Origin of the sequence: Streptomyces sp. NBC_00154, from assembly GCF_026342835.1 — a bacterium.
In the GTDB taxonomy this organism is placed as follows: domain Bacteria; phylum Actinomycetota; class Actinomycetes; order Streptomycetales; family Streptomycetaceae; genus Streptomyces.
Genome location: NZ_JAPEMI010000001.1, coordinates 3,356,609 through 3,469,448 on the forward strand (window position 1 = coordinate 3,356,609; position 112,840 = coordinate 3,469,448).

The 112,840-nt window shown below is 69.7% G+C and carries 109 protein-coding genes, 1 tRNA gene and 3 pseudogenes (2 of these 113 cut by a window edge); 61 read left to right on the top strand and 52 right to left on the bottom strand.

What is annotated here, in order from left to right; genetic code table 11:
- The 8 genes from OHA03_RS15070 to OHA03_RS15105 form a co-directional block, all read right to left on the bottom strand.
- Window positions 1–697, bottom strand: the 5' portion of a protein-coding gene (locus OHA03_RS15070; protein ID WP_267004364.1) for an SCO6880 family protein. It extends 854 nt beyond the left edge of the window; 697 of the gene's 1,551 nt are visible here — the first part of the coding sequence; it begins with the start codon at window positions 695–697; its stop codon lies beyond the left edge, outside the window.
- Window positions 694–2,070, bottom strand: a complete 1,377-nt coding sequence (locus tag OHA03_RS15075) for a hypothetical protein (protein ID WP_267004365.1) — start codon at window positions 2,068–2,070, stop codon at window positions 694–696. Before OHA03_RS15075 ends, OHA03_RS15070 begins: the two co-directional genes overlap by 4 nt.
- Window positions 2,060–2,929, bottom strand: coding sequence for a hypothetical protein (locus OHA03_RS15080; RefSeq protein ID WP_267004366.1), 870 nt, complete (start codon window positions 2,927–2,929; stop codon window positions 2,060–2,062). The genes OHA03_RS15075 and OHA03_RS15080 overlap by 11 nt, the downstream gene beginning before the upstream one ends.
- A 188-nt stretch (window positions 2,930–3,117) precedes the next feature.
- A complete protein-coding gene (locus OHA03_RS15085) occupies window positions 3,118–3,432 on the bottom strand; it encodes a hypothetical protein (RefSeq protein WP_030924923.1) in 315 nt (104 codons plus the stop codon).
- Between the two features lie 303 nt (window positions 3,433–3,735).
- The gene (locus tag OHA03_RS15090; protein WP_267004367.1) at window positions 3,736–4,392 is read right to left on the bottom strand and encodes a DUF402 domain-containing protein; all 657 of its coding nucleotides are present in this window, start codon (window positions 4,390–4,392) and stop codon (window positions 3,736–3,738) included.
- Window positions 4,393–4,668: 276 nt separating this feature from the next.
- Entirely contained in the window at window positions 4,669–4,920 is a 252-nt protein-coding gene (locus tag OHA03_RS15095) for a DUF397 domain-containing protein (protein WP_267004368.1), read from the bottom strand.
- The gene (locus OHA03_RS15100; RefSeq protein ID WP_267004369.1) at window positions 4,913–5,101 is read right to left on the bottom strand and encodes a DUF397 domain-containing protein; all 189 of its coding nucleotides are present in this window, start codon (window positions 5,099–5,101) and stop codon (window positions 4,913–4,915) included. The genes OHA03_RS15095 and OHA03_RS15100 overlap by 8 nt, the downstream gene beginning before the upstream one ends.
- Window positions 5,102–5,112: 11 nt before the next feature.
- Complete coding sequence (locus OHA03_RS15105) at window positions 5,113–5,964, bottom strand: helix-turn-helix transcriptional regulator (RefSeq protein WP_267004370.1); 852 nt, start codon at window positions 5,962–5,964, stop codon at window positions 5,113–5,115.
- Window positions 5,965–6,177: 213 nt separating this feature from the next.
- Between OHA03_RS15105 and OHA03_RS15110 the strand changes: the two genes are divergently transcribed.
- Window positions 6,178–6,639 carry an ATP-binding protein gene (locus OHA03_RS15110; protein ID WP_267004371.1) on the top strand — a complete coding sequence of 154 codons (462 nt, stop codon included), beginning with the start codon at window positions 6,178–6,180 and terminating at the stop codon, window positions 6,637–6,639.
- Between the two features lie 219 nt (window positions 6,640–6,858).
- Entirely contained in the window at window positions 6,859–7,545 is a 687-nt protein-coding gene (locus tag OHA03_RS15115) for an LPXTG cell wall anchor domain-containing protein (RefSeq protein ID WP_267004372.1), read from the top strand.
- Between the two features lie 151 nt (window positions 7,546–7,696).
- On the opposite strand, the gene OHA03_RS15120 is transcribed toward OHA03_RS15115, so the two are convergent.
- From OHA03_RS15120 to OHA03_RS15135, 4 genes are all read right to left on the bottom strand, one after another.
- Window positions 7,697–8,278 (bottom strand): DUF4328 domain-containing protein, encoded by a 582-nt coding sequence (locus OHA03_RS15120; RefSeq protein WP_267004373.1) that lies wholly within the window; start codon window positions 8,276–8,278, stop codon window positions 7,697–7,699.
- 212 nt (window positions 8,279–8,490) lie between these two features.
- On the bottom strand, window positions 8,491–9,555 hold the full coding sequence (locus tag OHA03_RS15125) for a type III polyketide synthase (RefSeq protein WP_267004374.1): 1,065 nt from the start codon (window positions 9,553–9,555) through the stop codon (window positions 8,491–8,493).
- Between the two features lie 625 nt (window positions 9,556–10,180).
- Window positions 10,181–11,386: a cytochrome P450 gene (locus tag OHA03_RS15130; protein WP_267004375.1), complete on the bottom strand. Its 1,206-nt coding sequence runs from the start codon at window positions 11,384–11,386 to the stop codon at window positions 10,181–10,183.
- Between the two features lie 251 nt (window positions 11,387–11,637).
- Entirely contained in the window at window positions 11,638–12,642 is a 1,005-nt protein-coding gene (locus OHA03_RS15135) for a DUF1259 domain-containing protein (protein WP_267004376.1), read from the bottom strand.
- Between the two features lie 277 nt (window positions 12,643–12,919).
- Between OHA03_RS15135 and OHA03_RS15140 the strand changes: the two genes are divergently transcribed.
- The 7 genes from OHA03_RS15140 (at window position 12,920) to OHA03_RS15170 (ending at window position 20,884) form a co-directional block, all read left to right on the top strand.
- The gene (locus OHA03_RS15140) at window positions 12,920–13,315 is read left to right on the top strand and encodes a hypothetical protein (RefSeq protein ID WP_267004377.1); all 396 of its coding nucleotides are present in this window, start codon (window positions 12,920–12,922) and stop codon (window positions 13,313–13,315) included.
- Window positions 13,312–15,102, top strand: a complete 1,791-nt coding sequence (locus tag OHA03_RS15145; RefSeq protein WP_267004378.1) for an alpha/beta hydrolase — start codon at window positions 13,312–13,314, stop codon at window positions 15,100–15,102. Before OHA03_RS15140 ends, OHA03_RS15145 begins: the two co-directional genes overlap by 4 nt.
- A gap of 23 nt (window positions 15,103–15,125) precedes the next feature.
- Window positions 15,126–15,641 carry a hypothetical protein gene (locus OHA03_RS15150; protein WP_267008057.1) on the top strand — a complete coding sequence of 172 codons (516 nt, stop codon included), beginning with the start codon at window positions 15,126–15,128 and terminating at the stop codon, window positions 15,639–15,641.
- 227 nt (window positions 15,642–15,868) lie between these two features.
- The gene (locus OHA03_RS15155; RefSeq protein WP_267004379.1) at window positions 15,869–18,157 is read left to right on the top strand and encodes an alpha/beta hydrolase; all 2,289 of its coding nucleotides are present in this window, start codon (window positions 15,869–15,871) and stop codon (window positions 18,155–18,157) included.
- Window positions 18,154–18,720: a hypothetical protein gene (locus OHA03_RS15160; RefSeq protein WP_267004380.1), complete on the top strand. Its 567-nt coding sequence runs from the start codon at window positions 18,154–18,156 to the stop codon at window positions 18,718–18,720. Before OHA03_RS15155 ends, OHA03_RS15160 begins: the two co-directional genes overlap by 4 nt.
- A 108-nt stretch (window positions 18,721–18,828) precedes the next feature.
- Window positions 18,829–19,839 (top strand): bifunctional lytic transglycosylase/C40 family peptidase, encoded by a 1,011-nt coding sequence (locus OHA03_RS15165; RefSeq protein ID WP_323181214.1) that lies wholly within the window; start codon window positions 18,829–18,831, stop codon window positions 19,837–19,839.
- Between the two features lie 319 nt (window positions 19,840–20,158).
- Window positions 20,159–20,884, top strand: a complete 726-nt coding sequence (locus OHA03_RS15170) for a phosphatase PAP2 family protein (RefSeq protein WP_267004382.1) — start codon at window positions 20,159–20,161, stop codon at window positions 20,882–20,884.
- Between the two features lie 60 nt (window positions 20,885–20,944).
- Here OHA03_RS15170 and OHA03_RS15175 read toward each other — a convergent pair whose 3' ends face one another.
- Entirely contained in the window at window positions 20,945–22,543 is a 1,599-nt protein-coding gene (locus tag OHA03_RS15175; protein ID WP_267004383.1) for an FAD-binding oxidoreductase, read from the bottom strand.
- A gap of 103 nt (window positions 22,544–22,646) precedes the next feature.
- Window positions 22,647–22,841, bottom strand: coding sequence for a hypothetical protein (locus OHA03_RS15180; RefSeq protein ID WP_267004384.1), 195 nt, complete (start codon window positions 22,839–22,841; stop codon window positions 22,647–22,649).
- Window positions 22,842–22,975: 134 nt separating this feature from the next.
- Between OHA03_RS15180 and OHA03_RS15185 the strand changes: the two genes are divergently transcribed.
- Both OHA03_RS15185 and OHA03_RS15190 read left to right on the top strand, forming a co-directional pair.
- Entirely contained in the window at window positions 22,976–23,896 is a 921-nt protein-coding gene (locus OHA03_RS15185; RefSeq protein WP_267004385.1) for a hypothetical protein, read from the top strand.
- A 153-nt stretch (window positions 23,897–24,049) separates the two neighbouring features.
- Window positions 24,050–24,250, top strand: coding sequence for a hypothetical protein (locus OHA03_RS15190; protein ID WP_267004386.1), 201 nt, complete (start codon window positions 24,050–24,052; stop codon window positions 24,248–24,250).
- A 70-nt stretch (window positions 24,251–24,320) separates the two neighbouring features.
- On the opposite strand, the gene OHA03_RS15195 is transcribed toward OHA03_RS15190, so the two are convergent.
- Window positions 24,321–24,686, bottom strand: coding sequence for a metal-sensitive transcriptional regulator (locus OHA03_RS15195; RefSeq protein WP_267004387.1), 366 nt, complete (start codon window positions 24,684–24,686; stop codon window positions 24,321–24,323).
- 201 nt (window positions 24,687–24,887) lie between these two features.
- Here OHA03_RS15195 and OHA03_RS15200 point away from each other — a divergent pair, with 201 nt between their 5' ends.
- Together OHA03_RS15200 and OHA03_RS15205 are read left to right on the top strand one after the other, a co-directional pair.
- The gene (locus OHA03_RS15200; protein ID WP_030924980.1) at window positions 24,888–25,508 is read left to right on the top strand and encodes a DUF47 domain-containing protein; all 621 of its coding nucleotides are present in this window, start codon (window positions 24,888–24,890) and stop codon (window positions 25,506–25,508) included.
- Window positions 25,509–25,513: 5 nt separating this feature from the next.
- Entirely contained in the window at window positions 25,514–26,512 is a 999-nt protein-coding gene (locus tag OHA03_RS15205; RefSeq protein WP_267004388.1) for an inorganic phosphate transporter, read from the top strand.
- Between the two features lie 281 nt (window positions 26,513–26,793).
- Here the strand turns inward: OHA03_RS15205 and pstB are convergent, their stop codons facing one another.
- From pstB to mshD, 11 genes are all read right to left on the bottom strand, one after another.
- Window positions 26,794–27,570, bottom strand: a complete 777-nt coding sequence (pstB, locus tag OHA03_RS15210) for a phosphate ABC transporter ATP-binding protein PstB (RefSeq protein ID WP_267004389.1) — start codon at window positions 27,568–27,570, stop codon at window positions 26,794–26,796.
- A 27-nt stretch (window positions 27,571–27,597) separates the two neighbouring features.
- Complete coding sequence (gene pstA / locus OHA03_RS15215; RefSeq protein ID WP_267004390.1) at window positions 27,598–28,683, bottom strand: phosphate ABC transporter permease PstA; 1,086 nt, start codon at window positions 28,681–28,683, stop codon at window positions 27,598–27,600.
- Window positions 28,680–29,678, bottom strand: a complete 999-nt coding sequence (gene pstC / locus OHA03_RS15220; RefSeq protein ID WP_267004391.1) for a phosphate ABC transporter permease subunit PstC — start codon at window positions 29,676–29,678, stop codon at window positions 28,680–28,682. Before pstC ends, pstA begins: the two co-directional genes overlap by 4 nt.
- A gap of 157 nt (window positions 29,679–29,835) precedes the next feature.
- Window positions 29,836–30,975 (bottom strand): phosphate ABC transporter substrate-binding protein PstS, encoded by a 1,140-nt coding sequence (gene pstS / locus OHA03_RS15225; RefSeq protein WP_267004392.1) that lies wholly within the window; start codon window positions 30,973–30,975, stop codon window positions 29,836–29,838.
- Between the two features lie 343 nt (window positions 30,976–31,318).
- Window positions 31,319–31,732, bottom strand: coding sequence for an NUDIX hydrolase (locus tag OHA03_RS15230; RefSeq protein WP_267004393.1), 414 nt, complete (start codon window positions 31,730–31,732; stop codon window positions 31,319–31,321).
- Complete coding sequence (locus tag OHA03_RS15235; RefSeq protein ID WP_267004394.1) at window positions 31,729–32,775, bottom strand: CHAD domain-containing protein; 1,047 nt, start codon at window positions 32,773–32,775, stop codon at window positions 31,729–31,731. The genes OHA03_RS15230 and OHA03_RS15235 overlap by 4 nt, the downstream gene beginning before the upstream one ends.
- Window positions 32,762–35,008 (bottom strand): RNA degradosome polyphosphate kinase, encoded by a 2,247-nt coding sequence (locus OHA03_RS15240; protein ID WP_267004395.1) that lies wholly within the window; start codon window positions 35,006–35,008, stop codon window positions 32,762–32,764. Before OHA03_RS15240 ends, OHA03_RS15235 begins: the two co-directional genes overlap by 14 nt.
- Before the next feature lie 261 nt (window positions 35,009–35,269).
- Window positions 35,270–36,262 carry an ABC transporter permease gene (locus tag OHA03_RS15245; RefSeq protein WP_267004396.1) on the bottom strand — a complete coding sequence of 331 codons (993 nt, stop codon included), beginning with the start codon at window positions 36,260–36,262 and terminating at the stop codon, window positions 35,270–35,272.
- The gene (locus tag OHA03_RS15250) at window positions 36,259–37,155 is read right to left on the bottom strand and encodes an ABC transporter ATP-binding protein (RefSeq protein ID WP_267004397.1); all 897 of its coding nucleotides are present in this window, start codon (window positions 37,153–37,155) and stop codon (window positions 36,259–36,261) included. The genes OHA03_RS15245 and OHA03_RS15250 overlap by 4 nt, the downstream gene beginning before the upstream one ends.
- Window positions 37,152–37,559 carry a GntR family transcriptional regulator gene (locus OHA03_RS15255; protein ID WP_030925008.1) on the bottom strand — a complete coding sequence of 136 codons (408 nt, stop codon included), beginning with the start codon at window positions 37,557–37,559 and terminating at the stop codon, window positions 37,152–37,154. The genes OHA03_RS15250 and OHA03_RS15255 overlap by 4 nt, the downstream gene beginning before the upstream one ends.
- Before the next feature lie 131 nt (window positions 37,560–37,690).
- Window positions 37,691–38,614 (bottom strand): mycothiol synthase, encoded by a 924-nt coding sequence (gene mshD, locus OHA03_RS15260; RefSeq protein WP_267004398.1) that lies wholly within the window; start codon window positions 38,612–38,614, stop codon window positions 37,691–37,693.
- Window positions 38,615–38,847: 233 nt separating this feature from the next.
- Here mshD and OHA03_RS15265 point away from each other — a divergent pair, with 233 nt between their 5' ends.
- From OHA03_RS15265 to OHA03_RS15280, 4 genes and pseudogenes are all read left to right on the top strand, one after another.
- On the top strand, window positions 38,848–40,677 hold the full coding sequence (locus tag OHA03_RS15265) for a bifunctional UDP-sugar hydrolase/5'-nucleotidase (RefSeq protein WP_267004399.1): 1,830 nt from the start codon (window positions 38,848–38,850) through the stop codon (window positions 40,675–40,677).
- 95 nt (window positions 40,678–40,772) lie between these two features.
- Window positions 40,773–41,204: a DUF302 domain-containing protein gene (locus OHA03_RS15270; protein WP_037822716.1), complete on the top strand. Its 432-nt coding sequence runs from the start codon at window positions 40,773–40,775 to the stop codon at window positions 41,202–41,204.
- Between the two features lie 102 nt (window positions 41,205–41,306).
- Window positions 41,307–41,557: pseudogene (locus OHA03_RS15275) on the top strand (phospholipase); the annotation flags it as partial.
- A gap of 301 nt (window positions 41,558–41,858) precedes the next feature.
- A pseudogene (locus OHA03_RS15280) lies at window positions 41,859–42,128 on the top strand (phospholipase); the annotation flags it as partial.
- Window positions 42,129–42,146: 18 nt separating this feature from the next.
- Here OHA03_RS15280 and OHA03_RS15285 read toward each other — a convergent pair.
- From OHA03_RS15285 to OHA03_RS15310, 6 genes are all read right to left on the bottom strand, one after another.
- Window positions 42,147–43,502: a cell wall metabolism sensor histidine kinase WalK gene (locus OHA03_RS15285; RefSeq protein WP_267008058.1), complete on the bottom strand. Its 1,356-nt coding sequence runs from the start codon at window positions 43,500–43,502 to the stop codon at window positions 42,147–42,149.
- Between the two features lie 50 nt (window positions 43,503–43,552).
- Complete coding sequence (locus OHA03_RS15290) at window positions 43,553–44,284, bottom strand: response regulator transcription factor (protein ID WP_267004400.1); 732 nt, start codon at window positions 44,282–44,284, stop codon at window positions 43,553–43,555.
- 39 nt (window positions 44,285–44,323) lie between these two features.
- Window positions 44,324–44,479, bottom strand: a complete 156-nt coding sequence (locus OHA03_RS15295) for a hypothetical protein (RefSeq protein WP_267004401.1) — start codon at window positions 44,477–44,479, stop codon at window positions 44,324–44,326.
- An 11-nt stretch (window positions 44,480–44,490) separates the two neighbouring features.
- On the bottom strand, window positions 44,491–45,612 hold the full coding sequence (locus tag OHA03_RS15300; protein WP_267004402.1) for a S1C family serine protease: 1,122 nt from the start codon (window positions 45,610–45,612) through the stop codon (window positions 44,491–44,493).
- A 118-nt stretch (window positions 45,613–45,730) separates the two neighbouring features.
- Window positions 45,731–46,777, bottom strand: a complete 1,047-nt coding sequence (locus tag OHA03_RS15305) for a LacI family DNA-binding transcriptional regulator (RefSeq protein ID WP_030925025.1) — start codon at window positions 46,775–46,777, stop codon at window positions 45,731–45,733.
- A 24-nt stretch (window positions 46,778–46,801) separates the two neighbouring features.
- On the bottom strand, window positions 46,802–47,617 hold the full coding sequence (locus OHA03_RS15310) for a response regulator transcription factor (protein WP_267004403.1): 816 nt from the start codon (window positions 47,615–47,617) through the stop codon (window positions 46,802–46,804).
- Window positions 47,618–47,923: 306 nt separating this feature from the next.
- Between OHA03_RS15310 and OHA03_RS15315 the strand changes: the two genes are divergently transcribed.
- The 7 genes from OHA03_RS15315 (at window position 47,924) to OHA03_RS15345 (ending at window position 53,376) form a co-directional block, all read left to right on the top strand.
- Window positions 47,924–48,817 (top strand): S9 family peptidase, encoded by an 894-nt coding sequence (locus OHA03_RS15315; protein ID WP_267004404.1) that lies wholly within the window; start codon window positions 47,924–47,926, stop codon window positions 48,815–48,817.
- Window positions 48,818–48,858: 41 nt separating this feature from the next.
- Window positions 48,859–49,113 (top strand): MoaD/ThiS family protein, encoded by a 255-nt coding sequence (locus OHA03_RS15320; protein ID WP_267004405.1) that lies wholly within the window; start codon window positions 48,859–48,861, stop codon window positions 49,111–49,113.
- A 10-nt stretch (window positions 49,114–49,123) separates the two neighbouring features.
- Window positions 49,124–50,401 (top strand): hypothetical protein, encoded by a 1,278-nt coding sequence (locus OHA03_RS15325; RefSeq protein ID WP_267004406.1) that lies wholly within the window; start codon window positions 49,124–49,126, stop codon window positions 50,399–50,401.
- Window positions 50,402–50,584: 183 nt separating this feature from the next.
- Window positions 50,585–51,274: a DUF2993 domain-containing protein gene (locus tag OHA03_RS15330; RefSeq protein WP_267004407.1), complete on the top strand. Its 690-nt coding sequence runs from the start codon at window positions 50,585–50,587 to the stop codon at window positions 51,272–51,274.
- A 453-nt stretch (window positions 51,275–51,727) separates the two neighbouring features.
- A complete protein-coding gene (locus tag OHA03_RS15335) occupies window positions 51,728–52,573 on the top strand; it encodes a sulfurtransferase (RefSeq protein WP_267004408.1) in 846 nt (281 codons plus the stop codon).
- Window positions 52,574–52,623: 50 nt separating this feature from the next.
- Window positions 52,624–52,911 (top strand): DUF1416 domain-containing protein, encoded by a 288-nt coding sequence (locus tag OHA03_RS15340; RefSeq protein WP_030925040.1) that lies wholly within the window; start codon window positions 52,624–52,626, stop codon window positions 52,909–52,911.
- Between the two features lie 207 nt (window positions 52,912–53,118).
- Window positions 53,119–53,376 carry a DUF3099 domain-containing protein gene (locus OHA03_RS15345; protein ID WP_267004409.1) on the top strand — a complete coding sequence of 86 codons (258 nt, stop codon included), beginning with the start codon at window positions 53,119–53,121 and terminating at the stop codon, window positions 53,374–53,376.
- A 9-nt stretch (window positions 53,377–53,385) separates the two neighbouring features.
- On the opposite strand, the gene OHA03_RS15350 is transcribed toward OHA03_RS15345, so the two are convergent.
- Window positions 53,386–53,748: a DsrE family protein gene (locus OHA03_RS15350; RefSeq protein ID WP_267004410.1), complete on the bottom strand. Its 363-nt coding sequence runs from the start codon at window positions 53,746–53,748 to the stop codon at window positions 53,386–53,388.
- Window positions 53,749–53,853: 105 nt separating this feature from the next.
- Here OHA03_RS15350 and OHA03_RS15355 point away from each other — a divergent pair, with 105 nt between their 5' ends.
- The 6 genes from OHA03_RS15355 to OHA03_RS15380 all read left to right on the top strand — a co-directional run bounded on the left by OHA03_RS15355 (window position 53,854) and on the right by OHA03_RS15380 (window position 58,967).
- A complete protein-coding gene (locus OHA03_RS15355; protein WP_267004411.1) occupies window positions 53,854–54,804 on the top strand; it encodes a hypothetical protein in 951 nt (316 codons plus the stop codon).
- The gene (locus OHA03_RS15360; RefSeq protein WP_267004412.1) at window positions 54,801–55,619 is read left to right on the top strand and encodes a hypothetical protein; all 819 of its coding nucleotides are present in this window, start codon (window positions 54,801–54,803) and stop codon (window positions 55,617–55,619) included. The genes OHA03_RS15355 and OHA03_RS15360 overlap by 4 nt, the downstream gene beginning before the upstream one ends.
- A complete protein-coding gene (locus OHA03_RS15365) occupies window positions 55,616–56,584 on the top strand; it encodes a hypothetical protein (protein WP_267004413.1) in 969 nt (322 codons plus the stop codon). The genes OHA03_RS15360 and OHA03_RS15365 overlap by 4 nt, the downstream gene beginning before the upstream one ends.
- A 280-nt stretch (window positions 56,585–56,864) precedes the next feature.
- Entirely contained in the window at window positions 56,865–57,437 is a 573-nt protein-coding gene (locus OHA03_RS15370) for an FABP family protein (protein WP_267004414.1), read from the top strand.
- Window positions 57,438–57,518: 81 nt separating this feature from the next.
- The gene (locus tag OHA03_RS15375) at window positions 57,519–57,980 is read left to right on the top strand and encodes a Fur family transcriptional regulator (protein ID WP_267004415.1); all 462 of its coding nucleotides are present in this window, start codon (window positions 57,519–57,521) and stop codon (window positions 57,978–57,980) included.
- Window positions 57,981–58,001: 21 nt separating this feature from the next.
- Complete coding sequence (locus OHA03_RS15380) at window positions 58,002–58,967, top strand: folate-binding protein YgfZ (protein WP_267004416.1); 966 nt, start codon at window positions 58,002–58,004, stop codon at window positions 58,965–58,967.
- 49 nt (window positions 58,968–59,016) lie between these two features.
- On the opposite strand, the gene dtd is transcribed toward OHA03_RS15380, so the two are convergent.
- A complete protein-coding gene (dtd, locus tag OHA03_RS15385) occupies window positions 59,017–59,466 on the bottom strand; it encodes a D-aminoacyl-tRNA deacylase (protein WP_030972156.1) in 450 nt (149 codons plus the stop codon).
- Window positions 59,467–59,582: 116 nt separating this feature from the next.
- On the opposite strand from dtd, the gene OHA03_RS15390 reads away from it, so the two are divergent.
- The 3 genes from OHA03_RS15390 (at window position 59,583) to OHA03_RS15400 (ending at window position 62,568) form a co-directional block, all read left to right on the top strand.
- Window positions 59,583–60,203, top strand: coding sequence for an ABC transporter substrate-binding protein (locus OHA03_RS15390; RefSeq protein ID WP_267004417.1), 621 nt, complete (start codon window positions 59,583–59,585; stop codon window positions 60,201–60,203).
- Window positions 60,204–60,259: 56 nt separating this feature from the next.
- Window positions 60,260–61,252: an asparaginase gene (locus OHA03_RS15395; RefSeq protein WP_267004418.1), complete on the top strand. Its 993-nt coding sequence runs from the start codon at window positions 60,260–60,262 to the stop codon at window positions 61,250–61,252.
- A gap of 62 nt (window positions 61,253–61,314) precedes the next feature.
- Window positions 61,315–62,568, top strand: a complete 1,254-nt coding sequence (locus OHA03_RS15400) for a GNAT family N-acetyltransferase (RefSeq protein ID WP_267004419.1) — start codon at window positions 61,315–61,317, stop codon at window positions 62,566–62,568.
- Here the strand turns inward: OHA03_RS15400 and OHA03_RS15405 are convergent, their stop codons facing one another.
- Window positions 62,569–62,736, bottom strand: coding sequence for a hypothetical protein (locus OHA03_RS15405; RefSeq protein ID WP_267004420.1), 168 nt, complete (start codon window positions 62,734–62,736; stop codon window positions 62,569–62,571).
- A gap of 275 nt (window positions 62,737–63,011) precedes the next feature.
- Here OHA03_RS15405 and OHA03_RS15410 point away from each other — a divergent pair, with 275 nt between their 5' ends.
- From OHA03_RS15410 to OHA03_RS15420, 3 genes are all read left to right on the top strand, one after another.
- Window positions 63,012–63,959: a GntR family transcriptional regulator gene (locus OHA03_RS15410; protein WP_267004421.1), complete on the top strand. Its 948-nt coding sequence runs from the start codon at window positions 63,012–63,014 to the stop codon at window positions 63,957–63,959.
- Window positions 63,960–64,018: 59 nt separating this feature from the next.
- A complete protein-coding gene (locus tag OHA03_RS15415) occupies window positions 64,019–64,768 on the top strand; it encodes an HAD family hydrolase (protein WP_267004422.1) in 750 nt (249 codons plus the stop codon).
- A 107-nt stretch (window positions 64,769–64,875) separates the two neighbouring features.
- A complete protein-coding gene (locus OHA03_RS15420) occupies window positions 64,876–66,027 on the top strand; it encodes a phosphotransferase (RefSeq protein WP_267004423.1) in 1,152 nt (383 codons plus the stop codon).
- A 113-nt stretch (window positions 66,028–66,140) separates the two neighbouring features.
- Here the strand turns inward: OHA03_RS15420 and OHA03_RS15425 are convergent, their stop codons facing one another.
- Window positions 66,141–67,127 carry a zinc-binding dehydrogenase gene (locus tag OHA03_RS15425; RefSeq protein ID WP_267004424.1) on the bottom strand — a complete coding sequence of 329 codons (987 nt, stop codon included), beginning with the start codon at window positions 67,125–67,127 and terminating at the stop codon, window positions 66,141–66,143.
- A 99-nt stretch (window positions 67,128–67,226) separates the two neighbouring features.
- On the opposite strand from OHA03_RS15425, the gene OHA03_RS15430 reads away from it, so the two are divergent.
- A complete protein-coding gene (locus OHA03_RS15430) occupies window positions 67,227–67,883 on the top strand; it encodes a TetR/AcrR family transcriptional regulator (RefSeq protein ID WP_267004425.1) in 657 nt (218 codons plus the stop codon).
- A 55-nt stretch (window positions 67,884–67,938) separates the two neighbouring features.
- On the opposite strand, the gene OHA03_RS15435 is transcribed toward OHA03_RS15430, so the two are convergent.
- The 3 genes from OHA03_RS15435 to OHA03_RS15445 all read right to left on the bottom strand — a co-directional run bounded on the left by OHA03_RS15435 (window position 67,939) and on the right by OHA03_RS15445 (window position 71,073).
- Entirely contained in the window at window positions 67,939–69,369 is a 1,431-nt protein-coding gene (locus tag OHA03_RS15435) for an FG-GAP-like repeat-containing protein (RefSeq protein ID WP_267004426.1), read from the bottom strand.
- Window positions 69,370–69,950: 581 nt separating this feature from the next.
- Window positions 69,951–70,024: transfer RNA gene (locus OHA03_RS15440), tRNA-Pro, on the bottom strand.
- A gap of 110 nt (window positions 70,025–70,134) precedes the next feature.
- The gene (locus tag OHA03_RS15445) at window positions 70,135–71,073 is read right to left on the bottom strand and encodes a metallophosphoesterase (RefSeq protein ID WP_267004427.1); all 939 of its coding nucleotides are present in this window, start codon (window positions 71,071–71,073) and stop codon (window positions 70,135–70,137) included.
- A 79-nt stretch (window positions 71,074–71,152) separates the two neighbouring features.
- On the opposite strand from OHA03_RS15445, the gene OHA03_RS15450 reads away from it, so the two are divergent.
- Entirely contained in the window at window positions 71,153–71,617 is a 465-nt protein-coding gene (locus OHA03_RS15450; protein ID WP_267004428.1) for a GatB/YqeY domain-containing protein, read from the top strand.
- Window positions 71,618–71,714: 97 nt separating this feature from the next.
- Here OHA03_RS15450 and OHA03_RS15455 read toward each other — a convergent pair whose 3' ends face one another.
- Entirely contained in the window at window positions 71,715–73,973 is a 2,259-nt protein-coding gene (locus OHA03_RS15455; protein WP_267004429.1) for a transglycosylase domain-containing protein, read from the bottom strand.
- 397 nt (window positions 73,974–74,370) lie between these two features.
- Here OHA03_RS15455 and OHA03_RS15460 point away from each other — a divergent pair, with 397 nt between their 5' ends.
- Window positions 74,371–74,721, top strand: coding sequence for a WhiB family transcriptional regulator (locus OHA03_RS15460; protein ID WP_030925100.1), 351 nt, complete (start codon window positions 74,371–74,373; stop codon window positions 74,719–74,721).
- Window positions 74,722–74,751: 30 nt separating this feature from the next.
- Here the strand turns inward: OHA03_RS15460 and OHA03_RS15465 are convergent, their stop codons facing one another.
- Both OHA03_RS15465 and OHA03_RS15470 read right to left on the bottom strand, forming a co-directional pair.
- A complete protein-coding gene (locus OHA03_RS15465; protein ID WP_267004430.1) occupies window positions 74,752–76,131 on the bottom strand; it encodes an ArsA family ATPase in 1,380 nt (459 codons plus the stop codon).
- On the bottom strand, window positions 76,128–77,114 hold the full coding sequence (locus OHA03_RS15470) for an ArsA-related P-loop ATPase (RefSeq protein ID WP_267004431.1): 987 nt from the start codon (window positions 77,112–77,114) through the stop codon (window positions 76,128–76,130). Before OHA03_RS15470 ends, OHA03_RS15465 begins: the two co-directional genes overlap by 4 nt.
- A gap of 71 nt (window positions 77,115–77,185) precedes the next feature.
- Here OHA03_RS15470 and OHA03_RS15475 point away from each other — a divergent pair, with 71 nt between their 5' ends.
- The 4 genes from OHA03_RS15475 to OHA03_RS15490 all read left to right on the top strand — a co-directional run bounded on the left by OHA03_RS15475 (window position 77,186) and on the right by OHA03_RS15490 (window position 79,739).
- Window positions 77,186–77,344 carry a DUF4177 domain-containing protein gene (locus OHA03_RS15475; protein ID WP_003967454.1) on the top strand — a complete coding sequence of 53 codons (159 nt, stop codon included), beginning with the start codon at window positions 77,186–77,188 and terminating at the stop codon, window positions 77,342–77,344.
- Window positions 77,344–77,814, top strand: a complete 471-nt coding sequence (locus OHA03_RS15480; RefSeq protein ID WP_030925105.1) for a RidA family protein — start codon at window positions 77,344–77,346, stop codon at window positions 77,812–77,814. Before OHA03_RS15475 ends, OHA03_RS15480 begins: the two co-directional genes overlap by 1 nt.
- A 207-nt stretch (window positions 77,815–78,021) precedes the next feature.
- Window positions 78,022–78,912, top strand: coding sequence for an NUDIX hydrolase (locus OHA03_RS15485; protein WP_267004432.1), 891 nt, complete (start codon window positions 78,022–78,024; stop codon window positions 78,910–78,912).
- Window positions 78,909–79,739: an MBL fold metallo-hydrolase gene (locus tag OHA03_RS15490; protein WP_267004433.1), complete on the top strand. Its 831-nt coding sequence runs from the start codon at window positions 78,909–78,911 to the stop codon at window positions 79,737–79,739. The genes OHA03_RS15485 and OHA03_RS15490 overlap by 4 nt, the downstream gene beginning before the upstream one ends.
- A 108-nt stretch (window positions 79,740–79,847) precedes the next feature.
- Here the strand turns inward: OHA03_RS15490 and OHA03_RS15495 are convergent, their stop codons facing one another.
- Window positions 79,848–80,522, bottom strand: a complete 675-nt coding sequence (locus OHA03_RS15495) for a Crp/Fnr family transcriptional regulator (protein WP_030925113.1) — start codon at window positions 80,520–80,522, stop codon at window positions 79,848–79,850.
- A gap of 313 nt (window positions 80,523–80,835) precedes the next feature.
- Between OHA03_RS15495 and nth the strand changes: the two genes are divergently transcribed.
- The 3 genes from nth (at window position 80,836) to OHA03_RS15510 (ending at window position 83,877) form a co-directional block, all read left to right on the top strand.
- Window positions 80,836–81,723 (top strand): endonuclease III, encoded by an 888-nt coding sequence (nth, locus tag OHA03_RS15500; RefSeq protein WP_267004434.1) that lies wholly within the window; start codon window positions 80,836–80,838, stop codon window positions 81,721–81,723.
- Window positions 81,724–81,807: 84 nt separating this feature from the next.
- Window positions 81,808–82,581, top strand: coding sequence for a CoA pyrophosphatase (locus OHA03_RS15505; protein WP_267004435.1), 774 nt, complete (start codon window positions 81,808–81,810; stop codon window positions 82,579–82,581).
- A 90-nt stretch (window positions 82,582–82,671) separates the two neighbouring features.
- Window positions 82,672–83,877 carry a MarP family serine protease gene (locus OHA03_RS15510; RefSeq protein WP_267004436.1) on the top strand — a complete coding sequence of 402 codons (1,206 nt, stop codon included), beginning with the start codon at window positions 82,672–82,674 and terminating at the stop codon, window positions 83,875–83,877.
- A gap of 86 nt (window positions 83,878–83,963) precedes the next feature.
- On the opposite strand, the gene OHA03_RS15515 is transcribed toward OHA03_RS15510, so the two are convergent.
- From OHA03_RS15515 to OHA03_RS15545, 7 genes are all read right to left on the bottom strand, one after another.
- A complete protein-coding gene (locus tag OHA03_RS15515; protein ID WP_267004437.1) occupies window positions 83,964–84,167 on the bottom strand; it encodes a hypothetical protein in 204 nt (67 codons plus the stop codon).
- A gap of 169 nt (window positions 84,168–84,336) precedes the next feature.
- The gene (locus OHA03_RS15520; RefSeq protein WP_267004438.1) at window positions 84,337–85,299 is read right to left on the bottom strand and encodes an alpha/beta fold hydrolase; all 963 of its coding nucleotides are present in this window, start codon (window positions 85,297–85,299) and stop codon (window positions 84,337–84,339) included.
- Complete coding sequence (locus OHA03_RS15525) at window positions 85,296–85,835, bottom strand: phage holin family protein (protein WP_267004439.1); 540 nt, start codon at window positions 85,833–85,835, stop codon at window positions 85,296–85,298. Before OHA03_RS15525 ends, OHA03_RS15520 begins: the two co-directional genes overlap by 4 nt.
- Window positions 85,836–85,880: 45 nt before the next feature.
- Window positions 85,881–87,290, bottom strand: a complete 1,410-nt coding sequence (gene nhaA / locus OHA03_RS15530) for a Na+/H+ antiporter NhaA (RefSeq protein ID WP_267004440.1) — start codon at window positions 87,288–87,290, stop codon at window positions 85,881–85,883.
- A gap of 227 nt (window positions 87,291–87,517) precedes the next feature.
- Window positions 87,518–89,515, bottom strand: a complete 1,998-nt coding sequence (gene acs, locus OHA03_RS15535) for an acetate--CoA ligase (protein WP_267004441.1) — start codon at window positions 89,513–89,515, stop codon at window positions 87,518–87,520.
- Between the two features lie 113 nt (window positions 89,516–89,628).
- A complete protein-coding gene (locus OHA03_RS15540; RefSeq protein ID WP_267004442.1) occupies window positions 89,629–92,325 on the bottom strand; it encodes a bifunctional SulP family inorganic anion transporter/carbonic anhydrase in 2,697 nt (898 codons plus the stop codon).
- A gap of 701 nt (window positions 92,326–93,026) precedes the next feature.
- Entirely contained in the window at window positions 93,027–94,022 is a 996-nt protein-coding gene (locus OHA03_RS15545) for an ATP-binding protein (protein ID WP_267004443.1), read from the bottom strand.
- A 102-nt stretch (window positions 94,023–94,124) separates the two neighbouring features.
- On the opposite strand from OHA03_RS15545, the gene OHA03_RS15550 reads away from it, so the two are divergent.
- A complete protein-coding gene (locus OHA03_RS15550) occupies window positions 94,125–94,949 on the top strand; it encodes an oxidoreductase (protein ID WP_267004444.1) in 825 nt (274 codons plus the stop codon).
- A gap of 549 nt (window positions 94,950–95,498) precedes the next feature.
- On the opposite strand, the gene OHA03_RS15555 is transcribed toward OHA03_RS15550, so the two are convergent.
- Window positions 95,499–96,338: an HAD family phosphatase gene (locus OHA03_RS15555; protein ID WP_267004445.1), complete on the bottom strand. Its 840-nt coding sequence runs from the start codon at window positions 96,336–96,338 to the stop codon at window positions 95,499–95,501.
- A 498-nt stretch (window positions 96,339–96,836) separates the two neighbouring features.
- On the opposite strand from OHA03_RS15555, the gene ssd reads away from it, so the two are divergent.
- The 7 genes and pseudogenes from ssd to OHA03_RS15590 form a co-directional block, all read left to right on the top strand.
- A complete protein-coding gene (gene ssd, locus OHA03_RS15560) occupies window positions 96,837–97,952 on the top strand; it encodes a septum site-determining protein Ssd (protein WP_267004446.1) in 1,116 nt (371 codons plus the stop codon).
- Window positions 97,949–99,097: a TadA family conjugal transfer-associated ATPase gene (locus tag OHA03_RS15565; RefSeq protein ID WP_267004447.1), complete on the top strand. Its 1,149-nt coding sequence runs from the start codon at window positions 97,949–97,951 to the stop codon at window positions 99,095–99,097. The genes ssd and OHA03_RS15565 overlap by 4 nt, the downstream gene beginning before the upstream one ends.
- A 44-nt stretch (window positions 99,098–99,141) precedes the next feature.
- On the top strand, window positions 99,142–99,975 hold the full coding sequence (locus tag OHA03_RS15570; RefSeq protein ID WP_267008059.1) for a type II secretion system F family protein: 834 nt from the start codon (window positions 99,142–99,144) through the stop codon (window positions 99,973–99,975).
- The gene (locus tag OHA03_RS15575) at window positions 99,972–100,775 is read left to right on the top strand and encodes a type II secretion system F family protein (RefSeq protein ID WP_267004448.1); all 804 of its coding nucleotides are present in this window, start codon (window positions 99,972–99,974) and stop codon (window positions 100,773–100,775) included. Before OHA03_RS15570 ends, OHA03_RS15575 begins: the two co-directional genes overlap by 4 nt.
- Before the next feature lie 58 nt (window positions 100,776–100,833).
- Entirely contained in the window at window positions 100,834–101,034 is a 201-nt protein-coding gene (locus OHA03_RS15580) for a DUF4244 domain-containing protein (RefSeq protein WP_267004449.1), read from the top strand.
- Window positions 101,021–101,431, top strand: coding sequence for a TadE family type IV pilus minor pilin (locus OHA03_RS15585; RefSeq protein WP_267004450.1), 411 nt, complete (start codon window positions 101,021–101,023; stop codon window positions 101,429–101,431). The genes OHA03_RS15580 and OHA03_RS15585 overlap by 14 nt, the downstream gene beginning before the upstream one ends.
- 41 nt (window positions 101,432–101,472) lie before the next feature.
- A pseudogene (locus OHA03_RS15590) lies at window positions 101,473–101,862 on the top strand (Rv3654c family TadE-like protein); the annotation flags it as partial.
- Here the strand turns inward: OHA03_RS15590 and OHA03_RS15595 are convergent.
- The gene (locus tag OHA03_RS15595; RefSeq protein ID WP_267004451.1) at window positions 101,840–104,398 is read right to left on the bottom strand and encodes a DEAD/DEAH box helicase; all 2,559 of its coding nucleotides are present in this window, start codon (window positions 104,396–104,398) and stop codon (window positions 101,840–101,842) included. The pseudogene OHA03_RS15590 and the gene OHA03_RS15595 sit on opposite strands and share 23 nt — an antisense overlap.
- Before the next feature lie 78 nt (window positions 104,399–104,476).
- On the opposite strand from OHA03_RS15595, the gene OHA03_RS15600 reads away from it, so the two are divergent.
- From OHA03_RS15600 to OHA03_RS15630, 7 genes are all read left to right on the top strand, one after another.
- A complete protein-coding gene (locus OHA03_RS15600; RefSeq protein WP_003967428.1) occupies window positions 104,477–104,830 on the top strand; it encodes an STAS domain-containing protein in 354 nt (117 codons plus the stop codon).
- Between the two features lie 259 nt (window positions 104,831–105,089).
- Window positions 105,090–105,563, top strand: a complete 474-nt coding sequence (locus tag OHA03_RS15605) for an ATP-binding protein (protein ID WP_267004452.1) — start codon at window positions 105,090–105,092, stop codon at window positions 105,561–105,563.
- Window positions 105,564–105,847: 284 nt separating this feature from the next.
- Entirely contained in the window at window positions 105,848–108,292 is a 2,445-nt protein-coding gene (locus OHA03_RS15610; protein WP_267004453.1) for a sodium-translocating pyrophosphatase, read from the top strand.
- Window positions 108,293–108,549: 257 nt separating this feature from the next.
- Complete coding sequence (locus tag OHA03_RS15615; protein WP_267004454.1) at window positions 108,550–109,155, top strand: small secreted protein; 606 nt, start codon at window positions 108,550–108,552, stop codon at window positions 109,153–109,155.
- Window positions 109,156–109,237: 82 nt separating this feature from the next.
- Window positions 109,238–110,746 carry a class I SAM-dependent methyltransferase gene (locus OHA03_RS15620; protein WP_267004455.1) on the top strand — a complete coding sequence of 503 codons (1,509 nt, stop codon included), beginning with the start codon at window positions 109,238–109,240 and terminating at the stop codon, window positions 110,744–110,746.
- Window positions 110,747–110,806: 60 nt separating this feature from the next.
- A complete protein-coding gene (locus OHA03_RS15625; RefSeq protein ID WP_267004456.1) occupies window positions 110,807–111,814 on the top strand; it encodes a helix-turn-helix transcriptional regulator in 1,008 nt (335 codons plus the stop codon).
- An 80-nt stretch (window positions 111,815–111,894) separates the two neighbouring features.
- Window positions 111,895–112,840 carry the 5' portion of an ABC transporter ATP-binding protein gene (locus OHA03_RS15630; protein WP_267004457.1) on the top strand. 140 nt of this gene lie beyond the right edge of the window, so 946 of the gene's 1,086 nt are visible here — the first part of the coding sequence; its start codon is at window positions 111,895–111,897; its stop codon lies off the right edge, out of view.

Consider the following 112,840-nt stretch of genomic DNA (forward strand, 5'->3'; position numbering starts at 1 on the left):
ACTGGAGCTGGTCGTACGACTCCTGCAGCCAGCCCGGGGCCGCCTTGTCGCCGCGCTGGGCGACGTCCTTGGCGTGTGCGTCGGGGTCGGCGGGGAGGGTGCGGGCCAGCATCTGAATGCGGGTCACGAAGCCGTCGCCGTTGGCCACATGCTTGAGGAGTGTGCCGAAGCGGTCGACCAGCGCCTCCTGGTCCTCGCTGTCGCGCAGCCCGACGCCGGGCCCCTCGATCTCGATCGCCGCGGTGACGGTGCGGCGGTCGGCGTGCAGCAGTACGGCGATCTCGTCCGGGCCGAAGGGCGCGGCCAGCCAGTTGATCCGGCCGATGCCGGGGGGCGGCCCGATCTCGACCTCGCGGCCGTCGGCCCGTACGCCGGCTTCCATGACGGCGGAACGGTACGTGGTGCCCCGGCGCAGGGACCGCTTGAAGCTGCGGTTGATCTCAAACCATTTGTAGAAGGTGCGGTGCTTGTACGGGACGTACACCATGGCCAGCGCCATCAGCGGGAAGCCGGTGAGCAGCACGATCCGCAGGGACAGGACGGGGACGATCAGCCCGCTCATCATGCCGAGGAACGCGCCGACGATGATCAGCGCGATCTCGCCGGTCTCGCGGTTCTTGCCGACGATCGCGTTCGGCCGGGCCCGGCCGATGAGATACGTACGGCGAGGCGTGACCGGATGGGACTGGGTCGTCAACGCCCTCCACCTCCTGTGCGGTTGTTACCTGAGTTGCCTGTACCGCCGCCTCGGGTGGCGCGGCTGCTGTGTGGGGTGCCCGAGGTGGGTCCCGATCCGCTGCGGGGCGGAGGTGCGGCGGAGGGGACAGATCCGCCGCCGACCCCGCTCCCGGCGCTGTTACGGGAGCTGTGCGCGGCAACTCCGCCGCTGACCGGGTTGGCGGGCCTGCCACCACTGTTGCCGCCGCCCTGTCCACCGCCGTCTCCGCCGCTGCGGCTGCTGTGGGTCTTGATGCCCTGGGAGACGAGAGCGGCAGGGGAGCTGATCAGGGCGGCCGCCTGGGCGCCGTCGGTGGCCTGCTTACGGTTGGTGCGGGCACCCTGGATCTCGTCGCCGAAGCCAGGGACGAAGCGGTAGATCATTGCCGAGGCGAAGATTGCGAGCAGGATGATGGCGAGGCCGGAGACGACGGCGGAGAACGCGTTCGGTCCGCCGTCGGAGGAGAGCGCGCCGGCCAGCCCGAGCACGATGACGATGACCGGCTTCACCATGATCACCGCGATCATGATGCCTGCCCAGCGGCGGACGTGGCCCCACATGTTCTTGTCGACGAGACCCGAATAGACGACTACGCCGAGCAGGGCGCCGACGTACAGAAGGGCCGCCCGGATCACGAGTTCCAGCCAGAGCACGCCCGCGGCGAGGATCGACACGAGCGAGACGACGATCAGCATGATCGGCCCGCCGCCGATGTCGGAGCCCTTGCTCAGCGCCTCGGCGAACGACCCGAAGAAGACATCGGTCTGCCCGCCGGAGGAGGACGCGATGACGTCGGTGACCCCGTCGGTCGCCGAGACGACCGTATAGAGGATGAGCGGCGTGAACGCGGACGCGAGCACGGTCAGCCAGAGGAACCCGACAGCCTCGGAGATCGCGGTGGCCACCGGAACGCCACGGATGGCGCGCTTGGCGACGGCGAGCAGCCAGAGGACGAGGGTGAGCACGGTGGAGGCGGCGAAGATGACGGCGTACTGCTGCAGGAACTTGGGGTTCGTGAAGTCGACGTTCGCAGTGCCTTTGACTGCGTCGCTGAGCTTGCCGACGATCCAGGCTGCGGCGTCGGCGCAGCCGCGGGCGAGGGAGGACAGGGGGTCGAGGGCGTTGGCGGCGTCGTCGGGGGAGATGGTGCTGGGGCTGCCGGCGTCGCCGTTTTCGCAATAGTCCCTGGCCGGGCCGACGATGAGGCTGCAGTTGTCCTTGGAAGGCGAACCCGACGGCGTGGGCGACGGCGAAGGTGCCGCGGCAACACGGGTCGCCAGGATCACCATCGTGGCCTGGACGCCGGCCAGGACCGCACCGATCTTGACTAGGTGGCGTGGACTAGCGGGCATAGGTGAACCCTCCGTACTCCTCGACAGCCTTGGCGATCTCGTCGGCGTTGGAGGCCGTACGGTCGGTGTTGACTGGCGCCGGACCCTCCTTCTGGGAGAAGCTGTCGACCTTCCAGTCGTCGGCTTCCCACTGGAGTTTCAGCGTCATGGTGAACCAGTCGTTGCTGACCGGGTTTTTCGAGCTGACACCGGCGGTGCCGAATACCCCGGTGCACCACACCTCCACGGTGGTGGAGTTGGCCGAGGACTGGGTCACTTTGGTTCCGACAGGAGCGGTTCGCGAAACGTAGGTCATGCCCGCGGCGGCGTTGCCGTCTTCGTCGAGACCGACCTTGTCGAGGAAGTTCTTGTTGTACGCCTCATTGAACTTGGCTTCGAGTTCGTCGACTCTGCTCGCGACGAAGACCTGCCGTACGATCGCGGCACGCTCGACCGGCTTGAGGATGTCGGCGGACACGAGGGCCACCGAGTAGTTCGCCGCCGCGCTCTGCGCCCCCTGCTCGTCATGCGCGAACCCCGACGCGATCGCGCCGTTCTTCCCCGTCACCGGCTTCGTGCCCGTCGCCGCGGTGGGGGCCGCCCCCGCCTTGTTGCCTCCGCTCCCGCCCGAGGAGCCGCTGTCGTCACCGCCCCCGCCCCGGTTCGCGAACGCGATAGCCGCGACGAGCAGAACGACCACGCCGACCACCGTGATCAGGGACCGCGAGCTGCGGGCCGGGCGGCGGCTGCCGTAGCCGTCGCCGCCTGTGCCGTCGGCGAATCGGGTACGGGTCTGGCGCGTACCGCCGAGGGTGCTGTATCCATCATCTGTACGGCCCGAGCGCGAATCGCTGCCGTAGCCGTCGTCGCCGAGACTCATGCCGCGTAGGCCCCCTCAACCATGTGCGATTCCGCGTGGTACGACGGTAGCCGTACTGGTTCCCGCGTGGGCGCGGTGTGGTGACTCGACATCAGGGAGACGCAACCTTTGTCGGTGGGCACGACGGACGGGTGGTGTGGGAGCGGAACCGGGGCGGGGACGGCGCACCCGGGCAGGCTGACGGGTGGTTAGATGGCCATGCCGTAGACGATGGTGAACAGGGTCCCCAGCGATCCGATGATGAACACACCGGTCAAACCGGCAACAATCAGACCCTTGCCCTGCTCCGCGCTGAACGTGTCGCGCAGCGCCGTCGCGCCGATGCGCTGCTTGGCCGCTCCCCAGATGGCGATGCCGAAGCAGAGCAGGATGGCAACGGCCATGACGACCTCGATCATCACCTTGGCTTCGTCGCCCAGGGCTCCGAACGGCCCCCACTTGGGTGCGATGCCGTTGATGATGGTGCTGATACCGCCCTTATCAGTGTCAGCTGCCAGGACCATGTAAGTCACCGCCCCTGTTGGGTAGTTCACTGCCCCTGCCACATGGCACGGGTCGCTCTCTATCTTCGCTGATGAAACCGTCCTGGTACGACGACTTGGCGGCTCTCTTTCATGGGATCTCGCACGTTTGACCGGTCCGACCGCCCTGACCTGCGGATCGAATCCGTGTGTGACCACATATATATGGTTACTCTGTGTATCACGGAGGGTGACCCCGGGCAACGATCGGCATCCCGCCACCCTGGCCGAGGCCACCTTCCCTTCCGTAACTGCACCCATCAGAGCAGGCAGTTTGAGGGGTGGTCAGAGAATGGGGCGGCGGGGACCTGGCGGACGGGGCGGTGTCGTCCAGGTCCTCGGCGGCCGGAAGTCGCACCAGGAGCCGTCGAAGGGAAAGGTTCCGGCCTCGGCGAGCCGTGCGACTCTTGTGCCCTCGGCACGGATGGCTGCCGCTTCATCGGCCGACCAGTAGACGGGGTGGCCGGTCTTCTCGGCGAAGGACTCCTCGTCCTTCCACTGCCACGACCGGTCCGGAGCCACATTGATGTCGAGCTCGTGGTCGGCGATGTCGATGTCGTCGCCGTGGTGGACGCGACGCTCCAGATTCACGTACCAACCACGGAACTTCCCCCTGCGGCCGAAGAGCCAGAGTACGGAATGCGCGGCGCCGGTGGGCTGGTAGAACAGGGCGCTGCCCATCGGCCAGCGGCCGGGGACCACCGGGTATCCGGCGGCGGGTCGGTCGTCCGGGGCGATGTCGCGAAGATGTGCGCCGCCCGGGAGCTCCGTTCGCCACATGGGCGCGCCTGTCTCCATCCACACCAGCTGGCCCTCGTCCGTGCGCTCGACGAGGCGTACGGGTACCGAGGCACTCAAGTGGCCGCCGATGAAGAAGTTCCAGTGCAGAATCCGGCCCGGTACGTCTTCCGTGATGTTTATCGAGCGCGCGAGACGGTTCATGGATCAGTCCTTGCTGCCGGGGCCTGACGGTGGCGATGTGCTCTGTTGTGCCCGGACAGCAGCGAGTTCAATGCGCGGACGGGTTCGTTGCGTAGTGAATATGCGCTGGTCGGACGAACAGGGAACAGTTCCGGAGACGCAGCCAGTGGGTGGCGCATTGCCGTCAGGAGAAGTAACGCTCCTGGTTCCACCGGTACCCCTTGCCGCCGGGACTCGGCGATCGGACACGGGCACGCTGCCACCCGGCAAGCTGTCCGGCAGGCCGGCGCCGAGCAATCAGGACGGCTCGGCCGGGCCCTGGTTGTCGAGTGCGGCGAAGTGGTCGAACTCGCCGGCCACGACGCCCTTGGCGAAGGCCTCCCATTTTGTCCGGGTGGTCGTGACGATGTTGGTCGGGTCGTTGGTCTCTCGAAGGTGGACGAGCCCGTCGGGACCGAAGGCGAGCTCGATCCAGGGGCCGGGGCCCTCTTCGCCCTCGGGGGCAGCGCGGACCCAGGTGAGTTCGGCGGGAATCGCCCGGTCAGTCATGGTGCGCGGTGTCCTTGACGGTCCGGATGAGGGCGGCCCAGGCGGTGGGGGTGGTGCGGAGTATCGCGCCGGTGGGGTCGCTGCTCTCCATGACATTGATCGTGTCGTCGTGGGCGGCGACGTGCACGCAGGACTCGCCCTGTCCGCAGTACGACGACTTCTGCCACTGGTACGAGGGCATGTTGGGTTCCTTCACAGGTCGTTGACCAGGCTATGGATGAAGTCACGGGACTTGTCCGGTGTCAGCGCGACCGCCTCCATGCGGGCCAGGAGGAGGCGGTAAGCCTCCAGCTCCGCCTCGGCGTCCACCAGAGCGGGGCCGTGCGACTGGTCCAGGGAGACGGTGTCGAGTCGGGGTGCCGATCCGTGTACGTACAGGATTGTCTGACCTGATCCGGGATAGGCGCCGATGGCGAACGGGATCACCTGGATCGTGATGTGCTTGCGTTCGCTCTGTTCCAGTAGATGTCGGAGCTGGGCCTTGGCGACGGTTGTGCCACCGACCGGTACGCGGAGTGCTGCTTCGTGGATGACCGCTTGGTACGGCGGGGAAGCTGTGCGGTCGAGGATGGCCTGGCGCTGGAGCCGGTGGCTCACTCGGTGCTCGATGTCCGAACGGGAGAACTCGGGTACGACCTGCCGAAAGATCTCGCGAGCGTGGTCCGTGGTCTGGAGAAGGCCCGGGATGTGGGAAGTGTTGGCGGACTGCAGTCCGGTTGCGTGGTGCTCCAGTTCCGCGATGTCCAGCAGGGGAGCAGGCAGGACTTCGCGGAACGTCTCCCACCAGCCGGGTGTGCGCTCCCCGGCGAGATCCAGCAATCCCTGGATGTAAGCAGTGTCTGAGCAGCGATAGTTGCGAGCCATGGCACGCAGTCGCTCCGGACTCACGCCGAAACGGCTCGCCTCGATGTTGCTGAGCTGGGCCTGGCTGATGCCGAGCAGGCGCGCGCCCTCAGTGGCGGTGAGTCCTGCGCGATCCCGCAACCTGCGCAGTTCTGTCCCGAGGCGTAGCCGCCGGACGCTGGGTGTGCCTCTGAGCGCCATGCGTCAACTCTCCCTGTTGGACACAGTGGTGAAGGCGTCACTCACACGAGTGCTTCTCTCAAGCAATTGTCGATCTGGCAAATACTTTATGCGGTGAGCCGCTAGCTTGAGGTCCAGGCCACCCGCCCGGAAGTACCCCGCTCGACGGAGCGGCCTCGTCACCGGGCAACCAGAAACGCACGATCCAACTTCCCTCCGCGATCGGAGACTTCCATGGTTCCGGCCACCGTAACGTCGCCCTGGACGTACACCCTGCAACTCCCACAGGATCCCCGTGCCCCCGGCGTAGCTCGCACCACCCTCCGTACCGTCCTGCGCGTGCACGGCATGAGTGAGCTCACCGAAACTGCCGAACTCCTGGCGAGCGAGCTGGTCACCAACGCGTACCTGCACTCCGAGGGCCCGTACTCCCTACGTCTTCGCGATGCCGGGCGGCATCGGATCAGGCTGAGCGTCTGGGACACCAACCCGCACATCCCGGCACCGTTCGAATGGAGCGCGGAGGCCCCGGCGGAGCTCGTCGAACGTGGGCGTGGGCTCTACCTCGTGACCCTCTGGGCGGACAGCTGGGGCGCGCACCCGATGCGCGGCGGCCTGCCGGGCCAGGGCGGGAAGCTGCTGTGGGTGGAGTGCGCAGCGAAGGCGGACGCGTACCCGTTGCCCGACTCCCGGTAGGGCTGTGTCGGTCGGAGGCCCGGACGGTGCAGGGAGAGGCGGCGGCCACGCGGAGTCTTGGAGCCCAGGGGCCCCATGACCAATCGTTATGCGGGACTAATGGGGTGAGCGATTCCCTCTATGACAAAAGTGATTTGAGGTGTCTTGACGGGCTACTGAGGCCGCAGGAAGCTGAGCCGCCCCCCACGGCAACCCTCCTCCTTCACCGTTGGACTGCCCATGCGCTCGCTTGTTTCCGCCAGCACGCTCACGGTCGCCGTGGCCGCGACCCTGCTGCTCGCCCCTTCCGCTCACGCCACCGCCCCCGGCGACAACGGCACCGTGAAGATCCACGACGCCACGACAGGTGAGGAGCTCCGTAAGAACGAGCCCCACGTGTGCACCTTCTATCTCGACGCCTTCAAGTTCGACGGCGGCCAGCAGGTCGACTGGCACATCGAGGCGTGGGCCCCGACCGCCGACGTCAAGGGCGAGACCGTGAAGTCCGGATCGCTGACGCTCGACGGCGACGGGCATGGCCGTACGCAGGACCTGTCCCTGCCCGACGGCCACTACAAGTTGTTCTGGGAATTCGACGGCGAGCACGGCCGCGCCAAGCACAAGGTCTTCTGGACCGACTGCGAGGACGACACCCAGCCGGGCGGAGGCCGACCGTCAGTGTCCGCCACCCCGTCCGGTCCGGTGCAAGAGACCGCGAGTCCCACGTCGTCCGCTCCCGCCGGCACTGTCTCGACGTCCCCGGCTTCGGGTTCCTCCCCTTCGTCGTCACCGTCCGCGCAGGGTGACGGCGACCTCGCGGAGACCGGTAACGGTGCGCCCGTCGGCCTGCTGTCCGCGGCGTCTGCCGCGCTCGTCGCGGCCGGTGGCTACCTGGTGTTCCGCCGCCGCAAGGCACAGCAGCAGTGACGCGTCGGTGCCCCGGCTCCGAGTGCGGGGGCACCGTAGTGCGTGGCCGGACCGGCGAGGTGAAGACTGACGGCCACGGGTAGATCGGGCCCCGAAAACTGCATTGGGTGGAGTGCCAGGGGAATCCGGACACGTACCTGCTGTACGGCGTCTAGGCAACCGGTACGTACGTGGCGACGGCCCTCGTCTGCGCGGCGGTGATCCGCTGGATGACCAGGATGACGAGCACCGCGGCGATCAGATACAGAGCCTGGCTCGCCACTGAGAGAACGACGGAGTCGGCGTAGCTCGTGGAGGTGGCCATCACGGCTCCCACCATGTGCGCGATCCATGCCGCCCACCAGGCGTTGATGAGCGTGACGGTGGTGTCCGGGGCGGGGTCGTGGCCGACGGCCCGGTGGATGTCGAGAGCTATACGACGGGGCCGCCACCACATCAGTACCGGCGTGAACCAGGCGCCCACCGCCCAGCCCGGTGTGTGGGCGAACGGGCCGACCGACAGCGCCTGGGCGTTGTACCGGCACCGGCGCAACCAGAGCAGGAAGGTGACGAACGTGGCGAGCCCCACCAGGAAGGAGGCCGACACGTAGCGGGAGTAGAAGAGCCCGTCGTCGGTCGCATCGAAGAGCTTCGGCCGCGTGGGGTCGAGCAGGGCGTACAGCCCTATGAGGATCTGTGCAGCCCGTGCGAGCGACTGAGGGCTGCGGGGGACGGCATCGGATGGTCTTGTCATGGCCGGTGAATGTAGACCATCGGGACCGGCCGGATTTCGGCAGGATGGCCGCGGGAACGGGGTTCCCGCGGCGGCAAGCCATGGGCTGTCCCCCACGTACTGCCCCCGGTCCTCAGGCTGCGGAAGGCGCTTGAGGACCGGGGGTCGGGGCGGTGTGGTTGCGGGGCCTCCAGGTCGGGTTGCCGGGCGCGCACACCATGCTGTTGTGCGGCTCAGTCCGCCGCCTCGGGCTCCGAGGTCCAGGTTCCCAGAGAGATCTCGGCGGTGATGCCCGGCCCGAAGCCGGCCATCATGCCGCGCTGGCCGTGGAGGGCTGATGCCTCGTCGAACATGCGGGCCAGGGCGTCGAGTACCACCGCGCTGGCTATGTTGCCGTACTCGGTGAGCGTCGCCCGGCTGAAGCGGAACGCCTCGGGCGGCACGTCGAGGAAGAGGCTCAGGTCGTCCAGGATGCGCGGACCACCCGCGTGGATGATGTAGAAGTCCAGCTTGCTGGCGTTCCACTGGTGCTGCTCCGCGACGGCTTTGAGGGCCGGGGCGAGTGGCTCCATGGTCCCGGGCACACGCTTGTCGAGCTGGAAGTGGAAGCCCGTGGACCGGACGGCGTAGGAGATCCAGTCCTCGGTGTCCGGGATGATGTACGAGCCGTTGCGTTCCAGGCGGATCCCGGTGCCGCCGTGGCCCCGTACCACTGCCGCGGCGATTCCGTCGCCGAACAGGCCGTTGGACAGCAGGGACCCCACACCCAGATCGGTGGGCTGATAGCACAGCGAGCAGAACTCGCAGGCGACGATGAGGACGTTGGCGTCGGGGTAGGCCGTGCAGAAGTCGTGGGCCCGGTTGACGGCCGCACCGCCTGCGGCGCAGCCGAGTTGGGCGATCGGCATCTGTCGTGTCTCCGGCCGGAAGCCCATCTTGCCGATGAGCCATGCAGTCGGCGGAGGCATCATGAAGCCGGTGCAGGAGACGTAGATGATCAAGTCGATCTGTGACGGCTCGAGTTCCGCCTGGTCGAGTGCCTGGCGGACGACAGCCGGCACTCGGTCCTTGGTCTGCGCCTCGTAGACGATGCTGCGGGCGTCGAACCCCGGGTGCTCCAGAACCTTTTCGATCGGCTGGATCAGGTGCCGTTTCTGCACACCGGTGTTCTCGATCAGACGGAGGACGAGACTGAGTTGCGGATGGTCGCCGTGCAATCGTTGTGCCAGTTCCAGAGTTTCGTCCTTGGTGATGACGTACTCGGGAACTGCGATTGCCGGCTTGCAGAGTACCGCCATGGATCTCCTCCTAGCGGACGGTGGTCCACACGGCCGAGCCCTGAACAGATCCGGGACATCGGCCGGCGGACGGCCGCCACTGCGGCGCGGTACGCGCGGGATTGCGCGAAGCGGGTCGTTGGTGGTTGCGGTGCCGCGATTCGATGCCCCTGGAGTGGGCGCGGACGGGCCGACCGACGAAAGACCAAGTTCTCACCGTATGGACAGAAGGGTTTTCCGCCACACCTTGGCTGGCCCTCGCATCACGCTACGGCAGGCCGATGAGGGTCGCATTTCGGGCAGAACGCGCTGTCGGGACAGCCCTGATTGTTCCGGGGTCTGCCGTCCTCCCGGGGGTGACACCGGGCCGGTCGCGGCCCCTTCCGGGGTCGATGAGAGCCCTTTCCCCGGTCGCGGGGAGCGGGCCCCTGAACCGGGTGCTGTCCGGTCCGCACACGACCCGTCCCGCCGCCACTGGCGACGCGTCCCGTGCGGGGCTGGGACACATCGCGCCGTGCGGGGCGTGGCACCACACCGGCGGGGCGGCCCCGCCGGTGTCCGCGTGTCGTTGTGGTGCTGCTTCACCTGATCGGTGCCGCCCTCGTTGCCGGACGTGAGGGGTCGGTGCCTTGCTGGAATATCGACGTCACCAGGTGACGGGAAGTGCGAGCGGATAGCGCCAGATCGACGTCTTGTTCCAACGGACTTCTTCGGCCGGCTTCGCCAGCCTGAGGTCCGGGAAGCGTTCCAGGAGGGTTCCGAGTGCGACTTGGAGTTCTGTGGCGGCGAGCGGGGCGCCGAGACAGTGGTGGCCACCCCAGCCGAAGGTCATATGGGACGGACCGTTGCGTTCCAGATCCAGCTCGTCGGGCCGGTCGAACTTCCGGCCGTCGCGGTTGGCCGTCAGGTAGGAGACGTGCACGATGTCCCCGGCTCGGATCTTCACCCCGCTCAGCTCCGTGTCCTCCAGGGCGACGCGAGGAATGCCGACGCCCTTGCGGAAGGGGATGAAGCGCAACAGCTCCTCGATGGCCTGCGGGAGCATCTCGGGACGCTCGCGCAGCATGGCGAGCTCCTTGGGGCGGGTGAGCAGGGTGTAGGCGATGTTCCCGATCTGGTACGTGGTGGTGTCCTGGCCGGTGATGAGCAGGACCATGGCCATGACGGTCAGTTCCTGGTCGTTGAGGAGCTCGTCCCCGTCGCGTGCGGTGGCCAGCGCACTGATCAGGTCGTCGCCCGGGTTCTCGCGCCGGTCCGCCGTCAACGTCTTGAAGTAGGCGCGGAGGTCGGCCTTGGCCCGTACCGCGTCGTCCTTGTTGTCGATGGTGGTGTCCATCATGGTCCGCGCGTGAGCACGCAGTTGCGAGCGGTCGTCCTCGGGAATGTCGAGGACCTCGCAGATGGTGGTCAGGGGCAGCGGGGCGGCCAGGTGTTCGAAGAGGTCGGCAGGCGAGCCGTGCTCCTCCATCCGGTCCAGCAGCTCATCCACGACATGCTGGGTGCGGACCTGCATGCGTTCCATGTGGCGCGGCGCGAAACCCTTGGAGATCAGGCTGCGCAGGCGGCTGCTGGCCGGTGGGTCCATCACGTTGATCGCCTCGTCCTGAACGATGGGTTCAGGAGTCATGCGCGGGAAGTCCTTGCCGATGGTGGCGCTGCGGCTGAAACGCCGGTCGGTGGTCACTGTGCGCACGTCGTCGTAGCCGGTGACGAGCCATGCCTCTCCGTCGCCGTGGGGCAGCCGGATGCGGGCAACGGGTCCTTCGGACTGCAGCTGCCTGAGCAACGGGTCGAATTCGAGGGCCTCGGCATAGTCGAACGGGCAGTTCCGCGGGGTGGTGACTGGTTCCATACGGAGCTCCAGATATGGGTTCTGAGGGGCGATGCAGCACCTACCGGGATGAAGTAGGGCATAGGTATGTCGTGGGTGCCCCGCCGACTGCCGGGGCACGCACCGCTGTGGGGTAATTGGCCCACATGTAGGGGTCGCGGCCCGCCCCCGGCCGTGGCCCGCAGGGCCGGTGGGGGCGGGGCGGCCGACAGCGAGGAACCGTCACCGGCAGCGCGGGGATGCCGTGGGGGCAGCAATCCGCCGTCCCCTCGTCACACGCCGCTGGTCGGCACCACGTTGGTGGCATCCAACGCGGGACGCAGCCCTTCGGCGAGCTCGACGGCGTCGCCCACGGCCCAGAAATGGGTGAAGAACAGGCGGGGGCTCTCCGTCAGGTGGTGGTTGTGCAGCTCGACGAGCTCGATCCCGCCCCGCCGCAAGGCTCCCAGTACGTTCTGGACCTCGTCGGCGATCATGACGCAGTCGCCGCTGAGCGCTGCCCTGCCGTTTCCCAGCGGCTGGAAAATGAACGCGCTGGTCGCGCCCAGACCGGAGGGCAGTACCAGATGGCCGTCGCAGATCGTCTCGCGGCGGGCGAAGACGGCCTTGTAGACCACGCCGTCGCTGGAACCCTTGGCGCCCAGCGCAGCTTCGATTCCGGCAATGTCCAGGTCGACGGGGCTCGGCGGGCCGGACGGTCTTGCCGGCGGGATGCCGGTGCGTTCGAACCCCGCGCGCAGGCCGCGTGCCAGGGCCAGTTCGTCATGGCCGTGTCCGTGGACGTGGACCCACCAAATGTCGGGGCAATGGGCGGGCAGATGCTTGTGGAGCGCGGTCTGCGCGATTCCATTCGCCTGCCAGGCGTCGATCACCCGCTGCAGTTCGCTCTCGGTGACCGCCACGTCGCCCATGCACATCGTGCTGCCGTCGGCGTAGCGGACGAAGGCCACGTGCGCACCCAGTGCGAGCTCCGGTGTGATGACGATGTCGTCCTCGACGACGACGCGAAGATCGTCGCGGGGGAAGGGGGTGTGGTAGGTCGTCCCTCGCAGCAGGTTGCCGCTGCGGCCCAGCACCTTCGCTACGGCCGCCCAGTCCGCCTCGGTGGTGGTCACCGGCCTGACCCGCTGGTGAGTCCGCCCCCCGGCGGGCATCGCGCGAGCGACGGCCGAGCCCGGCCCGCCCAGCACCGGTGCCAGGGCAGCAGCGGCCAGCAGCCGCCGCCGAGACGTGGCCGCCTGTCGGTAGGTGTCCTGCTGTCGGTCTCCAGTCATCATCTGATCTCCTCCATGGCGAGATGGAACCATGCGAGACCGTGTGGAACGTGGTATCTCGCCAGCAAGTGGGACTAGATGGGCTATATGTTTCTTTCTGAACTGGGCCCGGATCCTCGGCCGCGGTCCGACGGCCCATCATTCGGGTGAATGTGGCTACGGGCGTGGCGGGCTCACGGCCCTGGAATTCAGGGCCGTAAGCCCGTCCCGGGGGCTGCTGCGGTCGGCGTGTCGGGCACGCCGGATTTGGCACAGTGCCGCTCCACGATCAAGGAGCGGGGTGAGCGGCGTGGCCGTGGTGGGCGGGCAGAGGCAGAGGCTGCGTGATCTGGGCGGGGCAGGGGGAGGTGGCGGTGGCGGGGATGAGCTGAAGCACAGCGACGGGCCCTGGATGCGGGCCGCCGGGGGAGCGGAGGCGCTGCACACGCAGCTGGGTCCGGTGAAGGCCGAGCTGGAGACCGCGCACGAGGGCGTCGTGGCGGGCACCGCCGGGCTGGAGGCGCTGACCGAACTGGGCGCCGTACGGGAGTCGTGGCAGCGGCGGATCGAGGTCGCGCGCGGCGAGTGCCGGAGCCTCGCCGGGAATCTGCGGGACGTCGCACGCGCCCAGGGCGAGACGAACGAGGCCGTGAGGCAGTCCTTCGCACCGGTGGCGGCGCGCGGCGGTGGGCAGTGACTTCGGCGCTCACCTGGGCGCAGTTACGTGATCTGAAGTGCGCCGAGCTGGAGGGCGCCGCCGACGGGTGGGGCCGGGCGAGCAACCGGGCCGACGCGGGCCGGGACAGTATCGACAAGCAGCTGATGAACGGCTTGCGCGGTACGCAGCAGGGTGAGGCTGCCGATGCGGCGGTGACGCGGCTGCGGCAGCTGAGCCGGAACTTCCAGTACGTGTACACGGAATGCGGCCTGCTCCGTACCGCACTGAACAGCCTCGCGCACGAGATGCGGTGCCAACAGCAGGCACTACAAGGGGCGTTGGGGGATGCGGATGCCCTGAAGTTCGCGGTGCACGCGGACGGGTCGGTGACATACCCCGAGGCCGGCGAAGGCCTGATCAACGGGAAGCCGTTGCCGGGCGGGACCGCGACCGGGCGGGGCTTACCGGGACTGGTGCCGCCCTCGGGGCTCGTCGCACCCAACCCGCATGCGGCAAAAGCGCAGGAGATCGCGGACCGCGTGGAGAAGGCCGTACGGACGGCCAGGGAGATCGACTGGCGCTACGCGCGGATCCTGCGGAAGTTGAAGGCCGAGGAGGGGCTGAAGGTCCCCGACGCCACTTGGACGGACGCGGCGACGGACGCGGCGGCCGTACGGGGAGCGGCGCGCGGATACCTGAAAGACGCCACCCCGCTCGATGCGAGCCCGGCCGAACGGAAGGCGTGGTGGGCCGGTCTGACGCAGGAACAGCGGGAGGAGTACCTCGCGGTGTACCCGGACCGGATCGGCAACTTGGACGGGATCCCGGCGGTGGTACGGGATGCGGCCAACCGGGACAACCTTCAGCTGTTGATCGGGAAGCTGGAGGGGCGGGACGACGAGATGGCGGAGACGCAGTTGGCCGGGCTGCGGGAGATCGATCGGCAACTGCACGTTGACCGGAAGCCGCCGATGTTCCTGCTGGGGATCGGGGATGAGGGGAATGGGCGGGCGATCGTCTCGTACGGGAATCCGGATACGGCGAGGAATGTGTCGGCGTATGTGCCGGGACTAAATACGTCTCTGGATGAGGAGTTCGCGAAGGGGGACCTTAAGCGGGCTCGCGACACGGCGATCGGCACCATTGACCATGATGCATCCAGTGCGGCGATCGTATGGCTTGGTTATGACGCACCGCAGTCACCGGACGGATTGAGAAGCCTAGCCGTAATGGGTGACGACAGGGCAGAAAGGGGTGGTCGTGCATTCAACGGTTTCATGGAGGGGCTGGTGGCCACGAATGACAACGAGAACCCGCATCTGACGGCCATTGGGCACTCCTATGGCTCGCGCACCGTCGGAGCTGCCACGCAGCAAGATGACGGGATTCCCGGAGTGGATGACATCGTCCTCGTCGGAAGTCCCGGTGTCGGTGTGGACCACGCCGAGAATCTCGGGGTCGGGAAAGATCACGTCTTCGTCGGGGCGGCCGAGAACGACGTGGTGACCAAGCTTCCTTCCAAACAGCAGGTGGTTGTCGGCGCGGTGGGGTTGATCGCTGGAGGGCCACCCGTTGCCCATATCGCGGGAGATCTCGCCGACCCGGGAGATGACGATCTCTGGTTCGGCAAGGACCCGGCTAGTCGGGAATTTGGCGCGAGGCGATTTCCGGTGGGGGACGGCCCACGATTGGTCAGCGGCAATGGGATTTCAATCGATGCACACTCTCAGTACTTTGATCCAGAAAGAGATGCGGTATCGGCCAAAAGTATCGCTCTGGTTGCTGCGGGACGCTCCCACAAAATCAGGATGGAGGAGTACCGATGAGTCGCTGTTCCCTGATTATCGTGATGGCGCTACTGCTGTGTGCGTCGCTCTCCGGCTGTGTGAGCGATGGGAAGAGGACAGATATGAACATGCAAGAAGCAGCTGACCACGCCGATGGCATTCTTGATGCTGTATTGAAAGAGATTGAACCGGAGGTTCAGTGGGCGCATGGCCCGACCACTACGGGCAACTGTGATGTGACTCGAAGGCGCACCGTAATGACCATCGTGTCGGCTGAGCGCCGAGGCAGCTTCTTGGGAGTTGTAGATCGCTTCTGGCGTAAGAGCGGCTATCGGATCAAGGCGATCAACAATGATGTCGACGTCCCAGCGATCTTTGCCCAGACGAAAGATGGCTTCGGCGTCACCCTCAGCATCGGCGGCAAAGGCCAAGCCTTCTTCGAAGTTGACAGCCCCTGCGTCAAGGAGTCGGAGGTGGCCGAGTCCACCACCCCGCCCAACGGTCCCGCCTACGAGGACGTTTATCCCCTCCCTCGTCCCAACGTCCACTCCGACTTCTGGTCGGCCGGCGCGTCCTGACGTTGCGGAATTTGAGACTCATTTTGGGTCCTGGGGCCCATGCCCCGTCCGGTGCCTGTGTGGTCGCATACGTGCAGTGGCGGACCGCCGCTGATCACTGCGCCCACTCACAAGGTAGGGGAATTGCCGTGTCTGGAATTCAAGGGTTAGCGGTTCCGGGTGGTGTTGGTGCGGGTGCTGTGATCGCCCGTCCGGGCAGGCGGCCGCCGCCGAGTGTTCTGCAAGCGGTGCTGATCCTTGTCCGCGTGCTCTTCGTGGTCACCGTGGTGGGCACGATCGACGTGCTGACGGTGGCGTCCTCGGTCGATGCGGTGGACGGCCGGTTGCTGGGGATGCTGCTGTACGCGGCGGTGCCGGGCACCGCCGCGTTCGTACTGTCGCTGTATGTGCGGACCGGTGGAGTCTGGATCTGGCGTGGCCTGCTTGCCGTGCATGTCTGGCTTGTCATTGGCGCGCTGGCGTCGCTGAGCGGAGACGGCGACGGCCAAGGTGTGCCTCAACTGGTGATGCCGATCGTCGTCGCCGTTCTTCTTTTTCATCGAAGTCTACGCGCGTGGTTCGAACTCGGTGTCGAACAGCGTGGCCCGGAGAAGCCCTTCATCCTCTTGCGGTTGATCACGTCCCGCCGGGACCGCGGCCAGAGCGCGATGGAGTATCTGGGAACGGTCCTGGTGGTCGTCGCTCTGGTCGGCGCACTCATGGCGACGGAGGTCGGTGGCCAGCTGACCGGCGAGATCCGGAGTGCGATCTGCCACCTGACCGGGAGCGCCTGCCCGGCATCGGGCGGGGACGTGGTGGCCGGCCATGGTGCCGGTGCCGGCGGTGGGACATCGAGCGGTGGTGGAACGGGCTCCGGCGATGTGGACTCGGGCGGTTCCGCAGTATCCGGTGGGTCGGATTCGGGCGGGTCGGACTCAGGTGGATCGGTCTCGTCCGGTGGTACCGACTCCGGGGGGTCGACTGCTTCCGGGGGTACGGACTCCGGCGGCAGCTCCGCCTCAGGAGGCGCCGGGGGGACGGGCGGTGGTCCCGGCAGCGGCGACTTAGCCACCCAGGCCGGCAAGGACAGTGGTCGGTCGAACGGGACCGAGCGGACCGCCGCGGGTGGTGGGTTCTTCACGGGGCTCGTCGGTGACGGCCTGTGGGGTGATGTCACCGGCGCTGCCGATACCGTTCGTCACCCCGTCACAAGCGGCAGGAACCTGGGCGACCAGGTGGTCCGGTACGCGCAGAGCGCGAAGGACAAGTGGTCCCAGGGCGACCGTGCCGGTGCGGCCGGGGACCTGATCAGGGCTTCGACCGGCGCCGGTCGCGTGGGGGTGGGGCTGCCCGGCTCCGGTTCCCGTGTCGGGGCGGTGGTGCAGCAGGCCGAGCGCGACTACCTCAACGCCCGCATCCCGCTCGATGCCACGCCGGCCGGGCGCAAGGCGTGGTGGGACGGACTGACGCAGGATCAGCGCGATCGGTACCTCGCGGTCTCCCCGGACCGGATAGGCAATCTGGACGGGATCCCGGCGGCGACACGGGACGCGGCGAACCGCGGCAACCTGCGTGACCTGATAGGCAAGTTGGCGGGTCAGGACGACACGAAGTCGAAGGATCAGCTGGCGGGGTTGCGGGAGATCGACCGGCAGTTGAAGGAGAACGGGAAGCAGCCGCCGATGTTCCTGCTCGGTATCGGGGACGAGGGCAACGGGCGGGCGATCGTCTCGTACGGGCATCCGGACACGTCGAAGAACGTGTCGGCGTATGTGCCGGGGCTGAATACCTCCCTGGACGAGGAGTTCGCGAAGAACGACCTCAAGCGGGCCCGGGACACGGCGATCGGTGCCCAGGGGTACGACCGGTCGAGTGCGGCGATCGTCTGGCTCGGATACGACGCGCCGCAGACCCCGGACGGGCTGGGGAGCCTGGCGGTGATGGGCGACGGCCGGGCGGTGAAGGGCGGGGCCGCCTACAGCGACTTCATGGGCGGCATCGCAGTCACCAATCAGAACAAGGATCCCCATCTGACGGCCATCGGCCATTCCTACGGCTCGCGGACCGTGGGCGCGGCGACGCAGCGGCCCGGTGGGATTCCGGGCGTCGACGACATCATCCTGGTCGGCAGTCCCGGTGTGGGTGTGGACCATGCCGTGGACCTCGGGGTGGGCGCCGGCCATGTTTTCGTCGGGGCCGCGGCGAACGACCCGGTGACCAAGCTTCCGTCCAAGCTGCAGTCGGCCGTGGGCGCCGCGGGGTTGGTGCTGGCGGGGCCCGCCGGGGCGTACCTCGCCGGGGATCTGGCGGACCCGGGGGACGACGATCTGTGGTTCGGCAAGGACCCGGCGAGCAAGGCATTCGGGGCCAGGCGTTTCCCCGTGGCCGATGGACCACCGGTGATCAGCGGCTACGGCCTGAGCGTGGAGGCGCACTCCCAGTACTTTGATCCGGTGCGGGACGCCATGTCGGCGGACAGCATCGCTCTGATCGTGTCGGGCCACTCCAACCGGCTCAAGATGGAGGAACAGCGATGAAGCGAATGTTCCAGATCGTTGCGGTGGCCCTGGCTCTCGGCTTCTCGCTGTCCGGCTGTGGGAACGATCCCCTGCAGACGAGCGGAGCGGGAGGGAAGAAGGGCGCCATGGACATGCAGGGAGCGGCCGAGCGGTCCGACGACATGCTCGATGCCGTGCTGAAGGCCATCGAGCCCGAGGTGCAGTGGGCGCACGGCCCGACGACGACGGGAAGCTGCGACGTGACCCGCAGGCGCACCGTGATGACCATCGTGTCGGCCGGGCGGCGCGAGGAATTCCTCGACACGGTGGAGAAGTTCTGGCGGAAGAACGACTACCGGATCAAGGGGATCAACAACGACAAGGAGTTCCCGGCGGTCTACGCGCAGACGAAGGCCGGGTTCGGCATCAGTCTGAGTTTCCGCGGAAAGGGGCAGGCGTTCTTCGAGGCGGACAGCCCTTGCGTGAAGGAGTCGAAGGTCGCCGATTCCGCCTCCGAGCCGAACGGCCCGTCGTACGAAGGTGTCTACCCACTGCCCCGCCCCAACGTCCGCTCCGACTACTGGTCCGCAGGGGCGTCCTGATGGCTGGTCAGGGTCACCGACGGCATCCCTGACCGTGGTGATCCGGACAACTCGCACACACCCGCGAAACTGCCCTTGAACCCTGCCCCGATGGGGGATGGTTGTGGGGTGCGGAAATTCTGGGTGGCCGGTGGGATCGGCATCGGGTTGGCCATGTGCTTCATGGCGCTGCTCGTCGTCGGTACGTACTCCGCTGCCGCCGGCCTCGGCGGCGCCGGCAGCAACGGGGCCGTCGGCCTGGCCAAGGGGGCGGTGCCGGCGAAGTTCCAGCCGCTCGTCCAGAAGTGGGGCAACCTCTGCCCCGCCATCAACCCTGCTCTGCTGGCCGCCCAGCTCTACCAGGAGAGCGGGTGGAACCCGAGGGCCCAGAGCCCGGCCGAGGCGCAGGGAATCGCGCAGTTCATCCCCGGGACCTGGGCCGGTCACGGGATCGACGGGGACAACGACGGGGACCGGGACGTATGGGATCCGGCCGACGCGATCCCGTCCGCCGCCAGCTACGACTGCGAACTCGCCGGGTACGTGAAGAAGGTGCCGGGGGATCAGACCGACAACATGCTCGCCGCGTACAACGCCGGTGCGTACCGGGTGATCAGGGCGGGCGGCGTACCGCAGATCTCCGAGACACAGAACTACGTCAAAATCATCCGGTCCCTGGAGAAGAGCTTCGCCCGGCCGGTCGGGCGGGTCGAGCCGTCGCGGCAGGCGGCCGGGGCGATCTACTTCGCGCAGAAGAAGCTCGGTACGAAGTACCTGTGGGGCGGGAACGGCACGGCCGAGCAGGGCGGGCGGTTCGACTGTTCCGGGCTGACGCAGGCCGCGTACCGGACCGTCGACATCGAGCTGCCGCGCGTGGCGAACGATCAGTACAACGCAGGCCCGCACCCGTCACGGGACGAGCTGCTCCCCGGTGATCTGGTGTTCTTCTCGGACGACCTGACCAACTCCCGGGCCATTCACCATGTGGGGCTGTACGTCGGCGGCGGATACATGATCAATGCGCCGTACACCGGGGCCGTGATCCGGTTCGACAAGATCGACACGCCCGACTACTTCGGTGCGACACGCGTCACGAAGGACGGGGCCGCGGCGCTTCCGACGGCGCTTCCGACGGTATGACGCAGGGTCGGACGTGGCCGGAACTCTCTGTGAAGCCTGGGCCCTGAGCTGCGACGATGAGTCACTCTTCGATAACGTCATGGTGATCATTCGGTGGAGAGTGGAACGTACGCCCGGAGCGTGTCGTTCCCTGGACTGGGACAGCATGCGCACTGACCATGTGGCACTGACCGGCACAGTCACACGCATCACGCAGTAGCGATCGCTGCAGGGATCGAAGTAGCGATCGACGCAGTGGTCGAACCGAACACGGGGGTTCGTCATAAGCGGTGCACACGGGCGTGCACCGCGGCAGAGACAAGGCAAGGGGCCGCAGCAGATGGCTGGACTCGCACTGGATGGGTCGAACCCCGACGTCAGCCTGCTCTACGACATCAATGGGCTCGCGAAGTCCGCTCCGACCTGGTTCGACCGGGTCATGGAGTTCGTCGGCGAGTACGGGATCATGCTCGGCATGGTCCTGGTGGTCCTGTGGTGCTGGTGGAGCGTTCGCCGGCGCGGCACGGCCGAGGACTCGGTGACGGCTGTCACCGGGATCGTCTGGGCGCCGCTCGCCGCCGGTATCGCACTGCTCGTCAACATTCCGATCCGGGGCTTCGTCGAGCGGCCGCGTCCGTTCCGCGACCACCAGGGGCTGGACGTCCTCGTGTCGGGGAAGGACGACTTCTCCTTTGTGAGCGATCACGCGACCATGGCGATGGCTCTGGCCGTCGGGCTGTTCGTGGCCAACCGCAGGTTCGGCTTCGCGGCGATCGCCCTCGCGCTGCTGGAAGGGTTCTGCCGGATCTACATGGGAGTCCACTACCCCACCGACGTCATCGGCGGATTCGCGCTCGGCACGGCCACCGCGTTGCTGCTCGCGCCGCTCGCGATGGCGCTGCTGACTCCGGTGGTGACGGCCGTCTCCCGGTCGGAACGGGTGGGTCGGCTGGTGCGGTCGCGCCGGCCGGTGCCGACCATCCCCGAGGGCCGGGGCGGGGCGCTCGGGATCCCCCAGCCGCGCCCGGGATCGGGCGGCGGCGGCGAGAAGGATCTGGCCGCGTAGGCGGTGGATGCAGACGTCCGACGGCGGGCCGCGGTTCGTTCCGCGGCCCGCCGCCCCACGTCACAGCGCCTGCGGGAACGTGAACAGCCGCCCGGGGTCGTACTGCCTCTTCAGGCGGGTCAGACGGCCGGCCGCCGTGCCGTAGTACGCCTGCCGCCAGTCGTTCAGCTTCGGGTCGGTGTAGTTCTGGTACGCCGCCCCGGACGCGTAGGGGTGCAGCGCCGCGTGGGTCCCTTTCAGCCAGTTCTGTTGGGCGGTGCCCGCCGTGCCGGGGCGCCAGGAGCCGATGTACTGGGCGAGCATCCGAGAGCGCCGGTGGACAAAGGCCGTCGAGCCCGGGGCGACCCGGTTGATCGCCCCGCCCAGCGCCGTCAGCGCGATCGATCCGCCGCCGCCGCTCGGGTGCACGCCGATCCGGGTGAACGCCTCGGCCCGGTGGAGCAGGGCGCGAACGCCCGCCGGGGGCAGGGAGTGGTCGAAGAAGTCGGACGCGGCGGCGTACGTCTCGCGCTGGAGTGTGCCCTGCGGGGTGCGGCCGGGTGTCCTGCCCGGCAGATGGCACTGGGCCTCGGTGATGGTCGAGCAGCCCGCGTACACGAGCATCGAGTCCTGGTAGCTGCGGCGGCGCAGCGAGACCGAGGTGGCCGATGCGCCGATCCGGTCGGCGAGGCGGTCGACGGCATTCTGCAGGTCGCCGTAGGTGCCGAGGCTGAAGGCGGCGATCGACACCGTCGGTCTGCCGCCGCCCGGACCGGCCGCCAGATGCGCGGATGACCAGATCTCGTCCGGCTGGTCCGGGCCCCATGCCTGCCATGCCGTGATCACGGACTGGGCGCGTGACCAGGGCCACGACATGTACGCCATCACGGTCTGCGGGGCCGGGCGGGTGCGGAACTTCAGCTCGGTGACCACACCGAAATTGCCGTTGCCCGCGCCGCGCAGCGCCCAGAAGAGGTCCGGATGGTGCTTGGCATCGGCGGTCACGGTCTTGCCGTCGGCCGTGACGAGGGTGGCCGCAGTGAGGCTGTCGCAGGTCAGGCCGTATGCGCGGGACGCGACACCGTGGCCGCCGCCGAGGGTCAGGCCGGAGATGCCGACCGTCGGGCAGGAGCCGCCGGGGATCGTCAGGCCGTGCCGGGAGAGACCCCAGTAGACGTCGACGAGCTTGGCGCCCGCGCCGATGGTGCCGTCCCGGTCGACGCGGGAGAGTGACGAGACGTCAATGACCAGGCGACCGTTGCCACTCGACCAGCCCGCGTAGGAGTGGCCGCCGCTGCGGATGGAGACGGGTGTGGCACTGCGGCGGGCGAAGGCCAGGCACTCGCGGATGTCCGCCTCGTGCCGTACGTAGGCGACGGCCGCGGGTTTCAGGTTGTCGAACCGGGTGTTGTAGAGCTGGCGGGCCGTCGGATAGGTGGCGTCGCCAGGGCGTACGAGCGTGCCTTCGAGGCTCTTGGCCAGCGCGGACCAGTTCGCCGGACCCTTCGGAGTGGCGGAGGCGGATGAGGCGGGTGGTTTCGACGGGGTGCGGGTCGTGGTGGTGGAGCTGCTGCCGGAGTCGGAGCCGGAGCTGGAGTTGACCTTGTTGCATGCAGTGACGCCGGCGAGGGCTGTTGCCGCGCCCACGGTGAGCAGGGTGCGCCGGTTCGGCAGGTTCATCGGACCTCCGGGTGATGGCCTCGTCGCGGGTCGGGGTGATCGGCGACCGGGGAGGTGATCGGCGATCGGGGAAACGATCGGCGATCAGAGGGGTGATCGGTGATCAAGGGGCGGAGCGGTGCTCTTCGGCGTCCGTGCGGGCGCGGTCGCGCGAGCGACGGGCCGGACCGGTCCAGCCGCAGCTGCAGCGGGCTATGCAGAACGAGCCGCGATCGATGGTGAACGGCTCGTGCGCGGGGTGTGCGGTCGCTGCGCCGGGAGCGGCCGGCGGTGCCTCGTCCGTGTGCTGGTCATACACGCGTCCACGGTACTGGGGACGGCCACCTGGCGGTGAGGCCGACGGGCACGGCGTGACGGGGGACACGGGTGGTCGTTATGCGAAGCGGGCGGGGCGCTCGGGCAAGCAGTTACGTCGTTGGGGGTTGGCAGGCGATGGTGGTGCAGCAGCACAGGTCCGGAGGCGGGGCGCGCGCTGTCTGCGCCCTCGCCGTGGTGGGCGTGATGGCGGCGACCGCCGGATGCTCGGCCGGCGGTGGAAGCGGCGGTGTCGTCGGCGGCCGGGCCGTCGCGGACGAGCGGGGCGGGGCCGATTCCGTCGATGTCGTCCGTCGGGCGGCCGAGGTGCTCGCCGGGGGCGACGGGAGGGGCGGAAACCAGCCAGGGGGGCGGGCCGTTACCGGAAGCGCCGAGGTGCGTACGTCGATGGAGACCGCGGCCGGCGGGACGCGGGTGACGATCACCGGCCGCGGCACGTACGACTTCCGCAAGCAACTGGGCCGGCTCACGCTCGTGCTGCCGAAGGACGCCGCGGGCGAGGAGGAACACCGTCCCATCACCGAGCTCTTCACCCCCGGCGCGCTGTACATGAAGAACCGTGGCGCCGGAGTGCCCGACAGCAAGTGGGTCAGGGTCGATACGACGGCTCTGGAGGACGGCAACCTGGTCACCGGCGGGGCCACCGACCCGATGGCCGCCGCCGAACTGTTGCGCGGGGCGCGCGAGGTGACGTACGTGGGGCGGAGCGAGCTGGCCGGGGTGCCGGTCCGGCACTACCGGGGGACCGCGGACATCGGGCGGGCGGCGCGGGCCGCCTCGCCGGGATCACGCGATGCGCTGGCCGCGGCGGCGCGAGGGTTCCGCACGAACGCGGTGCCGTTCGACGTGTATCTGGACGAGGCGGGGCGGCTGCGGAAGGTACGGCACCGGTTCAGTTTCGCCAACGGGGGCAGCGGCGGCCCGACGGTGCAGGTGGTGTCGACGACGCTGCTGTCCGGGTTCGGGGCGCCGGTCACCGTACAGCTTCCGGACGATCGGGACATCTACACCGGGAAGATCCAACAGGGGCAGCGGTAGCGGTGCGGGCGGGGTCGGTGGCACCGGGGGTCGGCGGCGCGGTCGGGGCGCGTAGGCATCCGGCGGGGCCGAAATGGTCCGTCCGTGCCATGCGCGGCGCGTGGTTCGCTCCCTACGCTAGGAAGTCGGCGACGGCAGTGAGAGGTGACGTACGTGGTGACGCTCAGCGCTCGGACCGATCACGACCATGTGGCCCTTGCCGAGATCGAGCTGTGCGGTGAGCTGATGATCGCGGCGTCGGCGGCGATCGGGGAACGGCTCAGTGCGGACCGTATCGACGAAGTGCTCAACGTCAAGGTGACTGCCACCGCCGAACGCACCACCGTCCCCCGGCAGACCGACCACCGGGGATGACGGACGAAGGGGGCCGGTCGGGAGAGCGGTGCAGAAGGGGTGACGGAAGCCCACGTCAGGTGGGGTCACCTCAGGTACGGAGGAGGCGGGCGATCGCCTTCGTGGCTTCCTCGACCTTCGCGTCGATCTCCTCGCCGCCCTTGACCGCCGCGTCGGCGACGCAGTGCCGCAGATGCTCCTCCAGGAGCTGGAGCGCGAACGACTGGAGGGCCTTCGTGGACGCCGAGACCTGGGTCAGTATGTCGATGCAGTAGACGTCCTCGTCGACCATCCGCTGCAGGCCGCGGATCTGGCCCTCGATCCGGCGCAGCCGTTTGACGTGCTCGGCCTTCTGGTGGTGGTAGCCATGTATGCCGCGGTCGTGGTCGGTGACGATCGATGTAGGGTCCGTCGCTTCCGCAGGACCCGTGGCCTCTGTGGCCTCGGTGGTGCTCATTGCTGCCTCCCGTTTTCCCTTTACCCTGCCGTTTTATATACCCCTGGTGGGTATATCCTAACGAATTGAGCTGAAACGTGACCGGGGGCCCGTGCTGATCACTGTGTCCGATGCGCGACACTGAAGAACGCCGGTTAGCCGTGGCCGGATGATGCGCCTAGCATCAGCCTGACCGAATCCAAAGCATCCCGAGGACCCCACGTGCGCTTTCGTCTGACCCCCAGGGAGACGAGCTTCTACGACATGTTCTCCGCATCCGCGGACAACATCGTCACGGGCTCGAAACTCCTGATGGAACTGCTCGGGGCGGACTCTGCCTCCCGAGTCGAGATCGCGGAGCGTATGCGGGCAGCGGAGCACGCAGGGGACGATGCCACCCACGCGATCTTCCACCAGCTGAACTCCTCTTTCATCACGCCGTTCGACCGCGAGGACATCTACAACCTCGCATCGTCACTCGACGACATCATGGACTTCATGGAGGAGGCAGTCGACCTGGTCGTGCTGTACCAGGTCGAAGAACTCCCCAAGGGTGTCGAGCAGCAGATCGAGGTGCTGGCGCGGGCGGCCGAGCTGACCGCCGAGGCGATGCCGAGTCTGCGGACGATGGACAACCTCACCGAGTACTGGATCGAGGTCAACCGTCTGGAGAACCAGGCCGACCAGATCCACCGGAAGCTGCTCGCCCATCTCTTCAACGGCAAGTACGACGCCATCGAGGTGCTGAAGCTCAAGCAGATCGTGGATGTGCTGGAAGAGGCGGCCGACGCGTTCGAGCACGTCGCCAACACGGTGGAGACCATTGCGGTCAAGGAGTCCTGAACCACGTGGACACCTTTGCGCTGGTCGTGACCATTGCTGTCGCGCTCGGCTTCACCTATACGAACGGCTTCCACGACTCGGCGAACGCCATCGCCACCTCGGTCTCCACCCGGGCACTGACCCCGCGGGCGGCCCTGGCGATGGCCGCCGTGATGAACCTCGCCGGTGCCTTCCTGGGCCAGGGGGTCGCCAAGACCGTCAGTGAGGGCCTGATCGCGACGCCCGAGGGGCAGAAGGGGATGGGCATCCTCTTCGCCGCGCTCGTCGGCGCGATCATCTGGAACCTCGTGACCTGGTACTTCGGGCTGCCGTCGTCGTCCTCGCACGCCCTGTTCGGCGGCATGGTCGGTGCGGCGCTGGCCGGCGGAACGTTGGTGCACTGGGACGGGGTGCTCGACAAGGTCGTCATCCCGATGTTCATCTCGCCCGTCGTCGGTCTGATCGTCGGCTATCTGGTGATGGTCGCGATCATGTGGATGTTCCGGAATTCCAACCCGCACAAGGCCAAGCGCGGTTTCCGGATCGCGCAGACGGTCTCGGCTGCCGGGATGGCGCTCGGGCACGGTCTGCAGGACGCGCAGAAGACGATGGGCATCGTGGTGATGGCGCTGGTCATCGCCGATGTCGAGGGTCCGAACGACCCGATCCCGGTCTGGGTGAAGCTCGTCTGCGCGCTGATGCTCTCGCTGGGTACGTACGCGGGTGGCTGGCGGATCATGCGGACGCTCGGCCGGAAGATCATCGAGTTGGACCCGCCGCAGGGTTTCGCCGCCGAAACGACCGGGGCGTCGATCATGTTCGGCTCGGCCTACTTGTTTCACGCGCCGATCTCCACGACGCATGTGATCACCTCGGCGATCATGGGTGTGGGGGCGACGAAGCGGGTGAACGCCGTGCGGTGGGGGGTCGCGAAGAACATCATCCTCGGGTGGTTCATCACGATGCCGGCTGCGGCGTTGGTGGCCGCGGCCAGTTATGGGCTCGTTGTGCTGATGTTCGGCTAGGGCGGGTAGGCGCCGGGGTCGTCCGGCGGCCGCTCTGTCCTCGATCCCCGGACGGCATGATGTGCCCCTCCGACCGGTCTCCGATCGGTCCTGGTCGGTCTGCCGAAGAGCTTGATCTGCCCGTCGGCCCGGCTTGAACGAATTGCCGGCCGGCCTCGATGTGCCGGTCGGGTGGTTCGGGTCTTGTAATTGGGTCCGCCCCCGCTCCCTTGTGAGGAGCGGGGGCGGACCCTTTGCCTTGTGGGTGGCACCGCCATGCAGCACCCCAAGGCTGTCCTTGATCACCCAAAGCGGCCGGAGATGTAGTCCTCCGTGGCCTGGACCGACGGGTTGGAGAAGATCCGTTCCGTCTCGTCGATCTCCACGAGCTTGCCGGGCTTGCCGACCGCCGCGAGGTTGAAGAACGCCGTACGGTCCGAGACCCGGGCCGCCTGCTGCATGTTGTGCGTCACGATGACGATCGTGAAGCGCTCCTTCAGCTCGCCGATCAGGTCCTCGATGGCGAGGGTGGAGATCGGGTCCAGTGCGGAGCACGGTTCGTCCATCAGCAGCACATCCGGCTCGACCGCGATCGCGCGGGCGATGCACAGGCGCTGCTGCTGGCCGCCGGAGAGGCCGGAGCCGGGCTTGTTCAGGCGGTCCTTGACCTCGTTCCAGAGGTTGGCGCCGCGAAGGGACTTCTCGACGACGTCCGACAACTGGCTCTTCTTGTACGAGCCGTTCAGCTTCAGGCCCGCCGCGACATTGTCGAAGATCGACATCGTCGGGAACGGGTTCGGGCGCTGGAAGACCATGCCGACCGTGCGGCGCACGGTGACCGGGTCGACGTGGGAGCCGTACAGGTTCTCGTCGTCAAGCAGCACCTTGCCCTCGACGCGGCCACCGGGGGTGACCTCGTGCATCCGGTTCAGGGTGCGCAGGAAAGTGGACTTGCCGCAGCCGGACGGGCCGATGAAGGCGGTCACGGAGCGGGGCTCCACGGTCATCGAGATGTCCTCGATGGCGAGGTGGGAGCCGTAATAGGCGGACAGGCCGCTGACGTCGATGCGCTTGGCCATCTGAATCACTGCTTCTTTCGTGCCGCGTCAGCGGCCGGTCTTCGGGGCCTTCCAGCGGGCGATGCCGCGGGCCACCAGATTGAGGATCATGACGAAGGCGATCAGGACCAGAGCAGCGGCCCAGGCGCGGTCGTACGACGCCTCGCTGCCGATCTTGTACTGCTCCCAGATATAGAAGGGGAGCGACGACTGTGCGCCTTGGAAGGGGTTCGGGTTGATCAGCTGGCTGCCGAAGACCAGCAGCATGATCGGTGCGGTTTCACCGGCGATCCGGGCGATCGCGAGCATCACACCGGTGGTGATGCCGCCGATCGCGGTGGGCAGGACCACCTTCAGGATGGTGCGCCACTTGGGGATGCCGAGGGCGAGCGATGCCTCACGGAGCTCGTTCGGGACGAGCTTGAGCATCTCCTCGGTGGAGCGGACCACGACCGGGATCATCAGGATCGTGAGCGCCAGCGAACCCATCAGGCCGGACGGCTGGAGCTGCGTCAGCAGCATGATCGACAGGATGAAGAGGCCGGCCACGATGGACGGGATACCGGTCATCACGTCGACGAAGAACGTCACGGCCTTGGCGAGCGCGCCCTTGCCGTACTCCACCAGGTAGACGGCGGTCAACAGGCCGATCGGGGCGGAGATCAGGGTGGCGAGGCCGACCTGCTCCAGGGTGCCGATCAGTGCGTGGTAGACACCGCCGCCCGGCTCCGTGCCGAGCACGCCAGCCATGGAGTGGGTGAGGAAGTAGCCGTCCAGGACCTTCGCGCCGCGGCTGACCGTCGTCCAGACCAGCGAGGCCAGCGGAACGACGGCGAGGAGGAAGCACACCCAGGCGGTGCTGGTGGCGAGGCGGTCCTTGGCCTGGCGCTGGTTCTCGACGACCGACGTCGTGACGTACGAGATGACGACGAAGAGCACCGCGGAGAACAGGCCCCACTGGATGCGGCTCTGCCAGCCCGCCGCCGCGCCGATGCCGACGCCGAGCACGACCGCTGCGGCCGCGAAGGCGAGCGGGGCCCAGCGGGGGAGCGCCCGGCTGCTGAGGCTGTTCCTGGAAGCGGCCGCCGTGGAGGTGGGGCGTTCCTGAATGCCGGTGTTGGCTGCCTGGCTCATGCGTTGGCCCCCGAGTACTCCTTGCGGCGGGCGATGATGAGCCGGGCCGCGCCGTTGACCAGCAGGGTGAGGATGAAGAGGACGAGACCGGAGGCGATCAGGGCGTCACGCCCGAACTGGTCGGCCTCGTCGAACTTCGCGGCGATGTTCTGGGCGAACGTTCCACCGCCGGGATTCAGCACATGCGCCGAGATGAGGAAGCTCGGCGACAGGACCGTGGCGACGGCCATCGTCTCGCCGAGCGCGCGGCCGAGCCCCAGCATCGACGCAGAGATCACGCCGGAGCGGCCGAAGGGCAGCACCGAGAGGCGGATGACTTCCCAGCGGGTGGCGCCCAGGGCGACGGCGGCTTCCTCGTTCATCCTCGGGACCTGGAGGAAGACCTCGCGGCTGACGCTCGTCACGATCGGCAGGATCATGATCGCGAGCAGGATGCCGACGGTGAAGAGTGAGCGGGCGACGCCGACCTCGGTCTTGTCCAGCACGTACGTCCAGCCGAAGAACTGGTCGAGCCAGAGGTTCAGGCCCTCCAGGTACGGGACCAGGAAGAGGGCGCCCCAGATGCCGTACACGATGCTCGGCACTGCGGCGAGCAGGTCGACGACGTACGCGAGGGGCGCGGCCAGCCTGCGCGGCGCGTAGTGCGAGATGAAGAGGGCGATACCGACAGCGATCGGAACCGCGATGGCCATCGCGATGATCGAGCTGACGACCGTGCCGAAGAGCAGGACCGCGATACCGAAGACCGGCTTGTCGCCGACCGGGTTCCAGTCCAGCGTGGTGAAGAAGTTGCCCTGGTCCTTGGAGACGGCGAGGGTCGCGCGGTACGACAGGAACACGGCGATCGACGCCATGATCACGAGCAGCAGAATGCCTGAACCCCGTGAGAGGCCCAGGAAGATTTTGTCGCCTGCGCGTCCGGGGGCCTTGGGCCTGGCGCGCTTGCGCTGCACCGGGCGCGCCGGTGGCGTGTCTATCGGTGTGGTGGAAGCCATGGTCTTTCCGGTCTGTGTGGGGGAGCGGTGTCGCTCCCCTGGCGGCGGTGCACCGGATGGGGTGGGGCGGCGGGCCGGCCCGGAGGGGTGCACCGGGCCGGCTGCCGTGTGTTGCCTGTGGAGCTGATTCAGTTGGTGTTACGGGTGTTGCTTCTGGTTACGAGAGGGAACCGATGGTCTCGCGGACCTTGGCGTTGATCTCGGTCGGGATCGGCGCGTAACCGGCGTCGGTGAGGAGCTTCTGGCCCTCGTCACCGGCGGTGTAGTTCAGGAAGGACTTGACCGTGGAGAGCGTCTCGGGCTTGTTGCCCGTGTCGCAGACGACCTCGTACGTCACCAGGACGATCGGGTAGGCACCCTCGGCCTTGGTGGTGTAGTCGAGGTCGAGCGCCAGGTCCTTGCCGGTGCCCGCGATCTTGGCGGCGGCGATGGCCTTGGAGGCGTTCTCCGAGGAGGCCTTGACCGGGGCGGAGCCACCGGTGTTGATGTCGACCGTGGAGATGGACTGCGAAGAGGCGTACGAGAGCTCGAAGTAACCGATCGAGCCGTCGACCTGCTTCACCTGGGCGGCGACACCGGCGGAGCCGGACGCGGCCTGGCCACCGGGGGCCGGCCACTTCTTCTCGGGCTCGTACTTCCAGTCGCTCGGCGCGGTGGCGGCGAGGTACTTGCCGAGGTTCTGCGTGGTGCCGGAGTCCTCGGAGCGGTGGAAGGCCTGGATCGCCTTGTTCGGAAGCTTCACGCCGTCGTTGAGCTTGGCGATCGCGGTGTCGTTCCACTTCTTGATCTTGCCGTCGAAGATCTTGGCAAGCGTGGGGGCGTCCAGCGTCAGGCTGTCGACACCCTCGAGGTGGAAGCCGATCGCGATCGGGCCGCCGACCATCGGGAGGTTGATGCCCTGGCCGGTCTTGCAGATCTTCTTCGAGTCGGCGACCTCTTCGGGCTTCAGCGCCGAGTCGGAGCCGGCGAAGCCGACGGTGCCCTGGTTGAAGGCGATGATGCCTTCACCGGAGGACGACGCCTTGTAGTTGATCTCCACGCCCTTGCAGCCGGCCATGTAGTTCTTGACCCAGAGGTCCATGGCGTTCTTCTGTGCGCTGGAGCCGGAGGCGAGCAGCTGACCCTTGGCGTCGTCACACTTGACGTCCGACGCGGCGCTCGTCTTCTCGCCGCTGCCACCGGTGCTGCTGCCGCCGCTGTTGTTGTCCGAACCGCACGCCGTGAGGACCAGGGCGCTGGAGACGGCGAGGGCACCGAGCGCGGTGGCACGAAGCCGGTTCTTGCGCTGAAGCTTCACTTTCGGGTTTTTCCTTCCAGGAGCCGCCGAAGTCTTGTTCGTTCTACGACGGCGTGCGATGTGGTGGGTGGTGCGGCGTTTCGCCGCGCACCGTGCACTGCCGAAATTAGGCAGAACAGGTGAAGCGGCCTACGGGGGAGAGTGAACGGAAGGTGAACCGTGGCGGGCGGTGCGGTGCGGCACTCGCCGAGCGGTCGTGGGGCGTGCGCGGAGCGTGTGGTTACCGGGGGTTGGTGGCCCCTCTGCCGTCAATCGCCGGGTGGCTCAAAAGTGCCGTCGATCGCCGGGCGGGCTCGCATTCGCCGGGCGGTGCCGAAGTGCGCCGGACTGGCTCGAAAACGCCCTATGCCGTCGGCAGGGCGGTCAGCATCGCGTCCAGCAAGGCGCGGTCGCGGGGCTGGGTGAGGCGGGTGCGGGCCGCTTCCGGGGAGAGCCAGAGGATGCGGTCGACCTCGTCTCCCGGGACGAACGCGCCCTCCGTCGCCTCGGCCGCCCAGTACGTGACTTCCTTGGGACGGCCGTTCGCGACGTACCGGACGGTGGGCAGCGGGGCACCCGGTATGCAGTGGTGCCCGGTCTCCTCAAGGACCTCGCGCAGGGCGGCGTCCCTCGCCGGCTCGCCGCGCTTGAGCTTGCCCTTCGGGTGCGACCAGTCGTCGTAGCGGGGCCGGTGGACCAGACAGATCTCCAGCTCTCCGGAGTGCGGCGCCCGGCGCCACAGCACGCACCCCGCGGCCTGCACGGTGGTGCCGGTCATGGCGCGGTCACGGCCGCCGCGTACGGCCAGGTCTCCCGGAACACCCCGCGGGCCGCCTCCACCTCGTGCCGCTGGTCGGCGTGGAGCACCCCCAGGGCGTACGCCGTGGCCGGCGCGATCCGGGGTGTGCGGGCCGCCGATGCCGCCGCCGCTGCCGCCTCCGCCGCGTCCCGGTGCAGGTCGAGGGCGTGCCCCGGCGCGGCCAGGACAGGGTCGGGGGCGCCGCGTACCACCTCGTGGGCGTACCGGTGCAGTCGCAGCAGAAGGCGGGTCTGGTGCCAGGGCGCGTCGTACGCCTCGTTGTACGGCTCGACCGCGTCGTCCGACGGGAGCGCGGCCACCGCGCCGAGCAGCCGCTGTTCGGCACGGTCGGCGGGCCCGTGCAGCATCTCGACGGCCGGGGCGTCGGCCGCGGCGGAGAGCGGGACCTCGGAGGCGAGCAGGGCGACGGCGTCGGCGACCGCGTGGAACCGGGACGAGCCGAGCGCCTGGAGCGCCGCCGAGTGCGCGCGGGTCCTGGCGAGGGTCAGCTGCCGCTCCAGCAGCGCCCCGGCCCGCGCCGCGCCGACGTCCAGCGCGGCACGTTCCTTGGCGTGGACGACGGCCTGCTGGGCGGACTCGTGCTGGGCGGCATCGGCATCGCGGGGTGCGGTGCCCGTGGCCTTCGTCCGGGCCGCGGGCAGCGCGGTGCCCGACAGGGCGTGCAGCGCATCGAGGAGCCGGGTGAGCCGGGTCGCGTACGCGTGCTCGCGGGCCAGGGTGCCGGAGAGCCAGGCCAGTTCCGTACGGAGCTGTTCGGCCCAGCCCGGTTCGAGTGCCGAGCGGAAGGTGTGCAGGGTGCCGCTGATGCGGCGGGCCGACCGGCGTAGGGCGCCGGCGGCCTCTTCGGCGGCGAGTGTCCCGGCGTCCGTGGGTGCGCTGTTCTCGTGGTGCAGCCGCAGGCTCCGCAGGAAGTCCGCGGCCTGTTCCTGCAGGTAGGGGCCGAGGACCGCGCCCGCGGACACGTCCGTCCGGGTCGTCGTCTGGTGGTCAGGGCGTCGCACGCCGGCGCCTCCGGGCGTCAATGAGCATTTCCTGTACGTGCCGCAGCGGCTGGCCGTCCGCGTCCGTGGCGTGCCGGGTCCAGTTCCCGTCGGGACCGAGGTGCCAGGAGGAGGTGGTGTCGGCCATACCTGTCTCCAGGAGCCGGCTGAGCGCGACGCGGTGGGCGGGGTCGGTGACGCGGACCAGTGCTTCGATCCGGCGGTCGAGGTTGCGGTGCATCATGTCGGCGCTCCCGAACCACACTTCGGGTTCGCCGCCGTTGCCGAACGAGAAGACCCGGGAGTGCTCGAGGAAGCGGCCCAGTATCGAGCGGACCCGGATGTTCTCGGAGAGACCGGGGACGCCGGGGCGGATCGCGCAGATGCCGCGTACCCAGATGTCCACCGGCACGCCCGCCTGGGCGGCCCGGTAGCAGGCGTCGATGATCGCCTCGTCGACCATCGAGTTGACCTTGAAGCGTACGTAGGCGGGGCGCCCGGCCCGCTGGTGCGCGATCTCCTTGTTTATGCGGGAGATCAGCCCGTCGCGCAGGGACTTCGGGGCGACGAGCAGCCGGCGGTACGTCTCGCGGCGGGAGTAGCCGGAGAGCCGGTTGAAGAGGTCGGAGAGGTCCGCCCCGACCTGCGGGTCCGCGGTCAGCAGGCCGAGGTCCTCGTACAACCGCGCCGTCTTCGGGTGGTAGTTGCCGGTGCCGACGTGCGAGTAGCGGCGCAGCGTGTCGCCCTCCTGGCGGACCACGAGCGAGAGCTTGCAGTGGGTCTTCAGCCCGACGAGGCCGTAGACGACATGGCAGCCGGCCTCCTCCAGCTTGCGCGCCCACTTGATGTTGGCCTGCTCGTCGAAGCGGGCCTTGATCTCGACGAGTACGAGGACCTGCTTGCCGGACTCGGCGGCGTCGATCAGCGCGTCGACTATCGGCGAGTCGCCCGAGGTCCGGTACAGCGTCTGCTTGATCGCGAGCACGTCCGGGTCGCCCGCCGCCTGCTCCAGGAACGCCTGGACGGAGGTGGAGAACGAGTCGTACGGGTGGTGCAGCAGCACATCGCGTTCGCGCAGCGCGGCGAAGATGTCGGGTGCGGAGGCGGACTCGACCTCGGCGAGGTCGCGGTGGGTGCCCGCGATGAACTTGGGGAACTTCAGCTCCGGCCGGTCCAGCGACGCTATGCCGAACAGCCCGGTGAGGTCGAGCGGTCCGGGCAGCGGGTAGACCTCGGCGTCGGACACCTTGAGCTCGCGGACCAGCAGGTCCAGGACGTACGGGTCGATGGACTCCTCGACCTCCAGGCGCACCGGCGGGCCGAAACGGCGCCGCATGAGCTCCTTCTCCAGGGCCTTGAGGAGGTTCTCGGCGTCGTCCTCCTCGACCTCCAGGTCCTCGTTTCGGGTGACCCGGAACATGTGGTGGGCAAGGACCTCCATGCCCGGGAAGAGCTCTTCCAGATGCGCGGCGATGATGTCCTCGATGGGGACGTACCGCTGCGGAGACGCCTCCAGGAACCGGGTCAGCAGCGGCGGCACCTTGACGCGGGCGAAGTGCCTGTGGCCGCTGACCGGGTTGCGTACGACGACCGCGAGGTTGAGCGAGAGGCCCGAGATGTACGGGAACGGGTGCGCCGGGTCGACGGCCAGCGGCGTCAGTACGGGGAAGACCCGCTGCCGGAAGAAGGTGAACAGGCGGGCCTGCTCCTTCTCGGTCAGCTCCGGCCAGCGGATCAGCTGGATGCCCTCGTCAGAAAGTGCGGGCGCGATGTCCTGCTGGTAGCAGGCGGCGTGCCGGGCCATGAGCTCGCGCGACCGGGTCCAGATCAGGTCGAGGACCTCGCGGGGCTGCAGACCGGAGGCGGAACGGGTGGCGACACCGGTGGCGATACGGCGCTTGAGACCCGCAACCCGGACCATGAAGAACTCGTCCAGGTTGGAAGCGAAGATGGCGAGGAAATTCGCCCGTTCGAGGAGGGGCGTAGCAGGGTCCTCGGCCAGTTCCAGTACGCGTTCGTTGAACGCGAGCCAACTGCGCTCCCGGTCCAGGAACCGGCCATGGGGCAGCTCGTCGCCGTCGACATCGGGTTCGTACGCATCCGCGTCGGCGTCGAGATCCGGATCGAGGTCGGCGGCGGTGGAAATACCGCCGTTCGCCGACGCGACGGCATGCGGGCGGTGCGCGGCGAGAGAGCCGATGGACGGCTGCGCGGCGGGCTGGACCGGGACCTCGGAGCTGGGGTGCTGGCTCATGGCCCTATTGTTCCGCGCGGAAGGCCCGTGGGGCGCGTCGGACAGTGCGGAGATCGCGGGAATCGCACGGTCTCCGCCGGGATTTCTCCCGTTGCGGGGGGTCGGCACAGCTGGCTGCATCCTGAGAGGGTCGCAAGCGCGTCTGAATGGCCGGTAACGGCGACATGACGTGCAGGAAGCGGTGTGCGGGTGCGCAGTTGCGGCGACGGGGCGCCTGTGCGGGGCCCGGACCGCCCCCTGTGCGGCCCGGACCGGGGCGGATCAGCCGTGGCGGCGGCGCAGCACGCGGAAGGCGAGGGCGACGGCAGCGGCGGCGAGGACGAGCAGGATGCCGGTCTCGACCAGTTGGAGCGGCCAGAAGTGCGAGGCGGGGTGGTAGTCGACGAAGTCCGTGATGCCGCCCCGGTTGCGCAGGCAGCTTGTGAAGGACTCCGCCGAGCCGGCCGGGATGCAATCCTTCGAGTAGATCTCGTTGCCTGAGGCGGTGAGCATGCCCGACTCGGTGTACCAGGCGTCACCGCCCGGGTAGTCGCCACCGAGGGCGCGGACGGTCGGCCAGAGCTCGTAGCGGCGCTTGCCGAGCCCCAGCATGACCGTGCCCAGGACGAGGGCCGTGAGGCTCATGGACAGGACGGTACGGCGTACCACCACGGCGCACAGGGCGCCGACGGCCACGGCCAGCAGCGCGTATCCGACCGCGGTCGGGCCGAGGGCGGGGTGGATACCGTTCTGGAACCAGCTCAGTCCGGAGGCGTGCGGGTTGCTTTTTATGCCCGACCAGCCCCATCGGTAGACGAGGACCAGAACGGACATCCCGGCGGTCGCCAGGGCCGCAGGCAGGGCGAGCCGGACCGCCAGCCACTGGGCCGGGGAGGCCGACTGGGCCCAGGCGAGCCGGAACGTACCGCTCTCCAGCTCGCGGGCGATCAGCGGTCCCGCGACGAAGACGCCGATGAGCCCGGCGAGCAGCAGGACAGCGGTACCGCCGTCCGCCAGATAGGTCTCGGTGGCTGTGCGGGCGTAGGTGGGCAGGTAGGAGCCGTCGCCGCAGCGGGTGGTGTCGCCGTCGGCGCAGAGTTCGGCCGAGCTCGCGGCCGCGACCCAGATCCGGAGCCCGACCACGATGGCGATGCCCAGCACCAGGAGTGCGCCGGCCGCCCACACGGAACGGCGGTGCTGGCGGAGGAGGACGCGGACGGGGCCCTGCCACCCGGCGGCGGGTGCGACGGGCGTACGCAGACCGATGGTGCTCATACGGCAGCCACCTCCCTGCCGGCCTCGGCACTCGGCATCAGCAGCGCAGGTGCCTCCCGCGACCGCAGATGCGCCAGCAGCAACTCCTCGAGCGACGGTTCCGCGATCTCCCAGGCCGAGTCGTCCACCGGGCCCTCCCTCCGTACCAGTGCGGTCAGCTGCCGTCCCGTCGTGCGGGACTCGACGACGGTGTGCGGTGCCAGGTCCCGTACCGGACCCGTCAGCAGGGCGTGCGCGGCGAGGATGTCCTCCGTCTCGCCGCCGAGGCGGACCCGGCCGCCGTCGACGAACAGGAGGTAGTCGCAGGCGCCCTCCAGCTCGGCGAGGATGTGCGAGGACATCACGATGGTGGTCGCGTGCTCGGCCGCCTCCGCCATCAGGACGCCCATCAGCTGGTGGCGGGCGAGCGGGTCGAGGTCGGCCATCGGCTCGTCGAGCAGCAGCAGTTCGGCGCGCTTGCCGAGTGCGAGGGCGAGCGCCAGGCGGGTGCGCTGTCCGCCGGAGAGCGTACGGACCCTGGCGTCCTTGGGCAGGTCCCCGATGACGCGCTCGGCCGTGGCCCGGTCCCAGGTGGCGGGGTTCAGCTCGGCGCCCGCCCAGAGCGTCTCGGCGACCGTCAACTGCGGGTACAGCGGCTTGTCCTGGGCCACGAACGCCATCCGGGACCGCGCCTCGGCGGGCGTGGTGCCCAGGATCCGGACCGTTCCCTCGACCGGCCGCAGGAACCCGGCGGCGAGGGCGAGCAGGGTGGACTTGCCTGCGCCGTTGGGCCCGACGAGCGCGCACACGCGTCCCGTGGGCAGCCGGAACGAGCAGTCGCGCAGCGCCCACCCCCCGGCCCTGCCCCGGTACTTCATGCCGAGGCCGTTCGCCTCGATCGCAGCGCCTGTCATGTGTGGCTGTCCCCCTTGAACGTGCTGTCCAGTACGGCGGTGAAGAGCGCGTTCATGTCGTCGCGTTCCAGTCCCGCCTCCCGCGCTCGGCGGGCCCAGTCGGTGAGTTCCCCCCGCAGGGGCGTGTCCGTGGTGGCCGTGGAGCCGAGGGTCCGGCGCACGAACGTGCCGAGCCCGCGCCGGGCCTCGACGAGACCTTCGCGCTCCAGCTCGCGGTAGGCCTTGAGCACGGTGTTCGGGTTGATGGCGGTGGCCTCGACGACCTCGCGTGCGGTGGGCAGCCGGTCGCCGGGCTCCAGCAGGCCGAGGCGGAGGGCCTGTTTGGTCTGCTGGACGATCTGGAGGTACGTGGCGACGCCGCTGCGCCGGTCGATGCGGAACTCGACCGCTGCGGACTCTGCCATGTTCACCCCTTTCACTAATTGAGTAGTGAAAGGGTGTCGGAAAGAAGGGGCGACGTCAAGCGACGCCGCCCCGGAGAGAGCTGTGCCGCCCAGGACTCCGGGCCGGCTGCTCAGGACTCCGTACCGGCTGCTCAGGACTCCGTGCGGTACATCAGGTCCACCTCGTGGGTGGCGAAGCCCATCCGTTCGTACACCGTCAGGGCCGCCTTGTTGTCCGCGTCGACGTAGAGCATCGCGGTCGGCAGCCCCTCGGCGGCGAGATGGCGCAGCCCGATCGCGGTCAGCGCCTTGCCGAGGCCGCCGCCCTGCGCGTCGGGCCGGATGCCGAGGACGTACACCTCGCCGAGCTGCTCCTCGGCGTGCACCTTCGTCCAGTGGAAGCCGATCAGCTCGCCGCCGCGCTCGGCCAGGAAGAAGCCCTTCGGGTCGAACCACGGCTCGGCCTTGCGGTCGTCCAGGTCGCGCTGGGTGAGCGCCCCCTGCTCGGGGTGGTGGGCGAAGGCGGCACTGTTCACCGCGAGCCAGGCGGCGTCGTCCTGGCCGGGCACGAAGGTGCGGACGGTGACGCCCGGCGGCAGCACGGGCTCCGCCATGTCCAGCGGGCTCAAGGTGCGGCGCAGCTGACGCAGTTCACGGAAGAGCGAGAGGCCGAGGACCTGGGCGAGGTGGCGCGCCGCGGACTTCCCGCCGTGCGCCCAGACGCGCAGCCGCTTCCCGGTCGCGGCGAGCAGCGCGGCGCCCAGCGCCCGCCCGTGCCCCTGGCCGCGGTGCGCGGGGTGCACGACCAGCTCGGCGGCCGGCGCCTCGACGGGGTCGGTGTCCTCCAGCTGCGCGTACCCGACGAGGGTGCCCGAGCTGGTGAGCAGAAGGTGCCGCACACCCTCCCGGCGCCCGCCCCTGAGCTGCAGCCGGCCCTGCTCGGAGACCGCGGGCCTGCCGTCGGCGCGGGTCGCTTCGTCGAGCAGATCGAGGACGGCTCCGGCCTGGTCGGCAGAGAGCACGTCGAGCGTCCGGATCTCACGCCCGGGGGCGGGGAGGGGTACATCAGTCGTCATGCGTACGAGCGTACGGCGGGGCGAGGCCGTGAGGGGGGCAGTGAGGTGTCGCGGGGCTCGGCCATTGCCGTGACGTTTTCGACCGGATAGGTGCGAGATGCGGTCGGTGCGGGGGAGTTGATCCCCTTACCGACCACATGGCAACCGGTTCGTAACGCGAAACACCTGTCGCGCTACGCGCGTTGACTCTAGGCTGCGGGCCGAACCCTCCCGCTGAACTCACAAGGGGACCGATGTCAGCGACACCGCAGAAGAACCGTGCGTCACGGCGGGTGCTCGCCGCCGCGGCCGGGCTGGCCACCGTCGGCGCGCTCGTCGCGGCGATGCCGGCCGGCGCCCAGGACCGCGGTCACGGGCACCACACGCCGGCCCGCACCGTCGACGTGCAGCTGCTGTCCTTCAACGACCTGCACGGCAACCTGGAGCCGCCGGCCGGTTCGGCCGGCAACGTCACCGAGACGCAGGCCGACGGCACGACGAAGACGATCCCGGCCGGTGGTGTCGAGTACCTCGCCTCCTCGCTGCGCACCGCGCGCAAGGGCCACCCGTACTCCATCACCGCGGCCGGCGGCGACATGGTGGGCGCGAGCCCGCTGCTGTCCGGGCTCTTCCACGACGAGCCGACCATCGAGGCGCTCAACAAGATCGACCTCGATGTGACGACCGTCGGCAACCACGAGTTCGACGAGGGGGCCGTCGAGCTGGCCCGCCTCCAGAACGGCGGCTGCCACCCGGTCGAGGGGTGTTACGAGAAGGACAGGACGTTCCAGGGCGCGGACTTCCCGTACCTCGCCGCCAATGTGACGGACGAGAAGACCGGCAAGCCGATCCTCAAGCCGTACACGGTGTGGAAGAAGAACGGCGTCAAGATCGGCTTCATCGGGGTGACCCTGGAGGGCACGCCGAACATCGTCACCGCCAACGGCGTCAAGGGCCTGAAGTTCCACGACGAGATCGAGACGGTCAACAAGTACGCCAAGGAGCTCGACCGGCAGGGCGTGAAGTCCATCGTCGCGCTCATCCACGAGGGCGGGGCCCCGGCCTCCTCCTCGTACAACTACAACTGCGACAGCCCCGGCGCCGGTGACGGCATCTCGGGGCCGATCGTGGACATCGCCAAGGGCATCAGCCCGAAGGTCGACGCGCTGGTCACGGGCCACACGCACCAGGCGTACGTGTGCACCGTGCCGGACCCGGCGGGCAACCCGCGCCTGGTCACCTCGGCATCGTCGTTCGGCAAGCTGTACACGGACACGACCCTCACGTACGACCGTCGCACCAAGGACATCGTGCGTACGTCGGTGAAGTCGTCGAGCTCCTCGAACCCGACCTCGGCGAACCACGTCGTCACCCGGGACCAGCCCAAGGCCACCGACATGACGGCCCTGATCGCCCGCTGGAACACCCTCGCGGCTCCCGTCGCGAGCAAGCCGCAGGGCTTCATCAGCGCCGACATCAACGGCCGAGGTTCCACTGCCCCCGAGAAGCCGCTCGGCAACCTGATCGCCGATGCGCAGCTGGAGGGCCTGGCCCCGGCGGACAAGGGCGGGGCGGTCGTCGCCTTCATGAACCCGGGCGGCATCCGCGCGGACCTGGTGTACAAGTCGACCGGCAGTGACGGCGACGGGGTGGTGACGTACGGCGAGTCGTTCACCGTGCAGCCCTTCACCAACATGATGAATGTCGTCGACCTGACCGGCGCCCAGCTGATCAGCGCGCTCCAGCAGCAGGTCAGCGGCGCCAACGAGGCCAGCCCGAAGATCCTTCAGGTGTCCAAGGGCCTCACGTACACCCTCGACATGACGAAGACGGGCGCGGCCCGCGTCGTCGTCGACACGATCAAGCTGAACGGTGCGGCGATCGACCCGGCCAAGACGTACCGCGTCGCGATGAACGAGTTCCTCGCGGGCGGCGGCGACGGCTTCGCGGCGCTCGGACAGGGCACCAACAAGCTGGTCGGCGCATCCGACCTGGACCTGTTCAACGCGTATCTGGCGGCGCACTCGTCGGCCACGGCGCCGCTGGCTCCGCCGGCCACGGACCGGATCACGGTCATTCAGTAGCTCCGGCGATCGAGTGAGCGGGGCGGTGGGCCATCCGGCCCACCGCCCCGCTGTCGTCACGGGTTCGGGACCGGGCCTCGCCTAGTGTCGGAAACATGACTGCAGAAGCCGAAGCAGATGCAGACGACGGCCTGGTCACCGTCGCCTGCAACGGGTCCGTCCGCGAAACGATCGACCGGCTCCAGGAGGCGATCACCGCCTCGGGCTTCCAGGTGTTCGCACGGATCGACCATGCGGACCATGCCGCCCGCATCGGCCTGGAACTCCGGCCGACCGAGCTGCTCATCTTCGGCAAGCCGGAGGGTGGCACGCAGCTGATGCAGGACCGGCAGACCGCCGGGATCGACCTCCCGTCGAAGGCGCTGGCCTGGCAGGATGCCGCCGGCGACACCTGGGTGACGTGCAACGACGCCTCATGGCTCGCCGCCCGCCACGGCCTGGGACCGGCGAGCGAAGCGGGCGTCGCCGCGGTGGAGGCGAGCACGGTGGCGGCGGTACGCCAGGCGACGGGCCCGGCCACGGTCTAGGGACGGCCGGGCCCCCGTCCCGGCGATGCGGCCCCGTCCCGTTATGGCGTGTACCCGTCACACTTCGAAGGCCGGCCCCCCACAGCCGACGGAGGCACTCGCATGAGCACCCGCAGAACCTTCTTACCCGGCGCACTCGCCCTCTCCGCCACTGCTCTCGTCGGGACGGACCCCGCGACCGCCGCAGCCCGCCGTACGGCTCTCACCACGCAGGACTGGATGCCCGGCCTCGCCGACGCCACCCCCGTACAGCGCCTGACCATTCCCGGAACGCACGACACCGGCGCCCGCTACACGGCCCGTGGACCGAGTGCCAGAACGCCACCGTCGCCGAACAGCTCAGCGCAGGAATACCCCGAGGAGAGCGAAGCGGAGGTCCGCCAGATCTTCGACGTCTACGTCGACACCACTGCTCGCTGCTCGTTCGGAGGGAGGCCTGCGGCAAGGCTGCGCTTCTCGCTGATAACAGCAGAGTGCCCGGGGGTGTGTTACCTCGCCCCGGGCTCTGCATCTCGTCGTCGACGACACAACACATCCAGGACGACTACGTGACTCCTCCCCCTCGTAAACGAGGCGGCTTCTCACGTGACCCCGCGGGTCACGTGACGGCCAAGCCCTGACCGCTGCCGAAGCAGGAGAGTCCCGCGCAAAAGTATGGCGGAGCCGTTCGCCAAGTACCCGAAGATCGAGTCCCAGTTCCGCAAGGCCGCGCAGCAGCCCGGGAACCTGTTCATGAACTACGTGAGCATGGCGGCCCTGATGCCGCCCCGCTGGAACGCGGACCGGCTCGACCTGCAGGTGCAGTCGTTCCTCGACGGCTCCGAGGCGTCCGGCTGGACCGGGCTCGGGATCGTCCCGCTGGACTTCCCCGCCACCCGGCCCGGCCTGGTCGCATCACTGATCGGGCACAACCCCGGGGCCTGAGCGGTCGCAGGGGGTGGCTCAGGAGGACGCCGGCGGCGGCTGCGGTGCGCCCGGCAGGCGGATCGAGGCCTCCGTGCCACCGGTCGGCGCTGGGCGCAGGACGATCTCGCCGCCCGCCTGCTGGACCGTGCGCGCCACGATCGACAGGCCCAGCCCCGAGCCCGGCAGCTGGCGGGCGGACGGCGAGCGCCAGAAGCGTTCGAAGACGTACGGGAGTTCGTCTTCGGGGATGCCCGGGCCCTGGTCCGCCACGGTCAGTTCCCCGCCGTGCAGGGCCACGGCGATCGTGCCGTGCTGCGGGCTGAACTTCACGGCGTTGTCGAGGACGTTGACGACGGCCCGCTCCAGCGCCCCCGGCTCGGCCCGTACGTACCAGGGTTCGAGGTCCGCGGTGATGGTCAGTTCCGGGCCGCGGAGCCGTGCCCGCTCCAGCGCGGCCGAGGCGATGTCGTGCAGGCCGACGACCTGGAGCGGGCCGGGCTGGGCCGCGTCCGGGCGGGCCAGTTCCTGCAGGTCGCCGATGAGCGACGCCAGCTCGGTCATCTGGGCCGTGACCGACTTCATCAGCGCCCTGCGGTCGTCCGGCGGGATCGGCCGGCCGGTCTCCTCGCTGCGGGCGAGCAGTTCCACGTTCGTACGCAACGAGGTCAGCGGCGTGCGCAGCTCGTGCCCGGCGTCCGCGATCAGCTGGGCCTGCCGGTCGCGGGAGGTGGCGAGGGCGGCAGTCATCGAGTTGAAGGAGCGGGACAGCCGGGCGATCTCGTCCTCGCCCTCGACCGGGATGCGGAGTGTGAGGTCCTCGGTGCGGGCGACATGCTCGACGGCCTCGGTGAGCTTGTCGACGGGGCGCAGGCCGGTGCGGGCGACCCACAGCCCGGCGGCGCCCGCGCCGATGACACCGATGCCGGAGACGGAGAGGAGGACGAGCGCCAGCTGGTCGAGGGGGTCGGTGACCTGTTTCATGGGCAGGGCCACGGATACGGCGAGCCCGGGCTGACTTCCCGGACCGTGAACGGTCGAGGTGTAGACGCGCATCTCGGTGCCGTCCTTCGCCTCGGTGGTGTGCACCGCGTCGGTCCGCACCCCGGCGGCTACAGCCCGGTCGGCGAGCTGCACCGGGATCGGGGACTTCTCCGGCTGGGTGCAGGGCGTCGTACTCGTCGCCAGCACCAGCTGGAGCGTGTAGGGCGTGGGCAGGATCCGGACTCCGTCCGGCTCGGCGCAGGCCCGCGTGAGAACGTCGACGTCGGCCCCACTGGGACGGACCTGTTGCAGGCTCGAGTCGAGCTGCTCGATCAGCCGGTCCCGCGTGGTCAGCCAGCAGGCCAGGGCCACCGCCGCCACCGCGACCGCCACGGCGGTCGCGACCAGCATCGCCAGCCGGGAGCGCAGCGGCAGCGCGCGGAACCACCGCAACGGGCCCGTCACCCGTCACCCCCGCCGGCCCGCAGCGCGTACCCGACGCCCCGCACCGTGTGCACGAGCCGCGGTTCACCGCCCGCTTCCGTCTTGCGGCGCAGGTACATCACGTACACGTCCAGGGAGTTGGAGCTCGGTTCGAAGTCGAAGCCCCAGACCGCCTTCAGGATCTGCTCGCGGGTCAGCACCTGCCGCGGGTGGGCCAGGAACATCTCCAGCAGGGTGAATTCGGTCCGGGTCAGCTCGACGCGGCGCGAGCCGCGGGTGACCTCGCGGGTGGCGAGGTCCATCCGCAGATCGGCGAAGGACAGTACATTGTCGTCGGGGACGTCGCCGCCCGCCGCGGCCGCGTACGAACTGCGGCGCAGCAGGGCCCGGATGCGGGCGAAGAGCTCGTCCAGTTCGAAGGGCTTGACCAGATAGTCGTCGGCGCCGGCGTCGAGCCCGGTGACGCGGTCGCCGACCGTGTCGCGGGCGGTGAGCATCAGGATGGGTGTGGTGGCGCCGGTGGAACGGATGCGGCGGGCGGCGGTCAGGCCGTCCATCCGCGGCATCTGGATGTCGAGGACGATCAGATCGGGGGCGTACGACTCCGCCTTGGCCAGCGCGTCGATTCCGTCGACGGCGACCAGCGTGCCGTATCCCTCGAAGGCGAGACTGCGCTGCAGGGCCTCGCGCACGGCCGGCTCGTCGTCGACGATCAGGATGCGCTGCGGATCGTCTTCGGCGGGACTCATCGCTCGTCGTCCTCTTCTCTCTGCTCTGCCGGGGTGCCTTCAGCCTGTCACGGCCGTGGCGCGGCGTCGCGCGGCCCGGCGCCTGCGGCCGGTGGTGACCGTGGTGGTCGCACGGAGCTCCGGGGCGCGCCGGGCCGTCGCGAGCGGCAGCGCCAGGTCCGCCGGGCCGGTGGGGGTGTCGGACGGGTGGTTCATGGCTGATCTCCTCAGGAGCTGTTGCCGGCCCGCAGTGTGTCCAGGTCGGCCTTGAGCGTGTTCACCGGGATGGCGAAGCCGAGACCGACGCTGCCCGCGCCGGAGCTGCTCGATCCGCCGGACGAACTCGCGGAGTACATCGCGGAGTTGATGCCGACGATCTCGCCGTTCATGTTGATGAGCGCACCGCCGGAGTTGCCGGGGTTGAGCGAGGCGTCGGTCTGGATGGCCTTGTACGTGGTGGTGGAGTTGCCGGTGTCGCCGTTGAACTGCTGTCCGCCGAACTCGAACGGCCAGTCACTGCCGCCGCCCTGCTGCCCCTGCCCCTGACCGCCCTCACTGTCCTTGGCGACGGTGACATCACGGTTCAGCGCGGAGACGATGCCGCTGGTGACGGTGCCGGTGAGGCCCTCGGGCGAGCCGATCGCGACGACCTGGTCGCCGACCTTGATCCCGGAGGAGTCGCCGAGCGTGGCCGTCTTCAGCCCGCTGGCGCCTTCCAGATCGATCAGCGCCAGGTCCTTGTCGGCGTCGGTGCCGACGACCTTCGCGGTGTACGTCCTGCCGGTGCTCAGCGTCACCTTGATCGACGAGGCGCCCGCGATGACGTGGTTGTTGGTGACGATCTCGCCGTCGGACGTGATGATCACGCCGGAGCCGGTGGACTCGCCCGCGGTCGACGTCGCACCGATCTCGACGATCGTCGGCGACACCGCCTTCGCGACACCGGCGACGGTGCCGGTGCTGGTCTGCGAGACGGTCGTGCCGCTGACCACCGAGCTGCTGTCGGTGCCGCTGGAACCGGTGCCGGTGAACTGACCGACGGCGGTGGCGGTGACACCGCCGACGACCGCCGCCGCGACGGCCACGGCCGCCAGCAGGGCGACCGGCCGCTTGGCCCGGCGCTTGTGCCCGGAGGGCTGGGGGGCGAGCTGCGGCAGCCCCTGACCGAAGCTGCCGTAGCCGTCGCCACCACCGTGGGCGCCTCCGCTGCCGGGCCACACGGTCGTTCCGGGGCCCGTGGAGATCGGCTGCGCGGGCTGGTGCGCAGGCGGCGGCGGGTAGGCCGCGTCGCCGTTGCCGTACGAGGGGTACATCGGGTACTCGCCGCTCGGGCGCTGGCTCTCAGTCATGTCCCCGACTGTGTCCAGCGAACATGAGAGAAGCCTGAGCACGTCCTGAGAAGCCCGACAGAACCTCGTATGCCCGATATAAAGACAGGCGTCATAAAGGCCGTACAGGCGTCGCCGCCTACCGCCCCTGACCGGCCGCCGGCTCCCCGCACCCGCACGACCGCCGCACCACCAGCGCCGACGGGAACTGCTTGAGCCGCTCCCGCCGGGACCCCGACACCCGCAGCGAGTCGTCGAGCACCAGGTCCACCGCGGCCCGTGCCATCGCCGGGCGGTCCGAAGAGATCGTGGTCAGCGGCGGATCGGTCAGACCCGCTTCCTTCACGTCGTCGAAGCCCGCCACCGCGAGCTCCCCGGGCACATCGATCCGCAGTTCGCGCGCGGCCCGCAGCACCCCGATGGCCTGGTCGTCCGTCGAGCAGAAGATCGCCGGCGGGCGGTCCGGGCCGGCGAGCAGCCCGAGCGCCACCCGGTAGGCGTCGTAACGGTTGTACGGGGCCTGGAAGAGCCGGCCCTCCGTCGACCGTCCCGACTCGTGCATCGCCCGCCGCCAGCCCTCGACGTGGTCGGCGACCGGGTCGCCGACCGCCGGGGTCGTCTCCATGCCGCCGAGGCACGCCACGTACGCGTTGCCGTGTTCGAGCAGGTGCCGGGTGGCCAGCTGCGCGCCGCCGATGTCGTCCGTGACGACCGCGACGTCGTCGATTGCCTCCGGCCGCTCGTGCAGCAGCACGACCCGCGCGTCCCACGCCTCTATCTCGGCCGCCGCCCGCTCGCTGGGGCCCTGGCTGACCAGGATCAGCCCGGAGACCCGCATTCCGAGGAAGGCCCGCAGGTAATGGACCTCGCGTTCGTCGCGGTAGTCGGAGTTGCCGACGAGGACCATTTTGCCGCGCTCGGCCGCGGCCTGTTCGACCGCGTGCGCCATCTCTGCGAAGAACGGCTGCCGGGCGTCCGGAACGATCATTCCTATGAGATCGGTCCGCCGCGAAGCCATCGCCTGCGCGACCCGGTCGGGCCGGTAACCCAGCTCTTTGATCGCGCCGAGTACCCGCTCGCGCGTGGCCGGGGCGACCGGCCGGGGTCCGTTGTTGATGACGTAGCTGACGACCGCGGTCGACGTCCCCGCCAGTCTCGCCACATCGTCCCGCGTCACCTTGGCCACGCGCGGCAGTCTACGCGGATGGAACTACCTCTTGGCAGGCCGGACCGGGGCTTCTTCCGTGACCTCGGCTACCTCCGAGTGCTCCGGACGGGTGACGGGTTCGGCCGGTGCGGCCGCCGCAGTCCTCTCCGCCGCCTGGGCCTTGGCCTCGCCGCCCGCACGCTCCACCTTTTCCGGTGCGACGAAGCGGTAGCCGACGTTGCGGACCGTGCCGATCAGCGACTCGTGCTCGGGGCCGAGCTTGGCGCGCAGCCGCCGGACATGGACGTCGACCGTCCGCGTACCGCCGAAGTAGTCGTAGCCCCAGACCTCCTGGAGCAGCTGGGCGCGGGTGAAGACCCGGCCCGGGTGCTGCGCGAGGTACTTGAGGAGTTCGAATTCCTTGAAGGTCAGGTCGAGGACCCGGCCCTTCAGCTTCGCGCTGTACGTCGCCTCGTCGACCGACAGGTCGCCGTTGCGGATCTCCATCGGGGAGTCGTCGGAGGTGAGCTGCTGCCGGCCGGTGGCGAGCCGCAGCCGGGCCTCCACCTCGGCCGGTCCCGCCGTGTCCAGCAGCACGTCGTCGATGCCCCAGTCGGCGGTGACGGCCGCGAGGCCGCCCTCCGTCACGACGAGGATCAGCGGGCAGCCCGGTCCGGTGGACCGCAGCAGCTGGCACAGCGACCGCACCTGCGGCAGGTCGCGGCGGCCGTCCACCAGGATGACGTCGGCACCGGGGGTGTCGACGAGAGCGGGTCCTTCGGCGGGGGCCACCCGCACGCTGTGCAGAAGCAGACCGAGGGCGGGAAGCACCTCCGTCGACGGCTGGAGGGCATTCGTCAGAAGCAGCAGTGAACTCATCGCCGCCCACCTGCCCGGGTCGTCGGTCGATGATCGTGCACGGTTTGCTCGCCTTGCTCGCCCATTACGTCGGTCCTCCTCGTTCCCTGCGAGAGGGGCACTCCCGGGCGGGGCCCGGGGGAGTATGCGGCACTTCTTCGTACGGTTCGGTGCGGCCGTACGACATCTGTCATACGGGTTTTACGGTGCGGCCCCACGCCCTGGGACCGCTGAGCTTGTCGAAACGTCGTCGTAACAACGCGCGGAAAGCACAAAAGGACCCGGGGGCTGCATTGCCCGGATCCTCTTCCCAGCAGAATAGCCCACATGAGTTCTGTGTCCGAGAGTTCGTTTCGGAGTTCTTCTGTTTGCTTGATCACGCCGGGAGCCCGGCGTACGACATTGCGGACGGATGACGGGCTGTCGATCGAGGCGGTGTACGAACCGTGTACGGCCGGTGCCGGACCTGCCGCCGACCCGGCCGCCGCCGATACGGCGATCGTGGTCGCGCACGGTTTCACCGGATCGGTGGACCGGCCCGCCGTGCGGCGCGCGGCGGGTGTGTTTTCCCAGCGTGCGGCCGTGGTCACGTTCTCCTTCCGGGGGCACGGAGGGTCCGGCGGGCGGTCGACGGTGGGCGACCGCGAGGTGCTGGACCTGGCCGCCGCGGTGGCCTGGGCGCGCTCCCTCGGGCACCGCCGGGTGGTTACGGTCGGATTCTCGATGGGTGGTTCTGTAGTGCTTCGGCACGGCGCGCTGTATACGGCACCGGGCACGACTGCGGCCACGGAACAGCTGCCCCGCATGGTTCCCGCGCACAGGGGGCGCACAGAAGCGCACGCGGATGCAGTGGTTGCTGTGAGTGCTCCCGCCCGTTGGTACTACCGGGGTACGGCTCCGATGCGACGTCTGCACTGGGTGGTGACCCGGCCCACCGGCCGGCTGGTCGGCCGGTACGGCTTCCGCACGCGGATCGACCACAAGGAGTGGAACCCTATGCCGCTCTCCCCGGTCGATTCGGTCCCGCTCATCGCCCCGGCTCCGCTGCTGATCGTGCACGGCGACAAGGACCCGTACTTCCCGCTCGACCACCCGAGAATGCTGGTGGACGCGGCACAGGGCGGCGCCGAGCTGTGGTTGGAGCGGGGCATGGGGCATGCCGAGAACGCAGCGGACGAGAACTTGCTCACCCGTATCGCGGACTGGTCGGTCGCCGCGTGATTCATGATGGACAGCTGACGCGAGACGAAGGGAGCGCCGCCATGCCAGCGGGAACGATCCGCTACTGGGCCGCAGCCAAGGCGGCCGCCGGAACCGCGGAGGAGCCGTACGCGGCTGCGACGCTCGCCGAGGCGCTCGACGCGGTGCGTGAGCGGCACCCCGGTGAGCTCACCCGAGTGCTGCAACGATGCTCGTTCCTGATCGACGGTGACCCCGTCGGGACCCGCGGCCATGAGACCGTACGCCTTGCCGAGGGCGGCACGGTCGAGGTGCTCCCGCCGTTCGCAGGAGGGTGAACCGCAGAACATGACCAGCAGCGATCAGCAGCAGCCGTACGGACAGGAGTCCGGGGCCGGGTACGGGCACGCGTACGGACAGGGGCAGGGGCCGCAGACGTACGGCGAGCAGTCGTACGGGCAGCAGGCCCCGTACGACCCGGACAACCAGGCGTTCCAGGACCCCGGTGCCACGCAGACGTGGGAGGGGCAGACCTGGGACACCCAGTACCAGCCGACCGTCCGGCCCGCACAGCACCAGCCGCAGTACCAGCAGCCGCCGTACGACCAGCAGCAGTACGAGCAGCCGTATGCCCAGCAGCACTACGAGCAGCCGTACCCGGTCCGGCCGGCGCAGCCGCAGCAGCCGGTCGCCACGGCCGCCGCCGACGCCCGTCCCACTCCGCAGGGCGCCTCGGGCTCGTATCCGCTGCCCCCCGAGGCCCCGGCCGTCGCGGTTGCCGAGGCGGCCGCGGCCGATGTCACCCCGGACACCGCGGCGGGGCCCGACACCTCCGGTTACAGCGCGCCCACCACTCTGGGCAACAGCCGTGTCACCGATGCCCAGCGCGCCCGCGCCGAGGGCCGTTCGCCGATCATCGCGCCGGGCATGCAGCCGGCCGCGATCACCGCGGGTCTCGGGCTGCTGCTCGCCCTCGGGGCCGCGATCGGGCAGTACGCCCTGTTCGTGCCGCTGGTGCTGCTCCAGGCCGTGACCGCGGCGGGCTGGTTCCGGCTGAACGGCATGTGGCCGGCCCGGCAGGGCATCGCACTCGCCTTCGCCGGTGGGTTCGTCGCCGATGTCGTGCTGCTCGCCGCAGGGCGGGCCAACGCCCCTGCGGCGATCCTCGGCACCCTCGGCATCTGGGTGCTGCTCACCGTCGTCCTCCAGCTCCGCAGCCACGCGGGCGCCGACGAGCGGATGTACGGGCTGATGGCCACCGTCGCCTCGGCGGCCCTGGCGATCCTCGCCGCCGGGCATCTCGCGGCGGTGCCGGACGCGGTGACGGTGGGCGGTGCGGCCGTCGCGGTCGCCGTGCTCGCCCGCGCGCTGCCGCTGCCCGGGCCGGTCTCGGTCGTGCTGGCGCTGCTCGTCGCCGCGGGCGCCGGTGCCGCGGCAGGCGGGCTCACGGACCTCGGTGCGAAGGGTGCCCTCCTCGGGCTCGCGGCCGGCGGCTGCGCGCTGATCGGGCTGCGGGTGGCCAGCTATGACTACCCGTCACGTTTTGTGCACATGACCGCCGGCGTGGCGCTGCCGCTGACCGCAGCGGCGCCCGCCGTCTATCTGATCGGCCGGGCCCTCTCCTGACCCGGCACGACCCCTGCGCCCCACACGCCCCGGCGTGTCCCGGGCCGGTACCTGTGTATCGGCCCGGGAACCGGGGAGGGACCCGGCTCGTCGATCACCCCGGGGGTGCCGTGCAGCCGCAGTAGGCTCACGGACACCAGGCGGGTCCGGCCGGATCGGATGCAGGGTGGGGGAAGAACAAGCATGCGCGCACTGCGAATACTGCTGGTCATGGTGGTGGTGCTGGGCGGCATCTTCATCGCCGTCGACCGGGCGGCGGTGTACTTCGCCGAGTCGGAGGCCGAGGGCAGGGTCGAGATCAGCGGCTCCACGGTCGACTCGACGGACATCTCCATCAAGGGTTTCCCGTTTCTGACGCAGGTCGCCGGATCCGCGCTCGACGAGGTCGACATCAAGCTCACCGGCATCGAGACCGACGCCGGCGGCCGCAGGATCCGGATCAGCGAGATGAACGCCGAACTCCACGACGTCACGCTGGCCGACGGCTTCTCCAGCGCCACCGCCGCCCGGGCCACCGGCACGGCGACCGTCTCGTACGAGGACCTGACGCACGCGGCCGACGACGGAGTCGTCGTCCAGTACGGCGGCAACGGCAAGGTGAAGGTGACCGGCGCCGTCGAGATCCTCGGCCGCACGCTCACGCGCAGCGTGACCTCCACCGTCACCCTGGTCGACGGCCACACCATCCGGGTGCACGCGGACAAGGTGCCGGGTGAAGGCATCCCCGGCCTCGAGGGCCTGGTGCGCAGGAAGACCGACTTCGAGCGGGAGATCGGGGCCCTGCCGAACGGCCTGAAGCTGCAGAGGATCGAGCCTACGAAGAACGGCCTGGAGATCTCCGTGACGGGTTCGGACATCCCGCTCGGCGGATAGGCGGTCCGATACGTAAGGCGTGCCGCGGCTGGGCAGGAGCCCAGACAGTCGCTGCGCCACATAATGAGACGGACGCGTCCGACCCGTAGATGACCGAGGGGCCCGATCGGCCCCGGTCCGGTTCGCGCGGCGCGGCAAGCTTGCTCTCGTCCCGCATTGTGGACGATCGTGTCTCAATATACGACACAACGGTGACATGCCCGCCCGTACGTCCCTACGATCGGACCCATGAAGCGACAGGCGGATCTCACGAAGCGGCGGGCAGTAGACCTGTGCCGCATCGCCGCCATGCTCTGTCGCACCATCTGAGCGGGATCGTCGCATCCCGCATTCCCGGCCCTTCGACCACTGTCAGGGCCCACCCCCGTGCATGTGTGTACGCGCGAATACTGCGCCCCCGTACATCTCGCATCACGCACCATCTCGCCGCAGACTGCCCCGGAGGAGAACAGAATGAGCCGCAGTGACGTCCTGGTAGACGCCGACTGGGTCGAGGCCCACATCGACGACCCGAAGGTCGCCCTCGTCGAGGTCGACGAGGACACCTCGGCATACGAGAAGAACCACATCAAGAACGCCATCCGGATCGACTGGACCAAGGACCTCCAGGACCCGGTCCGCCGTGACTTCATCGACCAGGCCGGCTTCGAGAAGCTGCTGTCCGAGAAGGGCATCGGGAACGACACCACGGTCGTCCTCTACGGCGGCAACAACAACTGGTTCGCGTCCTACGCGTTCTGGTACTTCAAGCTCTACGGTCACCAGGACGTCCGCCTGCTCGACGGCGGCCGCAAGAAGTGGGAGCTGGACTCCCGCGACCTGGTCGACGGCGACCAGATCCCGTCCCGCCCGGCCACCGAGTACAAGGCCAAGGCCCAGGACGAGTCGATCCGCGCCTACCGTGACGACGTCGTGGCCGCGATCGGCAACCAGAACCTGGTCGACGTGCGTTCGCCCGACGAGTTCAGCGGCAAGCTGCTCGCCCCGGCGCACCTCCCGCAGGAGCAGTCGCAGCGCCCCGGCCACGTGCCGAGCGCCCGCAACATCCCGTGGTCGAAGAACGCCAACGACGACGGCACGTTCAAGTCGGACGAAGAGCTCAAGGCCCTCTACGAGGCCGAGCAGGTCGACCTGGCGAAGGACACCATCGCGTACTGCCGCATCGGTGAGCGTTCCGCGCTCACCTGGTTCGTGCTGCACCAGCTGCTCGGAGTCGAGAACGTCAAGAACTACGACGGCTCGTGGACCGAGTACGGCTCCCTCGTGGGTGTGCCGATCGAGCTCGGCGCCAACAAGTAACTCCGCACGACCTGGACCAGCACGACCCCCGACCAGAAGGACAGAACACCATGTGTGGAGCAAAGGCCGGCGGCCCCGACGCTTCGACCATCAAGCCCGGTGAGACCACCATCCAGGGCAGCGTGACCCGCGACGGTGAGCCCGTCACCGGCTACGTCCGCCTCCTGGACTCGACCGGCGAGTTCACCGCGGAGGTCCCGACCTCGGCGACCGGACAGTTCCGCTTCTACGCGGCCGAGGGCACCTGGACGGTACGTGCCCTCGTCCCGGGCGGCAGCGCCGACCGCACAGTCGTCGCACAGACCGGTGGCCTCTCCGAGGTGGCCATCGCCGTCTGATTCGCGGCACAGACCGGCCGGAGGGCCGTACCCCAGGGGGTTGGACGCCTTCTGAACCGGGGTACGGCCCTTCGCGCCGTTCACGGTGGTCTCGGCGGTGGCGTCCGCGGGCCCGGGCGCAGTGGTGCTCGCAGGGGTGTGCGCAGTGCGGTCCGCAGGGCCGTCCGCGCTGTTCGCGTGCGCCCGGATCGGGCCTACGCTTGAGTTATGTACGCCCGGCGCCGTCGCAGCTATTTCCTGCTGATGGGCGGATGCATCGTCCTGTTCGTGTCCGCCTGGGCCGTCGTACGGCTCTGGTCGATGCCCGTCGCCATAGGAATGTGCGTGGTCGCCATGGTCATCCCGCCGATCGCGGCGATGGTGGCCAACCGGCGGGGGCCGGAGGACCGCTGGTGGGACGACCCCTCGGGCGACCCGAAGTCGGACGAGTGGTGGGACGAGCTCGACGGCAAGAAGCGCCGGTAGACAGCTGCTTCAGTAGACGAGGGCCTGGACGCCGTCGGCCATGATCTCGCTGACGAAGACCTGGGCGCCCGCGATCCGTACGCCTTCGAGGACATCGTTCTCGGTGATGTCGCGACGCGCGGCGCATTGCGTGCAGAGAGTGATCAGGCCGGCCGCCTGAATCGACTCGATCAGATCAGGCAGCGGTGCGGCGTGCGGCAGTTCGAACTCGGCGGCGCGGCCCGGCAGGGCGAACCACGAGGATTCGCCGGTCAGCCAGAGCGAGACCTCCACACCGCTGGCGACGGCGACCGCCGCCACCGTGAACGCCTGTGAGCAGCGCTCGGGGGAGTCGGCACCTGCGGTCACCTTGATCACGAGCTTCTTCTGCATATGCCGAACTGTAATCGCCGCCGGTACAACCCCACCCCCTTGCGAGGGGTCAGTTGTGTGCGCAGGTAATGGAATCTGCGCCTCAGGTCTCGTGGGGGGACCCTCTTGGAACCGAAAGACACCATTCCTGACGGGCCGGCCGAGCCGCCCGTGCAGGTCGAGGCGCAGGTTCAGGCCGTAGAGCCGTCCGCGCCCGCGCCGGTGGTCGCGCCCGCGACCGAGCCGGTCGTGGAGCCCGCGCCCGTGCCGGTGGCGGTGGCCGAGCCGGTCGTCGAGCCCGCGCCCGCTCCGGTGGCCGAGTCCGGTGCGCCGGCGACGCCGGGCAAGCCGCGGCCGCGTGGTCGCACCTCTCTGCTGATCGCCGCCGCCGCGGTGCTCGGGATCGCCGGCGGCACCGCCGTCGGTTACGGCGTGCAGGCCGACCGCGCCCCGACCCCGTTGCCCGCCCTGTCGCAGCCGAACCTGGCCTACCCGGCGAAGGCGCTGCCCGCGGACAAGGTCCCGGACCCGCTGCCCGTGTCGCAGGACCGGCAGCGGAAGACGGAGGGCGATCTGCGCGAGCTGCTCGTCAGCAAGCCCTCGGGGGCGCGCAACGCCAGGTTCCCGTTCCCGACCAAGGGCTGGATGTCCCTTGACGCATATGCGCGGGAGTTCAAGAGCGAGGACTACATGTTCGAAACGCTCGCGGAGGCCGACGTCCGCCGGATAGCGGCCGCCAACTGGTTGCAGGGGCAGTACCGCGGTGTGGGCATCCGCCTCGTGCAGTTCCGCTCCGGCGCAGAGCTCGGGGCGTCCGACCATGCGAACGACCAGCTGGACTACATGCCCTACGCCAAGGAAGGCGCAGGCAACGCGGGCGATCCGATCAAGGGCAGCGGCAACGGCCGCTACTTCCTGTACAAGGCTGTGAACAAGCCGGGCTACCTGCCCGTCTACCAGGCACGGGCCATCGCCCAGCGCGGCGACGTCATGTTGGACATCAACATCTTCGACACCGCGCCGATCAGCAAGAAGGACATCCGGACCCTGGCCGAGCGACAGCTGGAGCGGCTGTGAACGACGACGACATGACAACCGACACCGCCCCGCCCGCCGAGCCGGCCCCTCCCGCCGAGCCGGTCCCTCCCGCCCGGAAGGGCCGGGCCCGGCGCGTGGTGCTCGCCGTGCTCCCCGCGGTCCTGGTCCTCGGCGCCGTCGGCGGTGCGGCCGCCTACACCAAGGTCACCGTGGACAGCGCCGACCGCACGGTCACCACCAAGGTCTGGAGCCAGGGCGCGCACAAGCCCGCCAAGGACCCCGCCGGGGACATCGGCCGGGGCAGGGCCGATACCGAGCTCAGCAAGCTGCTGCTGCCGGTCCCCGAGAACTACCGTCTCGGCCCGGACATGGGCGAGTACGGAAACGACGACGAGATCAGCGGTAAGAAGGCCACGGCCCAGATGAAGGAGGGCGGACGGGGGATCGCGGGCAAGCAGCGCCGCGAACTGGACCAGCGCATCGACCGGCTCCACCTCCAGGGCATCGCGCAGCGCTCGTATACCTCGGACGACAACGATCTGACGGTCCAGATCCAGATCGTGAAGATGAAGGACAAGAGGGCTGTCCACGACATGTTCGGCTTCCAGACGGAGCTGATGGACAGCGTCGGCGGCTTCCGCAAGGGGCCGAAGATCGAGGGCCACAAGAAGGCCAGGTGCTTCCGGGAGCCGCAGACCAAGGTGAAGCTCGACGCCCTGTCCTGCTTCGCGTACGACGGGGAGCTGTTCCTCACCGTCGACGCGTACGGCACCAAGCCGTTCAGCGCGTCCGCCGTCGCCGATCTTGTGAAGGACCAGCTCGACCACATCGAGTCCCCGGGGGAGTACGTATGACCGAGCAGACGGCGACACCGACCGCGGCGACCGAGGAGCCCACTGTCCCGGAGCAGGAGCTTCCGCCGACGGGAGCGGTGCCCGCAGCGGCTGCCGAGCCCGTCCCGGCCACGGACGTGCCGGCCACGCAGCCCGTCCCGGCCGCCGAGCCCCTGGCGGCCCCCGGGCAGGCACTTGCGGTGGCGGGGTCCGTACCGGCTACGAAGTCGTCCCGCCGCGTCCTGCGGGCCGTCGCCCGCTGGACCGCCGCTGTGCTGGTGCTCGGCGGTCTCGGCACCGGTACGGCCCTCGGCATCACTTCGATGGAGCGTACCGACGTACCGGGCCTGGCCACCGAGGGCGACGGGCGCTGGGACTACCCGGAGCTCAGCCTGCCCGCGCTGCCGGCCGGTTCGCCGCGCCCGTTCAACGAGGCCAATGTCGCCGAGGTCCACCACGCGGACGTGCGGAAGTTGCTGCTGCCGGCCCCGGCCGGAGCAACGGCGGACAAGAAACTCGCCGGTGGCTGGGTGAGCACGGCGCAGTACCTCTCCGTCTACCAGAAGAGCAAGCGTGCCGAGCTGGGACAGGTGCTGAAGGACTCCGCGCTGCGGCACATCACGGCGCGCGGCTGGACCATGCCGGACGGCACCTCGTCCCGGATCTATCTGCTCCAGTTCAATTCGACGGCCTTCGCCGAGGCGTTCCGGGACGAGATCTCCGACAACACGTCCATCGGTGCTCAGCTCATCGGGTCGCCCCGAACGGACCTCGACGAGACCTGGTCGAGTGGCGGGCGGGTGGAGAACACCGCGACCTACGCGTACGCCGAGGACAAGCCGTACGGTTCCGAGCAGGTCCGCCACGGATATGTGCTCTCCGGCGACACGCTCGCCCTCGTCGTCCAGTCCCGCAAGGGGAAGGCCGGTACGGAACGCGTCCCGTTCCACCAGACGCTGATCCTGCAGAACCAGCTGCTGGGCTGATCCGCACGCCGGGGAGCCCCGCTTCCTCGGCAAGCCCCGAACCATCGCGCCGGGCCCCTACCCATTAGGCTGGGGCCCGGCCCTGTACTGCCGCCATACCGCTCGTTATCGCTCGTCCGAGGAGCTCCCGTGCTTGAGGCATTCTTCTCCACCCTGCTGGTCCTGGTCTGCGTCGGTGTTCTCGCCTTCGCCGGCCTGACCGTGAAGAAGCTGTACCAGGGCCAGCGCTGACCCGCGTCCGCACCGCTCATCACCCCCTCACAGATCGTCTGAGCCGCTCATGATCGAGATCCCGTCCGACCTCCACCCGGACCTCGTCCCGCTTGCCTTCCTGCTCGGCAACTGGACGGGCGCGGGTGTGTCCGACTTCCCCGGCGCCGAGAAGTGCAACTTCGGCCAGGAAGTCTCCTTCAGCCACGACGGCCGGGACTTCCTGGAATACGTCTCGCACTCCTGGGTGCTCGACGCCGAGGGCAACAAGGTCAAGCCGCTGGAGTCCGAGTCCGGCTACTGGCGCATCGACAAGGACCGCAAGGTCGAGGTCGTCATGGTCCGCGACCAGGGCGTCATCGAGATCTGGTACGGCGAGCTCGCCCACCAGAAGCCGCAGATCGACCTGGTCACCGACGCGGTGGCCCGGACCGCGGCCTCCGGCCCGTACAACGGTGGCAAGCGGCTCTACGGCTATGTGAAGAGCGACCTGATGTGGGTCGGCGAGAAGGCCACCCCCGAGGTGGAGCTGCGCCCGTACATGTCGGCGCACCTGAAGAAGGTCGTCACCCCCGAAGAGGTCGAGGAGATGGCCAAGGGCCTCGGCGACCTGCCGGACGACGGCATCGCGTTCTTCAAGTAGGCGCACCACCCGCACGCACCCGGACGGCCGAGTAGTCGTGCGGCCTGCGGGCGGGTGCTCGTCCGGTCCTACACTGGGCCTGTGGTGAGCACCGACTGGAAGAGCGACCTTCGGCAGCGCGGCTACCGGCTGACGCCGCAGCGGCAGCTTGTCCTGGAAGCGGTCGACAGACTGGAACACGCGACGCCGGACGACATCCTCTGCGAGGTGCGCAGGACGGCGTCCGGCGTGAACATCTCCACCGTCTACCGGACCCTGGAGCTCCTGGAGGAGCTGGGGCTGGTCAGCCATGCCCATCTGGGGCACGGGGCACCGACGTACCACCTGGCCGACCGCCATCACCACATCCATCTGGTCTGCCGGGACTGCACGAATGTCATCGAGGCCGATGTCGACGTCGTTGCCGAGTTCACCATGAAGCTGCGGGACACATTCGGGTTCGAGACCGATATGAAGCACTTCGCGATCTTCGGCCGTTGCGCCGACTGCACGGCGAAGGCGGCGGCGGCCGGACCGGCCCCTGCTCCTGGTTCCGAGCAGTAAATCGAGTCGTACGCTGGTCGCATGAAGAGCCCTCTGCTGTCCCTGCCCGGCGCCGTTCCCGCCGAAGGCCGCGACGAAGGCGTCGCCGCGCACTACGGCGACCTGTTCCGCGAGCAGCGTGCCCTCGCCGACGGCACCGGCCTCGTCGACCTCTCGAACCGTGGCGTCGTCACCGTCACCGGAAGCGACCGGCTGGCCTGGCTCCACCTGCTGCTCACCCAGCACGTCAGCGAACTCGCCCCCGGACAGGCCACCGAGGCGCTGATCCTCACCGCGAACGGGCACATCGAGCACGCCCTCTATCTCGTCGACGACGGCGAGACGGTGTGGGCGCACGTCGAACCGGACACCCAGGGTGAACTGGTCGCCTATCTGGAGTCGATGAAGTTCTTCTACCAGGTCGAAGTCGCCGACCGTACCGAGGACTTCGCCGTCGTGCACCTGCCGGCCGGCTCGATCGAAGAGGTGCCGGAAGGCGTCGTCGTGCGGGAGGCGCCGCACGGCCGCGATCTGTTCCTGCCCCGTGCCGACCTGGAGAAGTACGCGGCCGAGCACGGCCCGGTGGCCGGCATCCTGGCGTACGAGGCGCTGCGCGTCGAGGCACACCGCCCCCGGCTCGGCTTCGAGACCGACCACCGCACCATCCCGCACGAGCTCGGCTGGATCGGCACCGCCGTCCACCTCCAGAAGGGCTGCTACCGCGGTCAGGAGACCGTGGCCCGGGTGCAGAACCTGGGGAAGCCGCCGCGCCGGCTGGTCTTCCTGCACCTGGACGGCAGCGATGTGCTGCTGCCCGGGCACGGCACGCCGGTGCGGCTCGCCGCGGACGGGGCGGACGGCCGCCAGCTCGGCTTCATCACCACGTCCGCCCGCCACCACGAGCTGGGGCCGATCGCCCTGGCGCTGGTCAAGCGGAACGTGGCGGTGGACGCGGAACTGCTCGCGGGTGACACCGCTGCGGCCCAGGAGACGGTCGTCGAACCGTAGATCTTCCGCGGGCTTCTGCGCGCGCCTCCGGCTCCCCGCCGGAGTCCGCTCAGACCTCGACCAGGACGGTGAACGGGCCATGGTTCGTGAGCGAGACCCGCATGTCCGCTCCGAACCGGCCCGTCTCCACATGCGCCCCCAGCGCCCGCAGCTGCGCCACCACCTCGTCGACCAGCGGTTCGGCGATCTCGCCGGGTGCCGCGGCGTTCCAGGTGGGCCTGCGGCCCTTCCGGGCGTCCCCGTAGAGAGTGAACTGCGAAATCACCAGAAGCGGTGCATTCACGTCGGAGCAGGACTTCTCACCCTCCAGAATGCGGACCGACCAGAGCTTGCGGGCGAGCTGCGCCGCCTTCTCCACGGTGTCCCCATGGGTGACTCCGACCAGCACACACAGTCCCTCGCCGACGATTTCGCCCACCACCGCGGGCCCGCTTCCGTCGCCCGCGCCGTCGGCCACCGTGACGCTCGCGCCGTACACCCTCTGTATCACTGCACGCATACAGACCAACCTATCTTGGGCTGAACGGGTACAGAGCACCTGCGTAGTCACCGTACGGAATGGCACGATGCACGGAGGCGGTGTGCCGACGCACCGGTCGAGGGGATGGACAAAGCATGAGTACATATGGAGCCAGGCAGCCAGCCGGTGCCGTACCGGTCACGCGTGTCACAACCAGTACCGGTACCACCGCCGGCGCCATGCGACCACCCGTGCAACGGACCGGTCCGGGCATCGACGAGGGCCTGCCGGGGCAGTCACCGCCCGAGCTGGGTGCCCTCCGGCTCGCGGAGCTGCGCAACCTGCGTCGTGACTCGCAGCGCGACGAGGCCGACCTCAGTTACGTACGCCGTCTGGTCCAGGGCCGCATCGACATCCTGCGGGCCGAGCTGGCCCGCCGCCGGGACCCCGAGACGCCGGTCGTCGACCGGCTCTCCGAGATCCTCACCGACACCCCGTCCCGGCACCGTTCCTCCGCCCGGCATGTCACGCTCACCACACCGCGCAGCGACGAGTTCCGCCGGCTGGCGGCCGAGACGCTCGCCGAGGTCGAACTCTCCGACCTCGACGCCCGCACGGACGAAGAGCTGTACAGCGCGATGGGGCGGCTCGTCCGCTACGAGCGGCAGGTCTCCCGCCGCCGTCACCAGCTGCAACGTACCGCTGACGATTGCAGCGCCGAGATCGCCCGCAGGTACCGTGATGGGGAAGCACAAGTAGACGACCTGCTCGCCTGAAGCGATCCTTCCGGGCGGGGCCGGTCACTCGCCCCGCCCGGAAGGCCGCCCCCCCCATGACCTCCACACCTCTCATATCCCCGGCGTCCCCCGCGCTGCCCGCCGGCCCCGCCCTTCCCGTTCTGGCCGAGGTCGTGCGGTCCGGCTTCGTGGAGGGCCACCACCGGGGCTCCCTGGTCGTGCTGGCAGCGGACGGCAGTGTGGAGCGGACCCTCGGAGACCCGGACGCGCCGGTCTTCCCCCGCTCCTCCAACAAGCCGATGCAGGCCGCCGCCGTGCTGCGGGCCGGGCTCGACCTCTCCGGGGAGCGGCTGGCGCTGGCCGCCGCGAGCCACTCGGGCGAGGTGTTCCACCTCGACCTCGTACGCAAGATGCTGGCCGAGCACGGACTGACGCCCGAGGATCTGCAGACCCCGCCCGATCTGCCGCTGGACCCGGCGGAGGCGGAGACGTATCTCGCCGCGGGCCAGGTCCGCGAGCGGATCACCATGAACTGCTCCGGCAAGCACGCCGCCATGCTCGCGGTGTGCGCACTCAACGGCTGGGACCGGGCGACCTATCTGAACCCGGCGCACCCGCTCCAGCAGCTGATCCACCAGGTGGTCGAGGAGGCGGCGGGCGAACCTGTCGCGGCGGTCGGTACGGACGGCTGCGGGGCGCCGCTGATGGCGATCAGCCTGGTGGGTCTGGCGCGGGCGTTCCGCTCGTTCGTGCGGGCGGAGGAGGGCACCGCGGAGCGCCGGGTGGCGGACGCGATGCGCGCCCACCCGGAGTACGTCGCGGGCACCCGGCGGCCCGACACCTGGCTGATGCGCGAGGTGCCGGGCACGCTCTCCAAGATGGGCGCGGAGGCGGTCCAGGCGGTGGCGCTGCCGGACGGCCGGGCGCTGGCATTCAAGATCACCGACGGCGGGGGCCGGGCACTCGGTCCGGTGCTGGCCAGGGCGCTGGAACTGCTCGGCATCGACGGTCCGGTCGTGGACCGGATCGGACGGGCGCCGCTGCTGGGCGGCAGCGCGGAGGTGGGCGAGATCCGGGCGGCTTTCTGACCGGCTCCGTGGCAGCGGAAAACCGGGCGACATTCCACGGACCGCATGCCTAGCGTGGGGGCATGAGCCTTGAGGTCCGCCCCGTCACCGCATCGGAGTTCCCCGGCTGGCTGCGCGCCGTGAACACCGGCTTTCTGCGCCCGCCGACGGTGACGGAGGGGGAGGTCGCGAGCCGCCTCCCGCACATGGATCTGGCCCGGACCCGAGGGGTGTTCGACGCCGGCCGCTGTGTGGCGACGTTCCGCTCGTTCGCGCAGGAGCTGACGATGGTCGGCGGCGCCAGGGTGCCGTCCGACGCGGTCACCAACGTCACGGTGTCGCCCACGCATCGTCGGCGCGGGCTGCTCAGCCGGATGATGGCCACGGACCTGGCGGCGGCCAAGGACCGCGGTGACGTGGTCGCCACGCTGATCGCCGCCGAGTACCCGATCTACGGGCGGTACGGGTTCGGCCCGGCCGCCTGGACCACCGAGTGGGAGATCGACGTCCCCCGGGCGGGCCTGGACCCGCGCTGGTCTGGCCCGTCCGCTGCGGACGGCGGCGGCCGGATCGACCTGGTGGACGGCGCGGAGGTACGCAAACTCGGCCCGGCCCTGCACGACCGGCTGCGGGCCCGGCAGCACGGCGTGGTCAGCCGTGGCGACCGCTGGTGGCAGCTGAACACCGGCGAGGACGTGCCCGTGCCGGGATCATGGACGGAACCGTTCCACGCGGTGTACCGCAACGCGCACGGTGAGGCCGACGGTCTGCTCGTCTACCGCGCCGACGACAAGTGGGGCGATGCGAAGCAGCCGCTCAACCGGGCGTCCGTCCTCGGCCTGATCGCCGAGACCCCGGCGGCGGAACGGGCGCTGTGGCACTTCGTCTGCTCGATCGACTGGATCACCACGGTCCGATCGGGCCACCGTGCCCCCGACGACCTGCTCCCCCTCCTCCTCCCGGACCCGCGCGCGGCCCGCATCGTGACGCAGGCGGACTGGATGTGGGTGCGGGTCCTGGACGTCGTACGAGCCCTGGAGTCCCGTACCTACGCGGCCCCGGCCTCCCTGACCCTGGACATCCACGACCCGGCGGGCCTCGCCGGCGGCCGCTTCCGCCTGGACGCGTTCCCGGACGGTGCCTCGTGCGCACCGACGACGCGGAGCGCTGACCTGGCCCTGGACGTACGGGAGCTGGGGACGCTCTGCCTCGGCGACGAATCGGCGCTGCGGCTGGCTGCGCTGGGCCGGGTCGAGGAGCTCACGCCGGGTGCGGCGGCGGTGGCGGACGGGGCGTTCCGGGCGGGGCGGCGGGCCTGGTGCCCGGACGTGTTCTGATCAGGAATCGGTCGGGACGAGGAGCAGCGCGAGGATGAGTGCTCCCGCCCCCGCGCAGTTGGGGCTGCCGGTCTTGAGGCCCAGGGTCAGCAGGGTGAAGCCCACCGTGCCCATGAGGCCGTACTTCCACTGAACGAACTGCTCGAGTCCCAGCGTGATGAATGGCATGGCGGTCACTCCTCCGGTGGTGAAGGGGCGTCTGCGCACGCACGCCTTTGTGCCGCTCGGACGCGATACCTGTGACTCCCGGCAACCAGTCAACTCCCTTATGAATTTGACTGGTTGGCCTGTGGCTATGGTTCCCAGTGGAGTGGAGTTCGCAAACTTGTCCGGTTGTGTAGGTAAGTTGATGACCGTGCGATGACGATTCAGTTGGTTGCGAGCTCCATCTCTTGTTGTGTGGCTGGTAGTTGTATGGTTGAGAGGTGACGAGCCATGGACCCGTGCCAGGTGGAAACAGCGCGCATCAGTACAAGCGGATCGCCGATGAGCTGCTGAAAGGGATCAACAGCGAGGTGTGGCGGCCCGGCGACCGGCTGCCCACACATGAGCAGCTTGCCGACCGTTTCGATGTCTCGCGTGCGACGGTCAAAGAGGCGCTGAAGCTGCTCAGCAGCAAGGGGCTGATCGTCACCCGGCAGGGCAGTGGGACGTTCGTCAGTGAAGGTCCGAAGTCCGGTGTCGTCCCGCAGCGCAACAGTCCCTCCGTCGAGAACGGTGACGACGGCGGGGACGACGACGGCGACGACGTGTGGGCGGTCGTCTCGGAGCGCGTCCCTCCGGTGCTGCTGAAGCCCTACCTGGAAGAGGCGTTCGAGGCCACGCAGGTGAAGCTCGATGTCTTCTCGATGACCACGGAGTCGCTGGCGGCCCGGGTGTCGGACCAGAAGAACCGCATCATGACCGGGGAGATCAGGCCGCCCCGCAGCATCACGGCCCGGCTGATGCTCCCCGACTGCGATTTCCCTCATCTCGCCATCCCCCGCCCGGTGGACGGGACGGACGATCCGCGGGTGCGGCGGCGGCTGAAGGGGATCCTGCAGAGCCACGCGACCATGCTCCGGGAGGCCCTGTTCGAACTCCGCTACCAGGGGTTCGTGCCCGAAGTCGATGTCGAGGTGCGGTTGGTGCCGTTCGCGCCGCAGATGAAGCTGTACATTCTGAACCGCCGACTGGCGCTGCAGGGCTTCTACGTGACCGAAGAGGGCACCATCCCGCTCCCTCCGGACCGTGAGGAAGTCGCGATCTACGACGCCTACGGTACGGGGGCCACCCTCTTTCCGTATCGCGCCTCGGCCGACTCCACACCCGACCAAGCCGGCATTGTGCGCACGTTTCAGGCATTTTTTGACTCGAACTGGGACAAACTAGCCACAAGGGCGGATTTCTGATCGTGCCGCACGCCACGACCACCCCTGCGTCTCCCCTGAGCAAGACGGCCCTGCCGGCCGTGTCCGTCGAGAGAGCGACGGACCTGCTGTCCCGCGCCACCTGCGTGGTGCTCGACTTCGACGGACCTGTCGCCCGGCTCTTCGCCGGTGGCCATGAAGGCAAGGAGAGCGTGGCCGGCCGCATCGCCGAAGAGCTGCTGGACATCGCCGCATCGCACCGTCTGGAAGTGGACGAGGTGCGCGGATGCACCGACCCCCACGCGATCTTCAGCCGCTATGCGGAGCGCGCCGCCCACCGCGTCGAGTCCGAAGCGTGGGGCTCGGCCGCCGCGGAGATGCAGGGTGTCCTCGCCGCCTGGGAGATCAAGTCGGCCGAGCATGCGGAGCCGACACCGGGCGCCACGGAGTTCATGAAGGCATGGGCCGGAGCGGGCCGGCGGCTGGCGGTGGCGTCCAACAATCACCCTGACGCCATCAAGCGCTACCTCGAGCGTGAGTCGCTGTCGAAGTACTTCGCACCCTCCTCGGTGATCGGCAGGAACGAGGGGGACGCTGCGCTCATGAAGCCGAATCCATGGGCTCTGAACGAGGTCATGCGGGACTCTGCGGCCGGGGTCGCGGCGCACTTGATGATCGGCGACTCGGCCACCGACTGGCAGGCCGCGAACGCGGTCGGGATGCCCTTCATCGGGTTCCACCGCAAGCCCGAGAAGCGAATGGCGCTGTCGCGGGGCGGAGCGGTTCCCGTCCTCGACTCGATGCAGGTACTCGCCGATGCGGCGAACGGGCTGTCGGCACAAGTGCGGTAGTACAACAGGAAGTTGTACCTTCCTTGTATGGATCGCGACGAGTTGGCCGCACCGGGCTGCGGGGCCCGCGGCAGGCACACGGCAGCCGCGACGGGCCGGGCCCTCCCGTGACGGCGCTCCCGGTTTCCGTCGCCGCGCAGCCGTCGGACCGGGCGGCCGAGGCCCAGGTGCCTCCGGCGCGGGTGTCCGAGGCGCGGATGCGTGCTGCCGCGCTCGTCCCGGACGAGAGCCTGCTGGTGGGCCCTTTGAAGGGCTACCACCACGAGACGTACGCCTTTCCGCTTCCGGCGGGCGGCGGCTCGACCGCGCAGACCTGGTGGAAGTGCCGGGATCCGCGGGCGGGGCTGTTCTGGTTCGATCTCCGCTGGTTCCCCTCGGAGAAGGAACTCGTCCGGGCCCTTCAGGGGTGCATCACTCGTATCCCCGCGGTCGTCGAGCGCGAGGCGGTCTCCCTCTACACATTCATCGAGGGGCGGACACTCGGCGAGGTCTGCCCTCCCGGGCGACCGCTGTCGGCGCGCCACGTGCGTCAACTCGGGCTGCTGTTCCGCGAACTGGTCTCGGTCGACCCCGACCGGATCAGCCGGGCGGGCGGTCCGGGGCAGGGCCGGTGGCCCGAGGGCCCCGGCGACGACTCCAACGCCTTTCTGATGCGCCTGATCCACTTCACCGAGCACCAGGTCTACCGTCGGCACGCACCGCGCTACGGCTCCCTCTTCCGGGAACTCGGCCTCCGCGACGACGGACTGGACCGGCTGCGGCGGGTGGGCGGCGGGCTGACGCCGCGCCCGTTCGCCCTCATCCACGGTGATCTGCACCGGGAGAACTTCATCGTCGACCCGGATGGCGATCTGTGGACCATCGACTGGGAGCTGGCGATGTTCGGCGACCCGTTGTACGACCTGGCGACGCACCTTCATCTGATGCGCTACCCGGCGGCGGAGCAGGGGCGGATCGCGGCGATCTGGCGGGACGCGGTCGAGTGCGCCCGGCCCGGCAGCTCGGACGGATGGGAGCGTGACCTGCCGGTACTTCTGGCGTACAAGCGTGCGCAGTCCGTCTACACGGATGTGATCCGCACCGCGCTGGCCCTGGGTCCTGGACCGGAGCCGCAGTGGCGGCTGCTGTCGCAGGCGGCCCGACGGATACGGAAGGTGCTGGCATCGGCCGCGGAGCCGCTGGGGCTGCCCCGCGTGCCGACGGTCCAGGAGGTCGGTGGTGCGTACGTCCACTGGTTCGCCGCGAACCGGCGGGCGTAGACCGTACTGCCTGAGGCACCGGTCCGAGGGCGGGCAGGGAGGGGCGCAGGACGGGATGGGCGGGGGAGTCCGGTGCCGTTCTCCTGCGTCCCGTTTTCCCCGGCCCCGACCGGTCACTCCTCCCGTGTGCTCAGCAGCACCTTGCCCAGCAGGCCGCGCTCCTCGATCGCCTTATGCGCCTCGGCCGCCTGCTCCAACGGGTAGACGTGCCCGATCACCGGACGCAGCCGTCCGGCCGCTGCCTCCCCCAGTGCGTGTCCGGCCAGGCGTACGTACTCCGCGTCGGTCAGCTGTACGTCCCCGATGCCGCGCAGCGTGATGCCGCGCCGCGCCGCCTCCTGCGGGTCGATCGGGGCGAAGCCGCCCGTCGGTGCTCCGTGGGCGGAGAAGCGGCCGCCGTCGGCGGTCAGGGTGAAGGCGGCCGCTCCCATGGCACCGCCGACCCCGTCGAGGACCACATCGGCCGGGCCGCCCGCTGCTTCCAGGGCCGTACGCGCCTGTTCCACCCACTCCGCGTCCGCTCCGTCGATCACGTCGTCGGCGCCCAGCTCCCGTACCAGCGCCGTCTTCCGGTCGCCGCGGGCCACCGCGACGACATGTGCGCCGGCCGCGTGCGTCAGCTGCACGAGGAGGGTTCCCATGCCGCCGGAGGCGCCGAGGATCAGCACGCGTTCGCCGGGGCCGGGGGCGGTCGCCTCCATCAGCGCGGCGGCCGTCACCCCGTCGTGCGCGAGGGCGGCGGCCTCGCGCAGACCCAGTCCGTCGGGTATCGGCACCAGGTGGTCGGCTGAGGCCGCCGCCTGCTCGGCGTAGCCGCCGGTGAAGCCGATGGAGGCGATGACCCGGCGGCCGGCCCACCCGGCGTCGCCGCCCTCGCCGACCATGCGCACCGTCCCGGCGATCCCGCCCCCCGGTACGTACGGGGTCTGGACCGGAAAGTAGTCGGTGAACGCTCCCGACCGGATCTGGGTCTCCACGAAGAGCGTGTCGACGTGGCTCACGTCGATCACCACCTCGCCGGCCCCCGGCACCGGGTCGGACATCTCGGCCGGAACCAGTACCGCCGGGCCGCCCAGCTCCCTGACCAGCGCCACACGCATGCGGATCACACCTCTCCGTCGCCGGGCGGCCGGCCTGTCCGGCGCCCGTGCGACCACTCTCGGACGTCAAGTCCGGTTGAGGTCAAGGGCGTACCCTTCATGGTCATGAGCGGAGAGAACACCGGAACCGGGCCGGCTGCGCAGGCACCGATCAGTCTGCGTGAACGGAAGAAGCAGCTGACGTACCAGGCGGTCTCCGATGCCGCGATCGCCATGTTCCTGGAGCGGGGCTTCGACAAGGTCTCGGTGGCGGAGGTGGCGGCCGCCGCCGACATCTCCAAGCCGACGCTGTTCCGGTACTTCCCGGCCAAGGAGGACCTGGCGCTGCACCGGTTCGCCGACCACGAGGACGAGGCGGCCCGGGTGGTCGCGGCCCGCGGGCAGGACGAATCGCCGCTCGACGCCCTGCGCCGCCACTTCCTGGACGGCCTGGAGCGCCGCGACCCGGTGACCGGGCTCTGCGATCACCCGCAGGTGCTGGCGTTCCACCGGATGCTGTACGGGACACCGTCGCTGGTGGCCCGCATGTACGGATACCAGGGCCGCTCGGAGGCGGCGCTCGCCCGCGCGCTGGGCGACGGCGTACCGGACCGGCTGGCGGCGGGGCAGATCATCGCCGTACAGCGGATCCTGGCGTTGGAGAACTGGCGGCGCATCGACGCGGGGGAGAGCGCGGACGAGGTGTACGAGGACGCGGCGCGGGCGGCCGAACTGGGCTTCGTGCAGCTGAGGTCGGGGCTGGAGAAGGAACGGTAGGACAGCCGGCCGCGCGAGTCCGCCGGGCCGCTCGAACCGGAAACGCTCGCCCGGCTCAGTCGAGCAGCGACTCCCCGAGCCGCGATCCGTTCGCGAGGCCGTAGTCGTCGGAGCCGAAGACCTTGGAACCGGAGCCGGTGAGGCCGGACGAGGTGCCCAGCAGGGTCCACAGGGCTCCGTTGCGGCCGTTCTCGAATGGTGCCGTGACGGCCAGGTCTGCCTTGCCGTTGTGGTTGTAGTCGGCGAGCCGGACCTGGCCGCCGAAGAGGTCATCGGTCTCGGGGCTGCCCGGCACCCCGGTGGTGCCCTGGGAGATGCGCACGACCCCGGACATCGACACCCCGGAGGCGGAGCCGCGGAACACCGCCACATCGCCGGCGTTCTTGGTACTGCCGAGGTCCTCGCCGTTGACACCGACCACCAGCTCGGCCCGTCCGTCAGCGGTGATGTCGCCGATCGCCAGCGAGCTGCCGAAACCGTCGGCGTCCTCGTTGGCGCCGGGCACGCCGGCGCTGTTCTGGTGGATGACCACCGGATCGCCCACGCCGGACGCGCTGCCGTACCGCACGGTGACATAACCGGCGCCGGCGCTCGGATCGGCGGCGGAGTAGTACTCGGGCCAGGTGAGGGACGCCGCCATGTCGTCGTAACCGTCCCCGTTGATGTCGCCGAGGGCGACTGCCGTGCCACCGCCGGTCACCCGCGGCCCCGTCCGCGGCCTTCCTGCCGCACCGTAGAAGACGTCGACGGCCGGTCGGTCGTACCCGGAGTCGCGTCCGGTCACGGCCAGGTCGTCCTTGCCGTCCCCGTTGATGTCGCCCACGGCCGCCTCGCTGTTGCCGAGCTGTCCCCCGGGCCCGGTCAGGCCGGTGTACGTCGGTTTCGGCTGGCTTCCGCGGGCGAAACCCCCCTCGTACACGGCGACGGACTCCGACTCGATCACGGCGAGGTCCGCACCGCTGTCCCCCGTGAAATCCCCCACCGCGACATCCCAGCCGTGGGCCTGCCACGGGTGCGGGTCGGTCACCACGGTCGTGGTGCTGCTGGTGAACGGCTTGGTGCCGCCCCAGAGGATGGTCACGCTGCCCTGCCCCTCGTTGCTGCCCACCCCCTCGTGGTCGGCGCCCACGACGAGGTCCGCGTATCCGTCCCCGTCCAGGTCGCCGCCGGCGATCGAGATGCCGAAGCGGTCGCCGTCCTCCGGCGTCCCCGGAACCCCGGTCGAACTCTGGTTGAGCCCGACCCGCTTGGTGGTCAGACCGGTTGCGGAGCCGAAAGTCACGATCACGCCGCCCGCGGCCGGGGCGCCGTTGATGGTCTTGTACGGCATGCCGATCGCGAGATCCCGGTGTCCGTCGCCGTTGAAGTCGTCGGCGTACTTGGCGGGGGCGGCGACCGCCGGCGCCGCGGTGACGGCGGTGAGCATGCCCCCGGTCAGCGCGGCTGCGGCTGCGATGGCGACGACGGTGCGGAGCTGCAGAGACATGGCGGCGTTTCCCCCTGGGACAGGTCCAGACAGTTCCGTAGACGACCCAGGGGGCTGAAGGGTTGCACGAGACAGGCGTGACGCGCACAGCCTGACCGATGAGTCCTGCTTCGCCGACTCCGGCTCCGCCGTCGCCGACTCCCCCGCGCAATGGCTCCCGGATATCAGGAGAGGCCGCCTACTCCAGCGAGGAGGTGGCCTCTGACCTGTGTCCCTGCTGTCGGGGCGGCGGGATGTGAATCCACGGCTTCTTCGTCCCGAACGCGTCGCGCGTGCAAGTGGCCTTGGGCGTCTGTCATTTGACCTGGACCGACGCGCAAGGTCCTGTCAACGGTCGGCACGGCGTCACCTTGCGGATGTGCCGGTACGGGTGCCCGCATGCGCCCGTCGCTACCGTCCCGCCGGTCGCAGAGGCTTCGAGTATCCGGTGCTCTCGGTGTGGCAGGCCGACATCATTTGCTACGGGCTGGATCCGGCGAACTACGTGCGCCGGCCGCCCGACCTCAATGCCTGCGCCCCGGAACAAGGAAGAGGCCCATTCGCGATCAAGCGAATGGGCCTCTGACCTGGTGTTTCAACTGTCGGGGTGGCGGGATTTGAACCCACGACCTCTTCGTCCCGAACGAAGCGCGCTGCCAAGCTGCGCTACACCCCGATCGCCGCCGGTGTCCTGGCGACATCGATTACTTTAGCCCACCCACGGCCGGAGACGAAATCCGGTTTCTGCCCCGGCGTGCGCCACGTCCCGGGAAGCGGCGTGGGCCGTCAGTCGCGGGGTGTCAGCGTCAGCAGTGTCGCCTCGGGCGGGCAGGCGAAGCGGACCGGGGTGTAGCGGTTGGTGCCGCAGCCTGCCGAGACGTGGAGGTAGCCGCGCCGGTCGCCGACCGTGTGGCAGGAGAGGCCCTTGACCCGGTCCGTGTCCAGGTCGCAGTTGGTGACCAGGGCCCCGTAGAAGGGGATGCAGAGCTGGCCGCCGTGCGTGTGGCCCGCCAGGATCAGGGGGTAGCCGTCGGCGGTGAAGGCGTCGAGGGATCGCAGGTACGGGGCGTGTACCACGCCGATCGAGAGGTCGGCGCCCGTCTCCGGGCCGCCCGCGACCTCCGCGTACCTGTCCCGCTTGATGTGCGGGTCGTCGAGGCCGGTGAAGGCGATCTCCAGGCCGTCGACCTTGAGACGGCCCCGGGTGTTGCTCAGCCCCAGCCAGCCCGCTTCGTCGAACGCGTCGCGCATCGGCTCCCACGGGTTGTGGACGACGCCGACCGCCGGGGCATTCCCGTTGAGACCGTGCTTGCCCTGGGTCTTCTCGAGGAGGTAGCGGGCCGGGTTGCGGAGCTTGGGGCCGTAGTAGTCGTTGGAGCCGAAGACGTACACACCCGGGAACTCCATCAGCGGACCGAGTGCGTCCAGCAGCTCCGGCACGGCCTTCGGGTCGGAGAGGTTGTCGCCGGTGTTCACGACGAAGTCGGGGCGCAGGCCGGCCAGCGAGTGCAGCCAGCTGCGCTTCTTGCGCTGGCCGCTCACCATGTGGATGTCGGAGACCTGCAGTACGCGCAACGGACGTGCCCCGTGCGGGAGTACGGGGATCGTGACGCGGCGGAGCCGGAACGATCGGGCCTCGAAACCTGCCGCATAGACAAGACCGGCGGCGCCGACCGCTGCGCCGACTGCCGTGACTTTCAGGGGTACTCCGTAGCGTGCGCGCATGCGTCCATCGTCGCAGACACCGTGCGGTCCGCGGAAAACCGGCGGGCGTTCCGCACCGCGCACCTGCCACAATCAGCACATGACCACGCTCAAGTCCAAGCTCAAGGAAGACCTCACGGCGGCCATGAAGGCGCGTGACGAGCTGACCTCGTCCACGCTCCGGCTGACCCTCACCGCGATCACGAAGGAGGAGGTCAGCGGCAAGACGGCGCGTGAGCTCTCCGACGACGAGGTGCAGAAGGTGATCGCCAGGGAGGCGAAGAAGCGCCGTGAGGCGGCCGAGGCCTTCGCCCAGGGCGGCCGGACGGAGCAGGCCGAGCGCGAGCGGGCGGAGGGCGAGCTGCTCGACGCCTACCTGCCGAAGCAGCTGAGCGACGACGAGCTGGGTGCGATCGTGGCGGCGGCCGTCGACGAGGCGAAGGCCGCCGGCGCCGAGGGGCCGCGGGCCATGGGCGCCGTCATGAAGATCGTGAACCCGAAGGTCGCGGGGCTCGCCGACGGCGGCCGGGTGGCGGCCGCTGTGAAGAAGCTCCTCGCGGGCTGAGGCGGCAGTTCCGTACCTGCGCGAAGGCGGGGTGGACCGGATGTTCCGGTCCACCCCGCCTTCTGTCTTCTGCGTGGTCGGGTGCTGCGTCCAGAGGTCAGGGGCCGGTCTGGCCGCCGTTGGTCTGGCCGCGGGGGGTCCCGTTGTCTCCGCCGGTCGTGCCCGGCGTGATGCTGATGCCGGGGAACGGGGTGGTGTCGCCGGGCTTGTTCTTGCCGTCGTCGAGGTTGTCGTGCCGGCCCCTGCCCCTGCCCCTGTCTTCGTCGCCGCCCTCGTCCTCGTCCCTCGGGGGGTCCGGGATGTCGACGGTGTTGAAGGGCGGTGCAGGCTGGCCGTTGAGGGCGTTCGTCATGGCGTCGCGCCAGATCGGTCCGGGGACCTCACCGCCGTACACCTTGTCCCGGTACACGCCACCGATGGTGATCTGCTCCATCTCGACGCTCTGGGACGGGCTGCCGACCCAGACCGCACCGGACATGTTCGGCGTGTAGCCGACGAACCAGGCGTTCTTGCGGGCGTCGGTCGTACCCGTCTTGCCCGCGTTGTCGCGGCTCTGGAGACCGGCCTCGCGGCCCGTGCCGGAGTCGACCACGCCGCGCAGCAGGGTGTTGACGGTGTCGGCCGTCGTCTGCGACATCGCCTGCGTGCAGGTGGTCTTCGGCACGGGGAGGGAGTCGCCGTTCGCCGTCTTCACCGACTCGATGGCGATCGGCGTGCAGTACGTGCCGCGGTTGGCGAACGCGGCGTATGCGCTGGCCATCGTCAGCGGCGAGAGACCGTTGGAGCCGAGGGTCAGCGCGGACGGGTTCTGCGGCAGCTTGGTGCCGTCGCCCTGCACCACACCCAGCTTGTCGGTCATGTGTGAGACCGGGCACATGCCGATGTCCTGGAGCATCTGGACGAAGTAGGTGTTGACCGACATCTCCATCGCTTCCTTCAGCGCGTACGGCCCCTCCTCCGACTCGCTCTCGTTCTCCAGGTGATACTTCGGCACGCTGTTGTTGACCCACGGCTTGCCGCAGGTCTGGACCGTGTCCGGGTAGTCCATCTCGTACGGCGCCGAGTACATCTGCGTCGCCGGCTTGCCACCCTCTATGGCCGCGGCGGCGAGGAACGGCTTGAACGTCGATCCGGTCGGGAAGCCGAAGTTCGAGCCGCCCATGTCCTTGTTGACCGAGTAGTTGTACTGGGTCTCGTTCGGCCCGAGGCCGTACGGCTTGGACTGGCCCATGCCCATGATCCTGCCGGTGCCCGGCTGGACCAGTGTCACGGCGGTGGCGACCTTGTCCGTCTTGTAGACGTGACTCTTGATCGAGTCCTGCACGCCCTGCTGCGCCTGTGGGTCGAGCGTGGTGCGGACCGTGAGGCCGCCCCGGTTCCAGATCTTGGCGCGGTCCTCCTTGGTCTTGCCGAAGGCCGGGTCGGTGAGGAAGACCTGGCGCACGTAGTCGCAGAAGAAACCGGCCCCGCTGACGGCGGTGATGCAGCCGTTCTTCGGCTTGCTGACCTTCAGCTTGATCGGCGTCGACTGCGCCTTCTCCGCCGTGGCCTGCGAGATGTCCCCGACATCCGCCATGCGCTGGAGCACGGTGTTGCGACGCTTGGTCGCCTCCTCCGTGTCATTGACCGGGTCGTAGCGGCTCGGCGACTGCACGAGGCCGGCCAGCAGCGCGGCCTCCTCCAGCTTCAGGTCCTTCGCCGACTTGGAGAAGTACCGGTGGGAGGCGGCCTCGATGCCGTACGCCTGCTGCCCGAAGAAGGTGATGTTGAGGTAGTTCTCCAGGATCTTCTTCTTGCCGAGCTCTTCCTCGACCTGGATCGCGTACTTCAGCTCCTGGACCTTGCGGCCGATCGTCTGCTGGGTGGCCTGCGCGACCTTGTCCGGGTCGTCGCCCGCCTCCTCGACGAAGACGTTCTTCACGTACTGCTGGGTGAGGGTCGACGCGCCCTGCGCGGTCCCGCCCGACTGCACGTTGCGGTTCATCGCGCGCAGGATGCCCTTGAGGTCGACCGCCCCGTGCTGGTAGAAGCGCGCGTCCTCGATCGCGACGATCGCCTTCTGCATGTACGGGGAGATGTTCTTCAGCGGGACGACGGTGCGGTCGCGCGAGTAGACAGTGGCGATCGCGCCGCCCTTGCTGTCCAGGATCGTGGTGCGCTGGCTCAGCGGCGGCGTCTTGAGATTGGCCGGGATCTCGTCGAATCCCTCGACCGTCCCCTTGGCGGTGAGCCCCAGAGCCCCGGCGGCCGGCAGTGCGATGCCCGCGAGCACGACTCCGGAGAGTGCGGCGACACCGAGAAACTTGGCGGCCTGCTGGGTCGCGGTGAGACCCCCGCCCGAGCGGTTCTTTGGCATGGGGGCAGCCTACGTTCTCATTCGCCGGACAGGCGTATATGCGTTGGCCTAAGCTGCTCCCAACTGTCACAGCAGTCCCGTTGCGTATCAACCCCCGTGCATGACCCGGCGTTGGTCCGTTCGCGACCCGAGGCGCTCCCGAATTCGCCTGGTGTGTCATCGAACGTCCGTTGCGACCCAGGCGAACTGTCCCGATTTTGACGGGATAGTCACGGATGTCGCCACCTCACTCCCCTGGGTGATCTGCCGCGTACGCATAGTCCGTTCGGGCCATTCAAGATTGGGCCCGAAGGGGGTGTTGTGCTGTCACCACTTTCCGTAACGTCCTCAACTGGCAGCGGTGAATATGCCGCTACCGCCGTGGGGGAGCCTCGATTCGGGAGAGGACGGCGCCGTGATGGGCTGGGTAACCGACTGGAGTGCGCAGGCAGCCTGCCGCACTACCGATCCGGATGAACTGTTCGTACAAGGGGCAGCGCAGAACAGGGCCAAGGCGGTGTGCACCGGATGCCCGGTGCGGACCGAATGCCTGGCCGATGCGCTGGACAATCGCGTCGAGTTCGGCGTGTGGGGCGGAATGACCGAGCGGGAGCGTCGCGCACTGTTGCGCAGACGGCCCACCGTCACGTCCTGGCGCCGGCTGCTGGAGACCGCTCGCAGTGAGTACGAGCGGTCCACGGGCATCCTGCCGGTGGCCATCGGTCTGGACGACGACGAACTGCACGAGACGTACGCCGCCGTGGGGTAGCCGACGAGGGCGGCTAGGCCTTTCAGGTGGTCACACAGCTCCGGCCGGAGCAGAACCGGTCGCGAGCCGGTCCCCGATGGCCCGCAGCCCTGCGAGGTCATGGACATCACCGGGCAGCGCGGCGACTTCGGTCACGGCGACCTCGGGGTGCAGTGCGGTGAAGCGGTCGCGGGTGCGCTGCTCGCGTGCGACGACCTGCATGCGTTCAGCATGCAGTCGCAGCAGACCTGCGGTCAGCTGCTCCACGGAGACGGCTTCAGCCTCGGGCTCGGGTTCGGGTGCGTGCTCAGGGGCTTCGGTGTGCGCGGAACGGGCGGGGGAGGGCGGCGACTCGGGATCTTCGGGAGAGGCGACTGCCGAGCCGGCCGGGTCACGAAGTCCAGCCTTCCCGGCCGTCTGATCCACAATGCCGATGTCATCAAGATTTTCTGCGGCCGCCAGGGCGCGCTCGGCGGAGAGCCGGGCGGCATCGCTGCCATGGACCCGGTTGAGGACCAGACCGGCCAGCGGCATCTCCTCCGCGGCCAGCCGCTCCACGAAGTACGCGGCCTCGCGCAGCGCATCGCGCTCCGGTGTCGCGACGACGAGGAACGCCGTGCCGGGTGCCTGCAGCAGTTTGTACGTGGCATCGGCCCGGGTCCGGAAGCCACCGAACATGGTGTCCATCGCTGCGACGAACGTCTGTACGTCACGCAGGAACTGACCGCCCAGCAGCTTTCCGAGGGTCCCGGTCATCATCGACATGCCGACGTTGAGGAACTTCATCCCGGCCCGGCCGCCCATCTTCGCCGGAGCCATCAGCAGCTTGATGAACTTCCCGTCCAGGAACGAGCCGAGCCGTTTCGGCGCGTCCAGGAAGTCCAGTGCGGAACGCGACGGCGGAGTGTCGACGATGATCAGGTCCCACTCGTTGCGCGCCCTCAGCTGCCCGAGCTTCTCCATCGCCATGTACTCCTGCGTGCCCGCGAAACCGGCCGACAGGGACTGGTAGAAGGGGTTCTCCAGGATCGCGCGGGCCCGCTCGCCGTCCGCGTGCGCCTCGACGATCTCGTCGAAGGTCCGCTTCATGTCGAGCATCATGGCGTGCAGTTCCCCGGCGCCCTCGCCGTCGATGCCCGGCACCCGTCGCGGGATGTTGTCCAGCGAGTCGATTCCCATGGACTGGGCGAGCCTGCGGGCCGGGTCGATGGTGAGGACGACGACCTTCCGGCCGCGCTCGGCCGCCCGTACGCCCAGTGCCGCCGCGGTCGTGGTCTTGCCGACTCCGCCCGAACCGCAGCAGACGACGATCCGGATGTCCTGGTCGTCGAGCAACGCGTCGGCGTCCAGGGCGGGGGCGGCCGGTGCGGGCACGGCGGCTGTGCCGGTGTCCGTGCCCTTGACGGCCCCCGTCTTCGTACTCGCTGTCATGAACCCACCCCTTGCCCCGCCCCTTCGCCCACGCCCTGTTTGCGGAGTTCGACCGCCAGGTCGTACAGCCCGGGCAGGTCCACGCCTTCGCCGATCAGCGGGAGTTCGTTCGTCGGCAGATCGAGATCCGTGAGCACCGCACGTTGCTCGCGCTCCAGCTCCACCCGCTGGGCATGCTCGGCGGCCTGCTCGACCAACGGCCTTACGAGCGCCGCGGAACCGGTCACACCGGCCCGGGTCAACGCCTTCGCGATCTCCCTGCGACGACCGCCCGACGCGGTACGCAGTGCGTCCTCGTCCAGCAGATGCGGCCGCACCATGTTCACGATGACCCTGCCCACCGGCAGTTCGGCCGCCCGTAGCTCCGCGATGCCGTCCGCGGTCTCCTGGACCGGCATCTCCTCCAGCAGCGTCACCAGATGGACCGCCGTCTCGGGAGACTTCAGCACCCGCATCACGGCCTGCGCCTGATTGTGTATCGGTCCGATCCGGGCCAGCCCCGCCACCTCGTCGTTCACGTTGAGGAAGCGCGTGATGCGGCCGGTCGGTGGCGCATCCATGATCACGTAGTCGTAGCTGTACCGGCCCTGCTTGTCCTTGCGGCGCACGGCTTCACAGGCCTTGCCGGTCAGCAGCACGTCCCGCACACCGGGCGCGATGGTGGTGGCGAAGTCGATCGCGCCGAGTTTCTTGAGCGCCCGCCCCGCGCTGCCGAGTTTGTAGAACATCTGGAGGTAGTCGAGGAGCGCGCGCTCAGCGTCGATCGCGAGGGCGTACACCTCGCCGCCGCCCGGCGCGACGGCGATCTTTCGCTCCTCGTACGGAAGGGACTCCGCCTCGAAGAGCTGGGCGATGCCCTGCCTGCCCTCGACCTCGACGAGGAGGGTGCGCCTGCCCTCGGTCGCGAGGGCGAGCGCGAGTGCGGCGGCGACCGTGGTCTTACCGGTACCACCCTTGCCGCTGACGACCTGGAACCTGCTCACGTATTCGAGCCTAACCAGTCGAGCCGTGGGCTACGCACGAGGCCGTGCGTGCCAGGCATTACAGTCGGCCTATGACCAAGTGGGAATACGCGACCGTGCCCCTTCTCGTGCACGCGACCAAGCAGATTCTGGACACCTGGGGCGAGGACGGCTGGGAGCTGGTCCAGGTCGTTCCCGGCCCGAACAACCCCGAGCAGCTCGTGGCGTACCTGAAGCGGGAGAAGGCGTAGTGGCGAGCGCCGTCGAGGCGAAGCTCGCCGAACTCGGACTGACGCTGCCGGACGTCGTACCGCCGCTCGCCTCGTACCAGCCGGCCGTCCAGTCCGGGGTGTATGTGTACACATCGGGCCAGCTGCCCATGGTGGACGGCAAGCTCTCGGTCACCGGCAAGGTCGGTGCGGAGGTCACGCCGGACGAGGCCAAGGAGCTGGCGAAGACCTGCGCGCTCAACGCGCTGGCCGCCGTGAAGTCGGTCGCCGGCGACCTGGACCGGATCAAGCGGGTCGTGAAGGTCGTGGGCTTCGTCGCCTCGGCCGCCGACTTCACCGGGCAGCCCGCCGTGATCAACGGTGCGAGTGAGCTGCTGGGCGCGGTGCTCGGTGACAAGGGCGTGCACGCGCGCAGCGCGGTGGGCGTCGCGGTGCTGCCGCTGGACGCACCGGTCGAGGTCGAGGTCCAGGTCGAGCTGACCGGGGCCTGAGCCGCCGCCACAGCGTGGGACGAGCGTTTCCGTGATCCCGTCCGGTCGACACGACCGGGCGGGATCGTGCGTACGGGCCGGATCGTGGGCGGTGTGCGTACGGGGCAGGGGGTGTGCCGGGCCGGAACGCGGGCCTGCCCGGGGGGATCGCGGGATGCGTGATCGGCACCTCTCGAACATCGGCGCGGTTCCGGATAGCCTCCGGCCATGTCCAATGGTCAGTGGTACCCACCGGAATGGCCCGATCGGATCCGGGCGCTCGCCGCGGGCGAGCTGACGGCCGCGACTCCCCGGCGGGCCGCCACCGTGATGCTGCTCCGGGACCCCGCTGACATCGGCGGCCGGCCCGACGTCCACATGCTGCGTCGCCGTGCCTCCATGGCTTTTGCCGGGGGCGCGTACGCCTATCCGGGGGGCGGGGTCGACCCGCGCGACGACGACCGCCTCGTCGAGTGGGCCGGACCCGCGCTGGAGAGCTGGGCCGAGCGGCTCGGTGTCGGCACGGCGGCCGAGGCGCAGGCCATCGTCTGTGCGGCCGTTCGCGAGACGTACGAGGAGGCAGGCGTCCTCCTCGCCGGGCCGACCGCCGGCACGGTCGTCAGCGACACCACGGGCGATGACTGGGAGGCCGACCGCGAGGCCCTGGTCGCCCGCGAGCTGTCCTTCGCCGAGTTCCTGGACCGGCGGGGTCTGGTGCTGCGGTCCGATCTGCTCGGGGCGTGGGCGCGCTGGATCACACCCGAGTTCGAGCCGCGCCGCTACGACACCTGGTTCTTCGTCGCCGCGCTCCCCGAGGGCCAGCGCACCCGCAACGCGTCCACCGAGGCCGACCGAACGGTGTGGATCGCCGCCGGGGACGCCGCCGACGGGTACGACCGGGGCGAGCTGCTGATGATGCCGCCGACCGTGTCGACGCTGCGTCAGCTGCGGCCGTACGGGACCGCCGCCGAGGCCCTGAAGGCCGCGCCCTCCCAGGACCTCACCCCCGTACTCGCACAGGCCCGGCTCCACGGCGACGAGTTGGTGCTGAGCTGGCCGGGGCACGACGAGTTCACCAAACACATTCCGACCGGCAGCGCGGGCGGTGAGGCCGTATGAGCCAGGCAGCAGCCCTTCCAGGACAGCCGCGCGGCGGGGTCCTGTCCGGCCCCGCCACCACCCGTACCGTCAACATCCTCGCCCCCAACGCCTCGGCGATGACGCTCGACGGAACCAACACCTGGATCGTCGCCGAACCCGACTCCGACCTCGCGGTCGTCATCGATCCGGGCCCGCTGGACGACGGCCATCTGCGGTCCGTCATCGACTCCGCCGAGCGCGCGGGCCGGCGGATCGCGCTCACCCTGCTCACCCACGGACACCCCGACCATGCCGAGGGAGCGGCGCGCTTCGCCGAGCTGACACGCACGAAGGTGCGCGCCCTGGACCCGGCGCTGCGCCTGGGCGACGAAGGCCTGTCCACCGGCGATGTGATCACGGTCGGCGGCCTGGAGATGCACGTCGTGCCGACCCCCGGGCACACCGCGGACTCGCTCTCCTTCCATCTGCCCGCCGACCGGGCGGTGCTGACGGGCGACACCATCCTCGGGCGAGGCACGACGGTCGTCGCGCATCCGGACGGGCGGCTCGGCGACTACCTCGACTCGTTGCGGCGGCTGCGCTCGCTGACGGTCGACGACGGGGTGCACACGGTGCTGCCGGGGCACGGGCCGGTGCTGGACGACGCGCAGGGCGCGGTCGAGTTCTACCTGGCGCACCGCGCGCACCGGCTGGCGCAGGTGGAGACGGCGGTGGAGGCGGGGCACCGTACGGCGTCGGAGGTGGTGGCGCAGGTCTACGCGGACGTGGACCGGACGCTGTGGCCGGCGGCGGAGCTCTCGGTGCTGGCTCAGCTGGAGTACCTGGGCGAGCACGGGCTGATCTGACGCGCGGATGCGATGCGGTCGTACGTCGCCCTGATACGCGGTCCTGATACGCGTGGAGGGCCCCGCCTGGCGGCGGGGCCCTCCACGTCGTGAGGAGATGGTGTCCGACTAGCGCGAACGCTTCGCCAGGCGCTCCACGTCCAGCAGGATCACGGCGCGCGCCTCCAGGCGCAGCCAGCCGCGGCCCGCGAAGTCGGCGAGTGCCTTGTTGACCGTCTCGCGAGAGGCGCCGACCAGCTGGGCCAGCTCTTCCTGGGTCAGGTCGTGGACGACGTGGATGCCTTCCTCCGACTGGACACCGAACCGGCGCGACAGGTCGAGGAGGGCGCGGGCGACACGGCCCGGTACGTCGGAGAAGACCAGGTCGGACATCTGGTCGTTGGTCTTGCGCAGTCGGCGGGCGACCGCGCGCAGCAGGGCCGTGGCCACCTCGGGGCGGGCGTTCAGCCAGGGCTGCAGGTCGCCGTGGCCGAGGCCGAGGAGCTTGACCTCGGTGAGCGCGGTGGCGGTGGCGGTGCGAGGGCCCGGGTCGAAGAGCGACAGCTCACCGATCAGCTCGCCGGGGCCGAGGACCGCGAGCATGTTCTCGCGTCCGTCGGGGGACGTGCGGTGGAGCTTCACCTTGCCCTCGGTGACCACGTACAGCCGGTCACCCTGGTCGCCCTCGTGGAAGAGAGCGTCGCCGCGTGCGAGGGTCACCTCACTCATCGAGGCGCGGAGCTCCGCGGCCTGCTCATCATCGAGCGCCGCGAAAAGCGGGGCGCGCCGCAGAACGTCGTCCACGAGTTCTCTCCTTGTCGGCCTGTTCAGGGAACCGTGGTCCCCATCATGCCGGACGGTAAAACAGTGCGATCAATCACAAACCAGTTTGACGCACGGGCGCAGCTCACCGTGCGGCAGGGGGCCGATTGGGGGTGGATCCGCAGTGACCGGGGCGGATGTCAGTGCCTGGCTCTAGGCTGGCCCGGTGTCCAAATCGCCGGTGAGAGCGCAGGCCAAGGGGGCTGATGAGGTGTCGGAAGGCCGAAATTCCGCTGTGGGCGAACAGGGTATCAGTCGCTCGGCAAAAGCGACAAAACGCCCCTCGGGAGAGTTGGTGAAACAGGGGGAGCCGGTGAAGTCGGCGAAGCCGAGGAAGCCTGCGAAGGCAGCCGATGCGGCGAAGTCCGGGAAGCCTGCGAAGGCAGCGGAGGCGGCGAAGTCCGCGAAGCCCGGGAAGCCGGAATCCCACCTCGCGATGGTCCGCCGCGCCCGCCGGATCAACCGCGAGCTCGCCGAGATCTACCCGTACGCCCACCCGGAGCTGGACTTCAGGAACCCCTTCGAGCTCCTCGTCGCGACGGTCCTGTCCGCCCAGACCACCGATCTGAGGGTCAACCAGACCACCCCCGCGCTGTTCGCCGCCTACCCCACCCCCGAGGACATGGCGGCGGCCGTCCCGGAGGAGCTGGAGGAGCTCATCCGGCCGACCGGCTTCTTCCGGGCCAAGGCCAAGTCGCTGATAGGCCTCTCCGCGTCGATCAGGGACAACTTCGGCGGTGAGGTACCGGGCCGGCTGGCGGATCTCGTCACGCTGCCCGGGGTGGGCCGCAAGACCGCCAACGTCGTCCTCGGCAATGCCTTCGGCGTCCCCGGCATCACGGTCGACACCCACTTCGGCCGGCTGGTCCGGCGCTGGAAGTGGACGGAGCAGGAGGACCCGGAGAAGGTCGAGGCGGAGATCGCCGCGATCTTCCCCAAGAGCGAGTGGACGATGCTCTCGCACCGCGTCGTCTTCCACGGCCGCCGCATCTGCCACGCCCGCAGGCCTGCCTGCGGCGCCTGTCCGATCGCCCCGCTCTGCCCCTCGTACGGTGAGGGCGAGACGGACCCGGAGAAGGCCCGGAAGCTCCTGAAGTACGAGATGGGCGGCCAGCCGGGCCAGCGTCTCAGCCCGCCGCCGGACTACCCGGGCAGGCCCGCGCCCGCACTGGGAGCCGGGTGACGGAGGCGGGGGCCGGCCGACAGGTGCGCCCGCTCCGGAACGAAATGCGTGGCGACAGGCGTTGTGGGACGACGAGGGGTGCCGATGAAGACGCACGAACAGAGCCACGTACGGACGGATGGGCAGACGCCCGACCGGAGCGACGTGGAGAAGCGCGAACACAACCGCACCGCGGGCGCGGGCCGTGACGACGCGATCGCCGTCACGGCCGACGGGCTGCCCGGCTGGCTCGACCCTGTCGTCCGCGCCGCGCGGACCATCGAGCCCCGGCAGCTCAGCCGCTTCCTGCCGCCCGAGAACGGCGCCGGGCGCCAGTCCGCGGTGCTGATTCTGTTCGGCGAGGGCGAGCGCGGCCCCGAGCTGCTCCTGATGGAGCGCTCCGGGTCCCTGCGTTCCCACGCGGGGCAGCCTTCCTTCCCCGGTGGCGCCCTGGACCCCGAGGACGGCGATCAAGCGACCACAGGGCCGCTCAGGGCCGCTCTGCGGGAGGCCGAGGAGGAGACTGGCCTCGATCCGCGCGGCGTCCAGCTCTTCGGCGTGCTGCCCCGGCTGTACATCCCGGTGAGCAGCTTCGTGGTGACGCCGGTGCTCGGCTGGTGGCGGGCGCCGAGCCCGGTCGGAGTCGTCGATCCGGCGGAGACGGCCCGGGTCTTCACGGTTCCCGTGGCGGATCTCACGGACCCGGCCAATAGAGTGACGACGGTGCACCCCAGCGGTCACCTCGGCCCGGCATTTCTGGTCGAATCCGCCCTGGTCTGGGGTTTCACGGCCGGGGTCATCGACCGCATTCTGCACTTCGCAGGGTGGGAGCGCCCCTGGGACAGGTCCAGACAGGTGCCGCTCGACTGGCGCGCATGACAGGCTGACGTCCGTGCCGGGCCCTTCCGGGCCGGCCCGGCCTCAGCCGAACGAACGGGTCCGGCGACGAATCTGCGAGGGCAATAGACGGTGAACGTGCTGGACATCCTGCTGCTGGCCGGCGCCGTGTGGTTCGCAGTGATCGGCTACCGCCAGGGCTTCGTCGTCGGCATCCTGTCGGTGATCGGGTTCCTCGGCGGCGGACTTGTCGCCGTCTATCTGCTTCCGGTCCTGTGGGACCAGTTGACGGACAGCTCCGAAGTGTCCTCGACTGCCGCGGTCGTCGCGGTCATAATCGTGATCGTGTGCGCCTCCGTCGGTCAGGCCTTTACTACGCATCTCGGCAACAAACTCCGCCGCTACATCACGTGGTCGCCCGCGCGCGCACTCGACGCGACCGGCGGCGCGCTGGTCAATGTGGTCGCGATGCTGCTGGTGGCGTGGCTGATCGGGTCAGCCCTCGCGGGTACGTCGCTGCCGACGCTGGGCAAGGAGGTCCGCAACTCCTCGGTGCTGCTCGGCGTCTCCCGGGTGATGCCCGCCCAGGCCTCCACCTGGTTCACGGACTTCTCCTCGGTCCTCGCGCAGAACGGCTTCCCGCAGGTCTTCAGCCCCTTCGCCAACGAGCCGATCACCGAGGTCAAGGCCCCGGATCCGGCACTGGCCGGCAGCCCGATCGCGAAGCGGGCCAAGCAGTCCATCGTCAAGGTCGTCGGTACGGCTCCGAGCTGCGGCAAGGTCCTCGAGGGCACCGGCTTCGTCTTCTCCGACCGCCGGGTGATGACCAACGCGCATGTCGTCGGCGGCGTCGACGAGCCGACCGTCCAGATCGGCGGCCAGGGGCGGCTGTACGACGCGAAGGTCGTCCTCTACGACTGGCAGCGCGACATCGCCGTACTCGACGTCCCGGGCCTCGACGCGAAGCCGCTGAAGTTCACCGACACCAACCACGACGCGGCCTCGGGGAACAGCGCCATCGTCGCGGGCTTCCCGGAGAACGGCTCCTACGACGTACGCGCCGCGCGCGTCCGCGGCCGCATCGACGCCAACGGCCCGGACATCTACCACCGGGGCACGGTCCGCCGCGACGTGTACTCGCTCTACGCGACGGTCCGTCAGGGCAACTCCGGCGGCCCGCTGCTGACCCCCGACGGCAAGGTGTACGGAGTCGTGTTCGCCAAGTCGCTGGACGACCCCCAGACGGGCTACGCCCTGACGGCCGACGAGATCCGCCAGGACATCACGACCGGCCGCACCGCGAACCAGCAGGTCGACAGCCAGGCGTGCGCGCTGTAGGTCGCGGAGAAGGCGAGGGAGTGCGGGGCAGCCGACCCGCACTCACCCCCTGGGGTCTTTCTCCGTGTGATCGGGTGAGAGGCGCGTCATCCGCGGGGATGCCGCAGCCGCGCCGAGACCCAGCGGGCCCGGCGGCGGAGAATGCGCGGAATGCCCAGCCGGGGATCATGCAGATCATGCGCACTGCGCACCCGGCCCTGGAGGCCGTCCCCCTCATGAGTGCTCGGATCCGCCGTAGCGGTCGAGCGTCGATTGCGTGCTGCGTCACCGAAGTCGTGCGTCCAGCCCATACCCCGACGTCTGCCCGTGCCTCATGGTCGGTAATCGCCCATGCGTCAGCCAATTGGCCTATGCGCCGGGCAATTGGCTGTTCGTCAGACAACTGTGCTGTCCCGGCCACCGATTGGCCGCGCTGGGTCAGTCCGGCCGCCCGCAGAGCCGGTCGCGTGGCTGCCAGGGCTACCGGTCCGGCTCAGGATCCATGAGCCAGTTGATGAGTTCGGTCGAGAACCCGACCGGATCCTCCTCGTGCGGGAAGTGCCCCAGACCATCGAAAAGTCGCCAACGGTACGGCGCTTCGACGTACTCGCCGGACCCCGCCGAACTCCGCGTACGGACCGCCGGATCCAGCGAACCGTGCAGATGCAGCGTGGGCACCCGCACCGGACGCTTCATCCTGCGGTTGAACTGGATGCCGTCCGGGCGCGCCATGGACCGCACCATCCAGCGGTACGGCTCGATCGAGCAGTGCGCCGTCGACGGGATGCACATCGCGCGCCGGTAGACGTCCACCGCCGCGTCGTCGGGGAACTCCGCCGCCCGCGGCCCCGACCAGTCGCGGATCAGTCGGCCCACCAACGCCGCGTCGTCCGCGACGAGCTGACGCTCAGGCACCCACGGCCGCTGGAAGCCCCAGATGTACGAGCCCGCCCGGGACTGTGCGAAGTCGGAGAGCATGGAGGACCGCCAACGGCGCGGATGCGGCATCGAGGAGACCACCAGCCGGCGCACCAGCTTCGGCCGCATCACTGCGGCCGTCCAGGCGAGGTAGCCCCCCATGTCGTGGCCGACCAGCGCCGCGTCCGGCTCGCCGAGCGAGCGGATCACGCCGGTGATGTCGAGGGCCAGGTTGGCGGGGTCGTAACCCCGCGGCGTACGGTCGCTGCCGCCCACCCCGCGCAGATCCATCGCGACGGCACGGAAGCCGGCGTCGGCGAGCGCGGTCAGCTGATGGCGCCAGGTCCACCAGAACTGCGGGAAGCCGTGAAGCAGCAGTACGAGCGGCCCGTCACCCAGCTCGGCGATGTGGAAGCGCGCCCCGTTGGCCGCCACGTCGCGGTGGGTCCAGGGGCCGTCGAGGCGTACGGGACTGCCTGAGCCGGGGCCTGTGGGGCCGAATGCGCTGGAATCGGGGACGGTCATGTGGACGAGCGTGCCACAGCGGACGCCTTGTCCTGGACCGAGGACTTCACCACGGCCTTGTCCGCCGGGGTGCTGACCGAGGCCGTGACGGCCGGACGGCTCGCACCCGCGGTGACGGCGGGCCGCGGATGCGGCTTGACGCCCTGCAGCACGGCCGCCGTCTGCTTGGCCGACGCGATGGACTTCTCCGGCGGCTTGACCTTCTTGAACTTGGCGATGGCGATCAGCGCGAGCACGATCGCAAGCAGAATGAACGCGGCGCCCACGATCAGGAACGACCACGCGAGCCCGAGTCCCAAGTTGTGGATTCCGTACGCCGCCGCGAAGCTCAGCACGGGCAGCGCGAACAGAATCAGCACGCCTGCGACGATGAACGCCACACTGCCGGCCACGCCCCGCTTGACGTCCTGCCGCACCTCGGCCTTGGCCAGGGCGATCTCGTCGTGCACCAGTGCGGACACCTCGGCGGTCGCCGAGGCGACCAGCTGCCCGAGACTGCGGTCGGCGCTGCCCGCGTAGTTGCCGGGGTCGCTCATCCCTGACTCCCTCTTCTGCTCCAGCTCAACACATCTGGTGTCAGATCATGCCGGACTGTCCGGCTTGCTGCGCGCTGCCCCCGCCAGTTCGGCAAGGCGGCGGTGTTCCGCGGCCTTCTTCTCGTAGATCGCGGCCATCCGAAGGTGGTACGCGGGATCGTCCTGCTCGTAGATGTCGGGAACGCCGTCCTGGTCCTCGTCGAGCTCCTCCGCCTCGTAGAGCGTCCGGTATCTGCGTACCCGGAGTTTGAGCAATGCACCGGAGAACACGGCCGCGATCAGGGAGCCCATCAGCACCGCGGCCTTGATCTCGTTGGTGAGGCCGGCGTTCCCTTCGAACGCGAGCTCGCCGATGAGCAGCGAGACGGTGAAGCCGATCCCGGCGAGCGCGGCGACCGCGAAGACGTCCGCCCATGCCAGGTCCTTGTTCAGCTCGGCCTTGGTGAAGCGGGCGGCCAGCCACGTACCGCCGAAGATGCCGATCGTCTTGCCGGCGACGAGCCCCAGTACGACACCGAGCGTCTCGGGCCGGGTGAAGACCCCCGCCAGCGCGTGACCGGAGAGCGAGACCCCGGCCGAGAAGAGCGCGAACAGCGGCACGGCGAGACCGGCCGACAGCGGGCGTATCAGGTGTTCGATGTGCTCGCCGGGGGAGTGCTGCTCGCCCTCGCGCCGGGTGCAGCGCAGCATCAGGCCCATGGCGACACCGGCGATGGTGGCGTGGATGCCGCTGTTGTACATCAGTCCCCAGATGACCAGGGAGAGCGGTACGTAGACGTACCAGCCGCGCACGTTCTTGCGCAGCAGCAGATAGAAGACGGCGAGGCCGACGACGGCGCCGATGAGCGCCATGAAGTCGATGTCCTCGGTGAAGAAGACGGCGATGATCAGGATCGCGAAGAGGTCGTCGACGACGGCAAGGGTGAGCAGGAAGGCGCGGAGCGCGGACGGCAGCGAGGTGCCGATCACCGCGAGGACGGCGAGCGCGAAGGCGATGTCGGTGGCGGTGGGGACGGCCCAGCCGTCCGTGGAACCGCCGCCGACCACAGTCACCAGCGTGTAGACGATGGCCGGCGCGGCCATGCCGCAGAGCGCGGCGATGACCGGCAGGACGGCCGCCTTGGGGTCGCGCAGGTCACCCGCTACCAGTTCTCGCTTGAGCTCGACACCCGCGACGAAGAAGAAGATCGCGAGCAGCCCGTCGGCCGCCCAGTGCTGCACGGACAGGTCCAGCCCCAGGGAGTGCGGCCCGAGGTGGAAGTCGCTGACGGCCCGGTAACTGGACCCGAAAGTGTTCGCCCAGGTCAGCGCGGCCACAGCGGCGACCAGCAGGATGACTCCGCCGACGGTCTCGGTGCGCAGGGCGTCCGCGAGGTAGTTCCGCTCGGGGAGGGAGAGACGCCCGAGAAAGGTGCGGCGGGAGGGAGAGGGGGGTGTGGGGGCGGGCGCGGCCACGAGTGGAGACCTCCGGGTCGGTACGGCAGCAATGGCATGGCTGATGCACTTGCCGACCAGACTTCCCGGCACACCCTGTGGAGATTTTTTGATGAGTTGTTGATGCAGCTGCCACTGTACCCGGGGTGTGCGGGGCCGTATGCGGTGATCTTCACTTTAAATGCCCGAGGGGCACCCGGCGCGTTGCCGGATGCCCCTCGGGGTCGTATCTGCTCGTGCCTGCTGCCTCAGTCCTCGGAGGACGACGACGGCAGCTGCGTCTGGATGAGGTCCATGACCGAGGAGTCGGTGAGCGTGGTGACATCACCCAGCTCGCGGTTTTCCGCGACATCGCGCAGCAGGCGGCGCATGATCTTGCCGGAGCGGGTCTTCGGCAGCTCGGCGACCGGCAGGATCCGCCTGGGCTTGGCGATCGGGCCGAGCGTGGCGCCGACATGGTTGCGCAGATCGGCGACGAGGTTGTCGGAGGCGGACGCCGAACCGCGCAGTATCACGAACGCGACAATGGCCTGGCCGGTCGTCTCGTCGGCCGCGCCGACCACAGCGGCCTCGGCTACCGACGGGTGCGACACGAGCGCCGACTCGACCTCGGTGGTCGAGATGTTGTGCCCGGACACGAGCATCACGTCGTCGACCCGGCCGAGCAGCCAGATGTCGCCGTCCTCGTCCTTCTTGGCGCCGTCGCCCGCGAAGTACTTGCCCTCGAAGCGCGACCAGTAGGTGTCGAGGAAGCGCTGGTCGTCGCCCCAGATGGTGCGGAGCATCGACGGCCACGGCTCGGTGAGGACGAGGTAGCCGCCCCCGCCGTTCGCCACCTCGTTGGCCTCGTCGTCGACGACGGTGGCGGAGATACCGGGCAGGGCGCGCTGGGCCGAACCGGGCTTGGTCTCCGTGACACCGGGAAGCGGCGAGATCATCATCGCGCCGGTCTCGGTCTGCCACCAGGTGTCCACGATCGGGCACTTGTCGGCGCCGATGTGCTTGCGGTACCAGATCCACGCCTCGGGGTTGATCGGCTCACCGACCGAACCGAGAATCCGCAGCGACGACAGGTCGAACTTGGCGGGGATGTCGTCGCCCCACTTCATGAACGTACGGATCGCGGTCGGCGCGGTGTAGAGGATCGTGACGCCGTACTTCTGGATGATCTCCCAGAAGCGCCCCTGGTGAGGGGTGTCGGGCGTGCCCTCGTACATCACCTGCGTCGCGCCGTTGGCCAGCGGTCCGTACACGATGTACGAGTGTCCGGTCACCCAGCCGATGTCGGCGGTGCACCAGTAGACGTCGGTCTCCGGCTTGAGGTCGAAGACGGCGTGGTGGGTGTACGCCGCCTGCGTGAGGTAGCCGCCGGAGGTGTGCAGGATGCCCTTCGGCTTACCCGTCGTACCCGAGGTGTAGAGGATGAAGAGCGGGTGCTCGGCGTCGAATGCCTCGGGGGCGTGCTCGGCGGACTGGCGGCCGGTGATCTCGTGCCACCAGACGTCGCGGCCCTCGGTCCACGGGGTGTCCTGGCCGGTGCGCCGCACCACGAGGACATGCTCGACGGTGTCGAGACGGGAGACGGCGTCGTCCACGGCGGGCTTCAGTGCGGACGGCTTGCCGCGGCGGTAGCCACCGTCGGCGGTGATGACGACCTTGGCGTCCGCGTCCTGGATGCGGGCGGCGATGGCGTCGGCGGAGAAGCCGCCGAAGACCACCGAGTGCGCGGCGCCGATGCGGGCGCAGGCCAGCATCGCGACGGCGGCCTCGGGGATCATCGGCAGATAGACGGCGACCCGGTCGCCCTTGCCGACGCCGAGCTCGGCGAGGGCGTTGGCGGCGCGGGAGACCTCGTCCTTCAGTTCCGCATATGTGATTGCGCGGCTGTCGCCGGGCTCGCCCTCGAAGTGGATGGCGACACGGTCGCCGTGGCCCGCTTCGACGTGACGGTCCACGCAGTTGTACGCGACGTTCAGTTTGCCGTCCGCGAACCACTTGGCGAAGGGCGGGTTGCTCCAGTCGAGCGTCTCGGTCGGCTCCGTGGCCCAGGTCAGGCGCCGGGCCTGATCGGCCCAGAAGCCCAGCCGGTCCGCCTCGGCCTGCTCGTACGCCTCGGCTGTGACGTTGGCGTCGGCGGCCAGATCGGCGGGTGGTGCGAACCGGCGATCTTCCCGAAGCAGATTGGCCAAGCTTTCGTTGCTCACGACATCTCCCATTCCCAGGGTGTCCGTTGTGTCCCGGGGCATAGCTCATCAGGCCAAGGGCCGGGTGACAAGTGTCTGCCGGGAATTGGTTTAGACCTGTGTTTCGTGTATGGAGGAACGACCACAAGGTCTCACGGACCCAAGGCGCAAGTGGTTCAGGCGCTCGTACGTTCCAACTCGCCGGAACCAGAGGGATCGGCAGGGTCCCCCGCCGCGGCGGGGGCGGAAACAGCTGCGTGATCACCGGGATCACTGAGACCGGTGGGGTCACTGAGGTCGGTGATGTCGTACGGGTGGGCGTGGTTAGGGTCGCCGGGGCCCACCCGCTCGAAGACCTCGTCGATCCCGCTACCGGCGCTCGCGCCCTCGGCCAGCAGATACGCCTGCGCCTCGCCGACGTGGAAGTACATCCCGTGCAATTGGAGTGCACCCTCGGCGAGTCTCCGCGCCACCGATCCATGGGCCCGCAGATGGTCCAACTGCTGGACCACATTGGAGAGGCAGAGCTGCTCCACCTCGTCGGCGGGCAGCCGGCCGGAGATCCGTGCCCAGGCATGATGCCGGGACCTCATCCGTTCCAGGCTCGGCAGGCCGTGCCGCAGCCAGCGCCACAGGGACGTCTGCGGGGCGTCCGGCCCGGTGCTCATCAGCGCCTGCATCGCGCCGCAGCCGGAGTGGCCGCAGACGGTGATGGACTCGACCTTGAGCACATCCACCGCGTACTCGATCGCGGCGCCCACCGAGTCGTCACCGGCCTCCGCGCCCGGCGGGGGCACGAGGTTGCCGACGTTCCGAACGGTGAACAGGTCGCCCGGGCCGCTCGCCGTGATCATGCTGGTGACCAGGCGGGAGTCCGCGCAGGTGATGAAGAGCTGGGAGGGACGCTGACCCTCGCGGGCCAGCCGGGCCAGCTCGTCGCGCACCAGCGGAGCCGTATTGCGCTGGAACGAACTGAGCCCGCTGGCCAGCCGGTGCGCGCCGGTCCGGCGCGGAACGGCGGCTCCGTCGCCGGGGGTGTCGAACCCGCCGGTGGGGCCGGCGGTGGCGGCATTGACGCCCGGGGCGTCGGCCTCGGCGCGGCCTGAGCCCGTGGGCCCCTGGACGGCGGTGGGGTGTTCGCCGGAGGGGGAAGCCACCCAGGTGGCGGCGGCACGGCGGGTGTCGACCGGCCGGCCGGGCCGGTCGTGGCAGTGGTGGTTGCGCCACGGTGTCCAGGGGCGGCAGCAGGAGTGGGCCGCCGAGGCAGGCTCGGCGATCCGGCCACCGGATCTGCCGGTGAAAACGACCCGGCCGCCCTGCGCGGTCTGGGCATCGCTCCAGTGCTGGATCGTCTCGTACGCCGCGTGGTCCATGAAGAATCCGTCCAACTCGACCACCGCGTCCCCGCCTCGGGGCAACTGGCCGAGCGCCCGGCTGAGCCGTGGCACCGCGAGGAACGTCAGCTGCCCTCGTACGACCACCAGATGCTGGCCGTTCTGATCGGTCACCGTGATCCTGGTGCGGGACAGCCGGTGCAGGGCGACAGCCACGGCCACGGCGATGCCGATGGCCACACCCTCCAGCACACCGAAGAGCACCACACCGGTGATCGTCGCCCCGTACACCAGGAATTCGCGGTGCCTGTGGACATTGCGGATGTGGGCGAAGCTCACCATCTGGAAGCCGACCACCATCACCAGAGCGGCGAGTGCGGCCAGCGGGATCCACTCCAGGGCCGTGACCAGCAGTCCGGCGGCGAGCAGCACCCAGACGCCGTGCAGCACGGTGGCGGCTCGGCCGGTGGCCCCGGCCCGTACGTTCGCCGAACTCCGCACCGCGCCACCGGACACCGGCAGTCCGCCGAGCAGCCCGGACAGTACGTTGGCGATGCCCTGGCCGCGCAGTTCGCGGTCGAGATCGGAGCGCTGGACCGGCGGGGCGGCCGGGGCAGGAGTGGCGGAATCGGCGGTTCGCCCGCCGGCGCGGTCGGCGGTCAGCTTGTCCACCGCCACTGCGGCGAGCAGCGATTCGAGGCTGGCCACCAGCAGCACCGTGAACACGGCGGTGGCCAGGGCCAGGACGGGGCCCTGCGGCAGCTCGGGCAGGGCGTGCGAGCGCCAGGAGGGCAGGTCGACCCGGGCGATCCCGGGAGCTGCGACCGCTGCCACCGCCGTTGCGATCGCCACCGAGGCGAGGGCGGCAGGCAGCCGTCGCACCGCTCGCCCGATCCGCCCGGGGAGCCGCGGCCACACCACCAGTACGGTGATGGTCAGTGCACCGATCAGCGGTGCGGCCGGACTCGACCGGCCCAACTGCTCCGGAAGTGCCAGGGCGTTGGCGGCCGCCGAGCTCAGGGGTGAGCCGCCGAGCACGATGTGCAACTGGGCGAGCGCGATGGCCACGCCGATACCGGCGAGGGTGCCGTGCACGATGGCGGGGCTGACAGCGAGGGCGCCGCGCGCCGCTCGCAGCGAGCCCAGCAGGATCTGCAGAAGTCCGGCGCCGATGGTGATCGCGCAGGTGGTGCGCCAGCCGTAGATCTGGATCAACTCGGCTGTGACCACGGTCAGACCGGCGGACGGGCCGCTGACCTGGAGGGGAGTGCCGCCGAGCAGTCCGGCGACGATGCCGCCGACCGCGGCGGAGATGAGTCCGGCTTCCAACGGGGCGTCCATGGCGACGGCCAGGCCGAGCGACATGGGGACGGCGATGAGAAAGACAGTGATCGATGCGGACAGGTCGGCGCCCGCGATGCGGAATCGCCCGCCGCGGCGCGGCGGTGGCGGGCTGTGAGGGCGCTTGATTCCCGAGGCGCGGGAAGGCGGCGAACTGCGGGCTGTGTGGTCATGACGGATGCGGACGCAAGCAGACATGTTCCCGTCTCCTCCGGGGCAGCGCGGTCGCGGAACGTGGGGACGCGGCCGTGGGTCACGGCGTGCAGCGGCGGGATTTCTCAACTCTCGGTAAATGAATCGTAATGGAGAGTAAAGATTTACGTCCATGATTCAGGGCAAACGGGCCATTGGATCACTCATTCAAGTGAATAGTCAGCTTTTTTGCATGGTCTGTCATGCGGATGTTTTCAGGGCCGCATGCGACCTCGGCCGCGCTGCGTCGGCAGATTTCGTACAAATTATCCGAAAAGGAAGAGAGTGGGGCCGATGACGGCCGCCGCGAAAGGGGATGCCGGGCCCGAGTGGAACGCGCCCGCCCCCGGCGTCGCTTCTGCCTCACCGGCGACGGCTCCACCACATCTTCACCGAAAGTCGGCCGAAGCGGCTCCGGCCGGAGCGCCTGTCGCCTGGTCAGAAGCTGCCGCAGTGCGTGGTGTTCTCCTGGGACGGCGCCGGCGAGGGCACGCTCGGCGGCGGCGAGGCGCCGCGGGGAGGGGCGGGCGGCCCGCCTCGCCCCCGGGCCCCGGGGCGGTCCGACGGGAAGCGGGCAGAGCGCCAGAGGTGTCCGGCCCCCGTCACCGCGCCGGTCGCCGAGTCGTGGGCGACCGGTTGGATCGCAGGTCAGGGACCGGGTGGATCAAGGAACCGAGTGATGGAGGGGGTGCGGCGTCGCAACCCGTTCACACGGGCTGAGCGACGCCGACCTGCGCGCTCCGCTCGTCGAGCACGAAGGAGGGGTCGACCTGGGCGGCCAGGTCGGCGCCCGTCTTCTCGTTGCCCCAGCTCTCTGCGTTCTTCAGATGGAAGTGCACCATCTGCCGCGTGTAGCGCTCCCAGTCGCGCTGCCCGTACGAATCCTCCGCCGCGTCCTGCAGGGCCTGCAGGGCCATCCGGTTGTCCGCCTCCAGTAGCTCGAAGCGGGCAGGCCGACCCTTTTCCATCGCCCGCACCCAGTCGGAGTGACCGATGCTGACCAGCAGGTCGTCACCGACCTCGGCCCGCAGGAAGTCCAGGTCGTCCTGGCCCTGCACCTTGTTGCCGACAACCTTCAGGGCGACCCCGAAGTCCCGTGCGTACTCCTTGTACTGGCGATAGACCGAGACGCCCTTGCGGGTCGGCTCGGCAACCAGGAATGTCATGTCGAAGCGGGTGAACATTCCTGACGCGAAGGAGTCCGAACCCGCGGTCATGTCGACGACCACGTACTCATCGGGACCGTCGACGAGATGGTTGAGGCAGAGCTCGACCGCGCCGACCTTGGAGTGGTAGCACGCCACCCCCAGATCCGATTCGGCGAACGGTCCGGTGGTCATCAGTCGGATGTCCCCGTCGTCCAGCGTGATCGTGCGGGCGCACGCGTCATAGACCGGGTTGTCCTCGCGGACGCGGAGCAGCCGCGAGCCCTCGCCGGGCGGAGTCGTCTTGATCATCGTCTCGACGGAGGCGATACGGGAGTTGCTGCCTCGCAGATACTCCTTGATCAGTGGCAGTTGCGCACCCATGGCGGGCAGCGCCGCCGCCTCCTCGTCATCGAGGCCGAGTGCGGCCCCCAGATGCTGGTTGATGTCGGCGTCCACCGCGACGACATGGGCTTCATTGGCGGCAAGGTGGCGGATGAAGAGCGAGGACAGCGTGGTCTTGCCGCTGCCGCCCTTCCCTACGAAAGCGATCTTCATGTTCACCTAGGGTAGCTGCACAACTGCGCTCCGTTGTCGAACTTCGTGAAGAAGGCCACTCCGGGGCGGTATGGGTGTAGGGGGCGCGTAGCCTCGCTACCTATGAGTACGACTGCCCCAGACCCGCTCGCCACCCTGGGCGCCCTGCCGGGGGTCGCCGACGCGGTGGACTCCGTACGCAAGGCCGTCGACCGCGTCTACGGCCACCGAGTCATGCGCCGCCGCAGCAACGAGGTCACCGCGGAGGCGGCGCTGCGCGGCGCGCGCGGATCCGCCGCGCTCTCCGGCGCCGACTGGAACCTGGAGGAGGTGCGGCGGCGTACCGACTTCAGCGGTGACGACGAGTCGCAGGTGATCGGAGCCGCCCTCCGGCTCACCGCGGAAGCAGGTCAACTGCTCTCCATCTGGCGGCAGTCGCCGCTGCGGGTCCTTGCCCGGCTGCATCTGGTGGCGGCCGGCGGGGCCGCGCCCGACGACGCTGTCGGCCGGCCTCGGCTGGCGGGCGAACCGGTGGACGAGCCGCTGATCGAAGCGCCGCTGCCGGACGCGGACGAGGTCGCCGGACGGCTGGAAGGTCTCTCCGGACTGATCCTTGCGGGGAGTGCGGCGCCCGCGCTGGTGACGGCCGCGGTCGTGCACGGCGAACTGCTGGCGCTGCGCCCCTTCGGTTCGTACAACGGGCTGGTCGCGCGGACCGCCGAACGGATCGTGCTGATCGGGAGCGGACTGGACCCGAAGTCCATCTGTCCCGCCGAGGTCGGCCATGCGGAACAGGGCCGGGCGGCGTACGTCGCAGCGTTCGAGGGCTATCTGTCGGGGACGCCGGACGGCATGGCCGCCTGGATCGCGCACTGCGGGCGCGCGGTGGAGCTCGGTGTCAGGGAGTCGACGGCGGTCTGTGAGGCGCTGCAGCGCGGGGCTGCCTAGCTCCCGCCCGGCGGCTCGTCCGTCAGCTCGGCCGCCAACTCCCCGGCCCGACTGCTGACTTCAGTGCCCGATCAAAGGGTTGCGGCGGTACCGTCCTCGGTACCGCCGCTGGCACGTCCACCCAGTTACCATGCGTCCTCGATACATGCCCATCAGGTCGGGAACTCAGCCCGTTACCTGGTGCGGCTGGCCCGTAATCGACGGGTCGACGTCGCGTGGGTGCTCGGTTTTCATGCTCGGTCCGTGGGGCCTTCTCTGCGTTACAGGTAATCCTCTCGGATGTCCTTGGTCTCGCGGGCCGTTGACTCCTTTGTACTCCACACCTGGGGTAAGCGGTAGTGCTGGCCATGCTTCTTTACTTTTCGGTTCAAATGTGGACGATTCGAACATGCTGGTCAGGGCCGGAATCCGGCATGTGACAGAGCCGTTCGACGCGGACCGCGATCGCTGTCCGGAGGCAGGCTCCGGACAGCGATCGCGTGGGGACCCGGGCGGCGGGCTTCGCGCGGCGAGGGCCAAGTCCCGGTGCGGGGGTGCAGGTGCGGGATGTCAGGCGGTTGTCACGGCCGCGCGTCGGCGCGACGTGTACCAGACGAGTCCCGCGGTGACGGCTGCTGCGCCCACTGCTGCGGCGGCGACGAGCGCCGGGCGGGGTGGCATCGAGAACGCGGGCAGCCGCTGCTTGAGCCGAACCGGGCGGTTGAAGACGAGAATCGGCCATTCCCGGAGTGCTGCTTCACGCCGCAGTGCGCGGTCCGGGTTGACCGCGTGCGGGTTGCCGACGGCCGCCAGCATCGGTACATCGGTCGCGGAATCGCTGTAGGCGTAACAGCGCGAGAGGTCGTATCCCTCCGAGACGGCGAGTGCCTGGACCGCCTCGGCCTTCGTCGGCCCGTACGCGTAGTACTCCACCTCGCCGGTGAAACAGCCGTCGTCGCCGACGACCATTCGAGTGGCGACGACCCGGTCGGCGCCCAGCAGCTCGCCGATCGGCTCGACGACTTCTGCGCCCGAGGTGGAAACGATGACGACATCGCGTCCGGCGGTGTGGTGCTCCTCGATGAGGGTCGCCGCCTCGTCGTAGATGATGGGGTCGATCAGATCGTGCAAGGTCTCGGCGACGATTTCCTTCACCTGCTGGACGTTCCAGCCCTTGCAGAGCGCGGAGAGATATTCGCGCATCCGCTCCATCTGGTCGTGATCGGCGCCCCCGGCGAGGAACACGAACTGTGCGTACGCGGTGCGCAGTACGGCACGGCGGTTGATCAGTCCGCCTTGGTAGAAGGACTTGCTGAAGGTCAGAGTCGAAGACTTCGCAATGACCGTCTTGTCCAGGTCAAAGAAGGCTGCTGTGCGCGGCAAGGAGTGGTTTTCCACAAGGCAGAGCATAGGGGCCCACCATTCGGCGTAAACTCTGGCGCGTGGGTTTGCCTGAGAAGGCTCTCGGGTACACCATGGAAGTCACGGATCGTTCGCGACCGTGCTAACCCGGTCCGACTCCTCCCCCCCCGAGTCGGCCGTGGGGACGACCCCCGCTCTCCCCCCCGGCGGGGGTCGTCGCATGTCCGGACGCATTTCTGGCGCTCGGAATCAAGCATTCTGTCTCCTTCTCGGCCGCGACGGCCCGTATTTCTGCGCTCTCGAACCTCCATGACTCGTCACAGTGTGTAGTCGAAGTGCTGCTCTCCGGAAGTCGCCGGTATGGGTGACGGAGATATTCACAGCGGTGGAGTTGTCCACAGTTTTTGAGCAAGATCCACACGATTTCTCGAAGCGTTGCACGGTGATTCCACCCGCGAAGTCCGCGGGTTCCGGATATCGCCGATCTCGGAAGCCTCCGAGATCGCCGCGAAACCGCGGTGAAGGTGCAGGGAGAAGGGGGAGATCGTGGCCGAATCCATCGCACGGGATCGTCTGCCGGTCGCCGAGGAGCGGAGCGGCGGACCGCTGATCGTGACCGAGGATGTGGAACTGCTCGACGATCTGCTGCGGCTGTGCGCGGCCGCCGGAGCGGAGCCTGAGGTTCACCACACGCTGCCGGAAGGCAGAGGCGGCTGGGAGCGGGCTCCGATGGTTCTGGTGGGCGACGACGCGGCCCCGCGATGCCGTGGAGTCGCGCGCAGACAGGGCGTGATGCTCGTGGGCCGCGACCAGGACGCCCCGGACGTCTGGCGGCGGGGCGTGGAGATCGGGGCGGAATATGTGCTGCGTCTGCGCGACGCGGAGAGCTGGCTCGTCGATCAGATCGCCAATGCCGCGGAGGGTGTGGGCAGGCCCGCGCTCACCGTCGGAGTGATCGGCGGACGGGGCGGAGCCGGCGCGTCGACACTGGCCTGCGCGCTGGCCGTGGCTGCGGCCAGGAGCGGGCGGCGGACCATGCTGATCGACGGCGATCCGCTGGGTGGCGGCATCGATGTGCTGCTCGGCGGCGAGCGCGTCGAGGGGATGAGGTGGCCGGATTTCGCCCATTCCAAAGGACGGGTGGGCGGTGGCGCCCTGGAGGAGTCGCTGCCCGCATTGCACGGGTTGCGGGTGCTCAGCTGGGGGCGCGACGACTGGGTGGTCGTTCCGCCATCGGCCATGGCGGCGGTGCTGGCGGCCGCGCGCAGGCTCGGTGGGGTGGTGGTCGTCGATCTGCCGCGCCGGGTCGACGAGTCGGTGGCCGAGGCGCTTGCCCAGCTGGACCTCGGGCTGCTGGTCGTCCCCGGCGAGTTGCGGGCGGTCGCGGCGGCGAAGCGGGTGGCATCCATGGCCGGGATGGTCCTGGGCGATCTGAGGGTGATGGCACGCGGCCCGTACGCGGCAGGTCTGGACGAGCGCTGGGTGGCGGATGCGCTGGGGCTGCCGCTCGCCGGTGAACTCCCGCTGGAGCCGGGGCTGCTCGCCGCTCAGGACAGCGGGACGCCGCCCGGCGGCAGCGCCCGTTCCCCGCTGGCCAGGTTCTGTGCGGCGTTCTGGGACCGCGCGCTTGCCGGAGGCGTCGCCGGGGGAGCGGTGTCATGACCGAAGCATTGCTCGACGCCGTGCGGCAGCGGCTGGCGCAGAGCGGCGCCGCACCGACCCCGGCCGGGGTGGCGGCCGCGCTCCGGGCCCAGGGAAGGCTGCTCGGCGATGCCGAAGTGCTCGGAGCCGCAGAGGAGTTGCGCGGCGAACTGGTCGGCACCGGGGTGCTGGAACCGCTGCTTGCCGATCCCGCGGTCACGGACGTGCTGGTGTCCGCGCCGAACCGGGTGTGGGTGGACCGGGGAGGCGGGCTCGAACTCACCGGGGTGACCTTCCGGGACGCCCCGGCGGTGCGCAGGCTGGCGCAGCGGCTCGCCGCGGTTGCCGGGCGGCGGCTGGACGACGCCCGGCCCTGGGTGGACGCCCGGCTGCCGGACGGGACGCGGATGCACGCGGTGCTGCCGCCGGTGTCCGTCGGTTCCACGTGCCTGTCGCTGCGGGTGGTGCGCCCCAGGGCCTTCTCGCTGGTGGAGCTGGTTGCGGCGGGGACCGTACCGCCGGGCGGGGACCGGGTGTTGCGGGCGCTGGTGGAGGCCCGGGTCTCGTATCTGATCAGTGGTGGCACGGGCGCGGGGAAGACCACGCTGCTGTCGAGCCTGCTGGGCGCCGTCGGGGAGCGGGAGCGGATCGTGCTCGCCGAGGACTCGGCCGAGCTGCGGCCGGACCACCCGCATGTGGTGCGCCTGGAGTCGCGTCCGGCCAACCAGGAAGGGGCGGGCCGGGTGACCTTGCAGGACCTGGTGCGTCAGGCGTTGCGGATGCGGCCGGACCGGCTGGTGGTGGGGGAGGTGCGTGGTTCCGAGGTGACGGTGTTGCTGGCCGCGCTGAACACGGGCCACGAGGGCGGTTGCGGCACGGTCCACGCGAACGCCGCCGAGCATGTCCCCGCCCGTCTGGAGGCCCTCGGCACGGCGGCCGGACTCGACCGGGTGGCGCTGCACAGTCAGTTGGCGGCGGCGCTGTCGGTGGTGGTCCATCTCGTACGGGACCGGGCCGGGCTGCGGAAAATCGCCGAGGTGCACGTGCTGGAGCGGGATGCGGCCGGTCTGGTGGTGACGGTGCCCGCGTTGCGCTGGGGCGCCGACGGTTTCGTCCGGGAGCGGGGATGGGAGCGGCTGCGGTCGCTGATCGGGGGTGCGATGTGACCGGTGGGTTGTCGGCGGGGGCGGCGGAGTACGCGACGTACACGATGGCCGTGTGTGCGGGGACGGCTGCCTGGTTGGCGGTGGGGCAGGACCAAGGGCTGCGGCGGGCCAGGGTGTTGTTCGTCGACGGGGTGGGTGAGCCGGCGTCGCGGAGCTGCTGGGAGCGGGTCCTGGACCGGTGCGGCGGGATGTTCCGGGGGCGCAGGGAGTGGCTCTGTCTGCCGGTGGCGCTCGTGCTTGCCGTGCTGGGGGAGTCCCTACTGCCGGTGGTCGCGGGGGTGGTGGCGGTGCCGCTGGTGCGGCGGTGGCTGCGCAGGCAGGCCGGACGGCGGGAGCGCGAGCGCCGGGCCGATGCGGTGGTGGCGCTGTGCGGTGCGGTGGTGGGTGAGCTGCGGGCCGGGCACGAGCCGGGGCAGGCGCTGTTGGTCGCCGTGCGCGGCACCGGCGCGATGGGTGCGGCGGAGGCCGCCGTGTCGGCTGCTGCGCGGTTCGGTGGCGATGTGCCGGCTGCGCTCGGGCAGGCGGCGCGTGAGCCGGGCTTGGAAGGGCTCGCCGGGGTGGCGGCGTGCTGGCGGGTCGCGGTGGACGGAGGGGCCGGGCTGGCGGCCGGTCTGGACCGCGTGGAGGGAGCGCTGCGGGCCGAGCGGCGCCGACGGGAGGAGTTGCGGGCGCAGCTGGCGGGTGCCTGGTCGACGGTGGCCGTGCTGGCGCTGCTGCCGGTGCTGGGTCTGGGGCTGGGGGCGGCGCTCGGGGCCGACCCGTTGCGGGTACTCCTGCACGGTCCGGCCGGGCTGGTCTGCCTGACGGGCGGCGGCCTGCTGGAGACGGCCGGTCTCCTCTGGGCCGGCCGGATCGTACGGGCGGGGGAAGCCGCATGAGCCGGGTGGCAGGCGAGGTTGTGCACCTTGTCCACGGGTTGGGTCTGCTGGGGGTGGTGCTGGGCGCGGTCGCGTATCCGGCTCTCGCCCTGGCCGGGCGGCGGCGAGAGCGGACGGTGCTTCGCCGGGGCGGGTTGCTGCTGGCGGTCGACCCCGGGAAGCGGCGGCGCAGGCGGTCGGTGTCCGGGACCCGGATCAGGGATCTGGCCGCGCTGCTGGGCGCAGTGGTGACCGGCTGGATTCTGGTCGGCGGTCCGCTGGGGTGTGCGGCCGGACTGGCGGCCGCGTACGGCACCTGGCGGTGGCAGCGGACGCGCGATCGGCGCAGACCCCGCGTGCCCGCAACAGAGGCGGCGGAGATCGCACAGCAGCTCCCGCTGGCAGCCGATCTGCTGGCGGCCTGCATCTCGGCCGGAGCCGGGCCGCGTGAGGCGGCCGAGGCGGTGGGGGAGTCGCTGGGCGGTCCGGTCGGCGAACGGCTGGCTCGGACGGCGGCGGAGATCCGGCTGGGCGGCGAACCGGCCGTCTCCTGGGGGAGGTTCGGCGAGATACCGGGCGCCGGTGCACTGGCCCGCTGTCTGGAGCGGGCGGGCTCGACCGGGGCTCCCGCGGCGGAGCCTGTCTCCCGCCTGGCCGCGGCGATGCGGGCGGAACGGTCGAGTGCGGCCGTGGCGCGCGCCCAGCGGGCCGGCGTGCTGATCACGGCACCGGTGGGGCTCTGTTTTCTGCCCGCCTTTCTGGCGGTCGGGGTGGCGCCCGTGGTCATCGGCCTGGCGACCGGACTGCTGCACACCGGTTGAGACAAAGGTGGCAATCGTTATTCATTCGATTCAAATCGAACCATTCTCGGGGGTTGAAATGGCACAGCGAATCAGGAGCTGGGTGCGGGGCATGGTGCGCCGAGCCCGGTCGGACGGCGGAATGACGACGTCCGAATATGCGGTGGGGACGATCGCGGCCTGCGCGTTCGCGGCGGTGCTCTACAAGGTGGTCACCAGTCCGCCTGTCATGACGGCGCTGCAGTCGCTTCTCAAGGACGCGCTCGATGCGAAGTTCTGAGGGGCGGCGTCCCGGCAGCGGGAGCGGCGAGGCCAGGGGTGACGGAGGGGGAGACGACCGGGGCGCGGTGACGGCGGAGGCGGCCATGGTGATTCCGGTACTCGCGCTGTTCGCCCTGGCCCTTGTCTGGGCGCTGATGGCCGCCTCCGCCCAGATCCGGTGTGTGGATGCGGCGAGGGCCGGGGCTCGGGCGGCGGCCCGCTCCGAACCGGAGGCGCAGGTGTTGGCAGTCGCCCGTTCGGCGGCACCCGACCGGGCCCGGATCGATCTGGAACGGGCCGGGGAGCTGTGGCGGGTTCGGGTTGCTGCACCGACGCCCGGACCCGGCCCGCTGACCCTGACGCTGAGCGCGGAGGCGGCAGCGCTGGCCGAGGACACGGTGGGGGTGGCGCCGTGACGAGGGAGGATGCCGGCTCGGGGCAGGCGGCTCGGCGGCGGATGCGGCAGGCACGGCGGGCGTGGCAGGTGCGGCGAGTGCGGCGCTTGTCCGGGGCGCGGCGGTGCGGGGGAGGGGATCGGGGAGTGGCGACTGTGTGGGTGGCGATGACCACGGCCACGCTGTGTGCGGTCTTCGCGATCGTGCTCGCGCTCGGACAAGCGGTGGTCGCCCGGCACCGGGCCGGTGGGGCGGCGGACCTGGCGGCCCTGGCAGCCGCCGACCGGGCCCTGCGGGGGACGGAGGCGGCATGCCGGGCGGCCGAGGAGGTGGCCGGGGCTCAGGGGGCGGTGCTGGTGCGGTGTGCAGTGCAGGGGGAGATCGCCGATGTGGCGGCCCGGGTGCGGTTCGGGCCGTACACGCCGACGGTCAGGTCCCGGGCGGGCCCCCCGGAGGCCGTTCCGGGTCCGGCCGGCTCTCCGTGGACCGTTCCGGGGCCGGGCTCTCCGGCTCCCTCAGCTCCCCCGGCTCTTCCGGGTCCGCCGGGGCGGACCTGAGGAGTTCGCCGAGGAGGCGGACGGCGCCTCGCTTGTGCAGCGGATCGTTGCCGTTGCCGCACTTGGGGGACTGGATGCAGGACGGGCAGCCCGCCTCGCACTCGCAGGACGCGATGGCCTGGCGGGTGGCGGTGAGCCAGCCACGGGCGGTGTGGAAGGCCCGCTCGGCGAATCCGGCACCGCCGGGATGGCCGTCGTACACGAAGACGGTCGGCAGCAGCGTGTCCGGATGGAGCGGCACGGAGACACCGCCGATGTCCCAGCGGTCGCAGGTGGCGAAGAGGGGCAGCATTCCGATCGACGCGTGCTCGGCCGCATGCAGCGCGCCGCCCAGGATCTCCGGGTTGATGCGGGCGGCGTCCAGCTGGTCCTGGGTGACCGTCCACCACACGGCGCGGGTGCGCAGCGTGCGGGGCGGCAGGTCCAGCTTGGTCTCGCCGAGGACCTCGCCGGTGATCAGTTTGCGACGCAGGAAGGAGACGACCTGGTTGGTGACTTCGACGGAGCCGTAACAGAGCCGCCCGTCACCCCACGGGATCTCGGTGTCGGTCTCCAGGACGGCGATGGAGGTGGTGTCTCGGGCGGTTGTCGAGTACGGCGGGTCGGCCTGTTCGACCAGGGCGACCGAGTCCTCCAGATCCAGTTTCCGGACCAGATAGGTGCGGCCCTGGTGGAGGTGGACGGCTCCGTCGTGGACGGCGGTGTGTGCGGCCGATTCGTCCACGGTGCCCAGCAGCCGGCCGGTTCCCTCCTCGACGATCTGGACCGGGCGGCCGCCCTCGCCACGGATGTCGGTGAGATCGGCGGCCCGCTCACGGCGGGTCCAGTGCCAGCCCGACGCCCGCTTGCGGAGCAGTTTCGCGGCCTCCAGCTGCGGCAGCAGCTCGGCCACGGCGGGCCCGAACAGCTCCAGGTCGGTCTCGGTGAGCGGAAGCTCCGCGGCTGCCGCGCACAGATGGGGGGCGAGGACGTACGGGTTGTCCGGGTCGAGGACGGTCGACTCCACAGGCTGCTGGAACAGCGCCTCGGGGTGGTGGACGAGGAAGGTGTCCAGCGGGTCGTCGCGGGCCACCAGGATGGCCAGGGCGCCCTGCCCGGCGCGTCCGGCCCGGCCGGCCTGCTGCCACAGCGACGCCCTGGTGCCGGGATAGCCGGCGATGACGACGGCATCCAGGCCCGAGACATCGATGCCGAGCTCGAGGGCGGTGGTGGCGGCCAGGCCCAGCAGCCGGCCGGAGTGCAGGGCGCGCTCCAGGGCGCGGCGTTCCTCGGGGAGGTATCCCCCGCGGTAGGCGGCGACCCGGGCGGGCAGTGAGCGGTCCACCTCGGCGAGTCGCTCCTTGGCGATGACGGAGATGAGCTCGGCGCCGCGCCGGGAGCGCACGAAGGCGACGGAGCGGACGCCCTGAACCGTCAGATCGGTGAGGAGGTCGGCGGTCTCGGCGGTGGCCGTGCGGCGTACGGGGGCGCCCTTCTCCCCGTGCAGCTCGGTCAGTGGCGGCTCCCACAGGGCGAAGACCATTTCGCCGCGGGGCGAGGCGTCGTCGGCGACCTCCCTGACAGGGAGACCGGTGAGACGGCCCGCAGCCACCGAGGGCTGCGCCGCGGTGGCCGACGCGAGCAGGAAGACCGGATCGGCCCCGTAACGGGCGCAGAGGCGACGGAGCCGGCGCACCACTTGGGCGACATGCGAGCCGAAGACGCCGCGGTAGGTGTGGCACTCATCGATGACGACGAAGCGCAGGGCGCGCAGGAAGGAGGACCAGCGGGGGTGGGACGGCAGAATCCCGCGGTGCAGCATGTCGGGGTTGGTCAGGACGTAGTTGGCGTACTGGCGTACCCACTCGCGTTCCTCGACCGGGGTGTCGCCGTCGTAGACCGCCGGCCTGATCCCGTTGGAGAGCGGCGCCGCGAGTTCCTTCACCGAACGCCGCTGATCGGCGGCCAGGGCCTTGGTGGGTGCGAGATACAGGGCGGTCGCGCCGCGGCCGTTGGGGGCCTCCGAGCCGTCGAGCAGGGCGCTGAGGACCGGGGCGAGGTAGGCGAGCGACTTGCCGGAGGCCGTTCCGGTGGCGATCACAACGGATTCGCCGTCCAGAGCGTGCTCCGCAGCGGCCGCCTGATGCGCCCACGGGTGGTCGATGCCGGCTTTCTGGATGGCGGCGATCACTTCTGGCCGGATGCGATCCGGCCAGATGGCATGGGTTCCCGTGCGCGGGGGCAAGTGCTCCGTATGAGTGATGCGCGCGGACCGGCCCGCCCCTGCGGTGAGCCGGTGGAGGATCATGGCGGGAGAGGGGCGGGAGTCCCCGCTCACGGGTGGTCGACTGGGGCGGTGATTCTTGGCCATCAGCACCGAGTGTGTCACCGCCGTGACGGACAATGGTCCCAAGGCGTCGTGCATGGCTGCTGGTAAGTGATTGAATGCCATCGCGGCTGGCGATCCGTCCCCTGGCTCCGTCGGGGAGACCGAGGGGCGACCGCTCGATAGCAAGGTGCTGGAGGATCCGTGGACCTGTCCTTGTCGACTCGCAATGTGTCCGGCCCTGGTGGCGACCGTACGGTCGTCGAGGTCGGTGGCGAGATTGATGTGTATACCGCGCCCAAGCTGCGCGAGCAGTTGGTCGAGTTGGTGAATGACGGCAGCTACCACCTGGTTGTCGACATGGAAGGTGTCGACTTTCTCGACTCCACCGGCCTCGGCGTGCTTGTGGGCGGCCTGAAGCGTGTCCGGGCCCATGAGGGCTCGCTGCGCCTGGTCTGCAACCAGGAGCGCATTCTCAAGATCTTCCGGATCACTGGTCTGACCAAGGTGTTCCCCATTCACACCACGGTCGACGAGGCTGTCGCGGCCACCGACTGAGGTCGGTCCGCGGCTGGATCGGCCGTAGGCCGTTCCAGCAGGCAGCCCGTTCGGCGGACAGGCGGTCCATTGGGCCGTCGGTCCGCCGGGCCGGGCCGTTGGCTGCCGGTGGCCGGTGGCCGGACCGGGGTTTCGGCGGCAAGCTGTCGGCTGTTGGTCGGCCGGTGGCTCCGCCGGCGTCCGGAGGAAGAGAGCCAGGGGTACCGGGCGGCACGCCCGGGCCCTTGAGATGCACGCCCGTACGTCTGAGGGGGATCGCATGGCCACCGTTGAACTCCGCTTCAGCGCCCAGCCCGAACACGTCAGAACGGCCCGCCTCGTGGCAGCCGCAGTGGCGCGCCGGGCCGGGGTCGACGAGGCAGCGCTCGACGAGGTCAGACTCGCCGTCGGTGAGGCCTGCAGCCGCGCTGTCGGGCTGCACCGCAGTCATGGCATCACCGCTCCGATCAAGGTCGTCCTGACCGAGGAAGAGAAGTCCTTCTCCATCGAGGTCGCCGACGAGGTGCCCGGCCCGGGCGGCGAAGCCGGGTCCGCAACAGCGTCCGGGACACGCGGCGCCACGCCCGGCGGGGGGCTCGATGAGCCGGAATCCGAAGTTGACGCGGACGGCGAGGACGAGATGGGTCTCGCGGTCATCAGCGGCCTCGTCGATGATGTGGAAGTCAGATCGGCAGCCGACGGCGGAGTGATCCGGATGAGCTGGCCGAAGACCCCCGCACCGCTGACTCCCTGAGGTGGCGCAGGCGCGACGGCCGGTCGGCCCGTCCCGGCCCACCCGCTGCGCAACGCTTGATCCATTCTTCGAGGCCCTGCTGAGCAGGGCCTTTTTCATTTGCGCTCGATAAACGATCAACGGACAATGTGTCTGCCCCATTACTGCATTCGGTTCAATCCGAGAATGCGATCTTTCGCTGATCCGGGGTAGAAGGTCAGTTACATTTACCGCGCACTGTTTTGATCAGGTTCCGCTCCCTACAATCCGTCCACGTCTTGAGCGCTGAGCGTCGAGGAGGACGTATGGCGGGGTTCTTCAACACATCACTGGCAGAACTGCCCGAAGTTTCCGCACTTTCCGACCGGCCCACCTCACTCGCGGCCGCGGTACTGACCGATGACAACCGCGTCATCGTGATCGTCGTTGCCGCCGTGGCCGTCGCCGCACTGATCGTTGCCAGGCTGCTGGTACGCCAGGTGCTGGCGGCCGGTGAGGGCACCGACCGTATGAAGGAGATCGCGGCAGCCGTCCAGGAAGGCGCGAACGCCTATCTGGCCCGGCAGTTGCGGACCGTCGGCGTCTTTGCCGTCGTGGTCTTCTTCCTGCTCCTGCTGCTGCCGGCCGACAACTGGTCGCAGCGTGCAGGCCGTTCAGTGTTCTTCCTGGTGGGTGCGCTTTTCTCGGCGGCCACCGGATACATCGGCATGCGTCTTGCCGTACGCAGCAATGTGCGAGTGGCTGCCGCGGCCCGCGAGGCGACGCCGGCCGAAGGTGAACCGGAAAAGGATCTCACCGCCGTGTCGCACCGGGCGATGAAGATTGCTTTCCGTACGGGCGGCGTGGTCGGCATGATCACGGTGGGGCTCGGGCTGCTCGGTGCCTCCTGCGTGGTCCTCGTCTATGCCGCCGATGCGCCCAAGGTGCTGGAGGGCTTCGGTCTCGGTGCCGCACTGATCGCCATGTTCATGAGGGTCGGCGGCGGCATCTTCACCAAGGCCGCCGACGTGGGTGCCGACCTCGTCGGCAAGGTCGAGCAGGGCATCCCGGAGGACGACCCGCGCAACGCCGCCACCATCGCCGACAACGTGGGCGACAACGTCGGCGACTGCGCGGGCATGGCGGCCGACCTCTTCGAGTCGTACGCCGTGACCCTCGTCGCCGCGCTGATCCTCGGCAAGGCCGCCTTCGGCGACGCCGGACTGGCCTTCCCGCTCATCGTGCCGGCGATCGGCGTGATCACCGCCATGATCGGGATCTTCGCGGTAGCCCCGCGGCGCGCCGACCGCAGCGGGATGACCGCCATCAACCGCGGCTTCTTCATCTCCGCGGTGATCTCGCTCGTCCTGGTGGCGGTGGGCGTCTTCGTCTATCTGCCGTCCTCGTACGCCGACCTGAACGGCGTCACCGACCGCGCCATCACCTCGCACGGCGGCGACCCGCGGATCTTCGCCCTGGTCGCCGTTGCCATCGGCATCGTGCTGGCCGCGCTGATCCAGCAGCTCACCGGCTACTTCACCGAGACCAACCGGCGCCCTGTCCGGGACATCGGCAAGTCCTCGCTGACCGGCCCGGCGACCGTTGTGCTCGCCGGTATCTCCATCGGTCTGGAGTCCGCCGTCTACACCGCGCTGCTGATCGGCCTCGGTGTCTACGGGGCGTTCCTGCTCGGCGGTACGTCGATCATGCTGGCGCTCTTCGCGGTGGCCCTCGCCGGGACCGGGCTGCTCACCACCGTCGGGGTGATCGTGGCCATGGACACCTTCGGTCCGGTCTCCGACAACGCCCAGGGCATCGCCGAGATGTCCGGTGATGTCACCGGCGCCGGTGCCCAGGTCCTCACCGACCTGGACGCCGTCGGCAACACCACCAAGGCGATCACCAAGGGCATCGCCATCGCCACCGCCGTTCTCGCGGCGTCGGCGCTGTTCGGCTCGTACCGCGACGCCATCGCCACGGCGGTCGACGACGTCGGGGCCAGCGCCGGAGAGATGGGGCTGAGCCTCGACATCTCGCAGCCCAACAACCTGGTGGGGCTGATCCTCGGTGCCGCGGTCGTCTTCCTCTTCTCCGGTCTGGCCATCAACGCGGTGTCCCGGTCCGCGGGGGCCGTGGTCTACGAGGTGCGGCGGCAGTTCCGCGAGCACCCCGGGATCATGAACTACAGCGAGAAGCCCGAGTACGGACGCGTCGTCGACATCTGCACCAAGGACGCGCTGCGCGAGCTCGCCACGCCCGGACTGCTCGCGGTGCTCGCACCGATCGCGGTCGGCTTCACCCTCGGCGTCGGGGCGCTCGGTTCGTATCTCGCGGGCGCGATCGGCACCGGGACGCTGATGGCGGTCTTCCTCGCCAACTCCGGAGGCGCCTGGGACAACGCCAAGAAGCTCGTGGAGGACGGTCATCACGGTGGCAAGGGCAGCGATGCCCACGCCGCGACGGTGATCGGCGACACGGTCGGCGACCCGTTCAAGGACACGGCGGGACCGGCGATCAACCCGCTGCTCAAGGTGATGAACCTGGTGGCGCTGCTCATCGCCCCCGCAGTGGTGCAGTTCAGCTACGGGGCGGACGCGAGCGCGGGTGTGCGGACGGTGGTGGCGGTGCTCGCCATCGCGGTCATCGTCGGCGCGGTCTATGTCTCCAAGCGGCGTGGGATCGCCGTGGGCGAGGAAGGTGATTCCGGCGGCGACGACGACGAGGACGGCGGCAGGACCGCCGAGACGACCGATCCGGCGGCTGTTTCGTGAGGCGGGCGCCGGGAACGGCGCGGCAGCCGGCGGAAGGATGAAGGGGCGGGCGGCACATCTGATGTGCCGCCCGCCTCTTCATCTGTCGCGGCGTTCGCCCGTTCGACTTGTTCACCCGTTCGCGTGCGAGTGGTATCTCCCTCATTTCCCTTGGTGCAAATGGCTGCAAAAGGTCACCCACTGGACGCTCGGCACCCGGATGGAGGTCTTCCGGCGTGTAAGTTCCGGGGCCGAGAGCCTTGGAAGGGACCGATCCGGTGAACCAGAAGCTTGCAGCCGCACTGTCCGGCGGTGCGGTACTCGTACTCGCGCTGTCGGGCTGCAGCGACGACAGCAGCAGCGACAACAAGGTCAACGACTGGGCCAAGAAGGTCTGCGACCAGGTCAAGCCCCAGCTGCAGAAGATCGCGAACGCCAACGCCGCCATCCAGCAGCAGACCGCCGACAACAGCAAGCCCGCCGACGTCCAGGAGACCGACTCGGCCGCCTTCCAGCAGATCTCGCAGGCGTACAAGGCGCTGGGCGCAGCGGTGGAGTCGGCGGGCGCGCCGCCGGTCGACGGCGGCGAGGCCACGCAGAAGGAGGCCGTGAAGGAGCTCAACGCCTCCTCGGTGGCGTACGCGAACCTTCAGAAGAAGGTCGACGAGCTCAACACGAAGGACCAGGCGAAGTTTGCCGACGGTCTGAAGGGCATCGCCGACGAGCTGAACAAGATCAGCACCAACGGTGACGAGGCGCTGAGGAAGCTCCAGTCCGGCGAGGTCGGCACCGCGATGGCCAAGCAGCCCGGCTGCCAGAAGCCGAAGGCTTCGGTCGCGCCCACCGCTCCTGCGCCATCCGCCTCGCCCACCAAGAAGTCGTAACCGGCGGCCGTACGACCGGCCCGGCGGCCCAGGTGGCTGCCGGGCCGGTGCCGTTGTCAGTGGGAGCGGCCACAATGGGCGGGTGAGTACGACCAGCCTCCCCGCGCCCGACCGTTCGCCCCGGCTCCGCGAAGCCCTGCTTGCCGCCGCCTTCACCGCCGACGGGCTCCTCGACCTGCTCGGTGCGCCCGCCTACGCCGCGCTCGCCCGCAGCGAGACGGTTCCGGCGCTGCGTGCCACCCGTGGCGGCTCGCCGCTCGACACGCTGGTGCGGCTCTTCCTGCTCCAGCGTCCCGTCCCGTACGAGCGGGCCCGCGCCGCACTCCCGCTGGCCGAGTGCGTCGAGGACGGCTGGGTGATCCGCGAGGACGACGAGGTGCGGGCCACCGTCGATGTGCGGCCGTACAGCGGACCGGAGGGCCAGGACTGGTTCATCGTCTCCGATCTGGGCTGCGCGGTCGGTGGTGCCGGTGGCATCGGTTCGCACGAGGAGGGGGTCGTCCTCGGTGTCGGTGGGGCGTCCAGCACACTCGCCGGGATCACCGTCCGTACGCCGGTCGCCTCCGCGCTCGACGTCGGTGCGGGCTCCGGCATCCAGGCGCTGTACGCCTCGCAGCACGCCACCCGGGTCACGGCCACGGACCTCAACCCCCGAGCCCTCGTCTTCACCCGGTTGACCCTTGCCCTGTCCGGTGCCACCCCGGCCGATCTGCGCGAGGGTTCCCTCTTCGAGCCGGTCGGCACCGAGACGTACGACCTGATCGTCTCCAACCCGCCGTTCGTCATCTCGCCCGGCGCCCGCCTCACGTACCGCGACGGCGGCATGGGCGGCGACGACCTGTGCCGGACGCTGGTGCAGCAGGCCGGCGACCGGCTGAACGACGGGGGGTACGCGCACTTCCTTGCCAACTGGCAGCACGTCGACGGCGAGGAGTGGCAGGACCGGTTGCGTTCCTGGGTGCCGCGCGGCTGCGACGCCTGGATCGTCCAGCGGGAGATGCAGGACATCACGCAGTACGCGGAGCTGTGGCTGCGCGACAGCGGCGACCACCGCACGGACCCCGCGCAGTACGCCGCGCGGTACGACGCCTGGCTGGACGAGTTCGAGGCCCGCAAGACCAAGGGGGTCGGCTTCGGCTGGATCACGTTGCGGAAGTCGGAAGCGATCGCGGAGAACCCGTCGATCGTGATCGAGGAGTGGCCGCATCCGGTGGAGCAGCCGCTCGGCGAGGCGGTGGAGGCCCACTTCGCGCGCCAGGACTACCTGCGGACCCACGACGACGCGGCTCTCCTCGCCGATCACTTCACGCTGGCGCCGGAGGTGATGCAGGAGCAGGTCGGGCTGCCCGGCGCGGAGGACCCCGAGCACGTGGTGCTGCGTCAGAACCGCGGCATGCGTCGCGCGACGAAGGTCGACGCGGTCGGCGCGGGCTTCGCGGGCGTCTGTGACGGGACACTGCCCGCGGGCCGGATCCTGGACGCGATCGCCCAGTTGATGAACGAGGACCCGGTGCTGCTGCGCGATCGCACCCCGCAGGCGATCCGGCTGCTGGTGGGGGAGGGGTTCCTGGAACCGGCGGGGCAGGCCTGATCGGGTGCACGTCGACGGGCGGGGGGATTCGATGAGGCCGGAGGGGACGGTGGGGGCGCGGTGATCCGGATCGAGCTGGACGAGGCGACGCCCGGCGCGACCCGGATCGCCATCAGCCCGCTGTGGGACGCCTTCTGCAGCCTGCATCTGGCCCGGCCGCACCGCACACCCTCCTGGCCGTACGAGGAGTGGGCCGTACGGGCCCGCGAGGTGCTGCGCGAGGACGACCGGACCGCGGCACTGCAGTTGCTGGTCGACGGCCCGGCGAACTTCCCGGACTTCCTGCTTCCGGTTCCGGTCGGGGCCTCGTCCGTCGATACGGAGCTGGACACCATCCGGGCGACGCCGCCCGAGGTTGTACGGGCCGGGGTCGAGGAGCACTATCCGGGGCTGGAGGACCATCCCCGCGTCCGCCCCTACCTGGACGACCCCGAGGCGGCCTGCGCCGCACTCGCCGATGCGTACGCCGCGTACTGGGAAGGCGCACTGGAGCAGCACTGGCCGACCATGCGCCGCCTGGTCGAGGACGAAGTCCTCATCCGCGCCCGGACCTTCGCGACCGAAGGGGTCGACGCGCTCTTCGCCGGGCTGGAGGCACGGGCCAAGTGGACACCGCCCGTCCTTGAACTGACGAAGCACATCGACGCCGAGTACCGGGCGGGCGAGCGGCGGCTCCTGCTCGTGCCGCTCGTCTTCGCCGAGGGCTGCCGGCTCTACTCCACCGACGATCCCGAGGTCCTCGCCGTCTCCTTCCAGGCCCGGGGTGCGGGCGCGCTGCGCGAGCGGGCCGCGGCCGGGCCGGAGCCCACCGACCGGCTCGGTGTGCTGCTCGGACGGGGCCGGGCATCGGTCCTGCGCCAGCCCGGCGGACCGCTCACCACGGCAGGGATAGCCGACCGGCTCGGCCTCGCACCGAGCACGGTCTCGGAACATCTGTCCGTCCTCGCCGACGCGGACGTCGTCACCCGCCACCGGGTCGGACGCAGCGTCTACTACCAGCTCACCGACACCGGCCGGGCGCTGCTCGCGCTGCTGTCGGGCGAGGACGTGCTGCACGCCGTGTCCTGACCGGACCGGGATGTGAACGACGATTCGGCAGCCCCCGAATTGATGGCGGGTGCGGTACGGGCGGGCCTAGCGTCCCCGCCATGCTTGCGATCGAGGCGAAGAATCTCCGCCGCACCTACACCAGCCGCACCGGCTTTCTGCGCCCCCGCCGCACCACGACCGAGGCCGTGCGCGGCGTCAGTTTCGAGGTGGCGCGCGGCGAGCTGTTCGGACTGCTCGGCCCCAACGGCGCGGGCAAGACCACGACCATCAAGATGCTCAACACCCTGCTGCTGCCCGCCTCCGGCACGGCTCGTGTCCTCGGCCATGACGTGGCGTCCGACCCCGTGGCCGTACGCCGCAGGATCGGTTACGTCTTCGGCGGCGACCGGGGCCTGTACGACCGGCTCTCCGCTCTCGACAACCTGCGCTACTTCGCCGAGCTGTACGGGGTCGAGCCACGCGAGCAGAAGCGCCGGATCGCCGAACTCCTCGACCTGGTCGGCCTGGCCGGCCGGGAGAGGGAACGTGTCGAGGGCTACTCCCGCGGGATGAGGCAGCGTCTGCACATCGCCCGCGGTCTGCTGCACAAGCCCGATGTCCTCTTCCTCGACGAGCCGTCCATCGGTGTCGACCCGGTGGCGGCGCGCGATCTGCGCCGTACGGTCGCCGATCTGCGGACCGGTGGCACCACCGTCCTGCTCACCACCCATTACATGGCCGAGGCCGACGAGTTGTGCGACCGGATCGCGGTGATCGCGGGCGGCACGATCCGGGCGCTCGGCACCCCGGACCGGCTCAAGTCCCGGGTGCAGGAGCGCGACATCCTGGAGATCGAGGCGTACGGGGCGGCCGACGAGCACCTGGACCGCATCCGGGAACTGCCGGGAGTGCGCGGGGTGGCGGCCGAGGACCGGGGCAGCCGGCAGGCCGTCATGGTGCGGACGGAACGTGGGGCGGAGCTGCACGGGCAGGTCCTGGCGGCGCTCGACGGGATCCGGATCGGACGGGTCGTCACCCGGGAACCGACCCTGGAGGACGCGTACG

Coding starts and splice junctions, on each gene's coding strand:
- OHA03_RS15075 (WP_267004365.1), bottom strand. CDS start 2,070: ATGCCCGCTAGTCCACGCCACCTAGTCAAGATCGGTGCGGTCCTGGCC.
- OHA03_RS15080 (WP_267004366.1), bottom strand. CDS start 2,929: ATGAGTCTCGGCGACGACGGCTACGGCAGCGATTCGCGCTCGGGCCGT.
- OHA03_RS15085 (WP_030924923.1), bottom strand. CDS start 3,432: ATGGTCCTGGCAGCTGACACTGATAAGGGCGGTATCAGCACCATCATC.
- OHA03_RS15090 (WP_267004367.1), bottom strand. CDS start 4,392: ATGAACCGTCTCGCGCGCTCGATAAACATCACGGAAGACGTACCGGGC.
- OHA03_RS15095 (WP_267004368.1), bottom strand. CDS start 4,920: ATGACTGACCGGGCGATTCCCGCCGAACTCACCTGGGTCCGCGCTGCC.
- OHA03_RS15100 (WP_267004369.1), bottom strand. CDS start 5,101: ATGCCCTCGTACCAGTGGCAGAAGTCGTCGTACTGCGGACAGGGCGAG.
- OHA03_RS15105 (WP_267004370.1), bottom strand. CDS start 5,964: ATGGCGCTCAGAGGCACACCCAGCGTCCGGCGGCTACGCCTCGGGACA.
- OHA03_RS15110 (WP_267004371.1), top strand. CDS start 6,178: ATGGTTCCGGCCACCGTAACGTCGCCCTGGACGTACACCCTGCAACTC.
- OHA03_RS15115 (WP_267004372.1), top strand. CDS start 6,859: ATGCGCTCGCTTGTTTCCGCCAGCACGCTCACGGTCGCCGTGGCCGCG.
- OHA03_RS15120 (WP_267004373.1), bottom strand. CDS start 8,278: ATGACAAGACCATCCGATGCCGTCCCCCGCAGCCCTCAGTCGCTCGCA.
- OHA03_RS15125 (WP_267004374.1), bottom strand. CDS start 9,555: ATGGCGGTACTCTGCAAGCCGGCAATCGCAGTTCCCGAGTACGTCATC.
- OHA03_RS15130 (WP_267004375.1), bottom strand. CDS start 11,386: ATGGAACCAGTCACCACCCCGCGGAACTGCCCGTTCGACTATGCCGAG.
- OHA03_RS15135 (WP_267004376.1), bottom strand. CDS start 12,642: ATGATGACTGGAGACCGACAGCAGGACACCTACCGACAGGCGGCCACG.
- OHA03_RS15150 (WP_267008057.1), top strand. CDS start 15,126: ATGGCGCTACTGCTGTGTGCGTCGCTCTCCGGCTGTGTGAGCGATGGG.
- OHA03_RS15160 (WP_267004380.1), top strand. CDS start 18,154: ATGAAGCGAATGTTCCAGATCGTTGCGGTGGCCCTGGCTCTCGGCTTC.
- OHA03_RS15170 (WP_267004382.1), top strand. CDS start 20,159: ATGGCTGGACTCGCACTGGATGGGTCGAACCCCGACGTCAGCCTGCTC.
- OHA03_RS15175 (WP_267004383.1), bottom strand. CDS start 22,543: ATGAACCTGCCGAACCGGCGCACCCTGCTCACCGTGGGCGCGGCAACA.
- OHA03_RS15185 (WP_267004385.1), top strand. CDS start 22,976: ATGGTGGTGCAGCAGCACAGGTCCGGAGGCGGGGCGCGCGCTGTCTGC.
- OHA03_RS15195 (WP_267004387.1), bottom strand. CDS start 24,686: ATGAGCACCACCGAGGCCACAGAGGCCACGGGTCCTGCGGAAGCGACG.
- pstB (WP_267004389.1), bottom strand. CDS start 27,570: ATGGCCAAGCGCATCGACGTCAGCGGCCTGTCCGCCTATTACGGCTCC.
- pstA (WP_267004390.1), bottom strand. CDS start 28,683: ATGAGCCAGGCAGCCAACACCGGCATTCAGGAACGCCCCACCTCCACG.
- pstC (WP_267004391.1), bottom strand. CDS start 29,678: ATGGCTTCCACCACACCGATAGACACGCCACCGGCGCGCCCGGTGCAG.
- OHA03_RS15230 (WP_267004393.1), bottom strand. CDS start 31,732: ATGACCGGCACCACCGTGCAGGCCGCGGGGTGCGTGCTGTGGCGCCGG.
- OHA03_RS15240 (WP_267004395.1), bottom strand. CDS start 35,008: ATGAGCCAGCACCCCAGCTCCGAGGTCCCGGTCCAGCCCGCCGCGCAG.
- OHA03_RS15245 (WP_267004396.1), bottom strand. CDS start 36,262: ATGAGCACCATCGGTCTGCGTACGCCCGTCGCACCCGCCGCCGGGTGG.
- OHA03_RS15250 (WP_267004397.1), bottom strand. CDS start 37,155: ATGACAGGCGCTGCGATCGAGGCGAACGGCCTCGGCATGAAGTACCGG.
- OHA03_RS15255 (WP_030925008.1), bottom strand. CDS start 37,559: ATGGCAGAGTCCGCAGCGGTCGAGTTCCGCATCGACCGGCGCAGCGGC.
- mshD (WP_267004398.1), bottom strand. CDS start 38,614: ATGACGACTGATGTACCCCTCCCCGCCCCCGGGCGTGAGATCCGGACG.
- OHA03_RS15265 (WP_267004399.1), top strand. CDS start 38,848: ATGTCAGCGACACCGCAGAAGAACCGTGCGTCACGGCGGGTGCTCGCC.
- OHA03_RS15270 (WP_037822716.1), top strand. CDS start 40,773: ATGACTGCAGAAGCCGAAGCAGATGCAGACGACGGCCTGGTCACCGTC.
- OHA03_RS15285 (WP_267008058.1), bottom strand. CDS start 43,502: ATGCTGGTCGCGACCGCCGTGGCGGTCGCGGTGGCGGCGGTGGCCCTG.
- OHA03_RS15290 (WP_267004400.1), bottom strand. CDS start 44,284: ATGAGTCCCGCCGAAGACGATCCGCAGCGCATCCTGATCGTCGACGAC.
- OHA03_RS15295 (WP_267004401.1), bottom strand. CDS start 44,479: ATGAACCACCCGTCCGACACCCCCACCGGCCCGGCGGACCTGGCGCTG.
- OHA03_RS15300 (WP_267004402.1), bottom strand. CDS start 45,612: ATGACTGAGAGCCAGCGCCCGAGCGGCGAGTACCCGATGTACCCCTCG.
- OHA03_RS15310 (WP_267004403.1), bottom strand. CDS start 47,617: ATGAGTTCACTGCTGCTTCTGACGAATGCCCTCCAGCCGTCGACGGAG.
- OHA03_RS15315 (WP_267004404.1), top strand. CDS start 47,924: ATGAGTTCTGTGTCCGAGAGTTCGTTTCGGAGTTCTTCTGTTTGCTTG.
- OHA03_RS15320 (WP_267004405.1), top strand. CDS start 48,859: ATGCCAGCGGGAACGATCCGCTACTGGGCCGCAGCCAAGGCGGCCGCC.
- OHA03_RS15325 (WP_267004406.1), top strand. CDS start 49,124: ATGACCAGCAGCGATCAGCAGCAGCCGTACGGACAGGAGTCCGGGGCC.
- OHA03_RS15330 (WP_267004407.1), top strand. CDS start 50,585: ATGCGCGCACTGCGAATACTGCTGGTCATGGTGGTGGTGCTGGGCGGC.
- OHA03_RS15335 (WP_267004408.1), top strand. CDS start 51,728: ATGAGCCGCAGTGACGTCCTGGTAGACGCCGACTGGGTCGAGGCCCAC.
- OHA03_RS15340 (WP_030925040.1), top strand. CDS start 52,624: ATGTGTGGAGCAAAGGCCGGCGGCCCCGACGCTTCGACCATCAAGCCC.
- OHA03_RS15345 (WP_267004409.1), top strand. CDS start 53,119: ATGTACGCCCGGCGCCGTCGCAGCTATTTCCTGCTGATGGGCGGATGC.
- OHA03_RS15350 (WP_267004410.1), bottom strand. CDS start 53,748: ATGCAGAAGAAGCTCGTGATCAAGGTGACCGCAGGTGCCGACTCCCCC.
- OHA03_RS15365 (WP_267004413.1), top strand. CDS start 55,616: ATGACCGAGCAGACGGCGACACCGACCGCGGCGACCGAGGAGCCCACT.
- OHA03_RS15370 (WP_267004414.1), top strand. CDS start 56,865: ATGATCGAGATCCCGTCCGACCTCCACCCGGACCTCGTCCCGCTTGCC.
- OHA03_RS15380 (WP_267004416.1), top strand. CDS start 58,002: ATGAAGAGCCCTCTGCTGTCCCTGCCCGGCGCCGTTCCCGCCGAAGGC.
- dtd (WP_030972156.1), bottom strand. CDS start 59,466: ATGCGTGCAGTGATACAGAGGGTGTACGGCGCGAGCGTCACGGTGGCC.
- OHA03_RS15390 (WP_267004417.1), top strand. CDS start 59,583: ATGAGTACATATGGAGCCAGGCAGCCAGCCGGTGCCGTACCGGTCACG.
- OHA03_RS15395 (WP_267004418.1), top strand. CDS start 60,260: ATGACCTCCACACCTCTCATATCCCCGGCGTCCCCCGCGCTGCCCGCC.
- OHA03_RS15400 (WP_267004419.1), top strand. CDS start 61,315: ATGAGCCTTGAGGTCCGCCCCGTCACCGCATCGGAGTTCCCCGGCTGG.
- OHA03_RS15405 (WP_267004420.1), bottom strand. CDS start 62,736: ATGCCATTCATCACGCTGGGACTCGAGCAGTTCGTTCAGTGGAAGTAC.
- OHA03_RS15425 (WP_267004424.1), bottom strand. CDS start 67,127: ATGCGTGTGGCGCTGGTCAGGGAGCTGGGCGGCCCGGCGGTACTGGTT.
- OHA03_RS15430 (WP_267004425.1), top strand. CDS start 67,227: ATGGTCATGAGCGGAGAGAACACCGGAACCGGGCCGGCTGCGCAGGCA.
- OHA03_RS15435 (WP_267004426.1), bottom strand. CDS start 69,369: ATGTCTCTGCAGCTCCGCACCGTCGTCGCCATCGCAGCCGCAGCCGCG.
- OHA03_RS15445 (WP_267004427.1), bottom strand. CDS start 71,073: ATGCGCGCACGCTACGGAGTACCCCTGAAAGTCACGGCAGTCGGCGCA.
- OHA03_RS15450 (WP_267004428.1), top strand. CDS start 71,153: ATGACCACGCTCAAGTCCAAGCTCAAGGAAGACCTCACGGCGGCCATG.
- OHA03_RS15455 (WP_267004429.1), bottom strand. CDS start 73,973: ATGCCAAAGAACCGCTCGGGCGGGGGTCTCACCGCGACCCAGCAGGCC.
- OHA03_RS15460 (WP_030925100.1), top strand. CDS start 74,371: ATGGGCTGGGTAACCGACTGGAGTGCGCAGGCAGCCTGCCGCACTACC.
- OHA03_RS15465 (WP_267004430.1), bottom strand. CDS start 76,131: ATGACAGCGAGTACGAAGACGGGGGCCGTCAAGGGCACGGACACCGGC.
- OHA03_RS15475 (WP_003967454.1), top strand. CDS start 77,186: ATGACCAAGTGGGAATACGCGACCGTGCCCCTTCTCGTGCACGCGACC.
- OHA03_RS15485 (WP_267004432.1), top strand. CDS start 78,022: ATGTCCAATGGTCAGTGGTACCCACCGGAATGGCCCGATCGGATCCGG.
- OHA03_RS15490 (WP_267004433.1), top strand. CDS start 78,909: ATGAGCCAGGCAGCAGCCCTTCCAGGACAGCCGCGCGGCGGGGTCCTG.
- OHA03_RS15505 (WP_267004435.1), top strand. CDS start 81,808: ATGAAGACGCACGAACAGAGCCACGTACGGACGGATGGGCAGACGCCC.
- OHA03_RS15515 (WP_267004437.1), bottom strand. CDS start 84,167: ATGGGCTGGACGCACGACTTCGGTGACGCAGCACGCAATCGACGCTCG.
- OHA03_RS15520 (WP_267004438.1), bottom strand. CDS start 85,299: ATGACCGTCCCCGATTCCAGCGCATTCGGCCCCACAGGCCCCGGCTCA.
- OHA03_RS15525 (WP_267004439.1), bottom strand. CDS start 85,835: ATGAGCGACCCCGGCAACTACGCGGGCAGCGCCGACCGCAGTCTCGGG.
- acs (WP_267004441.1), bottom strand. CDS start 89,515: ATGCCCCGGGACACAACGGACACCCTGGGAATGGGAGATGTCGTGAGC.
- OHA03_RS15540 (WP_267004442.1), bottom strand. CDS start 92,325: ATGTCTGCTTGCGTCCGCATCCGTCATGACCACACAGCCCGCAGTTCG.
- OHA03_RS15545 (WP_267004443.1), bottom strand. CDS start 94,022: ATGAAGATCGCTTTCGTAGGGAAGGGCGGCAGCGGCAAGACCACGCTG.
- OHA03_RS15550 (WP_267004444.1), top strand. CDS start 94,125: ATGAGTACGACTGCCCCAGACCCGCTCGCCACCCTGGGCGCCCTGCCG.
- OHA03_RS15555 (WP_267004445.1), bottom strand. CDS start 96,338: ATGCTCTGCCTTGTGGAAAACCACTCCTTGCCGCGCACAGCAGCCTTC.
- OHA03_RS15565 (WP_267004447.1), top strand. CDS start 97,949: ATGACCGAAGCATTGCTCGACGCCGTGCGGCAGCGGCTGGCGCAGAGC.
- OHA03_RS15570 (WP_267008059.1), top strand. CDS start 99,142: ATGGCCGTGTGTGCGGGGACGGCTGCCTGGTTGGCGGTGGGGCAGGAC.
- OHA03_RS15575 (WP_267004448.1), top strand. CDS start 99,972: ATGAGCCGGGTGGCAGGCGAGGTTGTGCACCTTGTCCACGGGTTGGGT.
- OHA03_RS15580 (WP_267004449.1), top strand. CDS start 100,834: ATGGCACAGCGAATCAGGAGCTGGGTGCGGGGCATGGTGCGCCGAGCC.
- OHA03_RS15585 (WP_267004450.1), top strand. CDS start 101,021: ATGCGAAGTTCTGAGGGGCGGCGTCCCGGCAGCGGGAGCGGCGAGGCC.
- OHA03_RS15595 (WP_267004451.1), bottom strand. CDS start 104,398: ATGGCATTCAATCACTTACCAGCAGCCATGCACGACGCCTTGGGACCA.
- OHA03_RS15605 (WP_267004452.1), top strand. CDS start 105,090: ATGGCCACCGTTGAACTCCGCTTCAGCGCCCAGCCCGAACACGTCAGA.
- OHA03_RS15610 (WP_267004453.1), top strand. CDS start 105,848: ATGGCGGGGTTCTTCAACACATCACTGGCAGAACTGCCCGAAGTTTCC.